A 115,343-nucleotide genomic window follows, 5' to 3' on the forward strand; every position below is an offset into this window, starting at 1 on the left:
AGGTCGTGGGTCTGCGTCCGACGCAGAAGACGGTCGTCACGGGCGTGGAGATGTTCCGCAAGCTGCTGGACGAGGGCATGGCGGGCGACAACATCGGCGCGCTGGTGCGTGGCCTGAAGCGTGAGGATCTCGAGCGCGGCCAGGTGCTGGCCAAGCCGGGCTCCATCACCCCGCACACCAAGTTCAAGGCGCAGATCTACGTGCTCACGAAGGAAGAGGGTGGCCGTCACACCCCGTTCTTCAAGGGCTACCGTCCGCAGTTCTACTTCCGCACCACGGACGTGACGGGCACCGTGAAGCTGCCGGAGAACGTCGAGATGGTGATGCCGGGCGACAACATCGCCATCGAGGTGGAGCTGATCACCCCTGTGGCCATGGAGAAGGAGCTGCGCTTCGCCGTTCGCGAGGGCGGCCGTACCGTGGGCGCCGGCGTCGTGGCCGAGATCATCGCCTAGTTGGCTGGCGGGCCCTCGGGCTCGCCCCATCAGGCGGTCAACCCCGAGGGGGGAGCTGTGATAAGCAGCTTTCCCCTCGTGCCTATAGAGTTCAAGTCATGCCCAAGGGTAACCGCAGCATCATTTCGCTCGAGTGCACGGTGTGCAAGGAGCGGAACTACTACACCACCAAGAACAAGCGGAAGAGCCAGGACAAGCTCGAGCTGAGCAAGTACTGCCCCCGCGACCGGAAGCATACCGTCCATAAGGAAGGTAAGGTCTAGTTCGGTTGTTGTGGTCGGGTGTTCTCTAGGCCAGTAGCTCCAACGGTAGAGCAGCGGTCTCCAAATCCGCGTGTTGGGGGTTCGAATCCCTCCTGGCCTGCCAGTCGTTGAGTTGCAGGGACCCTCGGTACCCACGTACCGGGGGTCCCTGTGTTTTCCGGGATCAGCTAGTACTCAGTCAGCGAGGTATCATGGCAGCGGCATCCGAAGCCAGCCAGCAGGCCAACCGTTCGGGCATGGATCCGAAGCGGCTGGTGGTCATCTTCTACCTCATCGCGGGTCTCATCTTCGCGCTCTTCCTCGAGCACGTCTGTGGCCTCATCTGGGCCCGGGCCGGATGGAGTGACCCCACCGTCATCGAGGGTATCGACTGGCAGGTCTCCTCGCTGGTGGGCTTCGTGCTCGCCGCGGGCCTCGCCGTGGGCGCCTACCTGCACCCCAAGACCCATGGTCTCTCGCTCGAGGTCGCCTCGGAGCTGATGAAGGTCACCTGGCCTTCCTGGGCGGAGACCAAGGCGTCGACCCTGGCGGTCATCGTCGCGTCGGTCGTGGCGGCCGTTCTCCTCTTCTTCATCGACACCCTCGCCTACAACCTTATGGTTGAGTGGATACCCTCCATCTGGGGGAAGCTGTAATGGCGATGAAATGGTACGTGGTCCACACCTACTCGAACTTCGAGAACCAGGCGAAGAAGAGCCTGGAGGAGCGGATCCGGCTCGAGGGGTTGCAGGAATTGTTCGGCGAAATCCTGATTCCCATGGAACAGGTCGTCGAGATGGTGAAGGGCGAGAAGAAGACGTCCCGGCGCAAGTTCTTCCCGGGCTACATCTTCGTGCAGATGGAGCTCAATGACCGCTCCTGGCACTTGGTGAAGAACACGCCGAAGATCACCGGTTTCCCCGGTGCGGCCCAGAACGAGCAGCCCACGCCCATCTCGGACAAGGAGGTGGCCCGGCTCACCTCCCAGATCTCCGAGGGAACGCTCAAGCCCAAGCCCAAGGTGCAGTTCTCCGACGGAGACACCGTCCGCGTCATCGACGGGCCGTTCGCCAATTTCAACGGCACGGTCGAAGAGGTCAACGCGGAGAAGGGTCGCGTGAAGGTGCTCGTCAGCATCTTCGGCCGCGCCACTCCGGTGGAGCTCGATTTCATGCAGGTGGAGAAGACCACCGGCTAGCAGTCTTCCCCGGCCCGTGAGGACCGGGGAATCCCAGGGTGGGAGGGCCGCCCGTCAAGTGGCCCGTAGGAACCACCGTCTCGAAAGGCAGTCGTCAGTCGATGAAGAAGATCACTGGACAGGTCAAGCTGCAGATTCCCGCCGGTAAGGCGAACCCCGCTCCGCCGATCGGCCCCGCGCTCGGTCAGCAGGGCGTGAACATCATGGAGTTCTGCAAGCAGTTCAACGCCAAGACCCAGGCGGAGGCCAAGGAGGGTCTGATCATCCCGGTGATCATCACCGTGTATCAGGATCGCTCCTTCACCTTCATCCTGAAGACGCCCCCCGCGGCCGTCCTCATCAAGAAGGCGGCGGGCCTGCACACCGAGAAGAAGAAGGGCTCGGGCGCCAAGAAGCCGGGCAAGGAGAAGGTGGGGCAGATCACCCAGAAGCAGCTCGAGGAGATCGCCAAGAAGAAGCTCGAGGACACGACGGCCGGTTCGCTGGACGCCTGCAAGCGCACCATCGCTGGCACCGCGCGCTCCATGGGCATCGAAGTCGTCTGATTCCTCCACCCCCCACACCTTCTAAAAGAGGATTTTCCACATGCCTCAGACTGGTAAGAAGTTCCGCGCCGCCGTTGCCAAGGTGGACCGCAACAAGCGTTACACCGTGGCCGATGGCTTCCAGCTCCTGAAGGAGACCACGGGCCTGCGCGCCACGAAGTTCGATCAGACCGTGGAGGTCGCGCTCAACCTGGGCGTGGACCCGAAGCACGCGGACCAGATGGTCCGTGGCGCCGTCGTCCTTCCGCACGGCACCGGTGCCACGGTGCGCGTGGCCGTGTTCGCCAAGGGCGAGCGCGCCACCGAGGCCGAGACCGCTGGCGCCGATGTGGTCGGTGGCGACGAGCTGGCCAAGCGCATCGAGGGCGGCTTCCTCGAGTTCGACACCGTCATCGCCACCCCGGACATGATGGGCGTGGTCGGCCGGCTCGGTAAGGTGCTCGGTCCCCGCGGCCTCATGCCCAACCCGAAGGTCGGCACGGTGACCATGGACGTCGCCAAGGCCGTCCGCGATGCCAAGGGCGGTAAGGTCGAGTTCCGCGCCGAGAAGGCGGGCATCATCCACGCCAAGCTCGGCAAGGCCTCCTTCACCCCGGAGAAGCTCCAGGAGAACTTCAACACCCTGGTGGACCTGGTGATGAAGCTCAAGCCGGCCACTGCCAAGGGCGTCTACCTCAAGGGCGTGGCCATCTCCGCCACCATGAGCCCCGGCATCAAGATCGACACCACCGAAATCCTCGCCCGCCACCGGTAGTCAGGAGTAGGGCAGGGGAGTCGTCGGTTCATGACGGGGCGGGCAGCCTCACGGTACGAGGCCCGCCCCGTCGTTTTTTTGACGCCAGTTGTCGAAATTCGCTGGACCTTTCGCGAAGCCGCGGGTATAGCGCCCCGGCTTTTGCAATTGAGGCGCCATGTCGATGAGACCGGGCGCTTCAACATCCCTGGTCCCAGACAGCAGGGACCTTGGGTAGGACTCGTGCCTTCCGTTGGCAACCGGGCAACCGGTCGGAAACACGGGCGCTCCCCAGGGTTCAAACGACTCCCGGAGTCGCCCTGCCGAGACTGGAGGTGCGGTGTGGTGCCTCTCGGGGCTCCTTACTCGCTCTGCCACTTGTGTGGCCCAGGTAATCCAGCCCGCCTTCGGGTGGGTGTCGTAAGGGAGGTGAAACCAAGTGATCAAGAGCGAGAAGGAAGAACTGATCAAGGAGCTCAACGAGAAGTTTTCGCGGGCTCAGACCGCGATCGTCGCTGAGTTCTCCAAGCTGAACGTGGAGACGGTCACCAAGCTGCGCAAGAAGTTCCGCGACGGCAAGGTGGACTACAAGGTCCTGAAGAACACGCTGGCCAAGCGCGCCGCGAAGGGTACCCCGGTGGAGGTCATCGCCGAGGACTTCGTGGGTCCCGTGGCCATCGCCATCAGCTACGACGACGTCGTGGCCCCGGCGAAGATCCTCACGGACTTCATCAAGGATCTCGAGTCCATCAAGGTCCGCAGCGCGTCCGTGCAGGGCCGTCGCGTCGACGTCGAGGGTGTGAAGGCCCTGGCGAAGATGCCCGGACTGCCCGAGCTCCGCGCCCAGCTGCTGGGCATGCTCAACCAGCCTGCCGGCAAGCTCGTTCGCACCATCGCGGCCCCCGGCTCCCAGCTGGCCCGCGTGCTCCAGGCGAACGTGGACAAGCAGCCCAAGTAACCGAACCGAGAAGCACTTCCACCGTAAACCTCTGGTCTTTTCCTCCCTGCGTGGAGGAAGACCGTTAGAAACCGAAGGACATCGAAATGCCTGCTGATCTGAACGCGATTGTTGACCAGCTCTCCACCCTGACGGTGATGGAGGCCGCCGAGCTCGTGAAGCAGCTCGAGAACAAGTGGGGCGTCTCCGCCGCTGCCGTCGCCGTGGCCGGCCCCGCCGCTGGCGCCGCCGCCGCCGCCGCTCCGGTCGAGGAGAAGACGGAGTTCACCGTGGTGCTGGCCGACGCCGGCGCCAACAAGATCAACGTCATCAAGGAGATCCGCGCGATCACCGGCCTGGGCCTGAAGGAGGCCAAGGACCTGGTCGAGGGCGCTCCCAAGACCGTCAAGGAGGGCGTCAACAAGGACGACGCCAAGAAGATCAAGGACCAGCTCACCGCGGCTGGCGCCAAGGTCGACATCAAGTAGTTTTGTTGTTTTCAGGTAGGCGCCGGGTTTCGGGAAATTCCCGACGCCTCCTGACCGGATGAGCAGGCCGGCGTGCCCGGAAGGGGTGCGCCGGCTTTGCCCTTTCCGTATCTCTAAATTTCCCGCTGCCGCTGCGCGTTACTCAATCTCGCCCCGCCACGAGATTGCTCGCCCCGGAGTTCGAATGCCGACGCAGATCCAGAACAACTTCCGAGTGCGGAAGACCTTCGCGAAGATCGCGAAGACCATCGACATTCCCAACCTCATCAACATCCAGAAGCAGTCCTACGAGAAGTTCCTCCAGGCCGACATCCCGCCGGAGAAGCGTGAGGACATTGGGCTTCAGGGGGTCTTCAAGTCGGTATTCCCGATCCGTGACTTCAACGAGACGTCCTCGCTGGAGTTCGTCAGCTATCACCTCGAAAAGCCCAAGTACGACGTCGACGAGTGCCACCAGCGTGGGATGACCTACTCGGCTCCCATCAAGGTCGTCGTGCGCCTGGTCGTGTGGGACAAGGACGAGGAGACGGGCGCCCAGTCCATCCGCGACGTGAAGGAGCAGGAGGTCTACTTCGGGGAAATCCCGCTGATGACCCAGAACGGCACCTTCATCATCAACGGCACCGAGCGCGTGGTGGTCAGCCAGCTGCACCGCAGCCCGGGTGCCTTCTTCGACCACGACAAGGGCAAGAGCCACTCGTCTGGCAAGCTGCTCTACAACGCCCGCATCATCCCGTACCGCGGCTCGTGGATCGACTTCGAGTTCGACCACAAGGACCTGCTGTACGTGCGCATCGACCGGCGCCGCAAGCTGCCGGCCACGGTGCTCATCCGCGCCCTGGGCGCGGTGGCCGACACCGCCAAGAAGAACCCCTTGGAGTTCCGCGGCTCTACCGAGGAGATCCTCAACTACTACTACGCCACGGAGACCATCTACCTCCAGAGCAACGTCGACTTCGAGAAGTCGGTGGAGCTGGAGCTCCTGCCCGGTCAGCGCGCCACGCGCGACATCAAGACCAAGGCGGGCGAGGTCATCGTCAAGAAGAACCGCAAGTTCACCCGCGCCGCCATCAAGAAGCTCGAGGCGGCCAAGATGAAGACGCTCCCCATCGACGCGGACGAGCTCTTCACCAAGGTGTCCGCCTACGACGTGGTGGACGAGAACACCGGCGAGGTCATCCTCGAGTGCAACGAGGAGGTCTCGCAGGAGAAGGTCGACGAGCTCCTCAAGCGCGACATCAAGGAGTTCAAGGTCCTCTTCATCGACAACCTCAACGTGGGTCCCTACCTGCGTGAGACGTTGATGATGGACAAGATCGAGTCCCCCGAGCAGGCGATCATGGAGATCTACCGCCGCCTGCGCCCGGGAGATCCGCCCACGCCGGAGACGGCCACCAACCTCTTCAGCAACCTGTTCTTCAACCCCGAGCGCTACGACCTGTCCAAGGTCGGCCGCCTCAAGCTGAACTTCAAGTTCGGCCTTGAGGAGCCGCTCGACGGGCAGATCCTCACCAAGCGCGACATCCTCGAGGTCATCCGCTACCTGGTGGACCTCAAGAACGGCAAGGGTGTGATCGACGACATCGATCACCTCGGCAACCGCCGTGTGCGCGCGGTGGGCGAGCTGCTGGAGAACCAGTACCGCATCGGTCTGGTGCGCATGGAGCGGGCGATCAAGGAGCGCATGAGCCTCCAGGAGATCGAGACGCTCATGCCGCACGACCTGATCAACGCCAAGCCCGTGACGGCCGTCATCAAGGAGTTCTTCGGGTCCAGCCAGCTGTCGCAGTTCATGGACCAGACGAACCCCCTGTCCGAGGTCACGCACAAGCGGCGTCTGTCCGCCCTCGGGCCCGGTGGCCTCACCCGCGAGCGCGCGGGCTTCGAGGTGCGCGACGTGCACCCGACGCACTACGGCCGCATCTGCCCCATCGAGACGCCGGAAGGTCCGAACATCGGCCTCATCGCGTCGCTGTCCACCTACGCCCGCGTCAACGAGTTCGGCTTCGTCGAGACGCCGTACAAGAAGGTGGAGGCCGGCGCGGTGACCGGTGACGTGGCCTTCTACTCCGCCCTCGAGGAGGAGAAGCACACCATCGCCCAGGCCAACGCCGAGACGGACAAGAAGGGCAAGTTCCTCAACGCCCTCGTGTCGTCCCGCCGCGGCGGCGAGTTCGTCCAGGCCAAGGCCGAGGACGTGGACCTGATGGACGTGTCCCCGAACCAGCTCGTGTCGGTGGCCGCCTCCCTCATCCCGTTCCTCGAGAACGATGACGCCAACCGCGCGCTCATGGGCTCCAACATGCAGCGCCAGGCCGTGCCGCTGCTGCGCACCGCCGCCCCGCTCGTGGGCACCGGTATCGAGGCGATCGTCGCCCGCGACTCCGGCGTCACCTGCGTGGCGCGTCGCGACGGCATCGTGGAGAGCGTGGATGCCAGCCGTATCGTGGTGAAGGCGGACACCGCCGCGGGCGCGTTCGACATCTCCAGCGAGGTCGACATCTACAACCTCCTGAAGTACCAGCGCTCCAACCAGAACACGTGCCTCAACCAGAAGCCCATCGTCCGCAAGGGCGACCGGGTGCGGAAGGGTGACGTGATCGCCGACGGTCCCGCGACCGAGACCGGTGAGCTCGCGCTGGGCCAGAACGTCGTCGTCGCGTTCATGCCGTGGCAGGGCTACAACTTCGAGGACTCCATCCTCATCTCCGAGCGCATCCTCAAGGAGGACGTCTTCACGTCCATCCACATCGAGGAGTTCGAGTGCATCGCGCGCGACACCAAGCTCGGCAAGGAGGAGATCACCCGCGACATCCCGAACGTGGGTGAGGAGGCCCTCAAGGACCTCGACGAGAGCGGCATCATCCGCATCGGCGCCGAGGTGAAGCCCGGCGACGTGCTGGTGGGCAAGATCACTCCGAAGGGCGAGACCCAGCTCTCCCCCGAGGAGAAGCTGCTGCGCGCCATCTTCGGTGAGAAGGCCGGCGACGTGCGCGACAGCTCGCTGCGCGTGCCCCCCGGCGTGGTGGGCACCGTCATCAACGCCAAGGTGTTCAGCCGCAAGGGCGTCGAGAAGGACGAGCGCGCCAAGCAGATCGAGTCCATGGAGGAGGCCAAGCTCCTCAAGGACCAGAACGACGAGATCAAGGTCCTGCGCGACAGCGCCTACAGCCGCATTCGCATCATGCTCCGCGGCAAGGAAGTCCAGGGCAAGCTCGTGGACGACAAGGGCAAGATCCTCCTGAAGAAGGGGGACATCGTCTCCGACGAGCTGCTGGCCACCGTCCCGTACAAGTACTGGACGGAGATCTCCGTCGGCGATCCGCTCGACGGCAAGCTGCGCGACATCCTCCGCAACCTGGAGGAGACCACCGAGGCCGTGAAGCTGGCCTTCGGCGAGAAGATCGCCCGCATCAAGAAGGGCGACGAGCTCCCGCCGGGCGTCATCAAGATGGTGAAGGTGTACGTCGCCATCAAGCGCAAGCTGGCCGTGGGCGACAAGATGGCCGGCCGCCACGGTAACAAGGGTGTCGTGTCCCGCGTCCTCCCCGAGGAGGATCTGCCGTTCCTCGAGGACGGCCGTCCCGTGGACATCGTGCTCAACCCGCTGGGCGTGCCCTCGCGCATGAACATCGGGCAGATCCTCGAGACGCACCTGGGCTGGGCCGCCAAGGGCGTGGGCGAGCAGCTGCAGCGCTACATCGACGAGAACTACAGCGGTGAGAACCTCAAGAAGCAGCTGAAGACCGTCTACGACGACAAGGCCTTCGGCGACTTCGTGGACGGCCTGTCCGACGACGAGGTCAAGAGCCTCTGCTACCGCCTGAAGAAGGGCATCCATGTCGCCACGCCGGTGTTCGACGGCGCGCGCGAGACGGAGATCCACACCCTCTTCGACGAGGCGCGCCTGCCGCGCACCGGCCAGATGGTGCTCTTCGACGGCCGCACCGGTGAGCCGTTCGACCAGAACGTCACCGTGGGCGTCATGTACATGCTCAAGCTGCACCACCTGGTGGACGAGAAGATCCACGCCCGCTCCATCGGGCCCTACTCGCTCGTCACGCAGCAGCCCCTGGGCGGCAAGGCCCAGTTCGGCGGCCAGCGTCTGGGAGAGATGGAAGTGTGGGCGATGGAGGCCTACGGCGCGGCGTACACGCTCCAGGAGTTCCTCACCGTCAAGTCCGACGACGTGGTGGGCCGTACGCGCATGTACGAGGCCATCGTCAAGGGCGACAACGTGCTCGAGTCCGGCCTGCCCGAGTCGTTCAACGTGCTCCTCAAGGAGCTCCAGTCGCTCGCGCTCGACGTCGAGCTGCTCGAGAGCGCCCCGCCCGAGCGCCAGCGCTCGTTCGGTGGTGACTTCGGCGGTGGCGGCGACGGCGAGGACCGCGTGAAGACCGGTACCGAGGCCTAGTCCAGCGTGCCTGTCCCCCGGCGCCCGCTCCCTGAGCGGGCGGGCGCTGGCGGCCAGGCGAAACGAATTCGCGCTCAGGCGCTCAGAAGAAATTCGGAGGCAACGTGAAGGACATTTTCAACTTCTTCGAGAAGCCGAAGGATCCGCTCTCGTTCAACGCCATCCGCATCGCGCTGGCGTCGCCGGACAAGATCCGCCAGTGGTCCCATGGCGAGGTGAAGAAGCCCGAGACGATCAACTACCGCACCTTCAAGCCGGAGCGGGACGGCCTGTTCTGCGCCCGCATCTTCGGCCCGGTAAAGGACTACGAGTGCAACTGCGGCAAGTACAAGCGCATGAAGCACCGTGGTGTCGTGTGCGAGAAGTGCGGCGTGGAGGTCATCCAGTCCAAGGTGCGCCGTGAGCGCCTGGGCCACATCACGCTCGCCACGCCCGTGGCGCACATCTGGTTCCTCAAGTCGCTGCCCTCGCGTATCGGCAACCTGCTCGACATCACGCTCAAGGAGCTCGAGAAGGTCCTGTACTGCGAGAGCTACATCATCATCGACCCCAAGGCGACGCCCCTGCAGAAGGGCGAGCTCGTCAGCGAGGAGAAGCTCCACCGGCTCTACGAGGAGCACGGTGAGGACTCCTTCTCCGCCGGTATGGGCGGCGAGGCCGTCCGCGAGCTGCTGCGCTCCATCGACGTCGTCAGGCTGTCCGAGGATCTCCGCCGCGACATGCGCGAGACCAACTCGGAGGCCAAGAAGAAGAAGTACGCCAAGCGCCTCAAGGTCGCCGAGGCCTTCCGCATGTCCGGCAACAAGCCGGACTGGATGATGCTCGACGTCATCCCGGTCATCCCGCCCGACCTGCGCCCGCTCGTCCCCCTGGACGGTGGCCGCTTCGCGACGTCCGACCTCAACGACCTGTACCGCCGCGTCATCAACCGCAACAACCGTCTCAAGCGGCTGCAGGAGCTCAACGCTCCGGACATCATCATCCGCAACGAGAAGCGGATGCTCCAGGAGGCCGTCGACGCCCTGTTCGACAACGGCCGCCGCGGCAAGACGATCACCGGCCCCAACAAGCGGCCGCTCAAGTCGCTGTCCGACATGCTCAAGGGCAAGCAGGGCCGGTTCCGTCAGAACCTGCTCGGCAAGCGCGTGGACTACTCCGGTCGCTCCGTGATCGTCGTGGGCCCCGAGCTGCGCCTGCACCAGTGCGGCCTGCCCAAGATCATGGCCCTCGAGCTCTTCAAGCCCTTCATCTACAACAAGCTCGAGGAGAAGGGGTACGTCACCACCATCAAGAGCGCCAAGAAGATGGTGGAGAAGGAGCGTCCCGAGGTCTGGGACATCCTCGAGGACGTCATCCGTGAGCACCCGGTCCTCCTCAACCGCGCGCCCACCCTGCACCGCCTCGGCATGCAGGCCTTCGAGCCCGTGCTCATCGAGGGTAAGGCCATCCAGCTCCACCCGCTGGTGTGCGCCGCCTTCAACGCGGACTTCGACGGCGACCAGATGGCCGTCCACGTGCCGCTCTCCATCGAGGCTCAGATGGAGGCCCGCGTGCTGATGATGTCCACCAACAACATCCTCAGCCCCGCGCACGGCAAGCCCATCATCGTCCCCACCCAGGACATGGTGCTCGGCATCTACTACATGACGCGCGCCCGTGAGTTCGCCCACGGCGAGGGCCGCGTGTTCTCCTCGCCCGACGAGGTGCGCGCCGCCTACGACCACGGCGAGGTGCACCTGCAGGCGAAGATCGTCTGCCGCATCCAGGGCAAGCGCAAGGAGACCACCGTCGGCCGCGTCCTCCTGTGGGACATCGTGCCGCGCAAGGTGGGCTTCGACGCCATCAACAAGGTGCTCGACAAGAAGTCGCTCGGCGGCCTCATCGACCTCTGCTACCGCCTCACCGGCGAGAAGGAGACGGTGCTCCTGGCCGACCGCATCCGGTCGCTCGGCTACACCAACGCCACCAAGGCCGGTATCTCCATCGCCCTGAAGGACATGATCATTCCTGCCAAGAAGCAGGAGTTCCTGGACTTCGCGCGCAAGGAGGTCGCGGAGATCGAGAACCAGTACCTCGAGGGTCTCATCACCGACGGCGAGCGCTACAACAAGGTCATCGATATCTGGGCGGAGATCACCGAGAAGGTGGCCGCCGAGATGATGCAGCAGATCTCCCAGGACGAGGCCGTGGGCGAGAAGGACGGCAAGCGCGAGGTGCGCAAGCAGCCGTCGTTCAACCCCATCTACATCATGGCCGACTCCGGAGCCCGCGGCAGCGCCCAGCAGATCCGCCAGCTGGCGGGTATGCGCGGACTGATGGCCAAGCCCTCCGGCGAAATCATCGAGACGCCCATCACGGCCAACTTCCGTGAAGGCCTCTCCGTGCTCCAGTACTTCATCTCCACCCACGGCGCTCGTAAGGGTCTGGCGGACACGGCCCTCAAGACGGCCAACTCCGGTTACCTCACCCGCCGTCTCGTCGACGTGGCCCAGGACGCCATCATCAACGAGTACGACTGCGGCACCATGGACGGTCTGTTCATCGGCGCCCTGGTCGAGGGCGGTGAGATCATCGAGGCGCTCGGCGAGCGCATCCTCGGCCGCGTGGCCCTGGATGACATCCTCGATCCGGTCACCAACGACGTGCTCGTGCGCGCCAACGAGGAGATCGACGAGGATCGCGTCAAGCGCATCGAGAACAGCGGTCTGGACAAGGTGAAGATCCGCTCGGTGCTCACCTGCCAGGCCAAGCGCGGCATCTGCGTGGAGTGCTACGGCCGTGATCTGGCCCGTGGCCGCAAGGTGTCCGTGGGCGAGGCCGTCGGCGTCATCGCGGCGCAGTCCATCGGTGAGCCGGGTACCCAGCTCACGATGCGCACCTTCCACATCGGTGGTGCGGCGACGCGGCGCGCCGAGCAGTCCAGCCTCGAGAACCGCAACGCGGGCATGGTGAAGTTCGCCGGCCTGAACACGGTTCAGAAGAAGGACGGCAGCCTGGTGGCCATGAACCGCAACGGCGAGATCGTCATCGTCGACGAGAGCGGCCGTGAGCGCGAGCGCTACCAGGTCATCTACGGCGCCCGCATCCTCGTGAAGGAGGGCCAGAAGCTCGAGGCCGGCACCCTGCTGGCCGAGTGGGATCCGTTCGCCATCCCGCTGCTCACCGAGGTGGGCGGTGTCGTGCGCTTCGAGGACATCATCGAAGGCGTCACGATGAACGAGTCGCTGGACGAGGTGACCGGCCTCAGCCGCAAGACGGTCGTCGAGTCCAAGGACCCCGAGGCCCGTCCGCGCATCACCATCCGCGACGAGCAGGGCAACATCAAGGACCTGGTCTCCTCCAAGGCCCAGGCGAGCTACTTCCTCCCGCAGGGCTCCATCATCACCGTCAACGACGGCGATGAGATCCACGCGGGTGAGGTCATCGCCAAGGTTCCTCGCGAGACCACGAAGACCAAGGACATCACGGGCGGTCTGCCCCGCGTGGCCGAGCTCTTCGAGGCGCGCAAGCCCAAGGATGCCGCGGCCATCGCCGAGATCGATGGCGTGGTCTCCTTCGGCAAGGACACCAAGGGCAAGCGCAAGCTCATCCTCACCCCCGAGGTGGGCGGCGAGCTGCGCACCGACCTGGCCAAGGAGTACCTGATCTCCAAGGGCAAGAACATCAGCGTCCACGCCGGCGACCGCGTCAAGGCCGGCGAGGCGCTCATGGACGGCTCGGCCAACCCGCACGACATCCTCAAGGTGCTCGGCGAGAAGGCGCTCGCGGGCTACCTGGTGGATGAGGTGCAGGAGGTCTACCGGCTGCAGGGCGTGAAGATCAACGACAAGCACATCGAGGTGATCGTCCGGCAGATGCTCCGCCGCGTGCGCGTCACCGACGTGGGCGACACCAGCTTCCTCGTCGACGAGCAGGTCGAGAAGTGGGTGTTCGAGGAGGAGAACGAGAAGGTCATGGCCAAGGCCCAGCGTCCCGCCGTCGGCGAGCCGCTGCTCCTCGGCATCACCAAGGCCTCGCTCTCCACCGAGTCGTTCATCTCGGCGTCCTCCTTCCAGGAGACCACCAAGGTGCTCACCGAGGCCGCCATCAACGGCAAGGTGGACTACCTGCGCGGCCTCAAGGAGAACGTCATCATGGGCCGCCTCATCCCCGCCGGTACGGGTCTGCCCAACTACAAGTACCTCGACATCGAGGTGGAGAGCCCGGCCGACGAAATCTCCGAGATGGAGGCCGCCCTGGCCGCCACCCACGGCGAGGATGTCGCTCCGCCCCCGGCTCCCACTGGCAGCCGGACCGAGACCAGCGGCGCTGCCTAGTCCGCACTCCGGGTCCTGATGTCCCACACCGCCACTCCGGTTTCCGGGGTGGCGGTTTTCTTTTCTTCGGATCTTTACGGCTTTACGGCTTGACGGGTGGTGTGGCGGTAAACTATCCGGGGAGGACCTTGGAGCTCGACCTGAAGTCTACCGGGCGAGCATCCGGCAGTGGACGCAGGAGCAGGCGGGCGAGCGTGGAGGGCGTTTCCTTCGACTAGGGGGCGTGATTACCTCGGTAATCCCAACCCCCGCCGTTCGGGCCCCAGGTCCGGGTGGCCGTGCTGGAGAGCGATTCATGGACAAGCAGGAGACCCCGCACAAGCACCCGCTGGCGGAGACGTTCGAGCGGGTGTGGAGCCAGGCCTTGCTGGCCGTGTCCACCGCCGAGGAGGAGGCCGCGCGCACCGTGCAGCGCGTGGCCGGGCTGGCTGGTTGGAGCCCCGAGGAGATGATCCGTCAGGCGCGGCTGCTGACGGAGCGTCTGGCGGGCCAGCGCAAGGATCTCGAGCACAACGTGGAGGAGGGGGTCCGGCGCGCCCTGGTGCACTTCAAGATTCCGCGGCGCGATGAGATCCAGGACGTCGAGGCGCGGCTGAGCCGATTGGCCGAACGCATCGAAGCGCTGGGGCAACGCAAGTGATGGGGTCCTCCTCCGGCCCGGCAGGACGGCGCGGGGAGGGGTTGTTCCGCTGGCTTCATGCGCTCGGTTCCGGGTGTGGAAAGCTCCCCCTGGTAGCGGGCCTGGCCCTGGTGCTGTCCGCCCGGGCGGTACCCCTGTTCGCCCCGCCCGACGTGCCGCTCGCGGTCGAGCCCGCGCGCTTCGAGGCTGCTTCCCCCGACGCGGCGCTGATCGACGCGGTGCTGACCAAGCGGGCCCCGGAACTGGGTCTCACCCTGCGTCAGCAGATCGTCCACGCCATCGCCGAGGAGTCCGGCCAGGCGGGGTATGATCCGCTGCTGATCCTGGCCATCATCGACGTGGAGTCGGACTTCACCGAGGAGGCCATCTCCGACAAGGGCGCGCGCGGGCTGATGCAGATCAAGCCCAGCACGCTGCACTTCCTCGCCGAGAAGCAGGGGCTGCGCCTGTCCCGCGAGGAGGTGGCCTCGGATCCGGCCCTCGGGGTGCGTCTGGGCATCCGCTACCTGCGGGAGCTCAACGACCGGTTCGGGGACCTGGACCTGGCGCTCATGGCCTACAACGCCGGCCCCACCCGCATCTGGCAGGCCAAGAAGGCGGGTGAGCTGGACGTCTTCCGCCGCTATCCCCGCGCGGTCCGCCGTGACTTCAGGCGCTTCCGGGAAGGGGAGGGGTTGGGCGGTGATTGGGCTCTCGCCCAGCGCGAGGGGCTGGAGAAGACCCCTGAACAGAAGGCGGCTCCCTGAGGGAGCGGGCGGCTGAATTTCACGGCCGCCCCTCCGGTCTCCCGTTCGCGTGCTTGTCCACCCCTGACGGGTGCGCTATCGCTCTGGCCTCTGGAGGAGTCCCCCATGCGCCGATCCACTCTCGCACTCGCCCTCGCGGTCCTGCTTCCCGCCTCGGCTCTCGCCGGTTCGGTGTACCTCAACGGCGTCCGCATCGACGGCGTGACGAACCAGAAGTTCGACAAGCCCACGTCCGTCCGCATCGACGAGAAGGGTGACGTCTACATCGAGGCGCCCGGCTACGCCGTCAAGCTGGTGAACGCGCCCCCGTCCACCCCGGCTCCGGCGGCTGCTCCGCCTCCGGCTACCGCGCCCGCTCCCGCGGCCTCGGCCAAGGCGCCCGCTCCGGCCACCGCGCCCGCGGCCACCCCGGCTCCGGCGTCCCCGGTCACCCCGGCGGACACCGCCCCGGCTCGCATCACCCGCCGCTATTGGCTCGCCACGGAGCAGTCGGTTCCGGGTATGACAGAGTACGACATCGACCTGTATATCAACTCCCGGTGGGTGCGGAAGCTGCGCAACAACGAGGACCAGGTCATCACGGAGATCACCCGCAGCCTGCTGCCGGGGAAGAACACGGTGCTGTTGATGGCCCATAAAGTGGCGGGCAGCTCGCGGCGGAGCCAATCTGCCCAGCACGTGTTCAAGGTCATCATCGGCGAGGGCAACGAGGGCGGCGGCAACGTGATGATCGACAACCCGCTCATCCGCTTCCAGCGCACCGCGGCGGACGGGGAGGATGTTTCCGAGGAGTTCACCCTCACCACGCGGTAGCGCGGGGGTCGCGCCCAACGTGTTCTCCATCGACGAGCGGTTCCGAGGCCTGCCGGCCCACCGCGAGCAGGTCCTGTCGCTGTACCAGTCCATCAACTCGCCGCACCTGGCCATCCCCGGCAAGCCGGCGGGGCCAGCGCAGGCCTTCGTGTTGGGGCTGCGCGGCTCGGGCGGCTTCGCCGTCTTCATCTACCTGTACCTCTCCGAGGCCCAGGACTGCGCGGTGTACGTGCCCGGCCGGCGCGCCGCGAGCCAGGAGGACTACCAGCAGGACGAGGCCGCGGCGCTCGGCTTCGTGGAGTCCATGGGCTTCATGATGGACAACGCGAACTTCCGGGGCCTGCCCGCCGCGCACCAGGACGAGCTGCTGAAAACATTGCCCGTCTTCTACAAGGACCCCAAGCTCGTCCCGGGCGCCGCCAGGAGCCGCGCCGAGGAGAAGCGCAACGCCTCGACGAACCTGGGCCGGCTGCTGTCCTCCTTCTGACCCTCCACCCCACGAGACTCACCACCATGTTCCGCCGCCTCACTTCCGCCTGGCTCCTCGCGCTCGTCCTGATGGGCTGCAAGCATGTCCCCTCCGAGAAGGAGCGGCAGGGCGCAGAGATCCACTACGAGCTCGGCCTCCAGGCCCAGCAGCTGGGGAACGTGCAGGAGGCCTACAAGGAGTTGCAGAAGGCGCTGACGTTGGACCCGGACTACCCGGAGGCGCACAACGCCGTGGCCATCCTCCTGCACCTGGCCTTCAACCGGCCGGAGGAGGCCATCCAGCACTACAAGAAGGCACTGGAGCTGCGCCCGGCCTTCTCCGAGGCCAAGACGAACCTGGCCAACGTCTACCTGTCCCAGTCGCGCTACGACGAGGCCATCAAGCTGTACGAGGAGTCCCTCAACGACATGCTCTACCCCACGCCCTACATCGCCCAGGGCAACATGGGCTGGGCGCTCTACAAGAAGGGCGAGACGGAGCGCGCGCTGCAGAGCATCCGGGCCGCGGTGACGACCAACCCCGGCTTCTGCCTGGGATACAAGAACCTGGGAATCATCCACGAGGAGTCGGGCAATCTTTCCGAGGCGTGCCGCTCCTTCGGGCGTTATCGTGAGGCCTGCCCGGACGTGGCGGACGCCTACCTGCGCGAGGGCGCCTGCCAGGTGAAGCTGGGGAAGGTGGAGGAGGCGCGGCAGAGCTTCACCGTTTGCGAGGCCAAGGCCAAGAGCCAGGTGCTCAAGGACGATTGCCGCCGGCTCCTCGAAGCCTTGTAACCGGAGAGAGTCCCACCGCCGTGGACCACGTCGAATTCGGCAAGTATCTGTCCCAGCAGCGCGAGCTGCGCGGCCTGTCCCGCGACGAGGTGTCGCAGGTGACGAAGATCTCCCCCAGCCTCATCGCCGCGCTGGAGGAGGGGCAGATGGAGCGTCTGCCCGCGCGCGTCTTCGTGCTCAACTACATCCGTGCCTACGCCACCGTCATCGGGCTGGCGCCGGAAGAGGCCGTGCTGCGCTACGAGGAGGTGGACAAGGCGACACCGGAGCCGAGTCCGGTGGTGCTGGAGCGCGAGCGGCGGCGCCGGGCGTGGCTCATCCTCTGCGTGGTGCTGGCCGTGCTGGGGGTGGGGGCGTACGTGGCCCTGGTGATGACCGGGAAGCTTCCCAGCCCCCTCCCGGGTTGATTGGAACCATGGAGCGTTTCGTCGACGAGGCGCTGGTCCTCTCCACGGTGGACTACGGGGAAGCCGACCGGCTGGTCACGCTCCTCACGCGCGAACACGGCAAGCTGACGGCCTTCGCGGCCGGAGCCCGCAAGAGCAAGCGGCGCTTCGCCGGCGCGCTGGAGCCCTACATGCGGCTGCGCGTGCAGCTGGTGGAGACGCGCGGCTCCACGGTGCGCCTGGACTCGGCCGACATCGTGGCCGGCTACTACGGGGCCCGCGCGGATCTCCCCCTCATCGCCCGCGCCCTCTACGCGGTGGAGCTGTGCCGCGAGCTGACGCGCGACCACGAGCCCAACACGGAGCTCTTCGAGCTGCTGGAGGACTACCTGCGCAAGCTGGACGCGAACGAGGCCGGTCCCACCTCGCTGCTGGCCTTCGAGCTGTCCGCGCTGGCCCACGCCGGGCTCATGCCGCGCTTCGACTCGTGCGCGCTGTGTGGTGGCTCGCCGGGCGAGCGTCCTCGCTTCGACCAGGCCCACGGCGGCGCGGTCTGCGAGGCCTGCTCGGGCCGGGCGCGTGACGCGGTGGCCGTGCCGCCCCAGCTGCTGTCCGGGCTCCGGGCGCTGCAGGAGGGCCAGCGCACGCCCCTGCCGCCGGAGCTTCGCGCGCGTGCGCGGGGCGTGCTCAACGTCTTCATCTCCCACCACCTCGGCCGCCGCCTCAAGAGCGTGGACTTCATGGCCCAGGTCGGTCTGGACTGACGGGCCGCTTCCAGGAGGCAGCACATGGCCAGGCAGGAGGGGGATTCGTCACTCGACGTGGTGTGCGTGGGCGAGACCCTGGTGGACTTCGTCCCGGCGGAGCCCGGCCAGCGCGTGCGCGACGTGACGGCGTGGAAGCCCTGCATCGGAGGCTCCCTGGCCAACGTCTCGGTGGGCGTGGCGCGGCTGGGCGGCCGCTCGGCCTATGTCGGCGTGGTGGGCGAGGACGAATTCGGCCACTTCCTGCACGAGCGCCTCGCCGCCGAGGGCGTGGACGTCAGCCACATGCGCCACACGGACGAGGGGAGGACGGGGCTCGTCTTCATCTCGATCGACGCGCGGGGCGAGCGCAGCTTCACCTACTTCCGAACCCGCTCGGCCGAGTTCCTGCTGAGCGCGCGGGACGTGCATCCCGGCTTCCTCGCGAAGGGGAGGGTGGTGCACTGCGGGACGAACTCGCTGAAGCTGCCCGAGGCCCGGGCGGCCATGCTGCGCACCCTGGAGCTGGCGCGCGGAGCGGGGCGCATCGTGAGCTGCGATCCCAACATCCGCATCCACGCGTGGGAGGACCCGGAGGTGCTGCGCGAGCTGCTCCGGCACCTGCTGCCGGGGTGCACGGTGGTGAAGCTCTCCGAGGAGGAGGTGGCCTTCGCCACCGGGAAGACGGACCCGGAGGAGGCGCTGCGGCACCTGGCGGGGCTGGGGGTGCTGCTGCCCGTGGTGACGCTGGGCCCGGCGGGGGCCGTCTTCCTCTGGCGGGACGAGGTGGTGCGGGTGCCCGCGCCCCGGGCGCGCGTGGTGGACACCACCGGGGCGGGGGATGGCTTCACGTCGGCCTTCCTGCTCGGACTGAGCCGGCGGTACGGGGAGGCCTCGGAGCTGGCGCGGGCCACTCGCGAGGATCTGGAGGCCCTGGCCACGTTCGGGTGCGTCGTGGGCTCCCGGGTGGTGGAGCACGTCGGCGCCGTGTCGGGCCTGCCCTTCCGGGACGAGGTGGCCGCCCTGTTGCCTCCAGGGCTACGGATGGAAGCGCCGACCCGCTGAGTCGCTCTTGTCGACCCGGCGCGCTCCCCCGGCTAGAATGCCCGCCCAATGGCCAATCAGGGGCCCCAAGGCAGCGCGGGTCTCGACTTCGATCGCGGACGCCGCATCGGTAAGTACGAGATCGTCACCCGTCTCTCCATGGGAGGGATGGCGGAGCTCTTCCTCGCCTTCACGGCGGGACCGGGCGGGTTCCGTAAATTCGTCGCGCTGAAGCAGATCCTCCCGGACGTCCAGAAGGACGACCAGTTCGTCAAGATGTTCCTGGACGAGGCGCGCATCACCGCCTCGCTCGCCCACGCCAACATCGGTCAGGTCTTCGACCTGGGAGATCAGGACGGCGAGCTGTACCTGGCCATGGAGTTCCTGGCCGGGCAGAACCTGGAGCAGATCCTCGTCGCCTCCAGCAAGCAGCAGCGCCCGCTGCCCCTGGGGTTCTCGGCTCGCGCGGTGCGGGATGCGTGCCTCGGGCTGCACTACGCGCACAGCTACACCGACCCCTCGGGCAAGCCCCGGCCGGTGGTTCACCGCGACGTGTCCCCGAAGAACATCATGGTCACCTTCGACGGCAACGTGAAGGTGATCGACTTCGGCATCGCCAAGGCGAAGGGGCGGCTCGGCCGGACGCAGGTGGGCATGGTGAAGGGCACCACCGGCTACATGTCTCCCGAGCAGGTGCGGGGCTCCGAGCAGCTCGATGGCCGCAGCGATCTCTTCTGCGTCGGCGTCATCCTGCACGAGATGCTGTGCGGACGCCGGCTGTTCTCCGGGGCCCACGAGGCCGAGGTGATGATGAAGATCGCCGACGCGGAGGTGACCTCCCCGTCGAGCATCAACCCGCGCATCCCCGAGGCGCTGGCCCAGGTGGTGATGCGCGCGCTGGCGCGTGAGCCGGCGGATCGTTTCGCCTCGGGCCGGGAGATGGCCCGCGCCATCGAGGCCGCTTGCGGCGCGGAGCTCTTCCACGAGGAGCAGCTGGCCGCGGTGATGCGGCAGCTCTTCGAGGACAAGATCCAGAAGACGCGCGAGCTCCTGGAGAGCGCCAACGAGGGAGATCCGCCGACCGGGAAGTTCGTGGCGCCCGTCCTCCCCGGCCGCTCCGCCAACCCGACCAGTCCACCTCGTGCCGCCAAGTCGTCCTCGGGGGTGACTCCGGCGCCGAAGCCCGCGGGGGGATCCGGGCCCAAGCCCGCTCCGCGCCGGCCCACGTCCACGTCCACCCCCACTGCCGCGCCCCCTTCCACCCGGACTCCCGCTCCCCGGTCGGGTGCGTTCTCCCGCCCGCAGGCCGCGGCTCCCGAGCCGGATGAGGAGGAGGATGACGAGCTCGCGAAGACCCGGCCCGTCCGCAGGCAGCCCGTGGTGCGCGCTCCAAGCGGCGTGACCGAGGACGCGGCGTCGGAGCCGCGCACCCTGCCAGGCCGGGCCCCCGTGCCTCAGGCGGAAGCGCCTCGCGAGGGGTCGGGCTGGGGAGGACGGATCTTCCTGCTGCTCCTGCTGGCGGCCATTGGCGGCGCCATCTACTACCCGCCGACGCGGGCCCTGCTGACACCCCTCTACGCGGCCGCCCTGAAGGAGCTGAAAGGGGAGGAGTTGCCGAACGGGCCGCCCCCGGCGGAGCCATTGCCGGTGCCCGCTCCTCCCGAGACCCCGCCCGAGACGGCCGAGCAGCCCGTTCTGGCCCAGCAGGAGCCCGCTCCCACGCAGGAGCCCGCTGTCGTCCAGGAGCCGGAGCCGGAGGCCGTTGCCTCGGCCGAGCGCCCGTCGAAGTCCAGGGCCGACGCCCGGAAGACGCGGAATCAGGCCACCGCCACTCCCAAGACCGTGCCGGAGCCGAAGCCGGCCGCCGGAACGAAGTCGAAGCCCGTGGCCGACGCGAAGCCGGCCCCCGAGCCCGCGACCAACGGCGAGCCCGAGGTCATCGATACGCGTACCTCTCGAGGCGCGGCGAAGGCGGAGCTCGGCTGGCTCACGCTCTACACCGTGCCCCGGTCCGCGGTGTTCGATGGTGACAATCAGCTGGGGACCACCCCCCTGCGCAAGGTGCCGCTGCCGGTGGCCACCTACCGTCTGCGGGTGGTGGATCCGGACGGCGCCAGCCGCATGCTGTCGGCCCCCATCAGGCCGGGTGAGCACACGGAGATGTCCGTCCGTGTCGGCGATCTGCCCTTGTGGGACGAACAGTAACGGCCGTCCTTGACGCTCCAGGACCCCATCACTAGGGTCCGCGGCGCCATGTACTTCCAGGATCTGATTCTCACGCTCCAGAACCACTGGGCAAAGCAGGGTTGCATCATCGCCCAGCCCTATGATCTCGAGGTGGGTGCGGGCACCATGCACCCGTCCACCTTCCTCCGCGCCCTGGGCCCCGAGCCCTGGAACGTGGCCTACGTGCAGCCCTCGCGGCGTCCCGCCGATGGCCGTTTCGGCGAGAACCCCAACCGCCTGTTCCAGCACCATCAGTTCCAGGTCATCCTCAAGCCGGCGCCCAAGAACGTCCAGCAGCTCTACCTGGACTCCATCCGCGCGTTCGGGATCGATCCGCTCGAGCACGACATCCGCTTCGTCGAGGACGACTGGGAGTCGCCCACCCTGGGCGCCTGGGGCCTGGGCTGGGAGGTGTGGTGTGACGGGATGGAGGTCACCCAGTTCACCTACTTCCAGCAGTGCGGTGGCTTCGAGTGCCGGCCCGTGTCGGCGGAGCTGACGTACGGCCTCGAGCGCATCGCCATGTACCTGCAGAACGTCGAGAACATCTTCGACATCGAGTGGGTCAAGGGCGTGAAGTACCGCGAGGTCTTCCACGCCAACGAAGTGGAGATGAGCCGGTACGCGCTGCAGGAGTCGGACGCGCAGATGCTGTTCGGTCTGTTCGACTCCTACGAGAAGGAGTGCAAGCGCCTCATCGAGCGCGAGCTGCCGCTGCCCGCGTATGACTACGCGCTCAAGTGCTCGCACGCGTTCAACCTGCTGGACGCGCGTGGCGCCATCTCGGTGACGGAGCGCGCCAACTTCATCAAGCGTGTGCGTGACAACGCCCGCCTGTGCGCCGAGGGCTACCTGAAGATGCGCGAGAAGCTGGGCTACCCGCTACTCAAGACGGCCTGGACCGTGGGCGAGCAGCCCCCGGTGCTCGAGGGCAAGCCCGCCAGCGACTACTGGAAGACCTTGATCCTCAACAAGCCCGCCGAGGCGGAGGTGGCCCGTGGCAAGTGATCTGCTCCTGGAGATCGGCGCCGAGGAGATCCCCGCCTCGTTCATCCTGCCGGCGCTGGAGGACCTCAAGCGCGTCATCACCGAGCGCGCGGCCGAGGCGCGGCTGAAGCACGGCGAGGTGCGCACCTACGGCACGCCGCGGCGGCTGGCGGTGTGGGTGAAGGACGTCGCGGAGCGGGGTGAGGACATCACCCGCGAGGTGCTCGGCCCGAGCGCGAAGGCGGCCTTCGACAAGGACGGCAAGCCCACCAAGGCGGCGGAGAAGTTCGCCGAGAGCCAGAAGCTGTCGGTGGACCAGTTGCTGCGCATGCAGACGCCCAAGGGCGAGTACCTGGGCGCGAAGGTGGAGGAGAAGGGCCGTCCCGCGGCGGACATCTTCAAGGACATCCTCCACACGGCGGTGCACGGCATCAACTTCCGCAAGACGATGCGCTGGGGTGACGTGGACCAGGCCTTCGCGCGGCCCGTGCAGTGGGTGGTGGCGCTGCTGGGCGGCGAGGTGCTGCCGGTGGTGCTCGGCGACGTGAAGAGCGGCCGGACGACGTACGGCCACCGCTTCCTGTCGCCCGCGGCCATCGAGATCTCCAAGCCCTCGGACTACGAGGCGGCCCTGGAGAAGGCGAACGTGGTGCCGGACTTCTCCAAGCGGCGCGCCCAGGTGCTGGAGCGGGTGCGCGCGGCGGCCCAGCAGGCGGGCGGCAAGCTCATGGAGGACGACTCCCTCGTGGACCAGGTGACCAACCTGGTGGAGCTGCCCAACCCGGTGGTGGGCAGCTTCGAGGAGCGCCACCTGGACCTGCCCCCCGAGGTGCTGGTGCAGGAGATGAAGAGCCACCAGCGCTACTTCTCCGTGGTGGACGCCAACGGGAAGCTGCTGCCGCGCTTCATCGCCGTGTCCAACACGCCGGTGCGCGACGTGAACGTGTCCCTGCGCGGCTACCAGCGCGTGCTGCGCTCGCGTCTGGCCGACGGGCGCTTCTTCTTCGACGAGGATCGCAAGACGCCGCTCGAGGCCCGCACGGAGAAGCTGGCGCGCGTGGTGTGGCAGGGGCAGCTCGGCAGCTACGCCGAGAAGGTCGAGCGCTTCCGCTCGCTGGCGGTGAAGCTCGCCGGGTGGACGGGGAAGGGGAGCCTTCAGTCCACCATCGAGCGCGCCGCCACCCTGGCCAAGGCGGACCTCGTCACCGGCATGGTGGGCGAGTTCCCCGAGCTCCAGGGCGTCATGGGCCGCGAGTACGCCCGTGCCGGTGGTGAGCCCGAGGCGGTGGCCCTGGCCATCTTCGAGCACTACCTGCCGCGCACCGCCGAGGACTCGCTGCCGACGCAGGATCCCGGGGCCCTCATCGGCCTGGCGGACCGGCTGGACACGCTCTGTGGCATCTTCGCCATCGGCAAGGGCCCCAGCGGCGCGGCGGACCCGTTCGCCCTGCGGCGCGCGTGCCTGTCCGTCATCCGCATCGTCCTGGAGCGCGGCTACCGCTTCTCCCTGCCCCAGGCGGTGGACGCGGCGCTGGAGCAGCTCGGGCCGAAGATCGCCAACGTCAAGCGCAAGGCCGGCGAGCCCGCGCCTCGCGAGCAGGTGCTCGAGTTCTTCCGCGGCCGCCTCAAGGCGCTGTGGATGGAGCAGTACCGCACGGACGTGGTGGAGGCGGTGCTGTCCGCCGGCTATGAGGACCTCGTGGCCGCGCACAAGCGGCTCCAGGCGCTCGCCCCGCTCGTGGGCCAGGCGGACTTCGCGCCCCTGGCGGTGGCCTTCAAGCGCGTGGTCAACATCGTCGAGAAGCAGGGCAAGGACGTGGCCCGCGGCGAGGTGGACTCCAACCGCCTCACCGACGACGCCGAGCGCCAGCTCCACTCGGCCTACCTCCAGGCGCGCAACCGCGTGGCCGACCGGGTCAAGGCCGACGACTTCTCCGGGGCCCTCAAGGAGATCACCGGCCTCAAGCCCACCGTGGACACCTTCTTCGACAAGGTGATGGTGATGGCCGAGGAGCGGGAACTGCGCGAGAACCGCATCCGGCTCCTCACGGAGATTGGCACGCTGTTCAATCAGGTGGCGGACTTCTCGAAGATCCAGTCGGAGGCCTGAGCTCCGCCTGGTGGGTTGGTCACCAGAGTGGGGGACGTGAGATGGTGGGTACGGAATAGCCGGGGTCCTTTGTAGTTGCCCGGCGGTAGAGCGGTTTCTACACTCCGCCCCCCTTACATGCGCCCCCTTCTCCCGAGTCTCGCGCTGCTTGTCGCCGCCGCGTGCACGTCCACCGCGCCGCGGCCCCCGCCGACCGACCGCTTCGTCTACCCGGCCGGTCTCGTGTACCGGAGCGTCCCCGGTTCCACCAATGGCGTCCTCTATGTCGCGAGCGCCAACTTCGACCGATGCTTCGATGACGGCACGCTCATGGCGGTCGACCTGGACCGCGTGGGCGCCGACACGAACCGCCTGCCGGCCCTCGGCTCGGCGAGCGGCGCCGCGGTGGACATCCCCCAACTGAACGTCGCGCCGGAGTCGATCCGCACGATTCCCAGCTACGCGGGCGAGATGGCCCTCTGGGAGCGCACCGACGGCAACGTGCCCCGGCTCTTCGTCCCCACCCGCTCGGACGGCAACAACCTCTACTACGTGGATGTCCCGGAGCCGACGCGGCTGTGCTCGGGCGAGGGCTGCGCCGAGGGGAGGGTGTCCCTGCAGAATGTTCCGGGGAGCGCGAACGATGTCCCCCGCGCGGCCGCGCCCTTCGGCATTGCCATCGGCACCGGGGGAGACGTGTGGCTGACGCACCTGGACCCGGCGGACTCGCCGGAAGAGTCGTTCGAGGCCTTCCGCTCCTACGTGGTGCGCCTGCCCGGTGATGCGCCGAGCGTGTCCGCGGAGAACTTCGTCACCCTCTCCACCCCCGAGCTCCCCATGGGCGGCAACTCGGTGGTGCTGAGCGAGCGGTACGCGTTCGTCACCGGCCGGTTCGCTGGCGGCATCACGTCCCTGTCCCGGCGGTTCCTCGTGCGCGTGCTGGACAGGACGGACACGAGCCGGCTCATCGACCCCGGGCTGGACGTGGGCTTCGCCGCGCTGGATGCGCGCGGTCTCGCGCTGACCGAGCGGGTGGCGTCCAGGCCCCAGCGGCTGTACGTGGCCGTGCGCGCGCCGGACTCGCTGCTGCTGGTGGACGTGCAGGGCATCGAGTCGACGTCGAGCTCGCCCCGGCTCACCGTGGTGGGCTCGGTCCCGCTGCCGAGCGGTCCCACCGAGGTGCGCCTGGTGCCCCGCGGGGAGACCCGCAGCGAGCTGGTGGTGGTGTCCTGCAGCGCGGCCGGCGTGGTGGCCATCTTCGACCCGGACGTGGGCCAGGTGGTGGCCCAGGTCCAGGTGGGCAACGAGGCGGCCACGGAGACTCCCCAGCCGTTCGGGCTCGCCGTGCAGCAGCAGGGCAACGCGGCGCGTATCTTCACCAGCAATTTCGGAGACGGGCGCGTTTCGGTGATCGACATCCCGGATCTCGCCAACCCGCAGCAGGCCCGCCTGGTGGCCCGGCTCGGGACCCGGCAGGACCTGCCGGGAGCCACCACGTGTCAGGAGGTACAGCAGTGAAGCGCGTCATCGTGTCGTTGATGGTGGGGCTGGGGGCGCTGCTGGCGGCCTGCACCCAGGAGGAGACCGCCCTTCCGTACGCCGGGCTGGTGGGCACCTACGATGTGACCCTGGTGGGGGCGCGGGTGTTCGTCACCTCCTCGGGCAACAACGAGCTGCGCGTGCTCGAGCTCGCGCAGGACATCAATGACCGGCAGTATGCCCGTGCCCCCAATCCCATTGAGCCGCTCTCCATCCCGGTGCTGAAGCGGCCCGAGGCCCTCACGCGGGACGTGCGCTACGACGACCAGGGCGCCGAGGTGACGGGTCCCTATGTGTACGCGCGCAGCAACGGCTCCACGGAGATCTCCGTGGTGGGCGCGGACCCCAGCCTTCTGCGCGAGGTGCGGCGGCTGTCGACCACCGAGCTGAGCGGGTCGTCGACGGGTCCTGTGACGGCCTTCGCGGCCCGTGGGCCCGACGCGGAAGGGCTGAGCACGCTCTATTACGCCACCCAGGAGACCTCCGGGGCCCAGCTGTGGCAGCTGCGGTTGCCGGGACCCGAGGCCCTGCTCGCGGGCGCCGAGATCGCCGCGCCCACGCCCCTCAAGGTGCTACCCAATGTGGCCGTGAGCTCGATCCTCGTCATGCCCCAGCCCGGGGAGATCGCCGTGGCCACGCGTGGCGCGGCCGGCGTGCTTGGCAAGAGCTACAAGCTGAACCTGAACGGCGGGCCGGAGCTGGAGCTGAACTTCGCTGGCGCGCAGGTGCTCCAACTCGCCACCCACCCGAAGGTGACGTACGTGTTGCCGGAAGGCAGCCCCGAGCCCGAGAGGACCCTCCAGGCGGGTGAGCGCATCTTCGGCGTCCTCGATGCGTCCAGCTGCGGCGGTCAGTCCCAGTGCTCGGGCGTGCTGGCGGTGGATTCCGCCACGGGCAGCGTGTCCAAGGACATCACCGGCTACCCCATGCTGCCCATCACCGGGAACGCCGGGTTGCCCATGGGCCTGTCGCTCTCCCCGAACACGCAGCTCCTGCTCCAGAGCGGCACCCGCTCCGTCGTGACCCAGGCCCTGCTGGGCATCGTGCCGCTCTCGGACGGGGAGATCCTCTTCTTCGACGCGGCGTTGCTGCGCCCGTTCGACGTCATCGATACGGGCCCGAGGGCCGCCGTCTCCTTCGTCAACGCCGCGGGCACCAGCCAGACCGAGTCCACCGCCATCATCGTCGATGCCGAGAAGGGCGATGTGACGAATGGTGTCACCCGCAACAACACGTACCAGCTCGTCTACCAGGGCGTCCTGCCGGGACTGGGCTCCGTGCCGTACACCCCGGGTTCGACGGCCTTCGAGATTCCCCCCGCGGCCTGGGCGGAGGGGGGGGCGCAGGTACGGCCGGGGGACATCATCCTCCTGACCCCGGAGACCACGGGCCAGCAGCCTTGCGCCACGAACGTGGTGGTGGGCTCGGTGCAGCCGCCGGCGAGCGCCGGGGCCAATGCCGTCCTGGTGCCCGCGGGCGCCATCCCCACGGAATGCGCCAACTTCACCCGCTTCCAGGTCCGGGCAGCGGGCAACCAGCCGCTGGTCCTCTCCGACAGCACGTCCTTCCTCCAGCGCCTGGGCGTCGGCGAGACCTACACGCGCACCGGCCCCTACTACTTCCACCCGGATGGGTACGCGGGCCAGACCGAGGGTGTGGATGTCCGCATCAACGTCGCGAGGCTCCCCGAGGGCCTCGTGCGCGACGAACGTTATGTGGTGAACACCCTGTCCAACTACTTTCCGTTCGGCATCACGGTGGACCTCGGCATCCCGGCCCTGCAGACCTTCCGGCTGCCGGGACCCGTGGTCCAGGCGACCGTGGGTGATACCTCCTACGCCTATATTGCCTACCCCTCGGCGGATGGCATCCTCCAGGTGAACCTCGAGGCCATCTTCGTGGACGTGGCCAACAGCACCGGCGTGTACCCCTATCGGTGATTTCGCGTCCCCGGACGCCTCTGCTATCGTCCGGGTTTCGTGGAATAGCGAGTCAAGACTGATGATCGACCAGAACTCCCGCCCCGCCCGCAAGGTCGGTATCGCCGACCACCTGTGGGAGACCTACGAAGACATGGCCCAGCAGATGGGCTCGGATCGCGACGCGCTCATCAACCAGGCGCTGTTCATGTTCGCGCGCCTCAACGGCTTCATCGAGGTGGCGCGTCCGGGCCGGCCGGAGGTGGCCTCCGGTGCCGGTGCCGCCGCGCCCGCCCCGCGTGCCGCGCAGTCCTCGGCGGCCAGCAAGGCCGCTCCGCCCGTGCTCCAGCCCGTCAATGGTGGCGCCTCTTCCAACAAGCTGCCTCCCGCCCCGCGTGACGAGACGCCGCAGCCCGCTCCGGTGCCGCAGCGCGTCTCCGCTCGCGCCGAGGAGCGTCCGCCCGCCAACTCCCTCGACAATGATCCCGCCCGCCGCGAGGTGGCCGAGCGTGTCCTGGAGACGGCCGCCGAGCTCGAGCGCCTCATCAAGGGCAAGAGCAACGAGCCCCGTGAGGAGCTGGACGAGGACGCGCTGGCCGACGACAGCGACCCGGGCGACATGGACCTGGGCCCGGAGGAGCACGACGAGCAGATGGCCGCCGACGAGGACGAGCCCCTGCCCGAGGACGAGCCCCTGGACGAGGAGTCGATGGACGAGGAGTCCGCCGGTGGCGCCCTCATCCTCGCCATGGACAGCGCCGAGCCGCAGGTGATCACCAAGGAGCGGTTCGTGATCGGCCGTGGCAAGCACTGCGACCTCGTCATCAACTCCGGCAAGGTGTCGCGCGAGCACGCCGTCATCGTCCGCGAGGGCGACGACTTCTTCATCGAGGACCTGGGCTCGTCCAACGGCACCTGGTTCAACAAGCAGCGCATCAAGCGCCGCAAGGTCGAGGACGGCGACGAGTACTTCATCTGCAGCGAGCGGGTGCGGCTCTCCTACCAGTGAGGGCCGGGCCGTCGCGTCGGGGGGTTGGGCTGTTCGCCAATTGACGGAGAGCGGTCCTCCCTGATTTATTCCCCAGACCCGTCCTCCTCTTGGCGAGGGCGGGTCTCTGATGACTTCCTTCCACATCGCGCTCTGGACCGTCCTGGGAGTGGCGCTCGTGGTCTCGGTGGCCACGGACGTGATGCGCCGCCAGATCCTCGACGTCGTCACCTATCCCCTGGTGGCGGTGGCGTTGGGGCTGCGCCTGTGGGGAGAGGGTGTGGGAGACCTGGAGACGGGGCTGGTGAGTGGGGTGGTGTCCGGGGCGGGGCTGGCGCTGCTGCTGGTTCCCGGGGCGATGCGCGGCAGGATGGGGTGGGGGGACGTGAAGTTGATGGCGGGGGTGGGGGCGGTGTTGGGCTTTCCCGCGGTGATGGCCGCCGCGGCGTTCATCTCGCTGGTGGGCGCGGTGCAGGCGGTGGTGACGCTGCTGTGGGAAGGCGCCGTATGGGAGACGCTGGGAGACGTGCTGCGGCGCTGGGCCGTGCGCGTCCGGCTGATGCACGAGGGCGCGGCGGACGGACCGCGACGCCACATCCCCTATGGGGTGGCGATCGCGCTGGGGACTTTCTGGGCCATGTGGTGGCAGCACGACAGATTGGGGTAGCTCGGATGCGACGCGAAGAGGGAACTCTCACGATGCTTGGACGCTTCACGCAGGTGGCCGCGCTCGGCGCCCTGCTGGCCCTGTTCACGGCGGGCTCCGCGTGGGCGCAGGAGGGCGGCAGCAACATCAGCCTCGGGGTGGGCACCCAGAAGGTGCTCCCCGTGCCGGGCACCACCCGCATCGCCGTGGGTGACCCGAGCATCATCGAGGTGAAGATCATCGGGAACAGCCAGGTGCTGCTCATCGGCCAGGCCGAGGGCAAGACGACGCTGCTCATCTGGAAGAGCTCCGGTCAGCGCGTCAGCTACCTGGTCACCGTGCGCAAGCAGGACCCCAACGAGGTCATCTCCGAGATCAAGAAGCTGCTCGGGGAGATCGAAGGCGTGTCCGTGCGGATGGTGGGTGACCGCATCTACCTGGACGGTCAGGCCTACACCACGGGTGACGCCGATCGCATCCAGGAGGTGGTGTCGCTCTACCCGAACGTGAAGAGCTTCGTGAAGGTGGCGCCCAACGCCAAGAAGCTGGTGGCGCAGAACCTCACTGCGGCCTTCCAGAAGGCGGGCCTGCGCAACGTGCAGGTGAACGTGGTGGGCGCCACCATCTTCCTGGAGGGCTCGGTGGAGAGCCAGCAGGACCTGCAGAAGGCCGAGCTCATCACCAAGGCGGTGGGCGAGAAGGTGGAGAACCTGCTCGTCGTCGGCATCAAGCGGATGATCCTCTCCGAGGTGCAGTTCGTGGAGATCCGCCGCAATTCGCGCGACCGCTACGGCATCAAGTACCCCACGGACATCACCGGCACCGTGACGGCCACGGCCAACATCACCCAGGAGCTGTTCCCCGCCTCGTTCGGCTCGGGCCGCGGCCTGGTGGCCATCAACGGCGGCTCGGAGTTCTCCATCGGCTTCCAGGGCAACGACGGCTACGGCCGCCTGCTCGCCCAGCCCAAGCTGGTGTGCGCCAGCGGTGAGAAGGCCGAGTTCCTGGCCGGTGGCGAGGTGCCCATCCCGCTCATCACCCAGAACCAGTTCACCGTGGAGTACAAGCAGTACGGCGTCATCCTCAACCTGCGCCCCACGGCGGACCGCAACGGCAACATCCAGACGGAGATCGAGGCCGAGGCGAGCGAGCTGGACACCTCGGTGTCCGTGTCCTTCGGCGGCTCGTCGGCCATCCCCGGCTTCCGCACCCGCAAGGTGAAGACGAACGTCACCGTGCGTCACGGCGAGACGATCGTCCTGTCGGGCGTGTTCAGCCACGACGAGCAGAAGGCCGTCTCCAAGCTGCCGGGCCTGGGCCACATCCCCATCATCGGTGAGATCTTCAAGAACCGCGCCTTCGACTCCACCAAGCGCGAGCTGGTCATCTTCGTGACGCCCCGCATCGTCAACCCGGACTCGGACAAGATCCGGACGATCATCGAGGACGTGAAGAGCCGCTACAAGCAGGCCCGCTCCGAGGTGAACTTCAACATCTTCGACTGAGCCGCCCACGGCTGCTCGGTTGCTCGAGGCCGGCCTCGTCCCCCCTGGGGATGGGCGCCGGCCTCGCCCTTTTCAAGGGGGGGAATGGCTCATCGCGTTGCGTCCCCTTTGAGAGGACGGGAGCGCTTGGTACCATCCGCGCCATGTTTCTCGTCACGCTCGAGGAGAAGGGCGGAGGTACCGAGCAGATCGAGTTCGAGAAGAACGAGATCACCATCGGCCGCCTCGCCGGCAACGACATCGTCCTCGCGAAGGGCAACGTCTCCAAGTACCACTCGAAGATCGTCTCCAAGGACGGCAAGCTCATCGTCGTGGACATGAAGTCCACGAACGGCACCTTCGTGAACGGCAAGAAGATCGCCGGGCCGCAGGTGGTGAAGCCGTCGGATCAGATCTTCATCGGCGACTACATCATCAACGTGGAGCCCCTGTCGGAGCCGAGCATGACGCGCACGGCTCCTCCCGAGGAGGAGTACTACGAGGAGGAGCAGGGCTACGACGACGGCGGCGAGGGCCAGTACGCCGAGGAGGAGGAGCCGGTCTACGACGAGCCGGAGCCCGAGCCCCAGCCGGCGGCCAACGCGCGCATGCCGGCCTCGCTGGCCTCGGCGCTGGCGAAGAACAAGAAGCGCGTGGACCCCCGCCTGGAGGCCTACACCCGGCTCCAGAAGGAGATCCACGACCGCTTGATCGAATACCTCGACCTGCGCCGCATGGACATGGACCGGCTCGGTGACGAGGAGCTGTGGCGGCGCACCGAGAAGGCCATCCGCGACATCATCGATCAGATGGAGGCGGATGGAGAGCTCCCGGGGGAGGTGGACCGGGAGGAGCTGCTCACCGACGTCATCAACGAGGCGCTGGGCCTGGGGCCCCTCGAGGCGTTCCTCGCGTCGGATGAGATCAGCGAGATCATGGTGAACCACGCCAACCAGATCTACATCGAGCGCAAGGGCAAGCTCGTCCTGTCCGAGAAGACGTTCAGCTCGAACCAGGCGGTGCTCGGCGTCATCGAGCGGATCGTCGCGCCCATCGGCCGGCGCATCGACGAGTCCAGCCCGCTGGTGGACGCGCGCCTCAAGGACGGCAGCCGCGTCAACGCCATCATCCCGCCGCTGGCGCTCAAGGGACCCTGCATCACCATCCGCAAGTTCAAGAAGGACTCGCTGAAGATCCAGGATCTCATCAAGTACAAGACCGTCACCGCGCAGATGGCCGAGTTCCTGGAGATGTGCGTGCGGGCGCGCAAGAACATCGTCATCTCCGGAGGCACGGGCTCGGGGAAGACGACGACGCTCAACATCATCAGCTCCTTCATCCCCGAGGACGAGCGCATCGTCACGGTGGAGGACGCGGCGGAGCTTCAGCTGCCGCAGGAGCACTGGGTGCAGCTGGAGAGCCGCCCGCCCAACCTGGAAGGCAAGGGCGCCATCGCCATCCGCGACCTGGTGAAGAACTGCCTGCGCATGCGGCCGGATCGCATCGTGGTGGGCGAGTGCCGCGCGGGCGAGACGCTGGACATGCTCCAGGCGATGAACACGGGCCACGACGGCTCGCTCACCACGCTGCACGCCAACACGCCGCGCGACGCCATCGCCCGGCTGGAGACGATGGTGCTGATGAGCGGCATGGAGCTGCCGGTGAAGGCCATCCGCGAGCAGATCGCCAGCGCCGTGCACCTCATCGTGCAGCAGACGCGCTTCTCGGACGGGACGCGGAAGATCTGCTTCATCACCGAGATCGCCGGCATGGAGGTGGACATCGTCACCCTCCAGGACATCTTCTATTACAAGCAGGAAGGCTTCTCGGATGACGGGAAGGTGCGCGGGCGCTTCGTGGCCAGCGGCTTCGTGCCGAAGTTCTACGATGACCTGCAGCGCAAGGGCATCCCCGTCAACATGAGCATCTTCCGCGAGGACTGACGTCACCATGCCTACCCTGGTCGTCCGTCACCCCGACGGCAACGAGAGCGAGCACGAGCTTTCCGGTGAGCTGAAGATCGGCCGCCAGGAAGGCACCAATGACCTGGTCCTTGCCGAGGGCGGCGTGTCGCGCCGCCACGCCCGCTTCGTGGTGGAGGGCGGCAAGGTGATGGTGGAGGACGTGGGCAGCGCCAACGGCACCTTCGTGGATGGCGAGCGCATCACCGGCATGACGCCGCTGACGTCCAAGGCCGTGGTGCTGCTGGGCGACTACGAGCTGCGGCTCAAGGCGCCCGCGCGGTCGGCCGCGAGCTCCGGGGCTCGCAGGGCGGCGAAGCCCGCGGGCGAGGAGTCCGAGGCGCTGGGTGAGGAGAGCCCGCGCGCCACCCGGGCCATGCCCGCCGTCAAGCGGTCCGCCCCGGGCGCGGGAGGCCCCTCGGCGCTGGCGAAGCGTCCCCGGCCCGCTCCCGCGGAGGGCTCGGAGGAGGGCGGTCCCCCGGTGCTCAAGGGCCTCACCGGTCCGTGGGCCAACCAGAAGTTCCCCGTGAAGGGCAAGCTGCTGGTGGGCCGCCAGGCGCCCGCCGCGGTGCTGATCGAGGACGACTCGCTGAGCCGCAGGCACGCCGAGGTCGAGGCCACACCCGAGGGTGTGATGTTGCGCGACCTGGGCAGCGCCAACGGCACGCTGGTCAATGGCGAGCCGGTGGGCACCCAGCAGGTGGCGCTGCAGCCGGGAGACGTCATCACCTTCGGCATGGTGGAGATGGTGCTCGAGGGCGGTGGTGGAGCCTCCAACCTGCCGGCACGGCGCGGCGGACGGGAGGTGCCCACCCGGCGTGGGGCGGGTGGCGCGGCGGGTCCGGAGGCCGGTGCGGCGGTGCCCATCGCGGCCTCGCGCAAGAAGCTGCTGGTGGTGGCCGCCGGCGTGGTCGGCCTGCTCATGGTCGCGGCGATCACCAAGAGCACCCTGGGCGGTGGTGGCGCGGCATCGGGGACGACTCCGATGGCGCAGAAGGGTCCGCCTCCCATGAGCCCGGCGGAGCAGGTGCAGGAGCTGCTCAGCAAGTGCCGCTCCTATTGCTCCACGGAGATGGGCAGCGAGCCCGATTGGGTGAAGGCAGAGGATTCCTGCTCGAAGGCGCTGGACATCGATCCCATCAACGCCGAGGCCAACAGCCTCATGCGCCGCATCAAGATGGAGAAGGAGGCGTCCGAGTACTTCGCGCAGGGCCAGAAGGCGCTCACGCGGCAGAAGGAAGAGGAGGCGCTGGACTTCTTCAAGAAGATCACGAAGGAGAGCTCCTACTTCCGCCGGGCCAAGCCCAAGGTGCTGGAGGCGGCGGCGCAGGTGATGAAGCGCGCCGGGGACGACTGCAAGGCCTACCTGCGCGACGGCGAGTGGAGCGCCGCGGTGCCCCGGTGCGAGCGCTACATGGGCTTCGCCTGCCAGAAGATGACTCGCGAGGAGCTGGAGCCGCCCATCGGCTTCACCCTGGTGCTCGACAAGGGCAAGCGGCTGGGGCGCACCGAGTGGCGGCCGAAGGACAAGATGTACCTGGACTTCCTCATCGCCCGGCGCCGGTTGGATCCCAACGCCGCGCCCTGGCGCTGCCCGGTGTCGGACATCTTCATGGAGGACGACAAGCCGACGGACGTGCGCAAGCAGGTGGAGGACACCTTCAAGCAGCGCCTCCCCCACAAGTTCATGATCGCCGCGATGATGGACTACTGGGGCGGACGCGGGACCGAGGCGCTCGCCACGCTGCAGAAGCTGCGCTCCAACTACGAGCTGGCCCAGTACCACGGGGAGACGGACAAGCTGCTGGCGGATGTGTCCAACGTGGATCAGCTCTTCAAGATCGGCCAGGGTCTGCTGCAGCTGGAAGACGTGGAGAAGGCCGCCGATCCGCTGCTGGAGGCGCTGGACGTGGACAAGCGGCTGATGGGTGACATGGTGGAGAGCAAGCCGTCCTCGTACCGGAAGAACATCCAGCAGGACATGGCGTCCAAGGCCATCACCCGGGGCAAGTACTGGGATGATCGCGGCGATGGGCGCCGCGCCTGCCGCATCTGGAAGCTGGGTTTCCGCTTCTACGCGGGCAACACGGACCTGAACTCGCAGGTGGGCCGCTGCTCCACGCGAGGCCTCAAGGCCCTCAAGTCGGCCGAGTCCTGTGAGGATCTGGACGCCGTGCTGGACTACGCCGTCCCGGGCGATGGGCTCGAGGAGAAGGTGAAGGCGCTGAAGGCGGAGAACAGCTGCTGAACACCGTGGCCCTCCGGGAGCGTTGACGGTTGCTCCCGGAGCGCGGCCCGGCATGGACAGGGGGCGGGGGGGTCGGTTAAGGCCGGGGATCTATGGTTCCGAGCCCTCCGAGCGGCACGCCCCGCCTCGTCCTGATCGACGCCTCCAGCTTCATCTTCCGCGCCTATCACGCGATTCCCCCCCTGACGAACCGCCAGGGCGTGCCGACCAACGCCACCCTGGGCTTCACCCGGCAGGTCCTCAAGGCGCTCAAGGAGCTGAACCCCACCCACGTCGCGCTCGCCTTCGACAAGGAGAGCCGCGCCGAGCGCCAGAAGATCGATCCCAACTACAAGGCGAACCGCGCGGAGACGCCGCCGGATTTGAGCCAGCAGTTCCCCTACATCCGCCGGGTGGTGGAGGGACTCAACCTGCCCGTGCTGGAGGTGGCCGGTTGGGAGGCGGACGACGTCATCGGCACCCTGTGCAAGCGCGCCAAGGCCGAGGGCTTCTGCGTCCTGGTCGTCACGGGGGACAAGGACTTCGTGCAGATCGTCGATGACGATGTGCACCTTTATGATCCGCAGAACGAGCGCTACACGGACCCCGCCGAGGTGAAGGAGCGGCTGGGCATCGAGCCCCGGCAGATGCGCGACTACCTGGCGCTCATCGGCGACGCGGTGGACAACGTGCCCAAGGTGCCGGGCATCGGCCCGAAGACGGCGGTGGAGCTGCTGACGCAGTTCGGCGGCGTGGACGCGCTGCTGGAGCGGCTCCCCGAGGTGAAGAAGCCGAAGATGCGCGACGCCATCGCCGCGCACCGCGAGAGCCTGCTGAGGGCGCGTGACCTGGTGACGTTCCGCACGGACCTCGAGCTGGGTGTCTCCATCGAGGAGCTGAAGCGCCGGCCGGTGCACGAGGAGCAACTGCGCCAGCTGTTCACCGAGCTGGAGTTCTCCGCGCTGCTGAGGGAGCTGCCGGCGAAGGCACCGACCCAGGAGACCACGAAGCTGACGTTGGAGACGGAGATCGTCACCACCAAGGCGGGGATCGAGGCGCTGGCCGCCAAGGTGCGAGAGGGGGGGGCGGTGACGCTCATTCCCGCGTACGAGGGCCTGCCCTTCGCCGCGCCACTGGTGGGGCTGGGGGTCGCGCTGGAGGACGGCTCCACGCGCTACGTGCCGCTGGGCCACGAGGGGTTGGGGGTGGAGCAGGTGCGGCCCGCGGAGTTCAAGGCGGCCCTCCAGGGGGTGTTGGAGGACGCGAAGGTGGCGAAGGGAGGACACGATCTCAAGGCCCTGACACTGCTGCTCCACCGCGAGGGCATCCAGCTGAGGGGAGGGGAGGACGACGTCGAGCTGCTCAGCTACCTGCTGGATGCCTCACGGCGAGACCACGGCCTGGAGATCCTGTCCCGAGAGCGACTCCAGGTGGACCTGCCAGAGCTGCCGGTCACGAGTGGACGCAAGGCGCGGGCGTTGAAGGAGTTCTCGCCCCAGGAAGTCGCGGTGGCGTACGCGGCCCGGGCGGACGTGGCGCGGCGGCTGGCCCCGGGGCTGTGGGAGGAACTGGAGGGGCTGAAGCTGGCGAAGCTCGCGTGCGAGCTGGAGATGCCGCTGGTGCCGCTGCTGGCGCGCATGGAAGAGCGCGGGGTGAAGCTGGACGTGAAGGTGCTCCGGGAGATCTCCGAGAAGGTGGGCGCGGAGTGTGAGCAGAAGGTGAAGGAGATCCACCAGCTGGCGGGCACCGAGTTCAACGTGGGCTCCAATCCGCAGCTGGCGGAGGTGCTCTACAAGAAGCTGGAGCTGCCCGTCCTGAAGCGGGGCAAGACGGGGCCCTCGACGGACCAGGAGGTGCTGGAGAAGCTGGCCGAGATACACCCGCTGCCGCGAGCCATCATCGAGTACCGCTCGTTGTCCAAGCTCAAGAGCACGTACCTGGACACGCTGCCGGACCTGGTGGCGCGAGATGGGCGCATCCACACGACCTACCACCAGGCGGCGACGGCCACCGGGCGGTTGTCCTCGTCGGATCCGAATCTGCAGAACATCCCCATCCGGACCGAGCTGGGCCTGGAGATCCGCCGTGCGTTCATCGCGGAGGAGGGCCATCAGCTCGTCTCGGCGGACTACAGCCAGATCGAGCTGAGGCTGCTGGCGCACATCGCGGAGGATCCTGTCCTCATCGACGCCTTCGCCCGGGACGAGGACATCCACAGCCGCACGGCGGCGGAGATCTTCGGAGTGGCACAGGACCAGGTGACGAGGGACCAGCGGCGAGTGGCGAAGACGGTCAACTTCGGCATTGCGTACGGGCTGAGCCCGCACGGGCTGTCCACGCGCCTGAACATTCCGGTGGAGGAGGCGCGCGACATCATCGAGCGCTACTTCACACGTTATGCGGGCATCAAACGCTACCTCGACGAGACGGTGAAGGTGGCGAAGGAGAAGGGATACGTGGAGACGCTCTTCGGGCGGCGCCGGCCGATGGGCGATCTGAACGCGAAGAACCGCCAGCTGGTGCAGGCCGCCGAGCGCGCCGCCATCAACATGCCGATCCAGGGGACGGCGGCGGACCTCATCAAGGAGGCCATGCTGGCGGTGGACAAGGAGTTGGAGAAGCAGCGCCTGCGCACGCGGATGCTGCTGCAGGTGCACGACGAGCTCCTCTTCGAGGCGCCGGATGCCGAGGTGGAGGCGGTGAAGGAGCTGTCGCGGCGGTGCATGTCCGCTGTGATGACGCTCAAGGTGCCCCTCAAGGTGGAAGTAGGAGCGGGAAAGACGTGGGCTGACGCGCACTGATGTTTGCGCGCGTCGTCTTTGTCCTGAGCCTGCTGTGGTTGGTGCCGCTGCGGGCCCGAGGTGCTCCACCAGAGAGCGGCAGGATCCTCCCGGAGCTGGAAACCGTGAGGGTGAGCGAATACCGCGGCCCCTTGGAGGGCCGCGGGCTCGAGCTCACCTTCAGGCAACTGGGGCCGGAGCCGGCCCTGGGACGGTTCTCCGTGGAGGAGGCGCGGGCGCTCGTGGAGGCCCTGGAGAGGGCCTTCCAGGCGGTGGAGCCTCGCTCGAGGCCATCCTCCCTGGTGGGAGCACCGGTGGGCGTGGCGAGGGCAGGCATGCACCTCGTGCCAACGCTGGATGCGCAGCCCTCGGACCTGGAGCGGCGTGTGTGGGCGGCCTTCGCGGAGCTTCAGGGCCCGTCCTCCCTGCCGCTGGCGGCATCGCTGGAGAACAGCCGGTGGTTCCAGGCGCTCAAACTCTCGCCTCGCTACATGGAAGAAGGGGTGCGCGAGGCGGCCATGGAACTGCTCACCTCGCCCACCGTCGCCTACTCCATGGCCCTGTCCATGATGCTCTACATGGCGGCATGGGCTGCGCCCGAGCCAGTCTTTTCCAAGGCATTGGCCGCGGCGGTGACGCTCGGGTTGTTGATGACCTACAGCGCGGTGGAACTGCACACAGTGGGGGTGGCTTGTCTGAACCTCTACCGGGAAGCGGAGGTGGCGAGGACACAGGGGCAACTGGAGGCAGCGGCCGAGCGCTTTGGAAAGGCAATAGGGGGAGTAGGGCTGCGAGTGCTGGTGACGGTGGCTGGGGCGAAGTTGGCCAAGGGGTTGCCGGAGGTGCCCAGGGGCGGGCCATGGGCGCGCCTTTCGCCTCCACGCTTCGCCTTCGAGGGAGGTGGCCCAGGGGCAGGCCGTTTCACCTTCGGGGCCGGGGCACGTGCTCAGGTGAGTGTGGCGGATGGCACGGTGGTGCTCATGGGCGTGTCAGCCAATACGACGGCGTCTGCGATTGCCGCGGCCGGTGCTTCGGCCCGGACGTCGGGGGATTGCAGGGACGCTGCGAACAAGGGGGACGCCAGGGCTCATCATCTCGCCACAGACAAGAACGACATCTCCGATGCCAGTGGCGGTCCTTGGACTCCGCGCTTCGAAGTTCTCTTCAAACGAGCGGGCATGCGCCTGAATGACTCGGCGAATATCGTTTATCTCATTGCCCATCAGGGACCACACCCCGAGGAATATCACGAGGAGATCTACAGGCGGCTGGAGGCTGCACTTGGGAGATGTCGAGCCTTGGTGGATTGTCGGGCGAGGCTCGTGGATGAACTCGACAAGATTGCAGCTGACATCTGTAAACCCGGGTCGATGCTCAACAAGCTTCTCACGAAGAAGCCATGAACATGCCAGAACGATATTTCGATTTATCGGATGATCTGCACGTCGCAGGGCGATGGCATTTGAGCGCTCCCGATGTGGATGAGAATGGACGGGAGATAGATCCATGGCAGTTCAAAGATGGGGTTGCCGTCGAATTGGAGGCAATGCCCGTCCTGAGCATGGTCCGCCCTGGACGTGCCCTCGACTTCAGCATGACCGGCCTGACTGTACCGTTGGTTCACGGGCGCGTCGTCTCTCTCTTCGAGCGACTGGGCATCGCGCAGGATGTCCAATTCATACCAGTCCGGGTAGAGGGATTCGCCGAGCCCTATTTCCTTCTCAATGCACTCCGCGTCATCCGCTGTATTGACGATGCCCGGTGTGAAGAGGTGCTCTATTGGCGGCCTGAGGACAACCGCCCGGACAAATCGGGTCAGTACCGGAATGTCAGGGGATTGAAAGTAGATCCAACGAAGGTGGGGGCCGTCAGCGTCTTCCGCCCCTGGGGCTGGACGGTCGTCCTCATCGTCACCGAGCAGGTCAAACTAGCCATGGAGAGCGAGGGGATCACTGGCGCCCGGTTCAGGGAGGCCTGACGTGCGCCATGGCTGGAAAGAGATGGATGGATTGATGTCTCCGCGCGCTGTCCTTGTACTGAGCCTGCTGTTGTTGGTGCCGCTCTCGGCCCGGGGTGAGTCGACTGAGAGCGGCAGGACCTTTCCGGCGCTGGAAACCGTGAGGGTGAGCGAATTCCACGGCCCCGCGGAGGGCCGAGTGCTCGCCTTCAAGCAGCTCGGGCCGGAGCCGACCCTGGGACGGTTCTCCGTGGAGGAGGCGCGGGCGCTCGTGGAGGCTCTGGAGAGGGCCTTCCAGGCGGTGGAGCCTCGCTCGAGGCCACCCTCCCTGGTGGGAGCACCGGTGGGCGTGGCGAGGGCGGGCATGCACCTCGGGCCAACGCTGGATGCGCAGCCCTCGGACCTGGAGCGACGTGTGTGGGCGGCCTTCGCGGAGCTTCAGGGCCCGTCCTCCCTGCCGTTGGCGGCATCGCTGGAGAACAGCCGGTGGTTCCAGGCGCTCAAACTCTCGCCTCGCTACATGGAAGAAGGGGTGCGCGAGGCGGCCATGGAACTGCTCACCTCGCCCACCGTCGCCTACTCCATGGCCCTGTCCATGATGCTCTACATGGCGGCATGGGCTGCGCCCGAGCCAGTCTTTTCCAAGGCATTGGCCGCGGCGGTGACGCTCGGGTTGTTGATGACCTACAGCGCGGTGGAACTGCACACAGTGGGGGTGGCTTGTCTGAACCTCTACCGGGAAGCGGAGGTGGCGAGGACACAGGGGCAACTGGAGGCAGCGGCCGAGCGCTTTGGAAAGGCAATAGGGGGAGTAGGGCTGCGAGTGCTGGTGACGGTGGCTGGGGCGAAGTTGGCCAAGGGGTTGCCGGAGGTGCCCAGGGGCGGGCCATGGGCGCGCCTTTCGCCTCCACGCTTCGCCTTCGAGGGAGGTGGCCCAGGGGCAGGCCGTTTCACCTTCGGGGCCGGGGCACGTGCTCAGGTGAGTGTGGCGGATGGCACGGTGGTGCTCATGGGCGTGTCAGCCAATACGACGGCGTCTGCGATTGCCGCGGCCGGTGCTTCGGCCCGGACGTCGGGGGATTGCAGGGACGCTGCGAACAAGGGGGACGCCAGGGCTCATCATCTCGCCACCGACAAGAATGACATCTCCGACGTCAGTGGCGGTCCTTGGACTCCGCGCTTCAAGGACCTGTTTGACCGAGCTGGGATGAGCTTCGATGATCCAGCAAACATTGTCTATCTCGTCGGCCACGTGGGGCCACATCCCAAGGAGTATCATGAAGCGGTGTTCAGCCGACTCCGAGCAGCGCTAGGGGATTGCAGGAGCCTGGCTGACTGTCGAGGTAGGCTGACGAAGGCTCTCGATATGATTGCTGGTGAAGTCTGTACGTCCGACTCGAAACTCAACAAACTTGCCACGAGAAGGCCATGAGTTTTCCTCCTCGTTATTTTGAATTGTGGGACGAAATGAGTGTCCCGGGTCGTTGGGTGTTGAAGCAGAAGGACATCGACGAGCATGGGAAAAGAGTGGATCCCTGGCTGTTCGACAAAGGGAAAGCCATCCACTTGGCGGGAAGGCCCATTCTCGGGATTTCCCATCCCGGCATCCCGCTTGATTTCAGCTTGACCGAGCTTGCCACGCCGGTGGTGACCGAGCGTGTCGTCTCTCTATTCCAAAGCCTGGAGTTCGAGAAAGAGGTTCAGTTCATTCCCGCCCAGGTGGAGGGACGGTCCGAGCCCTATTTCATCCTCAATGTCTTGCAGGTCATCCGGTGCATCGACGACGCCAGGTGCGAAGAGGTGGCGTATTGGACGCCCGAGGATGGCGAGCCGGAACTGGTCGGCAAATATCAGAAGGTCTACGGGATGAAGGTAGACCCGGCCCGGATTGGAGACACCAACATCTGCCGCCCCTGGGGCTGGACGGGCGCCATCATCGTCACCGAGCGCATCAAACTGGCGATGGAGGGCGCTGGTATCACCGGCACCCGGTTCCGGGAGGCCTGAAAAGACATGGGCGGACGCGCACCGACGTGCACGTCCGCCCACGGAAAACAACGCCGACCCGTCCAGCCGTCGAGGCGCGTGAACCCCCGATCACGCGGCCTCCAGCGGCCACTCCTTGCGGCTCACCGCCCCCCCGGGCGGGAACTCGCCCCCTTTTCGCGCCTCGGGCCCCCCATTTCGCCCGTCAGCGCGCCCCCTTCAACCGCCGGCCCTCGGACACCTCCCAGAACTGGATGCGTCAAGCCGGACGGGTCGGCACCCCCCTCAACTCAATGCACCGCCACACGTCCATCGCTCGGAGTGGGCTTCTTCTCCTTCGTCCCCCCGGAGCGCTCGAAGAACTGGACCACGAGCCCCGCGAAGGGCACCCGCGGCTTCGGGGCGAGTGGATTGGCCAGGCGCTCCATCATCGTCACCGCCGAGTCCACCGCCTCGTCCAGCGCGCGGTTCACCACCGCCCGCTCCGTATCCCCCCCACCCAGCGTCTCCACCGCATCCACCAGGCAGCGGCGCAGCGCGGCGAACTCCTCGTGCAGCGCGCGCGTCCCCCGCCTCGGCGTCAGCCTCAGCACGGCGCGCGTCCGGCTCCACGGGCTGCCCTCCTTGCCCTCCAGGCTCCGGCCCACCTCGCGGATGAAGGGCTCCACCACGCTGTCCAATTGGTTGTGCGGGGGTGTCCCGTTCTTCCGGGCCTCGGCGAAGCGCACCCTGCGCCATGCCGCCGCGAGCCGCTCGGGCTGTCCCGCGAACACCCTCGCTACCCCTGCTGCTCGCCGTGCGTTCTCCGCCATTCCACTGTCCTCCGCTCTCGTGGCGCCGTCTTAAGCAAGGCATCTGCCAGCGCTCGCGCGTTCCGGAGGGACAATGAATTCAGCCGTTTGGCTCGACCCCCGCGGAGGGCGAGCCACGATCGGGCTGTAGTTTTTTCGAAGAAGGCGACAAAGGGGCGCTGCGTGGGTCGCGCGGTCCCTCGAGTGGGCAGGTCTTTTCCCACCGCGAGGGTAGGGACTGACCCTCGTCCCTCGACGAATGAGAGGAGCTCAATGCACCGTCGGCTTGGACGGGCGAGGCGGAGCTTCCTCATCGTCCTCGAATTCCGGGCCGTGTGACGCGGAGGACTCGTACCACTCGGTGGTCGCGGCCGTGTCCGCCGTCTCCGGGGTGCCCTCGTCCGCGGGGGGCGGCGAGAGGGGGACCAGCTCCTGCTGCTGCCGCTGCTGGGCGAGCTCCGCCTCGAAGGCCGCGCGCATCGCCGCGTCCTCGGCGGCCTCCTGCGCCTCCATCTCGGCCAGATTCGCCGCCTTCTGCTGCCGTCGCCGCACGTAGGCCGCGAGCACCAGTCCCGTCGCCCCCAGCCACAGCAGCGAGGTGCTCGTCGTCAGCGGCAGCCAGCCGTAGCGCGCGGCCAGCCCTTCCCGCCAATCCAACTCCTCCACCAGCAGCGAGGCGCGGAAGGCCTTGCCGAAGGCCTGCTCGAAGGGCTGGCCCGTGGCCACCTCGTCCACCAGCCGGCCCATGCCCTCGGGCCCGTGCCGCGCCGACAGCCACGCCACGAAGGCGGCGCTCTGCGCGTAGGCGAGCTCCACGTCCGAGGGGCGATCCGGCCAGTCCTCGGAGAGGTGCTCGAAGTGGAACACCTTCTCCTGCGTCACCGCGTGGAAGAGGGCCGTGTAGTGCGTCATGGAGAAGTTCTCTCCCGTGACGTTCTGCGCGAAACCCTCCTGGAACCAGCGAGGCCAGCGCTTGCCGAGCTGTCCCAGCGCCACGTGCGCCAGCTCGTGCCGCAGCGTCACCTGGCCCTCGGGCCCGGCCATCGTCAGGGCGTTGAGCAGGACGATGCGGTGCTCCGGGTAGGCCAGCGCCACCGCCCAGCCCGGAGGCTCGCCCCCGGGCAGCGCCAGGGCCTCGAACTCCCCGCGGTCCACGCCCACGCGCAGCTCCGTCACCCCCGGCCAGTCCCGCCCGAGCACCCCCACGAAGGTGTCGCGCACGGACTCGATGGTGGTGGCCAGCTGGCGCGCGGCGCCCTCGGATCTCGCGGTGTAGAGGATGCGGAAGCGGGGCGTGGTCAGCTCGCCCACCACCAGCTCCGGCCGGGCAGCGGGCACCATCGCGGGCTCCACGCCGCCGTTGGCATGGCCGGCCTGGGGCGTAGGGCCGATGTACCCCTCCTGTGCTCCCGCGAGGGGTGACAGCAGCAACGTCAGGAGCAGCAGCAGGTGGCGCATGGGGGCCTCACGTGCCCCCAGACATAACAGCCTGGACCTCCGCCGCGCCAAGCCCCTCGACTCGAACCCGTTTTCGACGCGAGGCGTCACCGGCCACCAGTGTCACCTGCCGCCGGGGCACACCCAGCTGTTTGGCCAGGAACTCGAGCAGGGCGGCGTTGGCCTCGCCATCCACGGGAGGGGCGGCGAGCTGGAGCTTCAGCATCCCATCGTGCTCACCCACCACGCGGGTGCGCGAGGCCCGGGGCTGCACCAGCACGGCCAGCTCCACCGCCCCGGGGACTTCCTTGAGCCACGAGGCCGTCACACGCTACTCGCCGTTCTGGGCCTTCTTCTGGGTGAGGTAGGCCACGTTGTCCTCGACGCGCGCGTAGTCCTTGTCGGCGAAGGTGCGCCCGCTGAAGGTCTCCAGCAGCTTCTGGTGCGCCTCCACCACGGACTTCACCTGGGACTCGAACTGGGCGCGCTGGCGCTTGAGCTCGTTGATGTCCTCCACCACCTGCACCAGCCGCTGGTGGGCGCCGTGGACGATCTTCTCCGCCTGGTGCTCGGCATCCGCGAGGATGATCTCCGCCTCCTTCTTGGCGGCGGCCTTCATGTCCTCGCTGATGCGCTGGGCGGTGACCATCGTCTCCTGGAGGGTGCGCTCGCGCTCCACGTGCTGCTCCAGCTTGAGCTGGGTGCGCTTGAGCTCCTCCTTGAGGGCGATGTTCTCCTTGACCACCTCCTCGAACTCACCGGCGATGAGCTCCAGGAAGGCCTCCACCTCGCGCCGAGAGAAGCCGCGCAGGGCCGTCTCGAAACGCTTCTGCCGGATGTCGAGCGGGGTGATCTTCATGGTGCCCCCAGTATAGGCCAGCCCTAGGACTTCTCCAGGAACTGCTCCCCCAGCTCCTTGGCGCGGCGGGTGGCGGCCTCCACGGCGTTGATGAGGGTGGTGCGCAGCCCGCCTGCTTCCAGGGTATGCAGGCCAGCGATGGCGGTGCCGCCGGGGCTCGTCACCTGGTCCTTGAGCTGGCCGGGGTGGATGCCCGTCTCGATGAGCAGCTGGGCGCTGCCGAGCACCGTCTGGGCGGCCAGCTTCTGGGCGGTGTAGCGGGGCAGGCCCACCTTCACGCCCGCGTCCGAGAGGGCCTCGATGACGAGGAAGATGTAGGCGGGGCCGCTACCGGACAGGCCGGTGACGGCGTCCAGGAGGTTCTCGTCCACTACGGTGGTGATGCCCACGGCCTGGAAGATGCGGGTGGCCACGGCCAGGTCCTCGTCGCGGGCGTGCTCGCCGCGGGCCAGGGCGCAGGCTCCGGCCCCCACCAGGGAGGGGGTGTTGGGCATGGTGCGGATGATGCGGGCCCCGGCGCCCAGCCGCCGCTCCATGACGGAGATGGGCACGCCCGCCGCCACGGAGATGAACAGCTTGTGCGGGTCCACCACCGGCGCCACCTGGACGAGCACCTTGTCCAGCACCTGCGGCTTGACGGAGAGCACCACCACGTCCGCCTCGCGCACGGCGGCCACGTTGTCCAGGGTGGTGCGCACCCCGTAGGTGCGCTGCAGCTCCTCGATGCGGTCTCCGCGGCGGCCGGTGGCGATGATGGATTCGGGCCGGGCGGTGCCGGAGCGCAGCAGGCCCTTGATGAGCGCTTCGGCCATGTTGCCGGCGCCGAGGAAGGCGATCGTCTGTTCGAGCATCCCCCCGGTTCTAGCGTGAAACGCGGGCCCCCGAGGGACCTTTGGAGGGAGGGCTTACCGTCCGGTTGCCAATTTCTTGACGGCGGATCGGATCGTGGGACCTTGACGCCCACAACAGGCCTGTAGCGCCTGAGCGGAGAGGTCGAGGGCACCCATGAGCGCGGCGGTTGCATCGAGCTGGAACTGGCGGACCCTGGAGAACGTGGAGGTCGAGTGCACGCACTGTGGAGTGCGGATGACCGGCCATTCGGGTCCTCGGGTGAAGTACTTCCGCTGCGGCTCGTGCCACCGCTGGGTGTCGAGCACCTACACGGACGTCTTCCGGGCGGACGCGAAGATGCGCACGCACCCGGTGAAGGAGAAGACGGAGTCGGACGAGCGCTTCATCGCGGTGAAGGACCGGCTGGAGCAGTGGCTGGCGGCGCTGGACGATCAGGATCCGTACCGGGTGCTGGGAGTGTCGCCGCTGGACTCGGCGGACGTGGTGCGGGCGCGCTTCCGGGAGCTGGCGCTGGAGCGGCACCCGGACCGGGGCGGCTCGGAGGCGAAGATGCGCGAGCTGAACGTGGCGTACGAGAAGATCCTCCGCCACCGTCAGCGCAAGCGGCTGGAGGCGCTGGAGTCGGGCGCGCCGGTGCGCGAGGCCACGTCGCTGCCCGCGCGCGGCCGGTAGTCGCGCCGGGGTCTACGGGCGGGTGGACCGCTGGAAGGACACCACGCTCTGGGCCAGCCCCGGGAAGCCCAGCTCGCGCCCGAGCCGCCAGAGCTGATGCCAGAACTGGGGCTCGGAGGGCGGCGGCTCCAGGGTACCCACCAGGATGAGGTTGTTGGTGTCCGAGGCGCCGCGCAGCTGCACGCAGCCCTCGAAGGTCCTGGCGAAGGTGTCGACCCGCGACGCCACGTTCCGCGACTCCTCGAGCGCGATGTTGATCACCGCGACGCCCCCGGGCTCCAGCCTGCGCCGGACGTCCTCGACGAAGAGCGCTTCCTTCAGGTGGTCCGGTGTCCCGCTGTTGGAGAACGCGTCCAGGAAGATGAGATCGTAACGGGGACTCTGGCGCGCCATGAAGCGGCCCCCGTCCTCCACCATGATGCGGAGCCGGGAGTCCTCGTGGACGCCGAAGAAGCGCGTGGCCACCTCCACGACCACCGGATTGAGCTCCACCACGTCCACCACCAGGCGGGGCAGGAGCCGGTGCAGCATCATGGGGAACGCACCACCACCGAGGCCCACCACCAGGACGCGGGAGCGCCCCCGGGTGAAGGCGAGCCCGGCGGCGGCCACGCGCACGTAGCTCGTGGGGACGGCGAGCGGATCGCTCTTGAGGATGGCGCTCTGGACCGTGCCGTGGGGGCTGTCGAAGCGGAGCGTGCGCCGATCGCCCACGTCCACCACGAACACGGTACCAAAGGGCGAACGGGCCTCGTGGATGACCTTCTGGTCAGCGCCGGTCTCCATGGGCCCGTTCTAGCTCAGTCCTCGTCCTTGAGCAGGAAGTCGTTGTTGATGACCTTGAACGAGAGCCTGCCCCCGAGCGTGGGCGACTGCCGCTCGACGAGGGGCCGCACCACGATGCCCTCCTTGCGGTTGCGGGTGCCCGTGTAGAAGCCCTGGGCGAGCTTCAGGTAGTGCTCGAGGCTGTGGTCGAACGTGCGTGCGGCGTCGCCGGTGACGACGTGCTCGACCGGGACGGTGCGCAGCCCCCGCTCGGCGCAGAACGCGGCGAGTGCCGCCTGGTCGAGGTAGACCCCGGTCCGGATGTCGTGGACGCTGAACACGAACAGGTCGGGCTCGGAGAGGCCCAGGCGGTTCTTCTGGATGCCGGGGCCACACAGCTCGCCCTGCACGGCGAAGCCGGGCGGGAGGACCGTGTCGAGCGCGTACCGCTCGGCGATGCGCCATACCGGGTTCGGCCCGCGTGCCAGCGCCCAGTTGCGGGAGCAGGCCACGAGCTCACCCTCGAGCGGCCGGAAGAAGGTCGCGGAGGTCCCATCCAGCTTCGTCGTCACGTAGAAGTCGAGGCCTCGCAGCTCGTCCAAGACGCCGAGCGCCGACTGCAGGCGGAGCTCATCCGTCTTGGGCACCTGGCCCGGGAAGGGCCCGGCGATCTCCCGCGTGTCGGGCAGCACCGGCTCGAACTTCACGACCCCGAGCAGCTCCTTCACATCGGTGCCGTGCGGGGGCACCTCGCTGGGGAGGATGGAGACGGGCAGGGCGAGCCCCTGGGACAGCACCCCCCGCAGACGCGCGGTCTTCACCCGGAAGCCTCGCGGCCGGAGGAACTCCGCCCACGGCGCCCCCGAGGGCAGCACGCTGTCGATCTCGAAGAAGACGCAGGGGTCGCCTGGGGCGAACTCGCCCTTCTTGACGACGACGTCCCAGCCCATCACCCGCGCCTTCAGGATGTTGTCGGCACCCGCGATGGGCTCGAGGTGATCGACACGCTGCACGGACACCAGCTTCCTCTCCATGACGGCTTCTCCTGGGTTGGGACGAGCGGGTGCCCGCCCCGGCGAGGCGCTGACGGGAACCGGTTCCTCCACCTGACCGGCCAGGTGCCCGCCAGCTCAGTCCCCGTCCGTGCCGGGGGGCGCGACGGGCAGCACCACGCGGAAGCAGGTGCCCTTGCCCACGGTGCTCAGCACGGAGATCTCCCCCTGCATCGCGGTGATGATGCCCTGGCAGATGGCGAGCCCCAGGCCCGTTCCCACGCCCGCCGGCTTGGTGGTGAAGAACGGATCGAAGATGCGCTTCAGGTTCTCGGGAGCGATGCCCTGGCCGGTGTCCTGGATCTCACTCACCACCTGGCCGCCCTCGGACCACAAGCGGATCTCCACGGCGTTCCTGTCTGGCGCCCCCCCGGAGATGGCCTGGGCGGCGTTGAGCAGCAGGTTGAGGAAGACCTGACCCAGGCGCGACTCGCTGCCGCGCACCGGGGGGACCTGCTGCAGGTACCGGAGCACCCGGGCCCGGTGCTTCAGTTCCGGCATGGCCATGTTGATCGACGTCTCCAGCGCGCGCCGGACGTCCACCCGGCCCTCCATCGAATCCGTGTCCTCGCCCCGCGCGAACGTCTTCAGGTCGCCCACCACATGGTGGATGCGCTCGGTGCCCTGCTGGGCCTCGGTGAGCGCCTCCTCGCACTCATCCAGCGTGCGCTCCAGTCGGGCACGATCCGGGATGCTCTCCGCGCCGCTCAAGCCCTGCCGGAGCTCCGCCAGCCCTTCCGCGATGAAGTGGAGGTTGGAACGGATGTAGCCCAGGGGATTGCTCACCTCGTGTGACACACCCGCGGCCATGGTGCCGAGCGCCGCCAGCCGGTCCGCCTGGAGCAGCCGCAGCTCGAGCGACTTCTGCTGGGTGACGTCCCGGACCAGGAAGGCCACGCTCGGACGTTGGGGCACCATCATCCCGTCGGCGCTGAACCAGCGACGTCCGCCCGCTATCTCCAGCGAATACTCGAAGCGATCGGGTTGTCCCGTGGCCAGGACGCGCTGGATGCGCTCCATGAACGGAGCGGCGACTTCGGGGCCGAGCACTTCAACGAGGGTGCGTCCCAGCATCTCCTGCCGGGGGACGGCCAGCAGCTCGTCGGACCGGGTCAATACGGAGAGGTAGCGGCCGTCGGCGTCGAGCTCGAAGACAATACTGTCCGTGAGACCGAGCACCACCCGCAGGCGCTCCTCGGCCGCCTCCAGTTGGAGTGTCAGCGATTCTTGGTGGGGCGATTCACCCATGAGTGGTTCGTGAAAACCTCCACCATTCTACCCCGTGTTGCCGCGCCCCGTGAGCGCCGCGGGGAGATTGTCGGGAACGGGCTCGGTCCCGAGGTGGAGCGGCGCGGCCCGGAGGCCCGACGCCAGTGCGACCAGCCAATACCGGTAGGCGGTGGCGGCATCCACGGGCCCGGAGACGGGCGGGAGCTCCGGATGCATCCGGCGGAGGAGCGGCTCGAGCTGGCAACTGGCCACGCCCGCGCGTGAGATGCCCCGTGACAGCGCGGGACGGAGCCCCGGGGGAATGGCCGTGTCATCCACCGTGCGTGTCACGGCGCCGCAATCCAACAGGCCCCCACCCACGATGAGGACGTCCCCGCGCGTGTGCATCCGCGCCCGCGCGGCCGGCACGTCGACGAGCGTCGGGAAGGAGTCGTCAACGAGCACGGCGCCGGGTGCGAGCCGGTCCACCGCCAGTGCGCCCGGGGTGCTCGCGGCGCCCACGATGACCCGTGCACGGTAGACCTCCTCCGCGACGGCCCCGTGCGCCAGCGCGGTTTCGATGGGGCCGCGGAACCCGTATTGCTCCCGGAGCCGTGTGGCCACCTCCTCCATCCGGCGTGCCGCTCGCGGGAGATCGCAGAGGAGGAGGCGTCGTGGATGCGCGGCCACCTGGAGGAGCAGCTCCGCCGCCGCTGCTCCAATGGAGCCCACGCCCACGAAGGCGAGCTCCGCCTCGGGCAGGTTCACGCCCGCCGCGCTGGTCGCGGCGAGGACACTTCTCACCACGGAGACCACGGTGGTGGCGTGCCCGGTCGTGAACGCGAGGTCCTCGGGTGCGCCGTCTTTCGCGGCGAGCCGATGTAGCACCTCGCGGCCGAAGCCGGTGTACGCGGGGAGCATCCCCGCGAGGGAGAACGCGCGAACTCCCGTGCGGTGGGCCAGCAGCACCGCCTCCACGACGCGCGCGGCGAGTGTCTCCGGCGCCAGGGCTCCCAGCTCGTCCGCGAACAGCGGCAGGCACAGGAGCCCCGATGCACCGAGCGGTGTATCGATGCGCTCGACCCAGCGGGGGCTCCCATCCGGGAAGAGCTGGCTCCGGAGCACCTCGCGCAGTCCCGGGACGGACGCGAGGCCCACGGCCCTGGCGGCCTCCTCCGGCGCGGGCAGGTAACCCACCAGCGCGGCGCTCAACGAGCCCACGTCGATGGGACCGAAACGGACCTCCATGCGAGAAGGGGAACGCGCCTTCGTTCCCGGCCCTCCGGCGAGCGTCTCCAGCACGTCGAGGACATCCGCGCGAACCCGCTCCAACCCCTGGGGACCCAGCACCGCCGGGGCTGCGTAGAAGGAGAGCCGCAGCGCTCCGCCCAGCCGGCGCGCCGCGAGCTTCAGATCCACTCCGCGTGGCACGTGCCCTTCGGTGCCGGAGTCCTCCCAATGGACGCGCAGGCGCTCGCTCTCCAGGGACCCGAAGGCCTCGAAATCCATGAAGGTGAAGAAGAACTGCGTGCCCACCGCGACCTCGAGCGGGAGACCGCCGGGAATCGCGCGGGCAATCCCTCCTGGAGTGAGCGCGTGAGCGCGTGCGTCCGCGGCCACGCCACGAACGGACTCCAGGAGCTCCTGGGGCGTAGACCCCACCTCCCTTATCCGCAGGGGGACCGCGGTGGCGAACGGACCGAAGACGCGGTGCACGTCGGGCAAGGGCGCGTCCCGGCCTGACACCGCCGTGCCGATGACGAGATCGTCCTGCCCCGTCAGGCGGCGCAACGCGAACGTCCACGCGGCGAGCACCAGCTCGAACAGCGTGCCACCCCGGCGCGAGGCCGAGGCCCGGAGCGCATCCACGCGCTCGGGCGAGAGCGTCACCTCGTCGCGGGAGGGGGTAGGGCCCTCGGGCCTGTACCAGGAGCGTGGCGGCACGTAGGGAACGGCGAACGTCCGGCGCCAGAACGCCGCGTCCTCCTGGGTCTCCGCCCGATCCGCCAGGTGCCTGACGTAGTCGCGGAAGGTCGAGCGGAGCGGCGGGAGCGATGGTTCCGCCCCTCGCGCGAGCCCGTCATAGGCCTGGAGGAGCTCCCGGACGAAAATCCATCCGCTCAGTCCATCTCCGATGAGGTGGTCCGCGGCGACGAGCAGGACGTGTCGGTCGCTGGCGACGCGGCACAGGTGCAGCGCGAGCGGTGGCTCCTTCTGGGGATCGAAGTGCCGGCGCCGGGCTTCCGCGAAGAGGCGGTCGAGCTCATCGGGCGCACAGGGATCCATGAGGGTCAGTGGAGGCGCCCCCGGCTCCAGGACGCGCTGCATGGGCGGACGCCGGCTCGCATCCACCACCATGCGCAACATCGGGTGGCGCTCCACGAGCCGTCCGAGCGCCTCGCGGAAGAGGGCGGAATCGAGCTCCCCCTCCAACAGCAGCCGTGCTGCCCAGCGGACCGGTCTCTCCGGCTCGTTCGCATGCGCCACGAGGAACCCGCGCTGGGCGGGCGACAGCGGGAACCATTCCCCCTCCGCATCCGCCGCCCGTGCGACGGCCGCCTCCGGCACACTCCGGGCGGAATGCGTGTCGATGGCTTCCGCGAGTGCGCGGACCGTCCGCGCGGTGTACAGCGTGGCGGGGCGCGGCAGCCGGAGGCCCATGGCCTGAAGGCGCGTGAACACCTCCAGGATGGCCATCGAGTCGCCGCCCAGCTCGAAGAAGTCATCGTCCCGGCCGAGCCCGGTTCGGGACAGGACGCGCGAGAAGGCGTCCGCGACGCGCTGCTCGGTGTCCGTCCGTGGAGGGCCGCCACGGATGGTCCGGGCCGGTGCCGCACCGGAGAGGGCCTCGAGCGCCGCGCGGTCCACCTTTCCGGTGACCGTGGTCGGGAGCGTCTCGAGCATGTGGAAGTGCCTGGGCCACATCGCCTCGGGAAGGTGCTCGCGTAGCACGCCGCGGAGCGCATCCTCCGTGGGAGGTGCATCCCGGAACTGGATCCAAGCCTCGAGGCGGCGCTCGGAGGCGTTCCCGACGGCCCGGACCACCGCCAGCGAGACCGCCGGGTGGCGCGCGAGCACGGCTTCGATCTCCCCGGGCTCGATGCGGTGACCGTGCACCTTGAGCTGGTCATCCACCCGTCCGAGGAAGTCGAGTGTCCCGTCCTCGCGCGAGACCACGCGATCTCCGGTCCGGTACAGCCTGACGCCTCCTGCGCCCTGGATGAACGCGCGGCGGGTCAGCTCCGGCTCTCCGAGGTATCCCGAGGACAGCCCGCGTCCTCCCACGTGCAGTTCCCCGGGGACTCCCGGAGCACAGGGGGTGCCATCCTCCGCCAGGATGTGCACCGTCGCCCCGCCGATGGGGCGCCCGATGGGAATGCGCTCGACATCCTCCGGTGGGCGCCTTTCCACCACATGCCACGTGGCGTTGATGGTGGTCTCGGTCGGTCCGTACAGATTCACCACGGGAGGTGCGCGGCCGAGCCGGTCGTGCAGCGTGCGGATGAGCCCGGGGGGAAGTGCCTCGCCACCGACCTTCAACCAGCGGAGCCGTTCGAGCGGCCGGATGTCATACCGGAGCAGCCGCGCCAGCACGGAGGGCACGGTGCTCAGGACGGTGACGTGCTCGCGGTCCACGGTCTCCAGGAGCCGCTCCGGATCCCTCGCGAGCGCGCGGGGACAACAGACGAGCGTGGCCCCCGCCAGGAGGGGCGCGAGCACCTGCCGGACCGAGGCATCGAAGCACAACGACGATGTCCCGAGCAGCACATCCTCCGCGCCGTACCCGAACGCTTGCAGCGCCCACTCCAGGTAGCCGCGCATGGAACCATGCGTGATGGGGACACCCTTCGGCCGGCCGGTGGAGCCAGAGGTGAAGATGATGTACGCGAGCGCTTCGTCTCCGGGCCATACCGGTGGAGCGAGCGCACGGGGCTCCACCAGGTGCTCGATCGCGAGCGCCGTGACCGCCCCGGACAGCTCGGCCGCGGTGCTCGCGGCGCCACTTGCGTAGAGGCACACCTGGGCACCGGCCCGCTCGAGCTGCAGGCGGAGCCGCGCTGGCGGGTGTTCCGGATCGAGCGGCAGCCAGGCCGCCCCCGTGCGCAGGATGCCGAGCAGCCCGGTGATTCCCTGCGCGTTCTGATCCGACAGGAGGGCCACCACCGCGCCGGGGCCGATGCCGCGCTCGACGAGCGTGGCGGCCACACGGGCGGACCGCAGTTCCAACTCGCCGCGCGTGAGGAGCTGCTCACCTTCGCGCAACGCCACGCGCTCCGGTGCCTCCTGGAGGCGAGCGACGATCCGCTCGGGGATGGACCTGGCCCGGGGGGCGGAGCCGGCCTCGACGTGGGCGCGCAGGTGCTCGTCCGCGAACCGCTCGACGGTGTCCTTCCGGAACATGCGCTCCGGAAAGCCCCACGCGAAGCACAGCCCACCCTGGAACTCCCACACCGCGAGTCCGAGCCGGGTGGCGGGAGTCGCCGTCCGGCCCGTGAGGGCAAGCAGCTCGGGGACCTCTGGCGGGGGGGAAAGCGGGATGCGGGCGTAGCTGTAGCTCGCGGAGCTCGCGACCCGTGGCGAGCCGGCGTCCCCGGGCAGTACCCGGGCGATTTCGATCGAGGTGGGCGAGGCGTGCCGTTCCAGCTCCAGGAGGGCGTCGCGCGCGCGCGTCGCGAGCAGGGCCAGTGGCTCCCCGGGCTCCAGGCGGAGGCGGAGCGGCAGCGTGTCCGCGAAGCAACCCACCGCCTGCTCGATTCCCGGAACACGCAGCTCCCGGCGGGCCCGGGCGACGTTCACGACGACTTCCGCCGCGCCGGACCACCGCGCGAGGCACCGGGCATGAACGGCCAGGGACAGGTGGAACACCGAGACGTCCGCCGCGGAAGCCGCTTCCGTGAAGGCCCGCGTCTGTTCCAGGTCGAGCCAGCGGAGGACGGACAGCATCGGCGGCTCCGGTGGCGAGAGCGGATCCCCGTCGAAGGGCAGTCTCGGGGCGGGCGTATCCGCGAGGCGCTCACGCCACCACGTCAGGTCCTCATCGAGCCTCGGCCTGGGGACATCGAGCGCGTCGAAGAAGCCGTGAGCCTCCGGCCAATCCGGGAACGGGCGGCCCGAGACGGTGGCCGCGTACGCCCGCCAGAGATCGGCGGCGATCACGTGCAGGCTCCAGCCGTCCACGATCAGGTGGTGCGCACAGAGGAGCACGTGCGTCGTATCCGCCGCCGTGTCGCGTGCCACGTCCAGGCGCCAGAGGGGTGGATGGGACAGGTCGAACGGCGTGTTGACGATGCCATCGGCGAGGGCTTCCACGTCCGCGACCTGACCGTGGTCGATGAGCCGGGCCCGCACGGTCTCGGAGATCCGTTGCACGGCCTCTCCGTGTGCCGTGATCGCCACCGAGGCGCGAAGCAGGGGATGGCGCCGCGCCACCGCGTCCGCCGCCCGCTGGAGCGCATCCAACGAGAGCCGCCCGCGAACCGTCTGCCGGACGAAGGAGAACGCGGGGACATCCGGATGCAGCCGCTGCTGGACCCAGAAGGCCTTCTGCACGGGCGAGAGCGGAGCCTCGGTCACGGCGGTGCGGGGCGGAGTGGACGGAGCCGTTCCGGCCGGTCTCCGTTCCGGCGCGGGGTCTCCCTTCGCCTTGCGGAGATACTCCGCGAGCGAGTCGATCGTGGGCTGCTCGAAGAACAGGGTGGGGGGGAGCTCGACGCGGTAGCGATCCGAGAGGATCTTCGCCAGATCCAGCGCGTTCAGTGAGTCCAGCCCCATGGCCAGGAACGAACGATCCGTGGCGACCTCGCTCGGGTCCACTTCGAGGGCTTTCGCCACGAGCGCGCGAAGCTCCTCCTCCACGTTGGAAGGGACCTCGGTGGGAACGGGTGTCAGCGTCACGGCGGGAAGAGGCCGCGACACGGTCACGCGAGGTCCCATGGGCGCGACCACCACGTGCGCGCGGCCGAGCTCGAGCACGTGGAGGAACGCGTCCACGCCCTGTTGCGTGGGAATCGCGGGAAGCCCGCGCGCCTCCATGACGCGGACCAGCGTGGGATCGGCTCCCATTCCGGTCTCGCCCCAGACGGACCACGCCACGGACGTGAAGGGCAGCCCTTCCGCCCGGCGAGCCAGGGCGAAGGCATCCAGGTACGCGTTCGCCGCGACGTAGTCTCCCAGTCCTCCACCCAGCCCCGGCCAGCTCGCCGACAGGGACGAGAAGAGCGCGAAGAAGTCGGGGCGGATGTGCCTGCGCTCGAACTCGCGCCAGAGCAGCCACGTGCCGCGCACCTTGGGCCCGAGCACCCGCGTGAACGCCGCGTCTTCCCGTCCACCAATGCGGCCCGGCGAAGCCACACCCGCCGCGTGCACCACGCCGTGAAGGGCTCCGTGGTCGAGAACGATCCGAGCGACGAGCCCCGCGACGCCATCGGGATCGGCGATGTCACAAGCGATGTACGAGACGGCCGCTCCGCTCGCGCGCAGCGCTTCGATGCGCGCGGCCCGTTCCGGTGAGTGCTCCAGGGGCTTCCTGCCCACCAGGATGAGCGTGCGGCCTGCCCGCGCGAGCCGCTGGGCCACGGCGTGACCGAGTCCCTCGGCACCTCCCGTGACGAGATACACCCCGTTCTCGCGTGGCCCGTGCGCGTGCGGCGTGGTCTGTGTGAGGGGCCCGACCGTTCGGCGCTCGCGGCGTCCCAGCCGCCACCGGAAGACCCGGTCCGGCTCGGGAGCCGTGCACGAGACCTCGGCCAGCACCACGTCCGCGAGGGCCTCCTCGGAGGCGGTGACGTCGGCATCCACGACGCGGCACCGGCTCCCGGGAAGCTCGTCCTCCAAGGCAAGTCCCAGCCCCACCACCGTCGCGCGCTCGGGAGCCAGACCCTCCGTCGCGCCAGCGGTCACCACGAGCAGGCGCGCGGGACGCCGCTCCCGTTCGAGCGCATCCCAGGCCCTCGCGACCGCGAGCAGCGCGAGGACGCCGTCCCGCTGGACCTGGTCGAACGAGGCCACATCGGTGATCGGCGTCGTGGGTCCCGTCGGCCCGAGGAACACGATGCCCTCGGTTCCGCTTCGGGCGAGCGCCGCCTTCAAGCCTGTTGGGTCCACGCGCTCGCACGTCGCCCCCGCGTCACTCAGGCGGCGGGAGACCTGGTGGCTCGCCGGATGCGCCGAGGGCACGATGAGCCAACGTCCCTGGGGGAGATGTGTCTGCTCCGCGGGAGCCTCGTGCCAGACCACTTCGCGCATCCACGGAAGGAGCCCCTCGTCCAGCTCGGAGGGCTCGAATCCGTCCACCGGGAGCGGCTGTTCCATCCGCCGTGCTGACGCCGGAGCCGGAGGCGCTTCGGGCACCCACCAGGGCTGGGGCTCGAAGGGGTAGGTGGGCACGGGGACGTGCTCGCGCTCCGGATCCTCGTCCCAGGCGAGCCGGTCGAACGCCTCTCCTCCGACGAACGCGCTCGCGGCGAGCTCCGCCGAGGCCCCCTCCAAGGAGGCTCCGTTGCGCGCCTTCTTCCTCGCCACGCGGTCGGGGACCACGCCGTGGAGGACCTCGGCCGTGCTTCCATCCGCCCAGGCTTCGAGCCGCTCCGGAATACCCTCCGTCCCGACGAGCGCGAGCCGATGAGGGCCCGGAGCTCGCGAGATGCTCGCGGACAGGGCGGCGTCCGCGAGCTCCACCTCCGGATTCTTCCGGAGCCAGGACGCGAGGTTGCGCGCGGTGGCGCGGAGGGCCGTGTCGGTCCGCGCGGACAGCGTCCACAGCAGGGGGCGCGTGCGCGTGGAGCGCGAGCGGGGAGGGCGTGCGGGCGCCTCTTCCAGGATGACGTGGGCGTTGGTGCCACCGAATCCGAAGCCGTTGATGCCGGCGCGAAGGGGCCCTGGTCCGCGCCACGGACGCGAGGAATCCACCAGGGCGATGCCGGCGGACGAGAGGCCGTGCTTCGGGTCCGCCGTGCCGGCGTGCACCGAAGCCGGGAGCATGTGGTGCTGGAGCGAGGACACGACCTTGAGCAGGCTGGCCATTCCGGCGGCGCTCAGGAGATGCCCGACGTTGCCCTTCACCGAACCCAGCCCGAGCGGTTCGTTCGCGCCGGCCCTCCCGAAGACCGCCGTCACCGAGCGTGCCTCGATCGAGTCTCCCACGCGCGTGCCGGTTCCGTGCGCTTCGAGGTAGCTCGCGCTCGCCGGCTCGAGCCCGGCGCGCTGCCAGGCCTCCCGCATCACGGCCATCTGCCGGGCGGGGTTGGGGGCCATCGGGTTGAAGGTCCGGCCGTCGTTGTTGAGCGCGCTTCCACGCACCACGGCCAGGATGGGAGCGCGCCGCCGGAGCGCGTCCTCGAGCCGCTCCAGGACGACGACGCCCAGCCCTTCACCGAGGACGATGCCATCGGCCTCCCGGGCGAAGGGACGGATGCGGCCGGTGGGGGACAACGCCCCGGCGCGTGAGAGGACGGTGAAGACGGTGGGGGTGAGGTTCAGCGTGATGCCGCCGGCCAGCGCGAGCTCACACTCGCCACGGTTCAGGCTCTCGCAGGCGAGGTGCAGGGCGACCAGCGAGGACGAGCACGCGGTGTCGACGGCCAGCGAGGGGCCGGACAGGTCCAGGACGTGCGAGACGCGGGCGGGGATGAGGTTGCGCAGATTCCCCACGGCCGCGGAGGGGTGCACGGACATGCCGGCCCACAGGAGCCGGAGGATGGGCTCCTGGTAATCGGACTGACCGACGCCGACGAAGACACCGACGCGCCGGTTGCGCCGGCGCGGGCCCGCGAACCCGGCTCGCTCGAGCGCTTCATGCGCCGTCTGGAGGAGCAACCGCTGTTGCGGATCCGTGACCTCCGCCTCACCCCCCCTCATTCCGAAGAACGCCGCGTCGAATCCGCGGACATCGTCGAGAAACGAGCCGACCCGGGCGTCGGGGTGCTGGGGCCAGCGGCCCTCGGGGGGCGGGCGCAGCGAGATGCGCTCCGCGATCAGGTTGTTCCAGAAGGCTTCGGGTGTGTCGGCGTCCGGCAATCGGCAGGCGGCGGCGACGATCGCGATCGGACTGCTCATGAACGCGCGTGGCTCCAGTTCTCGAGAGGCCTCCGAGTGTACTGGAGCGGCTCGTCACCACGTACTCCTCAATGGTGGCGGGCGCGGAGGATTCCGGGCTGCCTGGCGCTGAACCTCAGTCTCCGTGGCAGGGGCCGAGCTCGCGCACCTCGACGGTGGCCCACTCGACCGCGGGACACTCGTTGGCGATCGCGAGCGCTTCCTCCCGGGTTCGACAATCGAGGAGGAAGACGCCTCCGACGATCTCCTTGGCCTCGGTGAACGGACCATCGCTGAAGGTGCGCTTGCCGCCGCGGACCTCGATCCGCACCCCTTCGGCATCGGACCGGAGCGATTCACCGAGCTTGAACACGCCGCGGGCCTTGAGGTCCTCGGAGAAGCGGAGCATCCGCTCCATCGCGCGACGCCCCTCTTCCTTCGGGCGGCTCCGCCTCTTCTCTCCGGACTCCATGATCAACAGCATGTACGCCATCGCGCGCTCCCTTCAGGGCCATTCTTGGGGTGGACGGGCATCGTTGCATGGAGCCGTACCGGGGGCCATGCAAGGTTTCAGTCCGGATGGGGGAGGATGCCAGGAACAGGCGTGCGGGCGGGCTCTCGTCTTGTACGTCGCAGCGGAGTCCACGTCGTCCGGGCGGCCATAGATTGAGCCCGGAATGATGCGCGCACGGAGGGACGGAGCCAATGGGTGACAGGGAGAAAGGAGATGCGGAACGGCAGGACGAATCCTGGCGCTCCGCCAGGACGGGGCGTCTGCGGGCACGGCCGGGAACCCCTCGGATCACGGGAGCCCCGACGGGCATGCATCCGCTCGGAATGAGTCTCGGACATGATGGAATCATCTACGTGCCCCCCGGCTACAGGCCGGACCATCCCGCCCCGCTCGCGGTGATGCTCCACGGAGCGGGGGGCTCGGCCCGGCACGGACTGGACCTGCTCCGGCCCCTGGCCGATGACGCGAACCTGATCCTCGTGGCACCGGGCTCGCAGGGCCCCACCTGGGATGTGATCGTGGAGGACTTCGGGCCGGACGTGCACGCCATTGACGAGGCGCTCGCGCACACCTTCGAGCAGTACGCGGTGGACCCCGCGCGGGTGGCCATGGGCGGCTTCTCCGACGGGGCCTCGTACGCGCTCTCGCTCGGGCTCGGGAATGGGGACTTGTTCCGGCACATCCTTGCTTTCTCACCGGGCTTCGCCGTGCCGCCCAGGCAGTTGGGGACGCCGCGCATCTTCATGTCCCATGGCACCCAGGATCGGGTGCTCCCCATCGACAAGTGCAGCCGTCGGCTCGTGCGAGTGTTCGAGCGCGCCGGCTACGACGTGAACTACCGCGAGTTCGAGGGGCCACACGTCGTCCCCGAGGAGATGATGCGCGAGGCGGTGCACTGGTGGCTGGAAGGGACGGTCCACTAGGGAGTGGACAGGCAGGCCCTTCTGTCTCCTTGCCTCCTCTCCGCGGGAGCGGGGATTGTCTTCAGGTCCAATGCTGCGATGCGTGATGGGTACCTAGCCTCCAGGGTGGTCAAACTGGAGGAGAGATCATGAAGCACGTCAAGGCGGTGGTGGTTGGTGCGTTGTCCGCGGCTCTGCTCTTTGGTGTGGGGTGTAAGGGGGCAGGCACCTCCGGGGAGCAAGGAGCGGGCGAGACCGGCGCGACCCAGGGTGGCTCCACGACCGGAGGTGGAGCGACGGGAGGTACGACGGGCGGAGGTGACACCACGGGTGGTGGAACCGGAGGCACGGGTGGTGGCGGCATCGGAGGCACGGGCGGTGGCGACGTTGGTAGTGGCGACGTAGGGGGCGGGACGGGCACTGGCGGCGACATGGGCGGCTCGGGCACTGGTGGAACCGGCACTGGCGGTGACCTGGGTGGCACGGGCACTGGCGGCACCGGCACTGGTGGCGACCTGGGTGGCTCGGGCACTGGTGGAACCGGCACGGGCACGGGTGGCGACCTGGGTGGCACGGGCACTGGTGGCACCGGCACGGGCAGCACGGGTGGTACCGGCACCGGCACGGGTGGCACTGGCTCCGGCGGCTCCGGCTCCGTGAATCCGGGGACTGGCACCGGCGGCAGCACGAGTGGCTCTGGCGGCAACACGGGTCGTTGAGGCTGGAAGGACTGGCGCATGACGGCGCTTTGGAAAGCACCTGGGCGCCGGACAGAGAGGAAGGCCTCGGGCTGGTCGAGACCCGGGGCCGCCAGGTGCTTTCCCATGCGAGATGAATCCGCCTGCTTCAACCCCGGGGACATGCCCAGTGGCTCGCGGTCCAATGTCCCCACCAGGGACGACGCTCTCCAGGTACCTGGGCGTCCGGAGAATGCGATGTGACGTGGCGGGCTGGCATTGACGCCCGGAGTGCTCACGCTCCTGACAGGGCACGTCCACTTCCCGCTACTCTCCGCGTCCGGAAAGGGGCCGTGCTGACTTCCACCCCTTGTCGCACGAGGAAATCGCAATGAAAGCCCCTCTCGCTCCCCGCCCTCATGGCTACATCGACTATCTCGCCGTACTCGTCCTCCTGCTCGCTCCCACCTTGTTCCGCTTCTCGGGGCTGCCGGCGGTGCTCTGCTACGTGCTGGCCGTGGTTCAGGGCGGCATGAGCCTGCTGACCGCCTATCCGCTCGGTGTGGCCAAGATCATCCCCTTCACCGTCCACGGCACCATCGAGGCTGTTACTTCAGTGGCCCTGGTCGTCATCCCCTTCCTGTTGGGGTTCTCGGACGTCGTCCGGGCACGTAACTTCTTCATCATCTCGGGGATCGCGCTCTTCCTGGTCTGGATGGTGACCAACTACAAGGCAGCCGAGCTCCCAGCGCGGGGCGCCATCGGCATGCGGCGGCGGGTCCACGTCTGAGCGGCCCACGTCCAAACCCCCGGGGCTGAGCGCGCGAGGGCCATGTGCGTACGCCGACCGATCGCCAGCTGCCTCCCGACCATGACGCCTTCGTCTCCGCCGAGCCGCCGACGGGGCGCGTCATCGTCATCGCCCCCACGCGCGCGGCGTGCGAGACCATCGAACTCGCGCTCGGGCTGCGCCTCGAGACCTACCTCGAGAAGCACCACGGACCCCGGGTGCGCGAGCTGGCGCGTGCTGGGAAGGGCTTTGGCATCGTGGCCGGGACGGGGACCGGAAAGACGCTCGCCATCCGGCTCATCGCCGAGGAGCTCGTCGGCCAGGGAGGCACGACTCCTCTCAGGGTCGGCGTGGTGAACCGTGAGCGTGAGGCGACACCCGACACGCCCACCTGGAACGTCATCATCGTGACGACGGGCATCGCGCGGCGCTGGTTCCAGAATGGCGACATCCTGCCTCACGACACGCTCGTCATCGACGAGATCCACCAGACGTCGGCGGAGCTCGAGCTCTGCCTGGCGCTCGGCAAGCGCGTGGGCTGCCGCTTCATCTGGCTCTCCGCCACTGTGGACCCGGCGCTCTACGCGCGCTACCTGAACAGCGCCGACGTGCTCGAGGTCCAGGCGTTCGATCCGAGGAAGGTGGCCACCGTCGTGGTCGAGGACAGGCAACCGCTCGCGTTTCTCGATGAGGCGTTCCTCTCCGCCGTGGAGAAGGGGCAGCGCGGGGTAGGGCTCTTCCTCCCCACGCGGGCGGCGGTCGAGCAGGTGGCCCAGCACGTACGCACCCACTGGCCGCGCATCCACGCGGCGTACTACCACGGCGGAGAACCGATCCGCGCCATCCGGCCGTTCCTCGAGGGGACGGCGCCCCGGCCCTTCCTCCTGGCCATGACGGCCGCGGGGCAGAGCGCGCTCAACGTGCAGGGGCTCGACACCCTCGTCATCGATGACACGCGCTTCGCCAATCTCGTCGAGCGCGGGCGGGGCGTGCTCACGCGCATCCACCTCGGGAACAACGAGCTGCTCCAGATGGCCGGGCGCGTGCATGGCCGCGTCGAGGGCGGACGCATCTTCATCCTGAGCAACCGGGACATCGACTTCTTCGCGCTCCGCCCGACGGAGCCCGAGTTCCAGCTCGCCGGAGACCCGGAGCGCGTGGCACTCACCGCCGCCGCTCTTGGCGTGCGGGCCGATGCGTTGGATCTCCCCGTACCGCTCGACCGCGTGGCCTACGACCGCGTGTTCCAGCGGCTGCGGGAGCGCGGCATCGTCGACGCCCAGGGAAGGCTCTCGTCCTACGGCCGCGCGGTCGAGGCACTCCCGGTGGAGCGGGCCTGGGCGGAGCTGATCGTCAATGGAGAGGACGCGCTGCTTCCCTACCTCGCCGTGTGCAGCGCCATCGAGTCGCTCCACCGGATGACGCGCGAGGAGCGCGACCTGGAGGGCGTGCTGGTCACCGGGAGCGACCACCTCACCGCCTACAACCTCTACGCCGAGGCGTACCGCGAGGCGGGCTTCATCGGCGAAGTGTACGGGCTACCGCGTCACCTGTTCCACGCGGAGAAGATGGAGCGCTGGGCCGAGCGGCGCGGCGTGCTGGTGAAGGCCATCGAGGACGCGGCGCTGGTGATGGCGGGCGTCTACCGGAGCGTGGGCGTCGGGCTGCCCGAGCACATGCCGTTCGCGGGGGACCGAGTGTACCGCCGCTTCGCCGAGCTGCTCGCGCGCTTCATGCCCTTCGACCTCACCATCGACGAGCAGACGGCCTCGGGCGAGCAGGCGCGTGTCGCGAAGACGAGCGTGTGCGGAAGTTGGGGCGCGGTGGCGGGGATGCTCCGCTACTTCGCCGACCGCTCGGGCAACCCGCACGCCTCCATCGAGGGCACGCACATCCCGCTCGACATCCTGACGAAGTACGCGCGCCGCACCGATGCCGAACTCACCTATGACCCGTGGCACATGTCGCTCGTGCTCGAGTGGCGCATGGAGTACGCCGGCTTCGAGCTGGAGCGCGAGATCGAGGTGCTCCGCGCGTGGGGACCGGAGCTGGCGGAGCGCGCACGGCATGCGCTCGCCGAGGCGCTGGGACGAGGCGAGGCGGAGCACCCGGCGGTGCGCCGCAACCAGCCGGCCATCGACGAGGTGCGAGAGCTGTGGCGCCGCTCGGGCGGACGCACGGCGAAGCTCGGGGTGCCGGAGTTGACCTCCCTCTACGAGGCGCGGCTCGAGGGGGTCACCACGATGGACGAGCTCGACGCGCGTCCATTGGTGCTGGACCTGGACGCACTGGTTCCGCCCGGGACGCGCGAGCAGCTCCTGTCGTTGCCAGACGCGGTGAGCATCCGCGACCTCGAAGTGGACCTGGACTACGAAGTGGAGGAGGACGAGGCGGGACAGCCCGTGGGGGTGGTGCGGCTCCACCTGCCGGAGAAGCTCGCGCGCACGCTCGTGGAGGAGGAGCTCCCGTTGTTCGACCGGCCCGTGCGCTTCGTCGTGGGCCGAGGCCGGCGTGGCGCGCTGCGGGCCGACACGCTGCTCGAGCTGCAGGAACTGCTCGACATGCCGTGGATGCCCGAGGAGCTCGAGATGGTACGTGACCCGGGCGGTGGTGGGCGTGCGGGGCGGGGCAGGGGAGCCCGGCGCCCGCGACGCTGATTCAGGAGCTGCAGGAGAGCGCCGAGCACCCTGGCTTGGATCTCGCCCAATCGGGCCGCCTGGCCGCGTAGGCCTCGCGCCCCGGTTGCTCATCGAAGGGCCGCCGCATCACGTCGAGCAGCGCGTGCACCTTCGAGTTGTCGCCAGCATGAGCGGCATCGATCGCCTCCTGGGCGAGGTAGTTGCGCAGCACGTACTTCGGATTCACCGCGTCCATCCGGCGCGCCAGCTCGGCGGGAGCCACACCCTCACGCCTCGTGCGCTGCCACCAGGTGGTCAGCCATTGGAGGCCCTTGGCCAGATGGGGCTCGGGAACCTGCCCGTAGAAGGCCTCGCGCAGCACGGCCGGGAACTCGACGGGAGCCGCCGGTGCGGTCACCACGCGGGACAGGCCGCGGAAGAAGAGGGTCATGTCCGTCTCTTCCTCGGCGAGCCACGCGATGCACCCGTTCACCAGGTCGAAGTCGGCTTTGTCCCCGAGTGAGGACAGCCCCAGCTTGGCCGCGAACCGGGCCGCCAGCTCCGTCTCGAACGTGCGATCGTACTCGAGCAGCCCCGCTTCGATCAGGGTCTCATCGCCTTCGAGGAGCGGCATCAGCGCGACCCCGAGCCGCTCGACATTCCACATCCCGATGGCGGGCTGATTGCCATAGCGGTACCGGCGCTGGTCGGCGTCCGTGGTGTTCGGCGTCCATCCCGGGTCGAAGTCGTCGATCCAACCGTAGGGGCCGTAGTCGATGGTGAGGCCGAGGATGGACATGTTGTCGGTGTTCATGACGCCGTGGACGAAGCCCACCGCCTGCCAATGCGCGATGAGCTTCGCGGTGCGTCGCGCCACCTCGCCGAAGAAGGCGGCGTAGGTGTCCTTCGACGGCTTGCCGAGCTCCGGGAAGAACTGCGTCACCGTGTAGTCCGCGAGCTTCTGGAGCAGCGCCACGTCCCCCCGGCTGGTGCACAGCTCGAAGTTGCCGAAGCGCAGGAAGCTCGGAGCGACGCGGCAGACGATGGCACCGGGCTCGGCTTCGGGATGCCCGTCGTAGAACATGTCCCGGATGACCGTGTCTCCGGTGGCGACGAGCGACAGCGCGCGGGTGGTGGGCACGCCCAGGTGGTGCATGGCCTCGCTGCACAGGAACTCACGAATGGAGGAGCGCAGCACCGCGCGCCCATCGGCGCGGCGCGAGTAGGGCGTCCGGCCCGCTCCCTTGAGCTGCAACTCGTAGCGCCCGCCGTCGGGAGCCAGCAGCTCGCCCAGCACGATGGCGCGGCCATCCCCCAGTTGTCCCGCCCAATTGCCGAACTGATGCCCACCGTAGTTGGCCGAGTACGGCACCATGCCCGGCCACAGTGCGTTTCCGGAGAGGACCTGAACCCACTCGGCGGACTGGAGTGCCGCCTCGTCCAGTCCCAGCAGGCGCACCACCTCGGGGGAGAATGCGACCAATCGAGGGGCCGAGACTGGAGTGGGCTGTACCTTCGACCAGAGCGCCCCGTGCACCTGGCGCGGCCGCGTGTCGGAGAGCGGGTCACCGGGAGTCGATTCGATGAACTGAGAAGTGAACTGGGGCATGGAACATGGATGTGAAGATGGAGTCACGGATGCAAGCGAGAGAGCGCTGGGCGGAGGAGATTCGGCTCGGGCCCGGCTTCTTATCAGGGGCCTGACTGCTTGCCCCGTTCTTCGTCCGGAGTTCAATCCCCTCATCCCGAGGCAATGTCCAGGCTTCGTGGGTGCGTGATTCCGAACCCACCCCTCCATCCATGAGCACGACAGGCTGGGATGTGGAACCCGGCCGCGAGCTGCGCCACCTGCGAGCCATCCACCCCTCCCATGAGGAGCTCCGGGAGCTCAGCCGCTCGCTCGCCCTCCATCAGAGCCTGCTGCACCAGCTCCAGGCTCCGGACTTCGCGCCCGGAGCCGTCGAGTTCCCGCGCCAGTTCCTCATCCGCTTCAACATCCCCGTGTCCGGCGAGGACGGCGACCTGCGCTGGGAGCGGTTGGACGTGGTGCTGGCGGATGACGCCGTGCTCACCGTCGAACCGTTCCCGTTGGAGCTCGTGGAGCGGGCCCGTGCGCGCTTCCTCCGGCGTGAGCGCCCCGGGGGGATCGATCGCTTCCTGGCGATACTCGTCGAGGAGGTGGTGGACGGTTTCGGCACGAGGTGGGGCTCCATCCGCGAGGAGCTGCAGGGCTTGGAGACGCAGGGCCTGCGGGCTTCCGCCGGAGCCCTGGGCGCGGTGGGCAAGGCCCACACGGAGATGGCCGAGCTGCTGCGTGGTCTCCAGGCGGCGCGCGAGTGCCTCGAACAGCTCACGCGCGGGCGCTCCCGGCGCATCGGGGACGTGGCCATCGCCGAGCTGCTCGCCTCGCTCGACCGGCTCAAGGGCCTGACGGAGACCGTGGTGCAGGTGCGTGAGCACCTCGCCGGCTTGTCCGAGCAGGCCGCGGCGACCAGCGTGGAGGTGAGCGCCGAGTCACCGGAGGTCATCGAGACCGCCATCGCGCTCGGCGAGCGGCGGCTGCACCGGATGACGGTGGCCCACGCGATCACGGCGTTCATCGGTGGGCTGGCCGTGAGCTTCGGCGGGGTGGCCATGGCGTGGACGGCGGGACCCTGGACGCACGTGTTGGATCAGAGCCAGGCGCACCTGCTGGGCTCGATCGCGTTTCCCATCGGCTTCATCATCCTCATCGTGGGCAAGGGCGAGCTGTTCACCGAGAACTTCTTCGTCCCCGTCACCGGAGTGATGAGCGGCCGGGGCAGGCTGCGCGACCTGTTCCTGTTGTGGGGCTCCACGCTGGCCTTCAACCTGGTGGGAGCCGTCGTCTTCGCGTTCCTCATCTCGCGCCCGGGCGTGCTGGCGGACGGCGCGCGGCACTTCCTCGTGGAGCTCGTGAAGGAGAAGGTGTTCGTCCCGCTGCCCGTGGCCTTCATGAAGGCCGTCTTCGCCGGGTGGCTGATGACGATGCTCACGTGGCTGTTGCTCGCGGCACGGGGACAGGGCGCCCGGATGCTCATCATCTGGATGATGGGCTTCCTCATCTCGGCCGGTCATTTCAACCACGTGGTCATCTCGGCGGCCGAGGTCTTCATGGCCATGGGGGTGGGCGCGCCCGTGTCGGTGGGCGAGTGGGCGCGGCTCAACTTCCTGCCGGCGCTGCTGGGCAACCTCGTGGGGGGCATTATCTTCGTGACGCTGCTCGGTTACGTGCAGGCGCACTCACTGAGGCGCAGCGAGCAGCGGGCGCGTGGAGCCGTCCGGCGCCGCGAGACACATCACTGACGGGTAGGGCAGAATGTCTCTCCAGGACGTGCGGCACCCGAGTCCGCACACTCACGACCATGCAGAGCAAAGCCACCACCGTCGACCAGTACCTCGCCTCGCTCCCAGAGGATCGCCGCGCGGCGATCTCCGCCGTGCGAAAGGTCATCCTCGAGAACCTTGATAAGAACTACGCGGAGGGCATGCAGTACGGGATGATCGGCTACTACGTCCCGCACGAGGTGTTCCCCGCGGGCTACCACTGCGACCCGAAGCAGCCGCTGCCGTTCGCGTCGCTGGCCTCGCAGAAGAGCCACATGGCCGTCTACCTGATGTGCGTCTACGGCCAGCCGGAGCAGGAGAAGTGGTTCCGCGAGGCGTGGGCGAAGACGGGCAAGAAGCTCGACATGGGCAAGTCGTGCGTGCGCTTCAAGAAGCTCGAGGACGTCGCGCTCGACGTGATCGGCGAGGCCATCCGCCGTGTGCCCGCCAAGGCGTACATCGCGCACTACGAGTCCGTGATCCGGCCGCCGGAGAAGAAGAAGGCGCCGGCCGCGAAGAAGACCAGCCCTGCCGCGAAGAAGAGCAAGCCCGTCGAGAAGAAGACCAGGCCGGCGGCGAAGAAGAAGCCAGTGGCGAGGAAGCGCGCGTAGCGGGCTCACTCGTTGGTGGGCTCGGGTTCCGGACGTTCGATGAGGCCTGCCCGGTCGAGCAGCTCGCGCACACGTGCGGTGAACGTCACATGCTCGGGGTTGCTCGCCGTCATGGGCTCGTGGGAGAGGATGAGGAGCCAGCCCAGCGCACCCACCGGCTCGATGCGCACGGGGGCGGGCAGCGGTGGCACCGTGCCCAGGCGGCGCGACAAGTACGTCATCCAGCCCACCCGCACCTCGAACCCGCGCTTTTCCACGAGGTCCACCATCTCGCCCGAGGATGCCATGGCGAAGTCAGGGTCCCATGCCGTGGCCATGAGGGTGAGCACCTCGACCAGCACCGGCGCGCGCAGTATCCGATCCCGTACCGCTCCCTGTCTGGGCGGTTTCAGCAGGCACGAATTGGGTCCCCCCCAGGGAGAGTATCCACCGCAAGAAAGGTGGAGGTCGGTGGCCTCCTCCTTCGCATTCCACAAGATCTGGCTGAAGCCCAGGTTCTCGATGACCTCCTTGTCGACGTCCGTGCGGATCCTGCTGCGCTGCAGGAGCTTCTCCAGTGCCTTCACCTCCGGGTCGACAGGGTGGCCTGGCAGGCCGCGGGGGGCTCCACGCCCCCCCCGGTACCATTGGGCGAAGGATGGGTCACATCGTGCCAACCCTCGGAAGAAGAGCTCCGCGCGCCGGGCACACTCCAGCGCCGTCTCCTTCCGTGGGCCCCAGTACGCCCCTACGTAGTACCTGTCCTGCATGTGCGCGTGCTCCTTCCCCTCTACCGTACTGGTGGTGCATGGCGGACGGTGATGTTGTCCCATCCTTCATCCTCGAAGATTTCGCGAAGGAACTTCGCAACCTTGGCGTCAGCGACATGCCAGGTCAGCGGCAGTCCCAACTTCCGGGCCGCCTCCGATTGTTTCCTGGCTTGTTCCATCATTTCCTTGAACCCGCCGGAAATCCTGTACCAGTACTTGGGCGTGCCATCCGCGTTGAAGAAGGAGCAGTAGCCGGGCCCCTTGGCCTCCAGCAACTCCCTGCCCTTGATGCCGTCGAACTCCAGCTTTCCAATCATGTAGACCCACCAGGCGGGCCGCCCCGTTACCTGCTCCTGATAGTCCAGGGCGTCCTTGGATTTGGTGGTGGGTTTCTTGTATGTCCATTTGCCGGGCGCTTGCGCCGAAGCTGTCTGGGTGGCCTTTGCTGCCTGACCCCGCCCACCGCCGGTGTGTCCCTGGCCTCTACCCGCCATGTGGAGGATGGAGAGGGCGCCCAGGTCCATGCCCACTGTGGCTGTCGTCGTGCCTCCCGCCACCACGGCTCTGCCCAGTACCATCTCACCCTCGGCCGTGAGCGACAGCACCGGCAGCTCGGCCCCCAACCCGCCGATGCGCCCCACCGTGGCCTCCGCGCCCCCGACCATCATGAGGACGTGCGTGGACAGGCGCGCGGCCTCGCGTATCTGGTCCTCCCGAGACATGGCGCCGTAGCGCGCGAAGTACTCGGGCGAGGACGCGATGAGGCGCGCCACCGTGTTGGGCAACTGAGCGAGGTCCTCCACGGTGCGGATGGGGTGGAGGATGGATTGAGCCAGGGCCACCACCATCTCCCCCATGGCATCCTGGGCCCCATCGAGTGCGGCGTTGAGCGGGTCTCTCCCCAGGCCCAGCTCGGCCAGCGGAGGGCTGTCCGCGCGCCGGAGGGCCTCGGTGACCGGGTAGAAGACACCACCGCGCGAGAAGTAGAAGACGCCTACCCGGAGGCCGCCCACCTTCCACTCGCCCTGTACCAGCTCGAGTGGGCCCATGCGCTGAATGGGAGTACCGGTGAGCGCGGCCACCAGGTAGCCGTCCGGGCGCACCAGCACCAGGAGCCAGAAGCGATCGGCACGCCACTTCAAATCGGCGTACTCCACGCGCTCGCCGCCCTCGAGGACCTCGCGTAGCAGCCAGGACAGTACCCGGCGCGGGGCGAAGCTCCTCTGCGTCTCGGGTGTCTTCGCCAACAGCTCCAGGAGTTGGCGCGCCTGCTCCTGGTAGAGCGCCGCGCCCGTCGGGTGCCGTGCTTCTTCCTCCAGGCCGCTGGCCTCCTGTATCACCTGGAAGGGGTCCGCCGTCTGTTCGGGAAGACCCCCGGCGCTTCCCGTCGCCCCTTCAGGGGAGGGAGTGACAACGGACTGCCGAGGTCCGGAGTTGTAACGGAACGAGGTGGAGCGCGGGTGGAGGCCGATGCCGCTCGTCAGGCCCCCTCGCGGACGGCCCGTGGCGCACCCTGCGAGTAGCACGGCCACTGACAGGGCCAGGAGGACCGCGCCAACGAGACGAGTGGACAAGCCGCACCTCTCCCCATGTGCATGGACAGAACGCTGACCCGCTGGAATGACAGGCAAGCGTCGTAGGGGCGGTCAAGCCAATTTCAGCACGGGTGAAATTCACGGCTGTCGGGGACGGGAAATAAATCCGCACTGGCCGCGTTGACAGCGCCGATCGCTGTCTTAAGTGCAGGCGGCGTTTGAACAGAACCATTCGTTTCATGGGGTGAGGTCGTGTCTCAACCAATGATCCGGATCGAAGGTCTGACCAAGAGCTACGGGGCCACCCAGGCACTGCGTGGGGTCAGCTTCGACGTCCCTCGAGGACAGGTGGTGGGGTTCCTCGGGCCCAATGGGGCCGGCAAGTCCACCACGATGAAGATTCTCGCCGGCTTCGTGACGCCAACGTCCGGCACGGCGAGGGTCAATGGCATCGACGTCAGCGTCGACTCGGTCGCGTCCCGGCGGTTGATCGGGTACCTGCCCGAGAACAACCCCCTCTATGAGGAGATGATGGTCCGGGACTTCCTGGACTTCGTCGCCGAGGTGAGAGGGATTCCCAAGGCCCGCCGTGCCGAGCGGATCCGCAGCGCGGTGGAGCGCTGCGGCCTTCGCTCGGTGCTGGGCAAGGACATCCACCAGCTCTCCAAGGGCTACCGGCAGCGCGTGGGTCTGGCGCAGGCCATCGTGCACGATCCGGATCTGCTCATCCTGGACGAGCCGACGACGGGCCTGGACCCCAATCAGATCGTCGAGATCCGCGGCCTCATCAAGGAGTTGGGGAAGGAAAAGACGGTCATCCTCAGCACGCACATCCTGAGCGAGGTGCAGAGCACCTGTAGCCGGGTGCTCATCATCAACGACGGGCGTCTGGTCGCGGACGACGCGCCGGAGCGGCTGGGCGAGGGCCAGGGCGGGACGGTCACCGTCGTGCTCGCGTCTCGCACGGGGGCCATGCTGCAGTCGGACGCCGTCCGCTCGATGCTCGAGCGCGTGGCTGGCGTCACCGGTGTGGAGCCCGCGGAAGGGGAGGGCCTCGGGACGCTGGGCTTCCGGCTGCGGTACGGCACCGAGGACATCCGACGCTCGCTCTTCGAGGCCGCCGTGAGCAACGGGCTCTGTCTGCTCGAGGTGAAGCGGCAGCATGTCAGCCTGGAAGAGACGTTCCGCAAGCTCACCGGGGGCGAGGGGCCGCGTGGCCCGCAGGACCCCCAGGTGCCGCAGCGGGCGGCTTGAGCTGACTCCCAGACATTCGAAAAAACGAGGTAGACAATGGGAACGACACTGGCGGTCGCCAGGCGTGAGTTCAGGAGTTTCTTCAACTCGCCCGTCGCTTACATCGTCATCGGCGTGTTCCTGGTCGTGGCGGGATGGCTGTACTTCAGTACCATCTTCGTCGCCGGTCAGGCCTCGCTGCGGGCGTTCTTCAGCATCGCCCCCGTGCTGTTCGTCGTCTTCGCGCCGGCCGTGACGATGCGTCTGGTGGCCGAGGAGCGCAAGAGCGGCACGCTGGAGCTGCTCTTCAGCATGCCCCTGCGCGACTGGGAGCTGGTGGCGGGCAAGTTCCTCGCGGCGCTGGGCATGGTCGCGGTCGGCCTGCTGTGGACGCTGCCCTATCCGCTCACCGTGGCGAGCCTCACCGCCGAGGGCGCCCGGTTCGACTGGGGGCCCGTGGTGATGGGCTACCTGGGGCTGCTGCTGATGGCGTCCAGCTTCCTGGCGCTGGGGCTCTGGGCCAGCGCCCTCAGCCGCAACCAGATCGTCGGCTTCATCATCGGGTTGTTGCTGTGCTTCGCCTTCTACTTCATCGACAAGTTCGCGATGGTGTTGCCCGAGTCGATCGGTGAGCTGTTGCAGTACCTCTCGGTCGACTACCACTTCGCGAACATCGCGCGCGGCGTGCTGGATACGCGTGATCTCCTCTTCTACCTGTCGCTCACGGCCGTGGGGCTCGCGCTGACCACGCGCACCCTGGGCAACGTCCGTCAGTGAGGTCGACGATGAAACCCGGTTCCTCCAACGCGAATGTCTTCCTCGCGGCGATCATCGGCTGCCTGGTGTTGCTCAACATCCTGGCGCTGCGCACGTTCGGCCGCTTCGATGCCACCCGTGACTCGCTCTACACGCTGTCCAAGGCCTCCCAGGACACGATGGCGGGGCTCGAGGATCCCGTCACGGTCACGGCCTACTTCACCGACGACCTGCCGCCTCCGTACTCGAGCAACGCGCGCTACGTGCGCGACCTGCTCGAGGAGTTCCGGGCCGCCTCCAAGGGCCGGCTCTCCTTCGAGTTCCTGGACCCGATGACCCAGGAGACGGCCGAGGACAAGGAGACCAAGAAGGAGACGCGGCGCGACATCTTCGGCCGGGTCTTCCGTGAGCCGACCTCCGTGGAGCGCGAGCTGGCGCAGGAAGGCGTCCAGCCCGTGGAGATCCGCGTGGTCGAGGATGACCAGATGCAGACGAAGCGCGCCTACATGGGCATCGTCATCAAGCATCAGGAGAAGAAGGAGGTCATCCCCGTCGTCCAGGACATCCGGACGCTCGAGTACGACCTCACCACGCTGGTGCGCAAGCTGACGCGCCCCAAGACGCCGGTGATCGGCGTGGTGCAGGGTCACGACGCGCCCGCGCTTCACGAGAAGCTCTCGAGTCTGCGGACGCTGCTCGGCCAGATGTACGAGGTCCGCCCCGTGGACCTGTCCGGCAAGGAGCGTGTGGACGCGGATGTCGACGCGCTGCTCGTCATCGGCCCCAGGACGGCGTTCCAGACCCAGGAGCTCAAGGCCCTCGACCAGTTCGTGATGGAGGGCAAGAGCGTGGCGTTCTTCCTCGACTCCGTCCAGGTCGACCTGAAGACCTTCGAGCCGACCGAGGCCACGCATGGGCTCGGACCCCTGCTGGCAACCTGGGGCATCAAGGTCGGGGACCAGCTGGTGGCGGATGTCGAGTCGGCCCAGCTCAGCGTCCAGGAGCGTCGGGGCTTCATGGTCGTCTCCATGCCGGTGCCGTACCCGTTCGTCCCGATGCTCGCGCGGCTCGAGGGCGACAGCCCCATCACCCAGGGGCTCTCGGGCGTCACCCTGCCGTTCAGCACCGTCGTCACCGCCACCGCGCCCGAGGGCGCCCAGGCCACGGTGCTCGCGAAGTCCTCGCGCAAGAGCTGGTTGGAGAACAAGCCCTACAACATCGACCCGCGGCGCGACTGGCGCTCGGAGACCGTCACGCCGGACGGTCCGCACTCCCTCATGGTGCAGGTGAGCGGGAAGCTGAAGAGCCACTTCGCCTCGGAGGCCCAGGTCAGCACCTCCAGCGGTACGCCCGTGCTCGCGGAGAGCAAGGGGGAGCCGCGAATCATCGTGGCGGGTGGCTCGGCGGCGCTGTGGGACGACTTCATGGGCCGGCCGAACCAGGCGCTGCTCCTGAACGTCGCGGACTGGCTGCTGCTGGATCCCGCGCTCCTGGCCATGCGCACTCGCGGCATGGCCGAGGCGCCCCTCCAGGAGGAGCTGAGTGCCACCACGCGCAACGCCGTCAAGTTCGGCAATGCGTTCGGGATTCCCTTCGCACTCGCCGCCTTCGGGCTCGTCCGCTGGCGGATGCGGGAGTCGCGTCGGGCCACTGTCACCATCTGAAGCGGAGCTGAGGAAGAGCCATGAAGAGAGGAACGCTCATCGCCCTTGGCGCGTTCGCGGTGCTGCTCGTGCTCGTGCTCGCCACGCGCGAGCGGCAGGTCAGCGTCGGGGTCCGCAAGCTGGAGCTGCCGAAGCTGGACAAGGCCCAGGTCACGGAGCTCGAGCTCACGGGCGCCCGGAACGCCACCCTCCGTAAGGAGGGAGAGGGTTGGATCGTGGTGGACCCGGGCAAGCCGGACACGAAGTACACGGCGGACGAGAACCTGGTGAACGGCGCCATCGAGGCGCTCGGGGAGGTGAAGAACCCGGACTTCGTCACCGACCGTGCCGAGCGGCTGGCGGAGTACGAGCTGGATGACGCGAAGGGACTGAAGCTCAAGGTCTCCCATGGCGGCGGTCCTGCCGTGGAGCTGGTGCTCGGGAAGGCCGCCAGGAACGGAGGGGTGTACCTCCGCAAGGCCGGTAGCAACGACGTGTTCGCGCATCAGGGCCGGCTGGACTGGTCCGTGCGCAAGGAGGTCAAGGACTGGCGCAAGCGTCAGATCGTGGCGCTCGAGGTGGACAAGCTCTCCCAGCTCGTCCTCCGCTCGAAGGAGGGAGAGAGTCTGACCCTGAAGGCGGGAGCGAACCCGGGCGAGTGGAGCCTCGCGGAGGGGACCCAGACGCCCGCCGGCTTCCGGTTCAGCTCGCAGGCGGCCCAGCAGTTCGCGCAGCAACTGGCGAGCCTGTACGCGCAGGACTTCCTCGAGGGTGATGCCGCGGCCGACTCCGCGACGGGGCTCGCTGGCGCGCATGACAGCGTGGAGGCGCAGTTGAAGGACGGCAAGAAGGTGGTGGTGCACCTGGGCCGCCAGCCCGAGGCGAAGGATGGCTCGGGCTCCGTCGCGGTCCGGGTCGAGGGAGACGCCCAGGTGTACCAGCTCCCGCAGTACACCGCCTCGCAGCTTCGCAAGCGCCTCGTGGACTTCCGGGACCTGGGCCTCCTGCGCTTCGAGCCGCAGAAGGTCTCGAAGCTGAAGCTCCAGGCCGGTGGCAAGACCGTCGTCGTGGTGAAGGAAGGGGAGGGGTGGAAGATCACCGAGCCCCAGAAGCTCCCGGACGGCTTCGAGCTCGAGCCGTCGCAGGTCGGCATGCAGCTCGCCTGGCTGCGCGACCTGCGTGCGACCCGTCTCGTCGAAGGCCAGGTCTCGGACGGGCAGGCCGGGCTCACTTCACCGGCCGCGCTCGTGGAGGTGACCGTCGAGGGCGAGCCCGTCCAGACCCTGCGGCTGGGCAAGGAGGCGCCGGGGGCGGCGAGCGGCACGAAGGAGCTGTACGCCCGGAGTACGATCGACGCGTTCACCTACGCCGTGGGTGAGGGCGTGCGAGCCCGGCTGGCCCAGGGCCTCGAGCTCTTCAAGCGCCGCGCTCCGCCGAGCTTCGCCGGGGGTGGGCAGATGCAGGGGCTCGACTCGCTCCCGCCCGACGTGAGGCGGCAGCTGGAGGCCCAACTGCGCGCGGGTCAGTAAGAGGACGTTGGGGCTCAGGGGGATCCGGCTACAATCGGTCCCCATGAGCCAGGACATCCAGGCGCTCTTGTGGTCCTACGGATATGTCGGAGCCTGCGTGGCCGCGGGGGAGTCCTCCCTGCGCCTGGGCTTGTCACGGGAGCTCGCGCGCAAGATCATCCACGTGAGCGTGGGCTTCTGGATCTTCGGCACGCTGTGGCTCTTCCAGAACCCGGCGTTGGCCGTGGTGCCGTCGCTGACGGCGGCGGTCGCCAACTGGGTCATCCATCGCAAGCGCCTGTTGAAGTCCGTTGAGACCGAGCCCGACAACCTGGGCACGGTCTGGTTCGCGTTGGCCTTCTCGGCCCTGGTGTGGCTGGCCTGGGACAAGCCCGTGGCCGCGGCGGGCGGTGTCATGGCCATGGCCGTGGGCGATGCCCTGGCCTCGCTGGTGGGCATGCGTTTCGGGCGCCACCCGTACGAGACGCTCGGAGGTGAGCGCAAGAGCCTGGAGGGCTCCCTCGCCATGCTGGCTGGCACCTTCGTGGCCGTGCTGGCCACGCTGACGTGGATGCCGGGCCTCGCTCCCGACATGCCGAAGGTGCCGCTGGCCGCCCTGTGTGCCGTGGTGGCCACCTGTGCCGAGGCACTCGGCACCCGGGGACGGGACAACCTCTTCGTGCCGCTGGCCGCGGGCGCCGTCCTCTACCTGGTTCCTCCCTCGCATGCCGCGGGGCTGGGCCTGGGCGCGGTGATCGCCGTCTTCATCGGCGTGGTGTCCTGGCTCCGGGGCTCGTTGAGCCCGAGCGGCGTGCTGGGGGCCATCCTGATCGGCACGCCCGTCCTCGGGCTCGCGGGGGCGGTGGGCGCCTCGGCCCTGCTCGCCTTCTTCATCTCCTCCAGCGCGCTCTCCAAGACCTTCCGGGCCCGCAAGGCCGGCGTGGAGGAGGAGTACGCGAAGACGGGGACGCGCGACCTGGGACAGGCGCTGGCCAACGGTGGTGTGGCCGCGCTCGCGGCGGTGCTGCTGGCCGTCACCGGAGACGAGCGCTATGCGCTGGCCATGCTGGGCGCCCTGGTCGCCGCCAACGCGGACACGTGGGCCACCGAGCTGGGTGTCCTCTCCCGCTCGCCCCCCAGGCTGGTCACCACGCTGCGGCAGGTGCCGGCTGGCACGTCCGGTGCCGTCTCGGGAGCCGGGTTGATGGCCTCGACCGCGGGGGCCGCCTTCGTTGGAGTGGTGGCCGCGCTCGCGGGCGCCCGGTGGTCGCTCCTCCCATGGCTCGTGCTGGCCGGGGTGGTGGGCTCGCTGTTCGACAGCTTCCTGGGCGCCACGGTGCAGGACGTGCGCTGGTGCGACGCCTGTGGCCGGGAGACGGAGCGCCGGGTGCATCGCTGTGGCCGGGCCGCCCGGCCCCTGAGGGGCTTCTCCTGGCTGGGCAACGACACGGTCAACGTGTTGGCCACGGCCGCGGGGGCGCTGCTGGCCTTCTGGGCGTAGCTCGCGGTGTTGCTCGTCCCTGTCGGGACTTCTCGCCTATCCTCCGCCGCCATGTCCCAGTCCCAGCAGGTTCGTGTCGCCGTCGTCCAGGCCGCTCCCGTCCTCTTCGATCGTGAGGGGACGCTCGAACGCGTCGCCTCCTGGACCGCCCGGGCCGCCCAGGCGGGTGCTCGCATCGTCCTCTTCCCGGAGGCCTTCATCCCCGCCTATCCCCGGGGACTGGGCTTCGGCTTCATCGTCGGCAGCCGGACCGAGGCTGGCCGCCGTCTCTGGCAGCTCTACAACGAGCAGTCGGTGGAGATCCCCGGCCCGGCGATCGACCACCTCGGGAGCATCGCCCGCCAGCACGGTGTCTACCTCGCCATCGGTGTCATCGAGCGTGATCGCGTGACGCGCGGGACGCTCTACTGCACGCTGCTCTACTTCGGGCCGGACGGTGCGCTGCTCGCGAAGCACCGCAAGCTCAAGCCCACCGGCTCCGAGCGGCTCATCTGGGGCGAGGGCGATGGGAGCACGCTCTCCACGGTCGAGACCCCCTTCGGCCGGCTCGGCGGGCTCATCTGCTGGGAGAACTACATGCCGCTCGCCCGGACGGCCATGTACGCCAAGGGCGTCGACATCTACCTCGCCCCCACCGCCGACAACCGGGACACCTGGCAGGCCACGGTGCGCCACATCGCCAGCGAAGGCCGGTGCTTCGTGCTCGGGTGCAACCAGTTCGTCACCCGCGACATGTACCCGGAGGAGGTCCTGCGCGAGGAGGCCCTGCCCGCCGACGCACCCCGCATCATGTCCCGCGGTGGCAGCGTCATCGTCTCCCCGTTCGGCGAGGTGCTCGCCGGGCCTCTATGGGACGAGGAGGGGCTGCTGACCGCGGACCTCGACCTGGGGCTGCTCACCCGGGCGCGGCTCGACTTCGACCCGTGCGGCCACTACGCCCGGCCGGATGTCTTCCGGCTGGAGGTGGACGAGCGCGAGCGGCCCGTGGCGGCGTTCCGCCTTCAGGGGTGACCGCGGAAATCAATTTCCCCGATAGGACAAATCCGGGCCGCGGATGTACGGCCTCCCGTGGGGGGAGGTTGACGCCAGCCGATCTACGATGGAAGGCGTGACGGAACCGACCTGCTGGGCAAGAGGCCTGGCGCACGTAGTGGATTACGCAACGCAGCGGGGTGCGGATCGCTCGGCGATTCTGGCGCGCGCATCGGTGCGCACCGGGTTGCTCGCGGATCCGGATGCACGGGTGCCCATCTCGGCGTACTACGCGGCGGTGGAGGCCGCGGCGGAGGCACTGGCCGACCCCCATTTCGGGCTCCATTACATCGAGGCCATCGAACCGGCGGCCATCGATGCGGTGGGCTTCCTGGGGATGGCCAGCCGCACGGTGGGAGAGGCGGTGCGGCGAATCATCCGCTACCACCGGGTGATGAGTGAGGGGGAGGTGTTCGAGGTGGAGATGGACGGAGGCCGCGCCGTCTTCCGATTCGAGCCCCATGGCCCCTTCCGCCCCGCCCACGTCCACATCACGGAGATGTATGCGGCGGACTGCCTGCTGCTGCCAGCGCGTTACACGGGAGCTCCCGTGGAGGTCCTCACGCTGCGCTTCGCCCACCCCGCGCATGGCGACCCGGGCGAGTACCGCCGGCGCTTTGGCCGGATGCCAGAGTTCGGTGCCGGGGTGAACCAGTGGGCAGTGCCCGAGGAGGTGTTGGAACGGCCGCTGCCGCGTCCCGACCCGGGGTTGGCGGCCTTCCTGGAACGCTATCTCGATGCGCGTGCGACGGCCCTGCCGGCGACGAGCCCCGTACGCGAACAGGTACGGCAAGCACTGGCCGAGGGACTGGCGGATGGCCAGGCCTCGCTGGCGGCCACGGCCCGGCGGCTCCGGGTGAGTGCACGCACGCTCCAGCGGCGTCTGTCATTGGAGGGGGTCACGTTGGAGACCCTCCTCACGGAGGTACGGAGGGAGCGCGCCCGCCTCCTGCTGGAGCAGGGTCTACCCGTGGCCGAGGTGAGCTTCCTGCTGGGCTACGCGGAGCCCGCGGTCTTCCACCGTGCGTTCAAGCGTTGGACGGGGACGACGCCCCAGGCATGGCGGGCCCGCGCACTCCAGAAGGGTGCTCAGGAGCGCTCGGGTGGCAGCGCTGGGGTGGCGAAGGACACACGCGCCACCTCTCGCATGTAGTTGCGTGCCCAGTTGGGGAACAGGCCGGACAGCCAGACGAAGGTGCGGTTTCCAGCGCCCGAGACGTGCACGGGCCGGGCACGCAGCGTGGCTCGCACCGCCTCGCGTGCGACTTCTTCCGGGTCCTGCAACGGCACTCGCGTGAGCTTGACGGACAGCCCGTTCTCGGTGCGGGTGTGGCCGGGCATGAAGAGCAGCACGCGCACACCGCGCGCCTCCACCTCGCCTCGGAGCGCATGGGTGAAGGCATTGAGGGCGGCCTTGCTGGCGCTGTAGTTGGCGTTGGTGGGATAGGCAACCTGTCCCAGCACGGAGCTGACGTTGACGAGCGTGCCTTCCCCTCGCTGGAGCATCTCGGGCAACACCGCTCGCACCATGCGCAGCGCGCCAAAGTAGTTCACCTCCAGCTCCAGCCGGCCTCGGGCCGGGTCCTGCTCCAGGAAGGGCTGCTGGAAGTAGACCCCCGCGTTGTTGATGAGCAGATCGATGTGCCCATGGGCCGCGCGAGCAGCATCCACCGCCCGGGCCACGGACGCGTCGTCGGTCACATCCAGCCCATGGTGCCAGGCACGTCCGCCAGCACGCTGGATGGAGTCCGCGCCGCGAGCCAGGGCCTCCAGCTCCCTGCCCATCATGAGAACGGTCGCACCCGCCGCCCCATAGGCACGCGCCATGGCCAGACCAATGCCCCGGCTGGCGCCAGTGATGAGGACGTTCCTGCCACGAAAAGGGAGTGTGTTCATGCCCGGCAAGGTACACAGGTGGGCCCCGGGAACCCGTGACTCGGGGCGCCCGAAGGATTGACCTTTCACGCCAACTCATCCCGGCCGGCACGCAGCAGGTATGTCCAGAAGAGGGCCCCCAGCGCGAGCCCCAGCACGCCCTTCATCCACGAGGAGAAGAAGTCGCCGGGGGACACGAAGCCCTCCACCACGGCGATGAGCGCGAGGAAGGGCGCGCAGCCGAGCACCAGCTTCACCGCCTCGCGTCCACGCAGCACCAGGGCCTGGCCGCGGGGTAGCTCCCCGGGGTCGATGAGCGCCTGGCCCACCATGAGCCCCGCGCCGCCGGCGATGACGATGATGGACAGCTCCACCGGCCCATGGGCGGCGATGAAGTCGAACAGCTTGGGGCCCATTCCCTCGTGCACGCACAGCGCGCCCACCGAGCCGAGGTGCACCCCGTTGTTGATCAGCGTGAACACCGTGCCCAGCCCCAGCAGGATGCCGGAGGCGAAGGTGACGATGATCACCGTGAGGTTGTTGGTGGCGATGCCCGAGGCCACCGCGTTGGGCGGTGCCACGGAGAGGATGCCATCCGTCCACATCTCCTTGCGGGCGATGAAGTCGCGCAGGTGCTCGGGCACCAGCAGCTCCGCGCCTCGTGGCTCCAGCAGCACCACCAGCGCTCCCAGGAGGATGCCCAGCACGAAGAGGCCCGTGCTCGCGGCCACGAAGGCCCCGTTGGCACGCAGGGCGCGCGGGAAGTCCCGGCGGAAGAAGGCGAGGGTGGCGGCCCACCGCTCACGCGGAGGCTGGTAGATGGCGCCGTAGGCCTGTCCGCAGAGCTGGTTGAGGAAACGGTGCACGTCCGTGCCCGCGTAGAACGTCTGCGCGTGCGCCAGATCCGCCGCCGCCTTCCGGTAGAGGACGTCGAGCGTGCGCAGCTCCTCCAGGCGCAGGGTGCCCGCGCGCTGCCGGGCGAGCAGATCCTTCAACGTGTCCCAGTCGGGGCGGCGGCGCGCCACGAAGGCGGGCAGGGGCGTGGCCACCTCAGCGCTCCGCCTGGACGCGGGTCCTCAGGAAGGACTCGGTGGCCTGGGGTGAGGCCAGCACGGTGGCTCGCTCCTCCTCTCCGAGCCCCCCGTAGCGGTCCACGAGCTTCGTCCCCAGCCGCGTCCGGGCCGCCGGCTCGAGCTGCGGTGCTCGCGTCAGGAAGGCGAGGATGAGCTCCACGTCCTCCGGCGCGAGCCGCATGCGGCTGGAGGCGGCGGACACGGCCGGGGCCTCGGCCGCCGGGGCGGTGTACTTGTCCAGGTCGATGCGCTCCTCGCGCACCAGCAGGGTGCCGGCGAGCAGGTCCCCGAGCCGCCGGTGCTGGCGCGTCAGCAGCATGCTCAGGCAGCCGGTGGCGTAGAGCCCGGGCAGGAAGTCCACCACGCGCACCAGGTTGCGCACCGCGCTCTCCAGCACGCCCACGGGCGAGCCGTCCACGCGTACCACCCGGATGCCGATGAGGCGCTTGCCCGGCGTCTGCCCGCCCATCACCACCTCGCACACCGTCCAGTACAGCCACTGGGTGGCGAAGACCCCCACCACCATCAGCGTCCGCGTGAAGCCGGACAGCCCCTCGAAGAAGCCGAGCACGTCGCTCACCAGCAGCGTGAAGGTGAAGTAGGCGACGACCCAGAAGAGGAACAGCAGGACGATGTCGATCAGATAGGCGAGGCACCGGTAGCCGATGCCGGCCACGGGCAGCGAGAGGGCCACCCGCTCGGGCGTGGCGACATCGAGGTTCGGAGACGCGGCGGAATCCATTCGCCCGGGAGATTACCCGGAATGCGCCCGGGGGAACGCCTTCCGTCACCGGGAGCGTGGGAGGCCACCCTCTTGGCAGGGCAGGCGCCAGGGCGAGCCCCCTCGCGCGCCGCTCCCTCTTCACGCTCCGCGAAGCGTGGTCAAGGTGAAGAGGACAGGGTGGAACCTTCTTCATCCGATGGAGGCGGATATGGCGGACATGGATCGGACGGGTACGGACAAGAACCAGGAAGGCAAGGGCATCGAGCAGCAGGGGCAGCAGGGAATCGACCTGGAGGCACGGCGCCAGCAGCGGCGGGAGACGCGGCGCAACCAGACCTACAAGGCCTTCCTGGGCAACCTCGCCGTCATCGGCTCGATGAACGAGCAAGAGGCCGAAAGCGCCGCGGTGTCGGTGCTGTGCGTGCTGGAGCAGCGGCTCTTCGGCGAGGAGGCGGCGCACCTGGAGGCCCAGTTGCCCGGCAAGCTTCAGGATCTACTGGTGCGGTGCGAGCGGCACCTGGGCAAGCCGGCGAGCAAGTTTGGCAGGGATGGCTTCATCCAGATGGTCTCGGAGGACCTCGGCGTGGATGCCATCGAGGCCGAGCGGAGGATCCGCGCCGTCTTCAGCGCGGTCCGCGAGCAGGTCTCCGAAGGGGAGATCGAGGACGTCATCGGCCAGCTGCCCGCCGACCTGCGCGAGCTGTGGCAGCGCGCCATCTGATTCCCGGCGAGGCGCTCGAACGGCGAAGGGGGCCGGATTCCTCCAGCCCCCTCCACCCGGGAACCCGTCTCCCGTGACTCAGGCCTTCACCTTGCCCTGCTTGCTGGCGTCGGTGGCGCCCACCTGGATGCGCTTGGGCTGCACCTCGGGCAGCTTGGGCAGCCGCAAGTTGAGCACTCCGTCCTTCAGCTCGGCCGTGACGTGCTCTCCGTCCACGCCCTCGGGGAGCGTGAACGAGCGGCTGAACGAGCCGTAACTCCGCTCGTAGGCGTAGAAGCGGTCCGACTCCTCCTGCTGCTCCGTCTCCCGCTTCCCACCGATGGTGAGCCGGTCTCCCGTCAGCGTGATGTCCAGATCGCTCTCCTTCACGCCCGGCAGGTCCGCCTTGAAGATGTAGGCGTCCTTCGTCTCCTTCACCTCGAAGGCCGGGACGAAGCTCCACGTCTGCTCACCACCGCCTCCTACGATTCGGCCCATCCGCTCGAATGGATCGAACCCCATCAATTCCCGCATCTGCTCGAATGGATCGAACCCTCGCGTCCATCGCCCCACCGACGATGAGCCGCTTCCTCGACGCACCGGAAGATCCGCCATGACTCTTTCCTCCTTCGTGCTCGGGTCGCACCCGCGCTGGAGCGCGGCCCCCACATTCACGGTAGAGCGGAGCGGGACTCGCACAAGGTGTCCGGTGCGAACGCGCATCGTCCCGGAGGCCCATTGCCCGAGGAGCACGGGAGCGCTCACCACCCAACAGCCACCGGGTGCTTTGGGTATGCCCGTGCACACTCAACGGCAAATTGGCGTGAGCTGGGACTGGACCTGCGCTATTCCAATGAGCATTCGTGGGCAGCGCCGGTCGCACGTTGGGTGGGCCGGTGGCACTGTCGGGTGAAGTTTTTTCCAGTAGGCGTCCGGAGGTCGTCTCGAGCAGCGCAGAAGCGTCAACTGGTTGGGGAAGCTGCTGACCTGTGGGATGAACACCCTTGCGGATCGACGAGTCCGACCCACATCTGGTGCCGCAAGGTGGTTTGTAGGTCAGGGCAGTTCGTAGTCAGAAGGCAGTTCGCCATGACGGCTGGGGGGCCCTCGCATGGCATCGAATCAAGCGGAAGTGCGCGTTGGATTGTTGGAAGGACCGTGGGCGGCGTGGCAAGGCCTCGCCGATGGACTGCGGGTCGAAGGGCTGAACGTCCTGTGGGTGACCCGAGATGTCCGCACCCTCCTCGATGGAATGGGGACGGATCCTCCGCAGGTCGCCATCCTGGACGTGGAGCCCGAGGGAGCCGCCGACATGGGCTGCTCGGCAACGGAAGGGCTCAACGTCCTGCGCGAGGCACGCAAGCGGCGCCTGGAGGTGAGGATGCTGGTGTTGTCCTCGGCCAACGCCCAGGACTTCATCTCCCAGTGCTTCGATGAGGGGGCCTCGGGTTATCTCTTCCGGCAGAGCCTCACGACGAACGCGGTGTGCACGGCGGTGGGTGCCCTGGTTCGCGGGGAGAAGTTGTTCCCGGTGCAGCTGCTGCGCAATGACTTCGAGCACCCGCCAGTGGCCGCGGCCACCGCGAGCGTGTTGCTCACCCTCACCCAGCGCGAGCGCGAGGTGCTGGCCTACGTGGCCGGCGGCGCGGACAACCTGAAGATCGCCGCGCACCTGCAGATCGCCGAGCGCACGGTGAAGTCGCACGTGACCCAGCTGTACCGGAAACTGGGCGCGGAGAACCGGACCCAGCTGGCGCTGCGTGCGTGCCACCTGGGTGTAAGGCCGCCGCCGGACTTGTAGGAGAACACCCCCCGGGGGCGGGTCGACCCGCCGTCAGCCCCCGGGTCCCGGGTACGTCAGACCCCCCTGGCAGATCGGGGTGTCAGACACCACTGTCCCGCGCGCTGCGGGAGCCGGGAGGAGGAGGGCGATGAACGGGGTTGTGGGGCTGGAGACGCCGCGGAGCGGTCTGGCGTCGCTGGTGCCGAGGAGAGCGGAGTGGGAGCAGGGGCGGGCCTTCTCTCGTGTACGTATCGGTCATGTGCCGTTGGATCTGGGGCGCCCGGGTGAGGTGCTTCAGTCCATTGAGGCCCTGGTGACGCGTGGCCAGGGTGGACGCATCCTCACGCCAGATGTGGAGCAGGTGGTGCTGGCGGAGGCCAACGTGGCGCTGCGCCAGGCGCTCGCCACGGCGGATTTGTCGTTGGCGGGGAGCCCGGTGGTGGCGCGGGCCGCCCGGGTGATTGGCCCTCGGGTGCCGGAGTCGCTGACGGGCGCGCAGTGGTTGACGCCGCTGGTGAAGCTGGCGCGTGAGCGGTCCTGGCGGGTGCTCGTGGTGGCGGAGCGGCCGGGGGTCGCCGAGTGGACCGCGTGCGCGTTGAGGGACCGGTATGGGCTGCTCGCGGTGGGTGTGGCCGCGCCGGGTGTGCCCGAGGATGGGCGGGGTGCGTGGGTGGAGCGGCTGATCGACCGCATCGCCCTCACACGGCCGCACCTGGTGCTGGTGTCCATGGCGACGCCGAAGCAGGAGCTGTTCTGCCAGTACGCCGCCGCGCGGTTGCAGCCAGCGGTGCTGGTGGGCATCGGTGCGGCACTGGAGTCGTCCTGGGACGAGGGACGTCCGGTGCAGCGCTGGCGGGAACTGGCCGGGAGCGGGTGGCTCGACCGCTGCCGCCGGTGGTTGACGGCTCCGGTGCGGTTGCTGCTCCGGAACCTGTCGTTTCTCCGCATCCTCGCGGGCTCGAGGCGCTGACTCAGGGCATCGCCAGCGAGAGCACCGAGGGCACGCGCTCCGGGGCCGCGAGCCGCAGCAGGCCATAGCCGATGCCGGCCAGGCCCATCAGCAGCCCCGGGGTCTCCGTGCCCCGGGGCAGTCCGCAGAGCCAGCCGCGCTCGCGTCCGGTGTGGATGACGTGGGCCGCGCGCTCCAGGGCGGCGCGGCTCCATCGCGGCTCGCCGAGCCGCTCGCCCGCCAGGTGCAGCGGCTCCAGGTTGCCCATGTCTCCATGGCAGAGGCAGTGGTTGCCGCCGAAGCCCTCGCGCAGGGTGGTGTCCAGGGCCGTCTGGAGCTCCGCGCGTGTCTGGTCGTCGTCCTCGTGCCGCAGCGAGCACAGCCTCCCGAGCGCGATGCCCGGGGCCCCATGGCACCACGACACCATGAAGCCGGTGGTGAGGCCCTCCGCGCCTTTCTCGGGCTCGCGCAGGTCGCGCCAGTTGGCGCGCTCGGGGACGAAGAGGGCGCGCTCGTAGGTGAGGCCCTGTTGAGCAAGCTCCCGGTAGCGCGTGTCGCCGGTGGCGGCGGCCAGCTCCAGGAGGGCGTACGCGATGCCCGCCACGCCGTGGGAGAAGCCCGACAGGGGCCGATCTCCCGCCGGGCCCTTCCAGCCCACGCCCCCCTCCGGCATGGGTTGGGCGGTGGCGAGGAGCCGCTCCCCGCATCGTCTGGCGGCCTCCAGGAACCGCGAGTCCCGGGTCCGGGCGTGCAGCCCGAGCAGGACGAGCGTGCTCCCGGCGGAGCCACTGAGCAGATCCAACCGCGTGTCGGAATCGATGAGCGCTTCCAGCGCCGGGAGTCCCTCGCGCACCTCGTCCAGCAGCTCCGGCTGGTTCCAGAGGACGGCCAGGTGCCCGAGCACGTACGCGGCGGAGGTGCGGCCGACGAAGGCGCCCACGCCCGTGTCGCTCGGGTCGGGGTTGCGCCAGGCGTCCCGGACGGGCTCCAGGGCCGCGCGGGCGAGCTGCTCGAAGTCCGCGCGTCCGGTCTCCCGGGCGAGGTAGGCGAAGAACAGGGCGAGCCCGCCGACGCCCTCGTACACGTCCGTCCCGAGGGGCGCGAGGCTCCAGCGCCACCGGTCCAGGTCCTCCAGGTTCATGCCGATCCAGGTCGCGTCCGTGCGTCCCCGGATGGCCTTGGCCGCGAGGTCCTCTCCAATGGAGATGGCGGCGGCGAGGCACTCCTCGCGCGAGGCGGGCGCGGGGGTGGCCCGCTGCGCGGCCCGGGCGACGACGGGCGCGGCACCCCGGCCCTTGTCGAGGGACACCATCGACTTGCGGATGAGCGACACCTGCCAAGCGCAATCCCTCTCATCCAACCCCGCGAGCCGCTCCCGCACCTCGCCCAGACTGTCTTGCGCGAAGTAGTCACGGATGCACTCGCCGGTGCTGCTCCACAGGTGGCGCTGGCCGGGCCGCGTGGTGAACATGGGGATGTCCCCGAGCCGCAGGTCCGCGTGCTCGTAGGGGACGAGCCGCCGCAGCGAGGGCCACACGGTGGCCTCGGCCCAGAGGTTGTCCAGCACCTTGTCGCGCTCCAGGCCGTCGCGCAGGAAGTCGGGGTGGAGGCTCTCCTGCAGCAGGAGGGCGTAGCGCTGGGTGGCGCGCACGATGTGGCGGACCTCCACGTCGGCGAAGCCCTGGAACCGGGAGCCGAGCTCCTCGCGGTGACGCATGAGGAGCCGGTACGTCTCCTCGAAGCCCTGGACGATGTCCTCGGTGTACTCGGAGGCGTCCACCGGCTGGCCCTGGAGCTGGGGCCTGTTGCTCGAGCCGGACGTGCGGCCCTGGCGGCGGACCACGCGCATGGTGTCATGGAGCGCGTCCTCCACCATGGGCACGGCCTGGGGTGACAGCTGGCCGGCCTCGCCTCCCAGCCCGCTCATGTCGACGCCCGCGCGTCCCCCCCGGCCGAAGATGAGCATGGGCAGCATGCCGACGGAGACGATGGAGCGGTCGAGCGCGCCCCAGGCACGCTGCTGGGCCGAGTCCCCCATCTCCTGGGAGGCCCGCTGGTGGAAGAGCGCCTCCAGGTCCACGAGCACGGGGTACTCACCGGCGGCGATGAGGTTCTCCAGGTGGAAGTCCACGGCGGCGAGCGTGTGGAGCAGCGCCAGCGAGCTGCCCTGCCGCCAGTAGAAGCGTTGGAGGGCCTCGCGCGAGTCACAGCCCGCGGTCTCCACGTACTCGACCCAGCCGTAGGTGCCACGGTCCAGCACGGTGAGCACCCGGTGCGCATGGCGCATGCCTCGCGTGTTCATCCACTCTAGGAGCTGTTGGAAGCGGACGTCCACCGCGAGCGACTTCGGCTTGTAGACGAGCTTCAGCCCGGAGCTGAACTGGAGCAGGAGGACACTCCGGCCCTCGCGGTGCAGGTCGGAGATGCCGCTCTGGAGTCCGGTGGGCAGCCCGATGTCCTGGCCTCCCTGGAAGGTCTGGCCGAGCAGCTCATGATCCGTGACGAGGTGCTGGAGGAGCTCCAGGCTCACGTCGAGCCACCGCTCGGTGCTGGTGGCCAGGAGCCGGGCGAGGACCGGGTACTCCTCCAGCAGCGCCATGAAGATCCGCGGCTCCCCCAGGTGCTTCGTCGAGAAGTAATGGAAGCGCTCCTGGGGCGAGCTCCCGGGGAGCTGCTCGAGCATCCGGGCCACGTTGAGCTCGAGGATGAGGGTCCGGGTGGACAGGTACTGGAGCCGCCGTGCGAGTCCCTCGAGCAGCGCGGCCTCGGCCTCGGGCGCCAGCAGCGGGCGCTCCAGACCATGGCGGGCCTGGAGCGCGGCCATCACCGTCCGCAGCCTCGCGGCGGCGATCCGGAGGAACGGGTGGAACAGTCCCGAGAACGACAGCCCGGGCTGCCCCGGGGCGGAGGGCGCCTGGAGCGAGGCGGGCAGGGCTTCTCCGGCGTGCCGTTGCTCGATGACCTCCTGGATGAGGAATACCCATGAGCCACTGTCCTCGGGCCCATCCTCCTGGCCTCCCGAGTGGGAGAGGAGCCGGAGGAAGTCCTGCCGGTCGAGCCCCACGCTCCTGAGCCGCTCGTCGAGGGTGGCGTCGTCTCCCGACATGAGCTGACGCCAGGCCTCCGCGCGGCGCTCGGCCTCCTCGCGAGCCGGGTCGTTCCCGTCGGACGGGGCACCTCCCTTCGCGGTGGCCCGCTCGTGGAGGAATGTCGCCTTCTTCCAGGGAAAGACAGGAGCAATGACTTGCATGGGTATCACCTAGGTCGATGTCCGGGGGGCCGTGCGGTCAGCTGTCGAGGAGGGTGCAGTTGATGATTCCGCACGTCTGCTTGACGGGGCCGACACATCCCGTGGACGGTTCCTGCTCCACGGATCGTCCACCGATGATCCCGAGCAGCTCGCCCTCGTCGAGATCGGTCAGCGCCTTGCCGCACGGGCTCTCGGGAAGGATGGCGCGCTCCTCGGCGGAGAGGCTGGCGCGGAACGCGGGGTCCTTCCATGCGCGGACGATCAGTTCCTTCTTCATGGTGCTTCACTCCTGAGGTTGTGGGGGGCGCCGGTCATCGCGAGCCAGCATCTGGTTGGAGCGTGAGGGGGAGGGATGTGACGAAGTGAACGCGGCGCCCGTCGGGTGGGTGCCTGGGCGCCGCGTTCCGGTGATGGCCCAACACGTGCGGACGCCTGGATGCAGGCGACGATGCCGCAGGAGTTGAGGGTCTAGGGGAGCGGGCAGAAGTACGTGGGGGCGGGACAACGGAACGTGTCGACCGAGTACTTGGGGTCGATCGGCCTCCCACCACCGGCGATGCCGCCCAGCTCGGCCTCGTCGAGCTCCGTCATCGCCCTCCCGGAGGGACTCTCGGGAAAAGCAGCGCGCTCCTCGGCCGAGAGGCTCGCGCGGAACACCGGGTCCTTCCATGCACGGATGATCAATTCCTTCTTCATGACTCCTCCTTGGGGAATGCCCACGCCGGGTCTTGTGGCGCGGACATCGAGAAGGAGTCGGCGGTCAGCCGATGTCACGCGGAGGACGTTTCATTCCACCCGGCTGCTGCTGCGCATCTGGGCGCGCACCAGCTCCGCGTAGATGCCGCCTCGCAGGAGCAGCTCCTGATGCTTGCCGGCCTCCACCAGGTGGCCCTGATCCATGACCAGGATGAGGTCCGCATCCACCACGGTGCTCAGCCGGTGGGCGATGATGACGCGGGTGCCCTGGAGCGAGGCGAGCGACTGCTGCACCCGGCTCTCGGTGATGGCATCGAGGGAGCTGGTGGCCTCGTCCAGCAGCAACACCGCCGGCTTCTGCATCAACGCCCGAGCCAGTGCCAGCCGTTGCCGCTGGCCTCCCGAGAGCGAAGCGCCGCGGTCCACCAGCGGCGTGTCGTATCCCATGGGCATGGCCATGATGTCGTCGTGGAGCTGGGCCAGCCGGGAGGCCTCGATGATGGGCTCCAGGGGGGTGGCCGGGTCGGTGATGGCGATGTTGCCGCGCAGCGTGGAGCTGAAGAAGGTCGGCTCCTGGGGCACCACGCCCATCTGGGCGCGCACCGAGTGCAGGTCCAGCTCCGTGAGATCCTCCCCGTCGAAGAGGACGCGTCCCGAGGAGGGCAGGTACAGACCGAGCAGCAGGTTGGCCAGCGTCGTCTTGCCGGCGCCCGAGCGGCCGACGATCGCCACGGACTGGCCGGGCTCGATGCGCACGGACACGTCCTGCACCACCAGCGGGGACGTGCCCGAGTAGCGGAAGGACACCCGGTCCAGCTCGATGCCGCCCTTCAGCTTCACCGTGCGGCTGGGCTTGGATGCGTCGCGCTCGGGCGGCGTGTCCAGCACGTCGTCGATGCGCTCGATGTAGCTGCGCAGCAGTTGAAGCTGCGAGCCCGTGGTGACCATGTTGCCCAGCGGCACCAGCAGCGCCCCGGCGAGCGCGTTGAGCCCCATCATGGTGCCCAGCGACATCTTCCCCTCCAGCACCAGCAGCGCTCCGGCGGTGAGCAGTACCAGCGGCGCCACCAGCCTCAGCGTGCCCGTGAGCGCGTCCACCCAGGCCATCAGCCGGCCCCGCTTCAGCGACACGTTGAGCACGTTGACGAAGTTCTCCGAGAAGCGCTGCACCGCCTGGTGCTCCACGCCGAACGCCTTCAGCGTCTGGATGCCGGTGAGCATCTCGATCTGGTAGCTCTGGTTCTTCGCCTCCACCTCCAGGTTCTCCGACATCAACGCGCGTTGGCGCCGTGTGGACAGCAGGAGGACGAGGATCTGCAGGGCTCCCAACCCCAGCACGATGAGCGCCATGATCGGGCTCACCACGAACAACAGCACCAGGTAGATGATCACCAGGGCGCCATCCAGCAGGGCGGAGAGCGTGCTGGAGGAGAGGATCTCCCGCACCGTGGCGTTGCTGTTGAGCCGCTGCATCAGATCGCCCGCCGCGCGCACCTGGAAGAAGGCGTAGGACAGGCCCACCAGGTGCTCCAGGAAGCCCAGCGTCATGCTCGAGTCCATGCGCGTGCGCAGCTCGAGCAGCAGGTGGCTGCGGATGAGCGAGGTGAGGAGCTGGAAGCCGGCCAGCGACATGAAGCCCAGGCCCACCACCAGCAACAGGTGCCTGTCGCCCTTGGGCACCACGCGATCGATGATCAGCCCCGTCAGCGCGGGCACCGCCAGCGCGAAGAGCTGAAGGATGAGCGAGACCACCAGGATGCGCTGGAGGACGTGCGAGTGCTGGAGCACCTGCAGCGCGTACCTCGCGGCGGAGCGGGGACGGGGCTTCTTGCCCGTCTCGAAGTTCTCGCCCGGCTCGAGCAGCAGCGCCACGCCGGTGAAGGACTGGCGGAACCGCTCCAGGGACACCTTGCGCCGGCCGTGGCCCGGATCCAACAGGTGGACACCGTCCCGCCCCAGCTTCTCGAAGACGACGAAGTGCGAGAACTGCCAGTGGAGGATGGTGCCGGCCGGCAGGTACGTCAGCGCGTCCTCGTCCACGGAGACCCCCCGCCCGCGCAGCCCGAAGGAGCGGGCCGTGCGCAGGATGTCCAGCGCGGAGACTCCATCGCGCGCCGCGCCCATGGCCTGACGGACCTCCTCCAGCCGCACCGGCTTTCCGTGGTAGCCGAGCACCATGGCCAGACAGGCGGCGCCACACTCGATCTCCGAGAGCTGGCGCACCAGGGGGATGCGGCGCTCGCGGCCCCTCACGTGCAGGTTGCGGAACGCGGGGAACCGCTCGGTGAGACCCGGATGCCGGGCGGGTTCAGTCCTCATGTCCCAATGCTCCCTTCAGCCCCGGAATCAGCGTGACGAGGATGCGCTCCGTGCGCACGCGGGCGTCGGCCTGGGCCAGCATCCCGTCGAAGTAGTTGAACGTCTTTCCCTTGATGGTGAACGTGGTCTGCGGCACTCGCGCCTTCACCACCACCATGGGGCCCGCCAGCTGGACGGCATCCCCGCTGTCCGCCCCCAGGTAGCGGCGCACCTCGTTGGGTCCGACGACCTGGTCTCCCACGGACTCGATGGTGAACGTCTGGTACTGGTGGCTGAAGCCGTTGAGCTCCACGCGCAGCGGCTTGCCCGGCTCGAGCCTCGGCCGGTAGCCGCCGGGCAGCAGCGCCACCAGCGTCACGTTCACCTGGTCCCCCGTGACGGAGACCACGCTCTCTCCCGGGTTGACGTACTGGCCCTTGCGCACCTTCAGCGTGCTCACGACTCCGGCCTGCGGCGCCCGCAGCGTGCGGGCCTGCTGCCGGGCCTGTGCCAGTTCCCGCTCGGCGCGCAGCGAGGTGAGTGCCTGGCGTGCCGCCTCGTCCGAGGGGTTCTGAAGCACCCGGACGAGCTGAAGCTCGAACTCGCGCTGGATGCGCTCCAACGTGGACGTCTCCTCCCGCGAGAGGAAGCTCACCAGCGGCTGCCCCGCCTCCACCCGCTGCCCGGGTTGCACGTCCACCGAGGCGACGATTCCGGGCGCCTCGACGGTGAGCTCGCTCCGGCCCTCGACCTTCACCATGGCGGGGCCGGAGGCGTATTCGGGGATGGTGCCGAGCAGCGAATAGAGGGCCGCGGCGGCGATCAGGGCGAGCAGCAGCCAGTACGTCCACCGCGTCCACTTCGGAGAGATGCGGAGGATGTCCCCTTCGTCCTGGGAGCCTTCGTGGTGGCGCAGGGCTTCCTCCCGGAAGATGCGCGTGCGTTGAGTGGCTTCCATGGTCAAGGCGTTGCTCCCGTCGGCGCGGAGCCGCCCGTGCCCCTCCCACCCAGCTGCTGCGTGGGACCCGAGCGGACGTGGACGACCTGGCCCGTGGAGACCTCGGACGGCGGTGGCTGGCTGAAGGTGGCGGTGGCGAAGACCAGGCGGGCCGCGGCGTCCACCTCGGGCGCGATGCTCTCCACGGCTCCCATGAGCGTGAGGCCACCGCGCTGGAGGACCTTCAGCTCCACGGTCGCGCCCGGCTGGAGCCCGCGCGCCTCCTCCTCGGGGACGGCGAAGCGCACCTTCCACTCGCCGTTGCCGAGCAGCCGGAGCACGGGCTGTCCCGCCGCGAGGCGCGTGCCGGGACCGACGAGCCGGGCGGCCACCACGCCATCGAAGGGCGCCACGAGCGTGGCGTCGTCCAGGTTCTGCTTCAGCTCGGTCAGCTGGGCCTGGCGCTGGAGCGTCTGGGCCCGGGCGGCCTGCAAGCGGGCCTCGGCGGTGCTCTCCTCGTAGCGGACCTTGTCCAGCTCCTCCTTCGAATAGACGCCCAGCTGCAGCGAGCGCGGGGTGAAGTAGCGGCGCTTCCTGGCGCGGGCCTCGGACAGGGCGAGGGCGGCGGCGTGCTCCTCCGCGCGCGAGCCCTGGAGGGTGGCCTGGGCCGCCGCCAGCTCCTGCTGGAGCGCGCGCGTGTCGAGCCGCGCCAGCACCTGCCCCTCGCGGACGGACTGGCCCACCTCGACGACCACCTCTTCCAGCCGCGAGTCGAAGCGGGAGCTCACGTCCACGGTGTCATGGGGAATGACGACGCCCAGGAAGGGCTCCTCATTTCCCGAGCGGGAAGCGGCACCGCCGTCCACCACCAGGGCGGGCGTCGGGCCGTTCCCTCTCGAGTCGGGGTTCGCGAGAGCAGGCGCCATGACTCCCACGCTCCCCAGGCAAGCCAGTCCCCACCCCACCACCCTCATCCGCACCCGATGCCGCATCCATGTCTCCCGTGGCAGGTCCCAAAAGGGGAGAGGGGGCGCGAAGGTGTTGTGACGAGGAGCGGTGCAACGACGTGGCGCCGGATTCTTGGCGCCGCTTCCCCGCCGGCTCTCCCGGCGAGCCTTCCTGGTTGAAGGTTCCGGGCGGATTCTCGCGAATTGAGAGAGTGGGAAAGCCGACGCTTCTGTCGGGCGCGCGGCCCCGTCTTCGACGCGGAGGATGGGGATGTGTAGCGGATCGCCACATGTGGCGGTTTTCCCTGACTCGCCCACTGGTCAGACCCAGAGGGCATGCTTAGTCATTCCGCCGACAATCGTGGTATGGGCGCGGCGCGAGTGGGAGTGGCACAGCTCCTGCTAAATGCGGCCAGTGGGAAGGGACAGCGTGGCCGACATGGGAGAGAATGCGGTGTACGCGCGGAGCAGGCAGGTCTCGCAGTCGCGGTCGGTGCCGGTGGTGTCCTCGCCGGTGGTGTCTTGGAAGGAGTCCCGGAAGCGTCCGGTCATGTTCCAGGGTCAGGTACTGGTGATCGAGAACCTCAGAGAGCGTCGCCAGCTGCTGTGCGACATGCTCTCGCAGGAGCGCTTCGAGGCCGGGGCCGTCGAGGACGCGCGGGATGCCGTGCAGCTGCTCTCCCAGGAGCTCGTTTCCGGCAGGGGGAAGATGCCGGAGCTCATCATCTGCAACGCGCGGATGCTGGGGGACGCCGGACTGGCGGCGCTCGAGTGGCTGAGCGCGTACCACCCCGAAGTGCCCATCATCCTCCTGAGCGCCTTCACCACGCCGAAGATGCGCGAGCGGATGGCGCGGATCGACGGGGCCTACGTGCTCGATCAGTCCTTCGATCTGGAGGACGTGCGGTCCGCGGCCGTCTCGCTGGCGGCCTCGCGTCAGACGACCGTCTAGCCCGGCTTCACCCAATTACTACCCGGTGGTGACGCGGTCGTTGCGGGAGGCCCGCCCATGCTCCGGCGTGCTCCCGCGGTGCTGTGTATGGTCCGGCACATGGATGCCGAAGCACAGCCCTTGCCGGGAGCCGTCAAGCGAAGCCCCCGGTTCGCGACGACCCGCTGGAGTCTCATCCTCGCCGCGCGCCTGGGAGGAACGCCGGAGGCTCGCGAGGCGCTGACCGCGCTGTGTGAGCTCTATTGGTATCCCCTCTATGCCTTCGTCCGGCGCCGGGGCCACGCGGCCGACGAGGCTTTCGACCTGACACAGGGCTTCTTCGCGCGATTGTTGGAGAAGAATGACCTGGCCGTGGTGGACCGGCAGCGGGGCCGCTTCCGGTCCTGGCTGCGCACCGCGCTCGAACACTATCTGGCCAACGAATGGGACCGGGCGCGGGCGGGGAAGCGCGGGGGAGGGCAGTCCCCCGTATCCATCGACAGCGAGGAGGCCGAGGGACTCTATGGCCGGGAGCTGTCACACGGGCTGACGCCCGAGAAGCTCTTCGAGCGCCGCTGGGCGCTGGCCCTGCTGGAGCGGGTGGTGGTCCTGCTGCGCGCCGAGTGGGAGCAGGGTGGCAAGGGGAAGCTCTTCGAGAAGTTGAAGGGCTGCCTCACGGGAGACAAGGGAGACACCTCGTACCAGCACATCGCCAGCGAGGTGGGGATGAGCGAGGGGGCGGTGAAGGTGGCGGTGCACCGGTTGCGCCGCCGCTTCCGCGAGCTGCTCGAGAGTGAGATCGCCCAGACCGTCGAGCGGCACCAGGACATCGAGGAGGAGCTGCGGCACCTGTTCGCCGCCCTGAGCTGACGCCATGTCCCCGGTAACCTTCTCCCAGAACGGCTTCATGGAGGGGGATGACGCACGAGGGTCGGTTCCGATGACGAGCACGGCCGGGTCCTGCCCGGAGTGCGGAATGAATCTGTCGGAGGGCGCTCCCGAGGGCCTGTGCCCCCGGTGTCTGCTCTCCGGCCTGTTCGGCGACGAGGAGCCCGAGCCTCCCTCCTCCGAGCCCCTGCCCACGGCTGGAGAGCGGGGCTCCATCCGCTTCGGCGAGTACGAGCTGGTCGAGCGCATCGCACGGGGCGGGATGGGGGTCGTCTACAAGGCCCGGCAGGTGCGCATCAACCGGCTGGTGGCCCTGAAGATGATCGTCGACGGCGAGCTGGCCAGCGACATGGAGGTGTACCGCTTCCGGGCCGAGGCCGAGGCCGCCGCGCTGCTGGACCATCCGGGCATCGTCCCCATCTACGAGGTGGGCGAGCACGAGGGGCGCCACTACTTCACGATGAAGCTGATGGAGGGCGGGAGCCTGGCCGACCACCTGGAGCTGCTGGGTGGGGATCAGGGTCGTGCGGCGGAGTGGGTGGCGGAGGTGGCGCGAGCGGTGCACTACGGCCACCAGCACGGCATCCTCCACCGCGATCTGAAGCCCGCCAACATCCTCCTGGACGCGAACGGGAAGCCGCACGTGGGGGACTTCGGCGTCGCCCGGCACCTGGAGAAGGACGGGGGCTTCACGCAGACGGGCATGGTGGTGGGCACTCCGGCCTACATGGCGCCGGAGCAGGCCGCGGGACGCATCCGGGAGCTCACCACCGCCGCGGACGTGTACAGCCTGGGGGCCATCCTCTTCGAGCTGCTCGCCGGCCGGCCGCCCTTCGTGGCGGACAGCGCGACGGGCGTCCTCCGGCAGGTGTTGGAGTCCGAGCCCGTCTCCCTCCGCTCGCTCCGGGCGGACGTGGAGCCGGAGCTGGAGACCATCTGCCTCAAGTGCCTGGAGAAGGATCCGGCGCGCCGCTACGGCTCGGCGGAGAAGCTGGCGAAGGATCTGGATCGCTGGCGCAACGGAGAGCCCATCCATGCGCGGCGCAGCGGCCCGCTGGTGCGCGCGTGGAACTGGTGCCGGCGGCACCCGCTGGTGGCGGGAGGACTGGCGGCGGTGGTGTGGTTCCTCCTCATCATGTCGGTGGTCTCGTTCTCCATCGCGCGGACGCAGGAGCGGGAGCGGCGCCAGGAGGTGCTGAGGGCCAACGCCTACGCCGCCCGGACGGTGGCGGGGACGGTGCTCTTCCAGCTCGCCGAGTATGGCCAGGCCGTCGAGCGGGTGGCGGCGGAGGACTGGACGCGAGAGCTGTTGAAGCGCGGCGATCCGGAGTCCCTGAAGCTCCTCGTCCGGACGACGTACGAGACCCACGATGATCCGCGCAACGGCTTGAGGCTCCCCGGCGGACCGTCACCGTTCGAGAACTGGTTCATCCTGGACGCCCAGGGTCTCGTCCGGGCCCGCTGGCCGGAGCCGCCCGCGGGCTTCCTGGGCAGGGACTTCGGGTGGAGGGACTACTTCCAGGGCGCGGCACAGCGGGCGCGCAAGGGCCAGCACGCGCCGTACATCTCGCGCGCGTTCGAGTCCGAGGCGGATGAGCGCTTCCGCTTCGCCATCTCCGTGCCCGTCTATGACGAGCAGGGCCGCTGGCTCGGCGTCGTGGTGGCCATGGTGGGGACGGGCTCCACGCTGGGCGCGCTGTCGCTGAACGGGGTGAACGAAGAGGGCCGGTCCGTCGTGCTCGTGGGGCCCAGGGATCGCGAGCGCGGCCAGGCCCTTCCCTCCGGGCAGGACGAGCACGTCGTCCTCGTTCACGAGGCGCTCGCGCATGGGGCGGCCACCGTGCTCGATGCCACGGCCGCGCACCGGGTCGAGCAGGTGCTGCGGCATGCCCCCAGGTACGGGCAGCAGCAGTTCCGGCTCCCCGGTCCGGGTCCCCTGGCTTCCTACGAGGACCACCGGGATCCGCTGCTCGGGGGCGCCGGGACCTGGCTGGCGGCGTTCGCTCCCGTGGGGAGCACGGGCTTCGTGGCCATCGTCCAGACACAGGATGATGCCGCCTTCGCGCCCACCCGGAAGCTCGCCACGCGGCTGGCGCTCTGGGGTGGAATTCCCTTCACCCTCGGGGCGACGGGAATCGGCCTGGCGCTGTGGAATGCCCGGCGGAGGCATCGGGCGAGGGAGGAGCGCTCGACGCAATCGTGACATCCCATGCCGTAACCTTTCGGGATGCGCGCTTCTGAGAACGGTGCAAACCCAAACAGAGGTCACTGCCTTGCACCGTCTTCTCCTGTCCTGCCTGTTGCTGTCCCTCGGTCTCTGCGCTTGCGACTCGCGCCGGGACTTCGCTGGCTCCTATGATGTCTCGGGCTCCCTCACGACCTCGATGAACGGCAGGAGCAACACCTCCCGTGTCGAGGATGACACTCTCGTCATCATCGCCGATGCCCTCGACTCCGATGCGCTCTATCTGGACTTCGATTGTGGCTTGACGGGGAAGATGAAGGACGCGGAGTCCTTCACGGTCGACGCGAGGAAGTGCCCCTCCTATACGGCTGACGGCTGCACGTTCACCTGGACCTATCGGGATGGGACGGTCCGCGGTGATGCGGCAGATGATACGAAGATCAATCTCACCCTCGCCGGGACCATCGAGGGGAGCTGCTCCGATGGCTCGGCGGGACAGCTGGGCTTCGCGTTCTCGTTGTCGGGGAAGAGGAAGGACACGTCCTCGTCGGGATCGAAGCTGACGCTGGAGCCCACCGGGGAGGGGCTCTCTCCCCAGATGTCCGCGCTGCGCTCCGAATTGGAGCGGGCGATGCGTCCTCATCTCGAGTGAGCGGCTCCCGTCGGGGCGGGCTCACGGGTGAGGGACGAGCCGCACCGAGGGCACCTTGAAGGTCGCGGTGATGGGCCCACCCTCGGTGAGGCCCAGCTCCTCGCAGGAGAAGCGCGTCACGCGGGCCACCAGGGGGAAGCCCGCGTCGAGCGCCACGCGGACCAGGGCGCCCTCGGGAGAGAGTGACACCACGGTGCAGGGGAGCCGGTTGCGCGCGCTGGTAGGCGAGGCCTCGGGGGGGGCCAGCGTGATGTCCTCGGCGCGGATGCAGACGAAGACCGTGTCTCCTCCGGGCGTCGGCTCCAGCGCCGTCAGCTGGTGCGGGCCCACCGCCACCGTGGCCAGTCCCTCCTCGCGCCGCAGCACCTTGCCCGGGAGCACCGTCTCGATGCCCGTCATCCTCGCCACCGACAGATCCGCCGGGTGGTTGAACACGTCGGCCACCGGCCCCACCTGGCACACGCGGCCTCCCTCCATGGCCACCAGATCGTCCCCCAGCGCCAGCGCCTCCAGCCTGTCGTGCGTCACCACCACGGTGGGCACTCCCAGCTCCCGGAGCGTCCGCCGCAGCTCGCCCCGGAGCTGCTCGCGCGATGGGGCATCCAGCGCGGACAGGGGCTCGTCCAGCAGCAGGAGCCGGGGACGGATGGCGAGCGCCCGCGCCAGGGCCACTCGCTGCTGCTGCCCGCCGGAGAGCTCGCGCGGCCGGCGTCCCTCCAGCCCCTCCAGGCGCAGCAGCGCGAAGAGGGAGCGCGAGCGCTCGCGGCGCTCGGCCTGGGACAGGTGGGCGAGCCCGTACTGGACGTTCTGCTCCGCGGTGAGGTGGGGGAAGAGGGCGTAGTCCTGGAAGAGGTAGCCCACGCGCCGCCGCTGGGGCGGCAGGTCCACGCGGATCCCAGCGTCCCACCAGGGCTCGCCGTGGAAGAGGATGCGCCCGCGATCGGCCCGCTCGAGCCCCGCCAGGCACCGCAGCACCGTCGTCTTCCCCGCGCCCGAGGGCCCGAAGAGCACCGCCACCCGGCCCGGCGTGGCCCGCAGCTCCAGGGCCGCCCGGACGGTGGGGCCTCCGGGGAAGCGCTTCTCCAGGTCGACTACGAGCGTGTCGGCCATGGTGCCCACACCCTGCGCTGGAGCCCGTAGGTGAGGGCCAGCACGATGAACGAGAAGACGAGCAGCAGCAGCGCCGTGTTGCCCGCGGACGTGTAGTCCAGCGCCTGCACCGCGTCATAGATGGAGATGGCGGCCGTGCGCGTGCGGCCCTCCAGGTTGCCGCCCACCATCAACACCACGCCGAACTCGCCCAGCGTGTGCGCGAACGTGAGGACCATGCCGGAGAGGATGCCGGTGGCGGACAGGGGCAGCACGACGCGGACGAACGTCTGGAAGCGCGAGACCCCCAGGCACCAGGAGGCCTCGATGAGGCGGCGATCCACGCTGGCGAGGGCCGCGGTGAAGGGCTGCACCGCGAAGGGCAGGTTGTAGAGCACCGAGGCCAGCAACAGGCCCTCGAAGCTGAAGGGGAGGGTGTGCCCGGTGAGCGACTCGAAGCCGCGGCCCAGGGGGCTGCGCGGGCCGAGTGCCAGCAGCAGGTAGAAGCCCAGCACCGTGGGAGGGAGCACCAGCGGCAGCGCCACCACGGCCTCCACGAGGAACTTCCAACGCCAGCGAGAGCTGGCCAGCCACCAGGCGATGGGCAGGCCCAGCACCAGGAGGATGCCCGTCGTCCATGCGGCGAGGCGCAGGCTCAGCGCGATGGCGGCCCAATCCACGGCTCACTCCTCTCGGGGGGACATGGTGTGCACGCCCTTCATTGTCCCGGGAGGAAGAAGCCGTGGCGCTTCAAGAGCGCGCGGCCGTCCTCGCCGAGCAGGCCATCACGAAACCGCTTCGCGAGCTCCACGTCCCGGGCCCGCGCGAGGATGGCGCCGCCCTGCTCCATGCGCGGGTATGCGTCGATCGGTACCTCCCAGTAACGGCCCTGCTCCTTCATGGCCGGGGCCAGCGCGAGCGCCAGGGCGATGATGCCCACGTCCGCGGAGCCGCTCTGCACGAACTGCGCGGTCTGCGCGATGTTCTCCCCGAGCACCAGCCGGTCCTTGACGGTGTCGTAGATGCCCTGGCTCTTCATGGCGGCCTCGGCCGCGCGGCCATAGGGCGCGTGCTGGGGATTGGCAATGGCGATGCGCTTCGCGGCGGGTTCCAGCAGCGCCTTCATCCCGAGCTGCTCCAGGGGCAGCGCCGAGTCCTTCGGCACCCACACCACGATGCGGCCCACGGCGTAGAGGAAGACGCCACTCTCGTGCACCAGGCCCTGTTCGGCCAGTGTGCGCGGATAGGACACGTCCGCGGACAGGAAGAGATCGAAGGGCGCGCCGTTGGCGATCTGCGCGGAGAAGTTGCCCGATGAGCCGTAGGTCACCCGCACGTCCGCGTCGGGGTTCTTCGCGCGGAACTCCTGGACCCACTCGTCCAGTGCGAACTTGAGATCCGACGCCGCGGCAATGGTCAGGACCTGCTTCCTTCCCGCCCCGGAGGAGGGCGTTGCTTCCGGTGAGGCGGAGCCTCCTCCACCGCGCAGCCCGGCGGCGATGCCCGCTCCCAGGATGAGCAGGGTGCCCACCACGAGCGAACCCTTCACGATCGCGTTCATCCGCTCTTTCTACAACCTCCCACCCGGCGGGATCCTGAAGGTTTTTCCCGATTCTTCCACGAGGGGCTGGAAGGAACTTCCGGGTGGCGGGCGGGCGCGGTGAAGACGGTGGCGCCAGCTCCTCTCGAGGACAGGAGGGTTCGGGCTCCGGCATGAATCTGGCTTTGAGCGGCCTCGAAGGCATTCCAGCCCGGGTGAGAACCCCATCATCCCCCATCCCCGGGCGAGAGGAGAGACATGTCCCGGAGGTATGGGTCGGCGAGGTGGTCGTCCTTGCTGTTCACGACGCTCCCGGTGTGGCTGGTGGGCGCGCATCTGACGGCCGCGGTGCTCGGCCTGTATACGTCGGCGCCGAAGGTCACCATCGTCCAGACGGCACGGGCCGCGCCGGACAGCGAAGCGATGATCATCGAGGTCCGGGCGGATGACGGACGCCTGGGCTCGGGGGTGCGCCAGGTGGAGTTCCAGGTCGACTCCACCTCGGGGACATGGAAGCCGCTGTCGCTGGACTCGAGCTCCATGACCTACAAGGGCACCTGGACGCCCGAGGCCCTGACGGAGGGCAACCACCAGATCTATGTCCGCGCCACGGACAACACGGGCAACCCGCGCACCGTGCACGTCACGGTGGAGGTGTCCGCACCTGGAAGTGTCTTCAGCGCCGGGTGAGGTCCCACAGGATCAACTGCCGGGCGCGCGGGTCGATCGAGTAGGAACCCTCGTATCCGGCGAGCTGGAGCCGGATGGGGTGCTGCCCCTCGGCGTGGTCCACCCATTGCCGCATCGCGGCGAGCCGTGCGGCGTCCTGGAGCTTGCGCTCGATGGCCGTGCGGCTCCGCCGGGGTGCTTTGTCCAGGACGGCGCGGACATGGGGAGGAACCCGAACCTCGTAGGCTTCGGTGGGGGGAGAAGCAGTGCTTTCACTCGGAGTCGTGATGAGGGGTTCTGAACGACGCATCAGGGTTGGGCAGTGAACAGGTGGGCCATGCCATTCGAGGAAAATCCGGGCATGGGCGACAAGAGACCCGTGGGTCACGGTTCTGGCCACTTCGCACGACGCGCGGCTGGATGGCGCGCGCCCCGTCAGGGCAGCTGGAGCTTCACGCTGAAGGTGTAGGACACGCTGATGGGCTTGCCCTGGTAGAGCACCGGGCGGTAGCGGCGGCTCTCCAGGGCTTCGATGACAGCCTCGTCCATGAAAGGCCGTCCCACGAGGATGCGGCAGTGCTCGACCGCGCCTTCCCGGGTGATGGTGCAGCGGGCGATGACCCGGCCGCTGACGCGGGCAGCCAGGGCCTCTGGCGTGTAGCGAACCGCCGCACCGGAGAGCATCTCCGGCGGGGTCATGCCGGAGAAATCACAGCGAGTCACCTCCTCCCCGGCGAAGCCGTTTCCCAGCACGCCGTCGTCGGCGAGCTCCTCACCGGGCTCACTCACGGGGAGCGGGCTCTCGACGGGGCGTTCAGGCGGGGAGGGGCGGTCGTCCGAGGCGCTCGGCACGCAGGCCAGCAGGACCGCGTGCAGCATCGAGGACACCCAGGAGACGGTGCGGGAGTGGCTCACGTTCGAGCTCCGGGGTGCCTGGATGGCCCTCTCAGGGCATGCGGATCTTCACATTGAAGATATAGGACACGCTGACGTTCCTGCCCTGGAAGCTCACCGGGCGGTAGCGGCGGGTCGTCAGGGACGAGAGCACCGCGTCGTCCATGTGGGGCAGCCCCTTGATGATGCGGCAGTTCTCGATGTCGCCCTCGCGGGTGATGGTGCAGCGGGCGATGACCAGGCCGCTGACCCGGGCCTCGACGGCTTCCCGCGTGTACTGGATGGGCGCACCTTCGGAGATGAGCTGCGGGGGGGTCATGCCGGCGCCGAAGGGGATGACCTCCTCGCCGGTCCCCTCTGGGGTGTTGGTCAGCATCATCGCGGCGATGGCCGGCGCTCCGGGGACGCCTCCCTTCTCGACGCCGTCGGGATGGCTGCCCGGGACGTAGGGGAGGTCATTGGCGGCGGTCTCCGGCTCGTCCGGGGTGGGAGGCGGCTCGGCCACCGGCTGTGTCTCTGGAGGCGGCGGGGGGATCTTCTTGGGCTGGACCAGCTCGGTCTTGGGCTTCTTGGGCTTGGGCGTCACCGGCTGCTGCACGGCCTTGGGAGGGATCGGGTTGCCCTTGGGCGGCCGGGGGATTTCGAAGGTGAGCACGGGATCTTCCTTGATCTGCTCCACCGCCTTGCCCGTCAGGCCCAGCATGCCGCCGAACACGCCCGCGTGCACCATCAAGGACACCCACATCCCTGTCCCGAAACGACCTGCCCTCAACCCTGGCTGATTGATGACCGACTGGAACATCTGGATTCCCTCCTGTTGACACCGTTCAAGTTACGGAGTCCGGGAGGGCTGGTGGCCTTGGGCCGTCCATCTCTTCGTCATGGTTTCGTCATGGACTCGAGCTCCATGCGGTACCCCACCCCGCGAATGGTGTGGATGGTGAAGGAGGAGGCGCTCGTCCAGCCGAGCTTCTTCTTCAGGTTGGAGACGAAGTTGTCCACGGTGCGCGGGTCCACGATGACGTCCCGCCCCCAGACGGCGTCGAGGATCTCCCCCCGGGTGAGGGCGCGGTCCCGGTGCTTGAGCAGGAAGGCGAGCAGGTCGAACTCGGTGCGGGTCAGGTCGATGACGTTCCCGTCGGCCCGGGAGAGGGTGCGCTTGCCGAGGTCCAGGTGGAAGCCGGAGAAGGTCATGACCTGGGGGGGCGCGCCGCCCGCCCGGCGTACCAGGGCCCCCACCCGGGCGAGCAGCTCGCGCAGCCGGTAGGGCTTGGTGAGGTAGTCCTGGGCGCCCGCCTCGAAGCCGCGGACGATGTCGTCCTCGAGCGAGCGCGCGGTGAGCATCAGCACCATGGTCTGCACGCCACTGGCGCGCAGCCTGCGGCAGAAGGAGTAGCCGTCCTCGCCCGGGAGCATGACGTCGAGGATGAGCAGGTCGAAGGCTCGCTGGGCCAGCAGGGGCTCGGCCTCGCGGGCGTGGGTGGCCACGGCCACCTCGTAACCTTCGTCCTGCAGGTTGTCCCGCAGGCCGATCCGCAGGTTCGCGTCGTCCTCGACGACGAGGATGGAGGGGCGGGTAGGGGCGCTGCTCGGCGTGTTCATGAGGGGTGGGGGTCGGGGAAGTAGAGGGAGAAGGTGGTGCCCAGGGGGCTGGAGCTCTCGATGGAGATGCTGCCTCCATGGAGGGCCATGATCTTCCGGCACAGCGCGAGCCCGAGGCCGCTGCCATGGACCTCGGTGCCCTGCGAGCTCAGCCGGTAGAAGTCGCGGAAGACGTTCTCCCACTCCTTCTCGGGGATGCCGATGCCGTTGTCCCCGAAGAGCACCACGCAGCCATGGCCCTCATGGGGGTAGGCGCGCAGGGAGAGCTCCACGGGGTTGCGCTGGTTGTAGACGCACGCGTTGCGGGCCAGGTTGGACAGCAACAGGCGCAGGAGGGAGGGGTCGACCTCGAGCTCCACCTCGCCCACGTCCGCGGTGAGCCGGATGGGGACGGCGGTGTTGCCCTCGAGGTCCGAGCGGAGCGTGCCGATCAGCTCCTCCAGCCGCACGCGGGCGGGCCGAGGCTTCCAGCGGCCCTTGTCGATGCGGTTGAAGGACAGGATGTTCTCCACGAGGAAGTGCAGCCCGTCGGCGGCCTGGATGATGCGGGCGGGGTAGTCGCGCATCTCGGGGAGCTGGGAGAGCTTGCGCTCCATCGTCTCCGCCAGCAGCCGGATGGAGGCCAGCGGGGTGCGCAGCTCGTGGGAGACGGTGGCCACGAAGTCGCTCTTGAGCTCGACGTAGCGGTACCGGCCGTGCTGGGCCACCACCGCCATCACCACGATGGCCAGCGCGAGCGCGCCGCACGTGGCCACCAGCAGCGTCTTGAGCCCATAGCGCTGCTCGATGGCCGTCTCGGCGGCGGTCCACTGGGGGACGACCACCTCCAGCCGGAGGGTCTCGAGGGGTTGCACCGCGTCGGGCGCCTTCAGCCGCACGACGCCATTCTTGTCGAAGCGGGTGCGCTCCTGCATGTCCCGGGTGAGATCGCGCAGGAGCGCGTCGAGGTCCACGGCGATGCCGCGCACCAGCTCTCCCTTGGGCTCCACGTACCAGCGCTCGCCGATCAGCGTGGGGCCGGTGAGGCCCTCGGGCATCACCAGCCCGCCGGCGCCGGCCTCGCGGGCGCGGGCCAGGAAGTCGTCGGAGGGCTCGCCGAGCGCGGTGCTGACCCGCACCACGTGGGTGAGCAGGAAGTCGAAGTCGGGCTGGGTGAAGCGCCAGCGCTCGCGCAGCAGATCCCTCTGGAGACCGGCGGAGCGGTCGATGCCACCGAGGTCCTCGGGGAGCCCCTCTCGCAGGAGCGCGCGGACGAGGGGCGGAGTGGCCTCGCCCCGCTGGAGCCGCTCCAGGAGGAGGAGGACGAAGGGCAGCTCCTGGTCCGGCGTGAGGGGGTTGGCCGCGTGGTAGCGCAGCAGCTCGTCCGCGAGCGCGTTGGCGCGCGTGGAGCTCCTCTTGCCGTCGAGCGCCTTCTCCACCGCGCGCAGCCGGATCAGCCGCTCCTGCCAGGGGCCCCCGGGAGTGCCCTCCGCGAGGGCGCGGACGAGCTGCTGGTAGTTGCGCCGCAGGGGAGTTCGCGAGCCGGGGGCCGAGCGGGTGAGGCGGGGCAGGAACTGGGTGCCGCGGAACTGGAGGAAGAAGCCCTCGCCTGGAGCGAGCGGGTCTCCCATGGCGGCATGGAGGGCGACGAGGTTGCCTTCCATCTGCTGGGCGAGGGTGCGTTGGAGGGTCTGGGTGGCGTAGTCCTCGAACGTGGCGCGGCTGGAGCGAAGCTGCTCGCGGGCGTCCTCGCGCTCCTGGGCGAAGATGCGCTGGAGGCTCACCAGCCCCCAGGTGAGGGCGAGGAGTCCGCAGCCGAGTGCGACGAGAGTGGGGAGGAGCCTGCGCAGCATGGGGGCCAGTGGGCCGCGCACATTATACGTGCGCATGCGCGGTGGGTCAGTCTTCGCGCGGAGCCCCGGGCGCCCGCTGGCCTGGCCGCCGCGCCGGGCGGGGGCGATGCGAAGGATGTGGGGTGACTTGCGAGGTCATTCCATCCCATGCCATCTCTCCCGTTGTTTCCCGACTTCTCATCCGAGCTGAGGGTGAAGGCCCTCCGGGTGCACGAGCGGCTGTGCGCCGTGTATGGCTGTCCCATTCCCTTCTTCCGCGGGCAGGATCCGCTCAGCGAGCTGGTCTCGGCGCTGCTGAGCCACCGCACGCGCAACGCCTCCAGCGGCGCGGCCTTCCGTCAGCTCCGCGCGCGCCTCCCCACCTGGGAGGAGGTACGCGATGCCCCGTGCTTGGAAGTCCAGGAGGCCATCTCCGCCGTCACCTGGCCGGAGCAGAAGGCCCCTCGCATCCAGCAGGTGCTCCGGTGCATCTCCGAGCTGCGGAGCGGAGACCTGTCGCTGGACTTCCTGGGGGAATTGCCGGTGCGCGAGGCTCGCGACTGGCTCGAGCACCTGCCCGGGGTGGGGCCGAAGACGAGCGCCGCGACGCTGCTGTTCAGCCGGCTGAGGATGCCGGCGCTGCCCGTGGACAGCCATCACCACCGGGTGGCGGTGCGGCTGGGGCTCGTCCCCGAGAGCATGCCCGTGGGGCCCGCCCACCACGTGCTGGAGGCCCAGCTCCCGCTGGACTGGGACGCTCAGCGCGTCTACGACAACCACGAGGCGTTGATGCTGCACGGACAGCGGTGCTGCTTCTACCGGGAGCCCGCGTGCGAGCGGTGCGCCGTGCTCGACCTGTGTCCGACGGGGCGGATCCGCCTCTCCCACGTCCGGAACTCCCAGCCAATGCGTTGAGTCCTTGAATTCCGCTTCTAGGGGCTTGCCCGCCTGGGTCCTTTCGCTACATGATTGGGAAGTCAATGGCCGTCCGCCTGGTCGCCCTGCGCTCGGGACCAGGATATTGCCGCAATGCGTCACGGGATGTTGACGTGGTTGACGCGATGCGTTATCTCTTCGTACATCGCTTTTTGGGGAGGAAGAGCACATGGCGAAGCACAAGACCGCGAAGACCGAGGTTGCCACCAAGGACACGCAGGCCCAGACGTCCGAGGCCGTGACGACCGAGGTGGTGGAAGTGAAGGCCGAGACGGTGGTGGCCGAGACCGTGAAGGCCGAGCCCGTGACGGGCGAGGCGGTGGTGGCCGAGGCCGTGAAGGCCGAGACGGCGAAGACCGAGACGCCGGTGGTGGAGAAGGTGGCGGAGGCGGTGAGGGTGGAGGCGGCGAAGGCCGAGACGGTGGTGACGGAGACCGCCGGTCAGGTGGCGTCCTTCGTGAAGGAGCGGCTGGAGCTGGCGCAGAAGCAGATCGGTCAGCTCGAGGCGGAAGCTCAGAAGGCGCTGCAGACGCTGGTGGCCAAGGGCCGCGAGTCCGGCCGCGAGGTGCTGCAGAAGCTGAATGAGAGCGAGCAGCGCCTGCGGGAGAACCCGAAGGTGCAGGAGCTCGAGAAGAAGGCGACCTGGGTGGGGGGCGAGGTCCGCCAGCGCCTGGGTGGGCTTCAGAGCCGGATGATCCAGGTGGTGGGCAACGTGGCGAGCCAGTCGCAGGTGGAGGCCATCAACCGGGAGCTGGATCGGCTGACGCGCAAGCTGGACTCCTTCGTCTCCCCGAAGAAGGCCGAGCAGCAGTCGCAGCAGGAGTCCCCGAAGGCGTAGTCCCGGGGAGGCCGCTGGAACCAAGACGCCCGGGGCCCTGTGGCACCCGGGCGTTCGTGTTTCAAGGGGAGGGTGACCAGGACCCCTTCATCGTCACGGCGGTGTACGTGCTGAAGCCGTACGAGCACGCGTACCAGGTCCCCGCGTTCGGGTTGTTGATCGTACACGCCTCGTTGCTGCCGGACAGGTACGGGCGGCAGGTGTAGTTGTTGGTGTTGGGGGCGGAGCCGAACTTCACGTACAGGTCCGCGTCACCCGTGGTGCCCGCCTTGCCCGCCTGGTTGAAGACCAGCGACGTCTTCCCGGCCGGCACGCTCAGCGTGAAGCACCTCATCGCGCCCGAGGCACCCGAGTAGGAGGCCGACTCGACACCGTGGGTCAGCACGTTGCCGGAGCTGGCGGTGAAGCTGCCCACGAGCTGCACGCCCGAGAAGGTCGAAAAGGCGTTGATCATCACGTAGTAGGTGCCGACGCTCGGGCTGACGAAGGTGCAGCTCTCCGCGTTGCCGCTCTGGAGCGGACGGCAGTCGTAGCTGCCGGAGGTGGGGGCGGAGCCGAACTTCACGTACAGGTCCGCGTCACCCGTGCCGCCACTCAGCTCGAATTTGAGCTGGGTGGCGCCCTGGCCCACCTCCAGCGAGTAGCACACCTGGCCGCCGGTGCTGGCGGAGATGTGGGTCACCGCCACGCCGTTGGCGAGGGCAAGGGGCACGCAGTCCCCCGCGGCACGCTCGGGGATGTCCTCGCCGGGGACGGGGTGGGAAGTGGCGCCGCGAGCGGATGCGGAGAGCACCAGACCCGCGAGGGTCAGGATGCGAAGGAGCTGACGAGCCAATTTGCTACCTCCTGTGAGACACGGGGAGAGAAGAAGCCCATCGTCGCACACGGCTCCGTGTCTGGGATTGATTGGCGGGAAGAAGTCGAAACCCGTCACGGGTTCGGGGGAGACTCGTCTCTTCCTGTGAGAAGAGGGCGTACATGATTCCACGGAGTGAATACCTGGAGCGGATGGAGCGCTTGCGTCAGAAGGTGGCGGAGGCCGGGCTCGATGCGTTCCTCGTCACCAGTGAGGACAGCATCTACTACCTGACCGGCGTCTCCTACAGGCCCCTGGAGCGCCCGTTCTTCATCCTGGTGCGGCCCGGGAGCGCACCCGTGCTGCTGGTGCCCGCGCTCGAGCGGGAGCACCTGCGCGCCGCGCCCAACGTGGAGGAGGTGCTGCACTACTGGGATTATCCCGCGCCGGCCGGGCAGGGCTGGGCGGACCGGTTGCTGGAGCTGCTCGCGGGCCATACCCGGGTGGGCCTGGAGCCGTCCCTGTCGCAGGAGATCGCCGGTAGGCTCGCGCACCTCTCGCCGCGGGTGCTGCCCCTCATCGAGGAGCTCCGCGTGGTGAAGTCCGCCGCCGAGGTGCGGATGCTCCGCGATGCGGCGCGTTATGCGGACGTGGCCGTGGGCAGGCTCATGGCCGCCTCGTACCACGGCGTGTCCGTGCTGGAGCTCTTCTCCGAGGGGCGCGCGGTGCAGCTGCGGATCATGCGGGAGTCCGGCTACGACGTATTGACCAGCAGCGTGCTGGTGGGGAGCTGGCCGGCGCCCCTGAGCGCGCAGCCCCACGGGGTGCCGTCCATCTCGGATCGCCTGGAGGACGGCCCTCACATCGCCCTGGCCTTCCTGCGTGTCAACGGCTACGCCGCCGAGTGCGAGCGCACCTACTTCCTCTCACCGCCCCGTGCGCAGGAGCGGGCGGCGTTCGCGGCCATGATGGAGGCGCGGCGGCGGGCCTTCGCCCGGGTGCGGCCAGGCGTGCCCTGCGCGGAGCTCGACGCCATGACGAAGGACTTCCTCCACCAGGAGGGCTACGGCGAGCGGTTGCTGCACCGCACGGGTCATGGCTTCGGGCTGGGCAACCATGAGGCCCCCTGGGTGTCCGAGGGCAGCACGGACGTCCTGCGAGAGAACATGCTCATCAGCATCGAGCCCGGTATCTACCTGCCCGGGGTGGGGGGCATCCGCCACTCCGACACCGTCCTGGTGACGCGGGACGGGTACGAGCCGCTTACCCGGTATCCCACGGACCTGGCGTCGATGACCCTGACGGCGAGCAAGCGGTTGAGCCGGGTCAAGGGGGCGGTCCTCCGCCGCATGGCGGGTGTGAAGTGAGGTAGAAACGGGGGGACATGCCCCCCATCACGCATAGCGACGTCGTCGTTCCCAAGTCCATGTCCCCCGAGGAGCGATCGAGTCTCACCGACGCGCTCTACGAGGTGCACCGGCAGATCTTCGACGGGGTGGAGCGGGAGTCCTTCAGGAAGTACGTGATCGACTCGAAGGCCGATCACACGTGGATCCAACTCCACAAGAACGAGGCGGGGGAGACGGTCGGCTATTTCGCCCTGCACATCTTCGAGAAGCAGTTCGGCGGAGTGCCCACGGCGGTGTTTCGCGCGGAGGCGGGCTCGCTGCGTGCGTACCGGGGTGGCAACGCCAACGCGCGCTTCGGGTTGAAGATGGCGCTGAGCTACCTGCTCAAGCACCCGGGCCGGCGGGCGTTCTACCTGGGCTCGCTGGTGCACCCGTCCAGCTATTCGCTGTTCGCCAAGTACTTCGGCGAGGTGTGGCCCCGGCGCGAGCAGGAGACGCCGCCGGAGCTGCTGGGCTTCATGGACGAGCTGGCCACGGAGTTCGGTCTGGAGCGGGTGGACCCGGCCAATCCCCTGGTGCGCGAGGTGGGCTGGCGGACGCGCGAGACGGAGATGGAGCGCGAGTACTGGCTCCACTGTGACAAGCCTCCGGCGCGCTACTTCGTCGAGGCCAACCCGGGCTACGTCGAGGGACACGGGCTGGTGACGGTGGTGCCCATCACCGTGCCCAACCTGATGAACATGATCCGCTCCATGGGCCAGCGGAAGCTGCGCCAGCCCATCCAGGCGACGGCGGCCCTGGTGCAGAAGACGTCGATCGGGGCCCGCATGTTGCGCCCCGAGGTGCTGCGGCAGTTGCGCCGGGCGTCCCTCTTCTCGCACTTCGACGAGGTCACCCTGCGGGAGCTGGCCCGGCGCTCGGAGATCATCACGATCGCGGGGGGCAGGTACGTCTTCCACAGGGGAGATGCCAGCGACGAGATGTACCTGCTCGCCAGCGGCGCGGTCTACGTGCTGGCCGAGCGCGAGGAGCGCGAGAAGGTCGTGGACGAGCTCGGCAGCGGCTCGCTGTTCGGGGAGATCGCCATGCTCGCCGGGGAGCGCCGCTCGGCCTCCATCCGCACCGCCACCGCGTCCATGCTGGTGCGCATCCCCCGCTCGGCGCTGCTGCCGCTGATGGAGTCCAATGCCAACCTCCGGCAGGGCGTGTGGCTGCGGTTCGCCGAGCGCCGCTTCGATGACCTGGTGCGCGGGCTGGACCGCTACGGGCACCTCGGGCGCAAGGGGCGGCTGGCCTGGGTGCAGAGCGGCGTGCACCGCGACCTGAAGGCACAGGGGACGCTGGCCCTCGAGGCGGGCACCCACGTGTTCGTGCTGTCGGGCGTGCTGGAGGTCGAGCACGAGGGCCTCTGGACTGTCGCTCGTGGCTCGATGCTCATGGAGGTGACCCGGCCCATGACGGTGAGGGCGCAGGAGGCCACGCGGCTCATCCTGCTGTCGAAGGACTCGGCTCCGGAGCCGCTGCGGGTAGCGGGGTAGGGCGCGTCTACCGCCCGGGCTACCGGTGCCGCAGGGCCTCCCGGAGCACGGACTCCTTGAGGAGATAGCCGAAGCCGGCGTTGTTCAGGCGCACCACCAGGTCCTCCCGGGTGGTCTTCAGGCCGGCCGCCGCGCGCTCCAGGTTCCAATTGGCGCCCGCGAGCTGCTTGAGCAGATAGGCCCGCCGCGTCTGCGCCGCCGACAGGCGGTACGTCTTGAGGTACTCGAGCGTGCCGTCCGCTCGCACGATGAGCTCGCCGAGGTGGTTCTCCTCGGAGGGCACGAGGCTGGTGACGAAGCGCTCGAGGTGGAACGGCCCCGCCTCGTAGACGGTGCTCGTCACGACCTCCGTGCCGAAGAGGCCTCCAGCCATGAAGCCCTGGAAGTCCGCCCAGTCGCGCCGCATGCGTCCGACGGCGTTCCTCAGATCGGCCATCGAGGAGACCTGACGGTCATCGATGGAGAGCCACAGGTCGGCCGAGTTCGCGAGGAAGCCATACTGCAGCAGCAGCTCGCCGTAGAAGTCCTCCAGCAGGGCCCGGTGCAGCGCCCGGTAGTCCTCGGGGTGGGAGACGATGCAGGCGGACAGCAGCATGTCGGCCTTGAAGATGAGCACCCCCACCTGCTGCTCGTTGATCTCGAAGACGCGCAGGGCCTCGTCGAAGGCCGTGCTCGCCCAGCCGGGCACCGACGACTCGCCCCGGGGATCCAACCCGTGGGAGAGGGCCTCCTGCGAGTACTCGGTCCACGCCACCTCCGGTCCGCCGAAGTGCATGGCGAGGAAGCCCTCCATCGCCAGGTGCAGCGGCAGCAGCCGCAGCCGGTTCTTGTCCTCCCGGCGCGCCATGCGGTGCAGCACGCGGACGGTGAACGGACCGGCCTTCAGCACCTTGCCGTCGGGCTTGTGGAGCCGCGTCCCCGCGACCACCTCCGCCTGCTTGTTGTCCCACGACATCACCAGCCCGTGCGGCACGTAGGAGATGTACTTGAGCCCGGGCTCCATCAGCCCGCCCTTCAGCGAGACGACCGCGAGGTCATCGTCGTACGTCCTCCGGGCGAAGCGCAGGTCCCCCCGCACCTCGTCCCGCAGCACCGGCACCAGGCGGATGCTGCCCCACACCTGCGAGGGCGCCAGCCGCAGGCCCGTGGGCAGGAGGCGCCTCGTCTTGTCCCGGCTCATCACGCCTCCTCCTCGGCGGGAAGGGGCTTCCCGCGCTCGAGCAACCGCCGCACACGCGCCGCGAGGTAGTCCTCCAGCTCCGACAGCGGGGCCGCGCCCTCCGCGAAGCGCGCGAAGCCGAGCACCGTGGGCAGATCCTCCGCGTCCCGCACGCCCACCGTGGGCACGAGGGCTCCAATGCCTCGTGGAGCGTAGAGCTCCGAGGCGAACACGGGGTTGGCGTGGACGAGGGTCGTCCGGCGCCCCGGGTCCAGCTTCGTGCGGAAGACGCGGGTCACCTCGGCCACGGCGTTGGGCGGATCATTGTCGTAGCCATCGGACACGACGACCACCAGGTCCGGCATCCAGTCCAGGGCGTCGAGCAGCGGGGTGGCCAGGTCGGTCTGGCCCCGGGCCTCCACGAGCAATGGATCCTCGATGGGGTTCGTCCAGAAGGCGCGGAACTCGCGGGCCGAGGCGGACAGCAGGTAGTGCGCGGCGAGTGCCACCCCCAGCGGACGGCGGCGCTTTTCGGTGGAGCCGGATGCGGAGTAGCTGTTGTCCAGCACGGCGGCCACCCGGCCCAGCGGCACCGAGGCCCGGCGCAGCGTCCTCGCGGCGGACTGCTCCAGCGCGGCATGCAGCTCGGCACGCCGCTCCCGCCGCGTCTCCGGCTTCAGGGAGAGCACGTAGAGCGCCAGCTTCGTGAGCGCGGCCCGCCCGAGGTCGAGGGTGATGGTTCCCTCCTCGCGCGCCGCGGCACCCTGCAGGCGCAGCCGCTCGGCCACGGTGAGGCGCGGCTCGATGCGCTCGAGGAACACCCCCCGGGGGATGCCGTGCTTCACGGCCAGCCCCTCGGCGATGGTGAAGGGCAGCTCGAAGAGGGCGTCCTGAGCGAAGTGGGCCTGGCGGAACTTCTCCAGCAGCGGCGTCGTGTACACGCGCTTGCGCCAGCCCTGGAAGAGGAAGGGGTTCAGCTCACCCGAGAGCTTCAAGTGTCCGTGCGCCACCGTGGCCCGCAGCTTGGCGCGGTACTTCACCGCGTCGAAGCTCAGGTCCGGCCGCCCCTCCAGGTACTCGCGGGCGATGGCGCGTGCCCGGCGGTTGTTGATGCGCCGCTCGCGCAGCAGCTCCAGCACCCGGAAGGCCCGCTGCGGGGGCAGGGCCCGGAGCGCCGAGGCGATGAGCGCTCCCTCCTCGCGCCGGTCCTCGGGGGACGTCTGCTTCCCGGTGGCCAGCAGGTTGAGGATGATCTGCGCCTGGTTGAAGTGGTTGATGCCCGCGGCCAGCGTCCTCGCGTAGAGGCGGCGGTAGTTGCCCAGGATGTACTCGTGCAGGAAGTCGATGGCGACCGACTGGCCTCGCGCGTCGTTGTAGAACTCGCGCTGCCCCGTGCAGGAGAAGCACGCGTTCACGAACATCACCAGATCCTCGCGGGCAACCTGCTCGGCGCGCGCCAGCGCCAGGTCCTTCACGGCGGACTCCTTCGAACCTGTCCGGGGCTCGGGCGGAAGAAAGGAGCCGCTCGGGGAGAGAGGACACGACCAGCTAGTCAAGCTCCAAAGGCTCGGTTCGGAAGTCGCATCACAGTCCCGCGAGCGGCCCCATCACCCTACCATGACGGGCGCGCCGCTTCAGCCTGACACCCGGGCCGCATCAGGACGCCGGGCGCGGGGTCCGCGGGGACTCGCGCGGAGGGACCGGGAGCGTGCTCTCCCGGACCGGCCAGGGCTCTCCCGTGCGGCTGCCGTGGCGCCGGGCGTAGACCTGGGTGAACTCCGCTCCCAGGAAGAGGATCTGCGCCGAGTAGTAGACCCAGATGAGCACGACGGCCAGCGAGCCCGCCGCGCCGTAGCTCGAGGCGACGGTGCTCCGTCCCAGGTACAGGCCGATGCCGAACTTCCCCAGGCTGAAGAGCAGGGACGTCACGGCCGCGCCGAGCCACACATCCCGCCAGGCGATGTGCGTGTCGGGGAGCAGCTTGAACATCATCGCGAACAGCACGGTGATGACGGCGAAGGAGATGACCAGGTTGAGCCCCTGCCACATCAGCGTCCAGCCGGGAAACACGTGGTCGAACCAGGCGCCGATTCCCGCCAGCGCGGCGCTCACCACCAGCGAGACGAGCAGCAGGAAGCCAATCACCAGCACCATCGCGAACGACAGGAAGCGGCTGCGCAGGAAGTTCAGCACTCCGTTGCGTGGCGGAGGCTGGACGTGCCAGATGTGATTGAGCGCCTCCTGGAGCTGCACGAAGACACCCGTCGCGCCGAAGATCAGGGCGATCACTCCCAGGGCCGTCGCGAGGATTCCAGCGCTCGGCTTCCGGGCGCTGATCATCATCTGCCCGATGACCTCGGCGCCGCTATGTCCGACCAGCTCCTGGAGCTGCGCCTGGACCTGGCCCCGTGCCGCCTCCTCGCCGAAGACCATTCCGGCCACGCTGACGGCGATGACGAGCACCGGGGCGATCGAGAACATCGTGTAGTACGAGAGCGAGGCCGCGAACATGGGCGCCTTGTCCTCGTTCCACTCCGAGAAGGCCTGCTTCACCAGCTGGAAGGTGCCTCGGGCACGAAGCGCGACAGTCATGGTGGACAGTCCGTACAGCATGCGGCGTGCCAGCCCGCCAGGCGCTCGGTGAGGTCTCGACGAGAGGAAGGAGCAGCCCTGGTTCCCGGGACCACTCCCGGAAGGAGCGTAATTCTTTCAGTCCTTTTGATGACTCGTCGTTACCCAGGAGGGAGGGCTCACGCACGGCATGGGGGGCGACTGATGCAGGAGGAACAGATCCAGGAGAGGGTGCAAGGGGACTTGCCCCCGCCAGGGGCTCCCGTCTCCGAGGAGGTGGAGGATTTCGAGGACTCCTTCCTGCGCGAGGTGGCCCATGCGGATGCGTTGCTCCGAGTCCCCATGCCCGGGGCGCGGATGGGAGGCCGTGAGGGGCGCCGGTTCGAGATTCTCGAGGAGCTGGGAGGGGGCGCGATGGGGCGGGTCTTCCGGGCCCGGGACGTCGAGCTCGGGCGCGAGGTGGCCCTCAAGTTCCTGCTGCCCCGGAACGGGCGGGCCGGTCAGCTGCCAGGCTCCCGGCTGTGGGAGGAGGCTCGGGCCATCGCCCGGCTCGATCACGAGAACATCGTCCGGCTCTTCGATGTCTCCGAATGGAGCGGTGCGCCCTGGGAGCCCCGTGTCCCCTTCCTGGTGATGGAGTGCCTGGAGGGGGAGTCGCTGACCTCGGTGTTGCGGAGGGGCAGGCCGGGCCTCCGGCGGACGCTCGAGATCCTGAGCGCCGTGGCCGCGGGTCTGGCCCATGCCCACGCGCACCACATCGTCCACCGGGACCTCAAGCCGAGCAACGTCCTCCTCACCCGGGATGGAAGGGTGAAGCTGCTCGACTT

General features: G+C 68.7%; 95 protein-coding genes and 1 tRNA gene (1 of these 96 running past the window's edge). 61 read left to right on the top strand and 35 right to left on the bottom strand.

Going from position 1 to position 115,343, the window contains the following annotated elements:
* The 34 genes from NR810_RS35500 to NR810_RS35665 all read left to right on the top strand — a co-directional run.
* Positions 1–455 (top strand): EF-Tu C-terminal domain-related protein (locus NR810_RS35500; protein WP_257459024.1); only part of this gene is annotated, 455 nt, incomplete at its 5' end.
* Between the two features lie 98 nt (positions 456–553).
* Positions 554–718 carry a 50S ribosomal protein L33 gene (rpmG, locus tag NR810_RS35505; RefSeq protein WP_043392848.1) on the top strand — a complete coding sequence of 55 codons (165 nt, stop codon included), beginning with the start codon at positions 554–556 and terminating at the stop codon, positions 716–718.
* A gap of 27 nt (positions 719–745) precedes the next feature.
* Positions 746–821: transfer RNA gene (locus NR810_RS35510), tRNA-Trp, on the top strand.
* An 88-nt stretch (positions 822–909) separates the two neighbouring features.
* The gene (gene secE, locus NR810_RS35515; protein ID WP_257459027.1) at positions 910–1,353 is read left to right on the top strand and encodes a preprotein translocase subunit SecE; all 444 of its coding nucleotides are present in this window, start codon (positions 910–912) and stop codon (positions 1,351–1,353) included.
* Positions 1,353–1,895, top strand: a complete 543-nt coding sequence (nusG, locus tag NR810_RS35520; protein WP_257459029.1) for a transcription termination/antitermination protein NusG — start codon at positions 1,353–1,355, stop codon at positions 1,893–1,895. Before secE ends, nusG begins: the two co-directional genes overlap by 1 nt.
* Before the next feature lie 101 nt (positions 1,896–1,996).
* Positions 1,997–2,440, top strand: coding sequence for a 50S ribosomal protein L11 (gene rplK, locus NR810_RS35525; protein ID WP_257459030.1), 444 nt, complete (start codon positions 1,997–1,999; stop codon positions 2,438–2,440).
* A gap of 40 nt (positions 2,441–2,480) precedes the next feature.
* Complete coding sequence (gene rplA, locus NR810_RS35530) at positions 2,481–3,194, top strand: 50S ribosomal protein L1 (protein WP_257459031.1); 714 nt, start codon at positions 2,481–2,483, stop codon at positions 3,192–3,194.
* Between the two features lie 418 nt (positions 3,195–3,612).
* Entirely contained in the window at positions 3,613–4,131 is a 519-nt protein-coding gene (rplJ, locus tag NR810_RS35535; RefSeq protein ID WP_204219738.1) for a 50S ribosomal protein L10, read from the top strand.
* Between the two features lie 86 nt (positions 4,132–4,217).
* Positions 4,218–4,598 (top strand): 50S ribosomal protein L7/L12, encoded by a 381-nt coding sequence (gene rplL / locus NR810_RS35540; RefSeq protein WP_257459032.1) that lies wholly within the window; start codon positions 4,218–4,220, stop codon positions 4,596–4,598.
* Between the two features lie 184 nt (positions 4,599–4,782).
* Complete coding sequence (rpoB, locus tag NR810_RS35545) at positions 4,783–9,012, top strand: DNA-directed RNA polymerase subunit beta (RefSeq protein WP_257459033.1); 4,230 nt, start codon at positions 4,783–4,785, stop codon at positions 9,010–9,012.
* A 104-nt stretch (positions 9,013–9,116) separates the two neighbouring features.
* Positions 9,117–13,328, top strand: a complete 4,212-nt coding sequence (gene rpoC / locus NR810_RS35550) for a DNA-directed RNA polymerase subunit beta' (RefSeq protein WP_257459035.1) — start codon at positions 9,117–9,119, stop codon at positions 13,326–13,328.
* Between the two features lie 295 nt (positions 13,329–13,623).
* On the top strand, positions 13,624–13,968 hold the full coding sequence (locus tag NR810_RS35555) for a phasin family protein (protein ID WP_257459037.1): 345 nt from the start codon (positions 13,624–13,626) through the stop codon (positions 13,966–13,968).
* The gene (locus NR810_RS35560) at positions 13,968–14,714 is read left to right on the top strand and encodes a lytic transglycosylase domain-containing protein (protein ID WP_257459039.1); all 747 of its coding nucleotides are present in this window, start codon (positions 13,968–13,970) and stop codon (positions 14,712–14,714) included. The genes NR810_RS35555 and NR810_RS35560 overlap by 1 nt, the downstream gene beginning before the upstream one ends.
* A 105-nt stretch (positions 14,715–14,819) precedes the next feature.
* Positions 14,820–15,527 (top strand): hypothetical protein, encoded by a 708-nt coding sequence (locus tag NR810_RS35565; protein ID WP_257459041.1) that lies wholly within the window; start codon positions 14,820–14,822, stop codon positions 15,525–15,527.
* 19 nt (positions 15,528–15,546) lie between these two features.
* Positions 15,547–16,014 (top strand): social motility and stimulation tgl protein, encoded by a 468-nt coding sequence (locus tag NR810_RS35570; protein ID WP_257459043.1) that lies wholly within the window; start codon positions 15,547–15,549, stop codon positions 16,012–16,014.
* 26 nt (positions 16,015–16,040) lie between these two features.
* Positions 16,041–16,790 (top strand): social motility TPR repeat lipoprotein Tgl, encoded by a 750-nt coding sequence (tgl, locus tag NR810_RS35575; RefSeq protein ID WP_257459046.1) that lies wholly within the window; start codon positions 16,041–16,043, stop codon positions 16,788–16,790.
* A gap of 20 nt (positions 16,791–16,810) precedes the next feature.
* Positions 16,811–17,197 carry a helix-turn-helix domain-containing protein gene (locus tag NR810_RS35580; RefSeq protein WP_257459047.1) on the top strand — a complete coding sequence of 129 codons (387 nt, stop codon included), beginning with the start codon at positions 16,811–16,813 and terminating at the stop codon, positions 17,195–17,197.
* Between the two features lie 8 nt (positions 17,198–17,205).
* The gene (gene recO, locus NR810_RS35585) at positions 17,206–17,940 is read left to right on the top strand and encodes a DNA repair protein RecO (RefSeq protein ID WP_257459049.1); all 735 of its coding nucleotides are present in this window, start codon (positions 17,206–17,208) and stop codon (positions 17,938–17,940) included.
* A gap of 24 nt (positions 17,941–17,964) precedes the next feature.
* Positions 17,965–18,984: a carbohydrate kinase family protein gene (locus NR810_RS35590; protein WP_257459051.1), complete on the top strand. Its 1,020-nt coding sequence runs from the start codon at positions 17,965–17,967 to the stop codon at positions 18,982–18,984.
* A 48-nt stretch (positions 18,985–19,032) separates the two neighbouring features.
* Positions 19,033–21,168: a serine/threonine protein kinase gene (locus tag NR810_RS35595; protein ID WP_257459053.1), complete on the top strand. Its 2,136-nt coding sequence runs from the start codon at positions 19,033–19,035 to the stop codon at positions 21,166–21,168.
* A gap of 48 nt (positions 21,169–21,216) precedes the next feature.
* Positions 21,217–22,197, top strand: coding sequence for a glycine--tRNA ligase subunit alpha (gene glyQ, locus NR810_RS35600; RefSeq protein WP_257459055.1), 981 nt, complete (start codon positions 21,217–21,219; stop codon positions 22,195–22,197).
* The gene (glyS, locus tag NR810_RS35605) at positions 22,187–24,286 is read left to right on the top strand and encodes a glycine--tRNA ligase subunit beta (protein WP_257459057.1); all 2,100 of its coding nucleotides are present in this window, start codon (positions 22,187–22,189) and stop codon (positions 24,284–24,286) included. The genes glyQ and glyS overlap by 11 nt, the downstream gene beginning before the upstream one ends.
* Before the next feature lie 117 nt (positions 24,287–24,403).
* Positions 24,404–25,783 (top strand): YncE family protein, encoded by a 1,380-nt coding sequence (locus NR810_RS35610; protein WP_257459058.1) that lies wholly within the window; start codon positions 24,404–24,406, stop codon positions 25,781–25,783.
* On the top strand, positions 25,780–27,744 hold the full coding sequence (locus NR810_RS35615; protein WP_257459060.1) for a hypothetical protein: 1,965 nt from the start codon (positions 25,780–25,782) through the stop codon (positions 27,742–27,744). Before NR810_RS35610 ends, NR810_RS35615 begins: the two co-directional genes overlap by 4 nt.
* Positions 27,745–27,805: 61 nt before the next feature.
* Positions 27,806–28,732, top strand: coding sequence for an FHA domain-containing protein (locus tag NR810_RS35620; RefSeq protein WP_257459062.1), 927 nt, complete (start codon positions 27,806–27,808; stop codon positions 28,730–28,732).
* Between the two features lie 109 nt (positions 28,733–28,841).
* Positions 28,842–29,378 (top strand): A24 family peptidase, encoded by a 537-nt coding sequence (locus NR810_RS35625; RefSeq protein ID WP_257459063.1) that lies wholly within the window; start codon positions 28,842–28,844, stop codon positions 29,376–29,378.
* A 32-nt stretch (positions 29,379–29,410) separates the two neighbouring features.
* A complete protein-coding gene (locus NR810_RS35630; RefSeq protein ID WP_257459065.1) occupies positions 29,411–30,862 on the top strand; it encodes a pilus assembly protein N-terminal domain-containing protein in 1,452 nt (483 codons plus the stop codon).
* A 143-nt stretch (positions 30,863–31,005) separates the two neighbouring features.
* Positions 31,006–32,784 carry an ATPase, T2SS/T4P/T4SS family gene (locus NR810_RS35635; protein WP_257459066.1) on the top strand — a complete coding sequence of 593 codons (1,779 nt, stop codon included), beginning with the start codon at positions 31,006–31,008 and terminating at the stop codon, positions 32,782–32,784.
* A 7-nt stretch (positions 32,785–32,791) separates the two neighbouring features.
* Positions 32,792–35,050: an FHA domain-containing protein gene (locus NR810_RS35640; RefSeq protein ID WP_257459067.1), complete on the top strand. Its 2,259-nt coding sequence runs from the start codon at positions 32,792–32,794 to the stop codon at positions 35,048–35,050.
* A 92-nt stretch (positions 35,051–35,142) separates the two neighbouring features.
* Positions 35,143–37,830 carry a DNA polymerase I gene (gene polA, locus NR810_RS35645; protein ID WP_257459068.1) on the top strand — a complete coding sequence of 896 codons (2,688 nt, stop codon included), beginning with the start codon at positions 35,143–35,145 and terminating at the stop codon, positions 37,828–37,830.
* Positions 37,830–39,212, top strand: a complete 1,383-nt coding sequence (locus NR810_RS35650; RefSeq protein WP_456062038.1) for an AHH domain-containing protein — start codon at positions 37,830–37,832, stop codon at positions 39,210–39,212. Before polA ends, NR810_RS35650 begins: the two co-directional genes overlap by 1 nt.
* Positions 39,209–39,787 (top strand): imm11 family protein, encoded by a 579-nt coding sequence (locus tag NR810_RS35655; protein WP_306818792.1) that lies wholly within the window; start codon positions 39,209–39,211, stop codon positions 39,785–39,787. Before NR810_RS35650 ends, NR810_RS35655 begins: the two co-directional genes overlap by 4 nt.
* 34 nt (positions 39,788–39,821) lie before the next feature.
* Positions 39,822–41,198 carry an AHH domain-containing protein gene (locus NR810_RS35660; RefSeq protein ID WP_456062039.1) on the top strand — a complete coding sequence of 459 codons (1,377 nt, stop codon included), beginning with the start codon at positions 39,822–39,824 and terminating at the stop codon, positions 41,196–41,198.
* Entirely contained in the window at positions 41,195–41,773 is a 579-nt protein-coding gene (locus NR810_RS35665; protein WP_257459071.1) for an imm11 family protein, read from the top strand. The genes NR810_RS35660 and NR810_RS35665 overlap by 4 nt, the downstream gene beginning before the upstream one ends.
* A gap of 269 nt (positions 41,774–42,042) precedes the next feature.
* Here NR810_RS35665 and NR810_RS35670 read toward each other — a convergent pair whose 3' ends face one another.
* The 5 genes from NR810_RS35670 to proC form a co-directional block, all read right to left on the bottom strand.
* Positions 42,043–42,564: a hypothetical protein gene (locus NR810_RS35670; protein ID WP_257459072.1), complete on the bottom strand. Its 522-nt coding sequence runs from the start codon at positions 42,562–42,564 to the stop codon at positions 42,043–42,045.
* A 249-nt stretch (positions 42,565–42,813) separates the two neighbouring features.
* On the bottom strand, positions 42,814–44,001 hold the full coding sequence (locus NR810_RS35675) for a peptidase MA family metallohydrolase (protein WP_257459074.1): 1,188 nt from the start codon (positions 43,999–44,001) through the stop codon (positions 42,814–42,816).
* A 7-nt stretch (positions 44,002–44,008) separates the two neighbouring features.
* Positions 44,009–44,308 carry a DUF167 domain-containing protein gene (locus NR810_RS35680; RefSeq protein ID WP_257459076.1) on the bottom strand — a complete coding sequence of 100 codons (300 nt, stop codon included), beginning with the start codon at positions 44,306–44,308 and terminating at the stop codon, positions 44,009–44,011.
* Between the two features lie 3 nt (positions 44,309–44,311).
* The gene (locus NR810_RS35685; RefSeq protein ID WP_204219711.1) at positions 44,312–44,839 is read right to left on the bottom strand and encodes a DivIVA domain-containing protein; all 528 of its coding nucleotides are present in this window, start codon (positions 44,837–44,839) and stop codon (positions 44,312–44,314) included.
* A 23-nt stretch (positions 44,840–44,862) separates the two neighbouring features.
* On the bottom strand, positions 44,863–45,690 hold the full coding sequence (gene proC / locus NR810_RS35690) for a pyrroline-5-carboxylate reductase (RefSeq protein WP_257459077.1): 828 nt from the start codon (positions 45,688–45,690) through the stop codon (positions 44,863–44,865).
* A gap of 154 nt (positions 45,691–45,844) precedes the next feature.
* Here proC and NR810_RS35695 point away from each other — a divergent pair, with 154 nt between their 5' ends.
* A complete protein-coding gene (locus NR810_RS35695; protein ID WP_257459078.1) occupies positions 45,845–46,363 on the top strand; it encodes a J domain-containing protein in 519 nt (172 codons plus the stop codon).
* Positions 46,364–46,375: 12 nt separating this feature from the next.
* Here NR810_RS35695 and NR810_RS35700 read toward each other — a convergent pair whose 3' ends face one another.
* The 5 genes from NR810_RS35700 to NR810_RS35720 all read right to left on the bottom strand — a co-directional run bounded on the left by NR810_RS35700 (position 46,376) and on the right by NR810_RS35720 (position 58,915).
* Positions 46,376–47,149 (bottom strand): spermidine synthase, encoded by a 774-nt coding sequence (locus NR810_RS35700; protein ID WP_257459079.1) that lies wholly within the window; start codon positions 47,147–47,149, stop codon positions 46,376–46,378.
* Between the two features lie 14 nt (positions 47,150–47,163).
* Complete coding sequence (locus NR810_RS35705) at positions 47,164–48,162, bottom strand: RNA ligase family protein (RefSeq protein ID WP_257459080.1); 999 nt, start codon at positions 48,160–48,162, stop codon at positions 47,164–47,166.
* Positions 48,163–48,258: 96 nt separating this feature from the next.
* Positions 48,259–49,428, bottom strand: coding sequence for a sensor histidine kinase (locus tag NR810_RS35710; protein ID WP_257459081.1), 1,170 nt, complete (start codon positions 49,426–49,428; stop codon positions 48,259–48,261).
* A 27-nt stretch (positions 49,429–49,455) separates the two neighbouring features.
* On the bottom strand, positions 49,456–58,443 hold the full coding sequence (locus tag NR810_RS35715) for a non-ribosomal peptide synthetase (protein ID WP_257459082.1): 8,988 nt from the start codon (positions 58,441–58,443) through the stop codon (positions 49,456–49,458).
* A 115-nt stretch (positions 58,444–58,558) separates the two neighbouring features.
* Positions 58,559–58,915 carry a YciI family protein gene (locus tag NR810_RS35720; protein WP_257459083.1) on the bottom strand — a complete coding sequence of 119 codons (357 nt, stop codon included), beginning with the start codon at positions 58,913–58,915 and terminating at the stop codon, positions 58,559–58,561.
* A 329-nt stretch (positions 58,916–59,244) separates the two neighbouring features.
* Between NR810_RS35720 and NR810_RS35725 the strand changes: the two genes are divergently transcribed.
* The 4 genes from NR810_RS35725 to NR810_RS35740 all read left to right on the top strand — a co-directional run bounded on the left by NR810_RS35725 (position 59,245) and on the right by NR810_RS35740 (position 63,962).
* Entirely contained in the window at positions 59,245–59,859 is a 615-nt protein-coding gene (locus tag NR810_RS35725) for an alpha/beta hydrolase (RefSeq protein WP_257459085.1), read from the top strand.
* A gap of 128 nt (positions 59,860–59,987) precedes the next feature.
* Positions 59,988–60,557 (top strand): hypothetical protein, encoded by a 570-nt coding sequence (locus tag NR810_RS35730; protein WP_257459087.1) that lies wholly within the window; start codon positions 59,988–59,990, stop codon positions 60,555–60,557.
* A gap of 349 nt (positions 60,558–60,906) precedes the next feature.
* Complete coding sequence (locus tag NR810_RS35735; RefSeq protein WP_257459088.1) at positions 60,907–61,305, top strand: hypothetical protein; 399 nt, start codon at positions 60,907–60,909, stop codon at positions 61,303–61,305.
* A gap of 44 nt (positions 61,306–61,349) precedes the next feature.
* The gene (locus NR810_RS35740) at positions 61,350–63,962 is read left to right on the top strand and encodes a DEAD/DEAH box helicase (protein WP_257459090.1); all 2,613 of its coding nucleotides are present in this window, start codon (positions 61,350–61,352) and stop codon (positions 63,960–63,962) included.
* A gap of 1 nt (position 63,963) precedes the next feature.
* Here NR810_RS35740 and NR810_RS35745 read toward each other — a convergent pair whose 3' ends face one another.
* Entirely contained in the window at positions 63,964–65,532 is a 1,569-nt protein-coding gene (locus NR810_RS35745) for a protein adenylyltransferase SelO (RefSeq protein WP_257459091.1), read from the bottom strand.
* Between the two features lie 191 nt (positions 65,533–65,723).
* On the opposite strand from NR810_RS35745, the gene NR810_RS35750 reads away from it, so the two are divergent.
* Both NR810_RS35750 and NR810_RS35755 read left to right on the top strand, forming a co-directional pair.
* Complete coding sequence (locus NR810_RS35750; protein WP_257459092.1) at positions 65,724–67,247, top strand: formate/nitrite transporter family protein; 1,524 nt, start codon at positions 65,724–65,726, stop codon at positions 67,245–67,247.
* A 59-nt stretch (positions 67,248–67,306) separates the two neighbouring features.
* The gene (locus NR810_RS35755) at positions 67,307–67,879 is read left to right on the top strand and encodes a DUF1801 domain-containing protein (RefSeq protein ID WP_257459093.1); all 573 of its coding nucleotides are present in this window, start codon (positions 67,307–67,309) and stop codon (positions 67,877–67,879) included.
* A gap of 5 nt (positions 67,880–67,884) precedes the next feature.
* Here the strand turns inward: NR810_RS35755 and NR810_RS35760 are convergent, their stop codons facing one another.
* Both NR810_RS35760 and NR810_RS35765 read right to left on the bottom strand, forming a co-directional pair.
* Positions 67,885–68,628: an immunity 52 family protein gene (locus NR810_RS35760; RefSeq protein WP_257459095.1), complete on the bottom strand. Its 744-nt coding sequence runs from the start codon at positions 68,626–68,628 to the stop codon at positions 67,885–67,887.
* 20 nt (positions 68,629–68,648) lie between these two features.
* Complete coding sequence (locus NR810_RS35765) at positions 68,649–70,202, bottom strand: restriction endonuclease fold toxin 5 domain-containing protein (RefSeq protein ID WP_257459098.1); 1,554 nt, start codon at positions 70,200–70,202, stop codon at positions 68,649–68,651.
* A gap of 225 nt (positions 70,203–70,427) precedes the next feature.
* Here NR810_RS35765 and NR810_RS35770 point away from each other — a divergent pair, with 225 nt between their 5' ends.
* From NR810_RS35770 to NR810_RS35805, 7 genes are all read left to right on the top strand, one after another.
* Complete coding sequence (locus NR810_RS35770; protein ID WP_257459101.1) at positions 70,428–71,417, top strand: ATP-binding cassette domain-containing protein; 990 nt, start codon at positions 70,428–70,430, stop codon at positions 71,415–71,417.
* A gap of 36 nt (positions 71,418–71,453) precedes the next feature.
* Complete coding sequence (locus NR810_RS35775; RefSeq protein ID WP_257459103.1) at positions 71,454–72,173, top strand: ABC transporter permease subunit; 720 nt, start codon at positions 71,454–71,456, stop codon at positions 72,171–72,173.
* A gap of 8 nt (positions 72,174–72,181) precedes the next feature.
* Positions 72,182–73,816: a GldG family protein gene (locus NR810_RS35780; protein ID WP_257459104.1), complete on the top strand. Its 1,635-nt coding sequence runs from the start codon at positions 72,182–72,184 to the stop codon at positions 73,814–73,816.
* Positions 73,817–73,836: 20 nt separating this feature from the next.
* Positions 73,837–75,324 (top strand): DUF4340 domain-containing protein, encoded by a 1,488-nt coding sequence (locus NR810_RS52310; protein WP_306818793.1) that lies wholly within the window; start codon positions 73,837–73,839, stop codon positions 75,322–75,324.
* A gap of 43 nt (positions 75,325–75,367) precedes the next feature.
* Positions 75,368–76,804 carry a DUF92 domain-containing protein gene (locus NR810_RS35795; protein WP_257459106.1) on the top strand — a complete coding sequence of 479 codons (1,437 nt, stop codon included), beginning with the start codon at positions 75,368–75,370 and terminating at the stop codon, positions 76,802–76,804.
* Positions 76,805–76,855: 51 nt separating this feature from the next.
* A complete protein-coding gene (locus NR810_RS35800; RefSeq protein WP_257459107.1) occupies positions 76,856–77,815 on the top strand; it encodes a carbon-nitrogen hydrolase family protein in 960 nt (319 codons plus the stop codon).
* 139 nt (positions 77,816–77,954) lie between these two features.
* Positions 77,955–78,989, top strand: a complete 1,035-nt coding sequence (locus NR810_RS35805; RefSeq protein WP_257459108.1) for an AraC family transcriptional regulator — start codon at positions 77,955–77,957, stop codon at positions 78,987–78,989.
* Here NR810_RS35805 and NR810_RS35810 read toward each other — a convergent pair.
* The 3 genes from NR810_RS35810 to NR810_RS35820 form a co-directional block, all read right to left on the bottom strand.
* On the bottom strand, positions 78,926–79,732 hold the full coding sequence (locus NR810_RS35810) for an SDR family NAD(P)-dependent oxidoreductase (RefSeq protein ID WP_257459109.1): 807 nt from the start codon (positions 79,730–79,732) through the stop codon (positions 78,926–78,928). The genes NR810_RS35805 and NR810_RS35810 overlap by 64 nt on opposite strands.
* A 65-nt stretch (positions 79,733–79,797) precedes the next feature.
* A complete protein-coding gene (locus NR810_RS35815; protein ID WP_257459110.1) occupies positions 79,798–80,760 on the bottom strand; it encodes a stage II sporulation protein M in 963 nt (320 codons plus the stop codon).
* Position 80,761: 1 nt separating this feature from the next.
* A complete protein-coding gene (locus NR810_RS35820; RefSeq protein WP_257459111.1) occupies positions 80,762–81,526 on the bottom strand; it encodes an RDD family protein in 765 nt (254 codons plus the stop codon).
* A gap of 190 nt (positions 81,527–81,716) precedes the next feature.
* On the opposite strand from NR810_RS35820, the gene NR810_RS35825 reads away from it, so the two are divergent.
* Positions 81,717–82,229: a DUF2267 domain-containing protein gene (locus tag NR810_RS35825; RefSeq protein WP_257459112.1), complete on the top strand. Its 513-nt coding sequence runs from the start codon at positions 81,717–81,719 to the stop codon at positions 82,227–82,229.
* A 78-nt stretch (positions 82,230–82,307) separates the two neighbouring features.
* Here NR810_RS35825 and NR810_RS35830 read toward each other — a convergent pair whose 3' ends face one another.
* Positions 82,308–82,823, bottom strand: coding sequence for an Hsp20/alpha crystallin family protein (locus tag NR810_RS35830; protein ID WP_257459114.1), 516 nt, complete (start codon positions 82,821–82,823; stop codon positions 82,308–82,310).
* 496 nt (positions 82,824–83,319) lie between these two features.
* Here NR810_RS35830 and NR810_RS35835 point away from each other — a divergent pair, with 496 nt between their 5' ends.
* A complete protein-coding gene (locus NR810_RS35835; RefSeq protein ID WP_257459116.1) occupies positions 83,320–84,009 on the top strand; it encodes a response regulator transcription factor in 690 nt (229 codons plus the stop codon).
* Positions 84,010–84,139: 130 nt separating this feature from the next.
* On the top strand, positions 84,140–84,961 hold the full coding sequence (locus NR810_RS52315) for a WecB/TagA/CpsF family glycosyltransferase (protein WP_306818795.1): 822 nt from the start codon (positions 84,140–84,142) through the stop codon (positions 84,959–84,961).
* A 1-nt stretch (position 84,962) separates the two neighbouring features.
* Here NR810_RS52315 and NR810_RS35845 read toward each other — a convergent pair whose 3' ends face one another.
* The 6 genes from NR810_RS35845 to NR810_RS35870 all read right to left on the bottom strand — a co-directional run bounded on the left by NR810_RS35845 (position 84,963) and on the right by NR810_RS35870 (position 93,047).
* Entirely contained in the window at positions 84,963–88,190 is a 3,228-nt protein-coding gene (locus NR810_RS35845; protein WP_257459119.1) for a type 2 lanthipeptide synthetase LanM family protein, read from the bottom strand.
* 37 nt (positions 88,191–88,227) lie between these two features.
* Positions 88,228–88,467 (bottom strand): mersacidin/lichenicidin family type 2 lantibiotic, encoded by a 240-nt coding sequence (locus NR810_RS35850; protein WP_257459122.1) that lies wholly within the window; start codon positions 88,465–88,467, stop codon positions 88,228–88,230.
* 191 nt (positions 88,468–88,658) lie between these two features.
* Positions 88,659–88,886, bottom strand: coding sequence for a mersacidin/lichenicidin family type 2 lantibiotic (locus tag NR810_RS35855; RefSeq protein WP_257459124.1), 228 nt, complete (start codon positions 88,884–88,886; stop codon positions 88,659–88,661).
* A 90-nt stretch (positions 88,887–88,976) separates the two neighbouring features.
* The gene (locus NR810_RS35860) at positions 88,977–91,205 is read right to left on the bottom strand and encodes a peptidase domain-containing ABC transporter (RefSeq protein WP_257459125.1); all 2,229 of its coding nucleotides are present in this window, start codon (positions 91,203–91,205) and stop codon (positions 88,977–88,979) included.
* A complete protein-coding gene (locus tag NR810_RS35865; protein ID WP_257459126.1) occupies positions 91,195–92,142 on the bottom strand; it encodes an efflux RND transporter periplasmic adaptor subunit in 948 nt (315 codons plus the stop codon). The genes NR810_RS35860 and NR810_RS35865 overlap by 11 nt, the downstream gene beginning before the upstream one ends.
* Before the next feature lie 2 nt (positions 92,143–92,144).
* Entirely contained in the window at positions 92,145–93,047 is a 903-nt protein-coding gene (locus tag NR810_RS35870) for an efflux RND transporter periplasmic adaptor subunit (RefSeq protein ID WP_257459127.1), read from the bottom strand.
* A 460-nt stretch (positions 93,048–93,507) separates the two neighbouring features.
* Here NR810_RS35870 and NR810_RS35875 point away from each other — a divergent pair, with 460 nt between their 5' ends.
* The 4 genes from NR810_RS35875 (at position 93,508) to NR810_RS35890 (ending at position 97,724) form a co-directional block, all read left to right on the top strand.
* Positions 93,508–94,020 (top strand): response regulator, encoded by a 513-nt coding sequence (locus tag NR810_RS35875; protein WP_257459270.1) that lies wholly within the window; start codon positions 93,508–93,510, stop codon positions 94,018–94,020.
* Between the two features lie 57 nt (positions 94,021–94,077).
* Positions 94,078–94,869 carry an RNA polymerase sigma factor gene (locus tag NR810_RS35880; protein WP_257459128.1) on the top strand — a complete coding sequence of 264 codons (792 nt, stop codon included), beginning with the start codon at positions 94,078–94,080 and terminating at the stop codon, positions 94,867–94,869.
* Between the two features lie 106 nt (positions 94,870–94,975).
* Complete coding sequence (locus tag NR810_RS35885; RefSeq protein ID WP_257459129.1) at positions 94,976–97,090, top strand: serine/threonine protein kinase; 2,115 nt, start codon at positions 94,976–94,978, stop codon at positions 97,088–97,090.
* Positions 97,091–97,160: 70 nt separating this feature from the next.
* Positions 97,161–97,724 carry a hypothetical protein gene (locus tag NR810_RS35890; RefSeq protein ID WP_257459131.1) on the top strand — a complete coding sequence of 188 codons (564 nt, stop codon included), beginning with the start codon at positions 97,161–97,163 and terminating at the stop codon, positions 97,722–97,724.
* Positions 97,725–97,745: 21 nt separating this feature from the next.
* Here the strand turns inward: NR810_RS35890 and NR810_RS35895 are convergent, their stop codons facing one another.
* Genes NR810_RS35895 through modA form a run of 3 tightly spaced genes read right to left on the bottom strand, consistent with a single transcriptional unit; the run spans position 97,746 to position 100,374 of the window.
* Positions 97,746–98,834 (bottom strand): ABC transporter ATP-binding protein, encoded by a 1,089-nt coding sequence (locus NR810_RS35895; RefSeq protein WP_257459132.1) that lies wholly within the window; start codon positions 98,832–98,834, stop codon positions 97,746–97,748.
* The gene (gene modB / locus NR810_RS35900) at positions 98,816–99,493 is read right to left on the bottom strand and encodes a molybdate ABC transporter permease subunit (RefSeq protein ID WP_257459134.1); all 678 of its coding nucleotides are present in this window, start codon (positions 99,491–99,493) and stop codon (positions 98,816–98,818) included. Before modB ends, NR810_RS35895 begins: the two co-directional genes overlap by 19 nt.
* Before the next feature lie 38 nt (positions 99,494–99,531).
* Positions 99,532–100,374, bottom strand: coding sequence for a molybdate ABC transporter substrate-binding protein (gene modA, locus NR810_RS35905; RefSeq protein ID WP_257459136.1), 843 nt, complete (start codon positions 100,372–100,374; stop codon positions 99,532–99,534).
* Between the two features lie 273 nt (positions 100,375–100,647).
* Here modA and NR810_RS35910 point away from each other — a divergent pair, with 273 nt between their 5' ends.
* Positions 100,648–101,043: an Ig-like domain-containing protein gene (locus NR810_RS35910; RefSeq protein ID WP_257459137.1), complete on the top strand. Its 396-nt coding sequence runs from the start codon at positions 100,648–100,650 to the stop codon at positions 101,041–101,043.
* Here NR810_RS35910 and NR810_RS35915 read toward each other — a convergent pair.
* From NR810_RS35915 to NR810_RS35935, 5 genes are all read right to left on the bottom strand, one after another.
* Positions 101,030–101,332: a hypothetical protein gene (locus NR810_RS35915; protein WP_257459139.1), complete on the bottom strand. Its 303-nt coding sequence runs from the start codon at positions 101,330–101,332 to the stop codon at positions 101,030–101,032. The genes NR810_RS35910 and NR810_RS35915 overlap by 14 nt on opposite strands.
* Before the next feature lie 125 nt (positions 101,333–101,457).
* Complete coding sequence (locus tag NR810_RS35920) at positions 101,458–101,937, bottom strand: energy transducer TonB (RefSeq protein ID WP_257459140.1); 480 nt, start codon at positions 101,935–101,937, stop codon at positions 101,458–101,460.
* 31 nt (positions 101,938–101,968) lie between these two features.
* Complete coding sequence (locus NR810_RS35925) at positions 101,969–102,718, bottom strand: energy transducer TonB (protein ID WP_257459143.1); 750 nt, start codon at positions 102,716–102,718, stop codon at positions 101,969–101,971.
* Between the two features lie 77 nt (positions 102,719–102,795).
* Positions 102,796–103,518 carry a response regulator transcription factor gene (locus NR810_RS35930; RefSeq protein WP_257459144.1) on the bottom strand — a complete coding sequence of 241 codons (723 nt, stop codon included), beginning with the start codon at positions 103,516–103,518 and terminating at the stop codon, positions 102,796–102,798.
* Positions 103,515–105,350: a sensor histidine kinase gene (locus NR810_RS35935; RefSeq protein ID WP_257459271.1), complete on the bottom strand. Its 1,836-nt coding sequence runs from the start codon at positions 105,348–105,350 to the stop codon at positions 103,515–103,517. Before NR810_RS35935 ends, NR810_RS35930 begins: the two co-directional genes overlap by 4 nt.
* Before the next feature lie 147 nt (positions 105,351–105,497).
* Here NR810_RS35935 and NR810_RS35940 point away from each other — a divergent pair, with 147 nt between their 5' ends.
* Together NR810_RS35940 and NR810_RS35945 are read left to right on the top strand one after the other, a co-directional pair.
* Positions 105,498–106,244 carry an endonuclease III domain-containing protein gene (locus tag NR810_RS35940; RefSeq protein WP_257459147.1) on the top strand — a complete coding sequence of 249 codons (747 nt, stop codon included), beginning with the start codon at positions 105,498–105,500 and terminating at the stop codon, positions 106,242–106,244.
* A gap of 190 nt (positions 106,245–106,434) precedes the next feature.
* The gene (locus NR810_RS35945) at positions 106,435–107,103 is read left to right on the top strand and encodes a hypothetical protein (protein ID WP_257459148.1); all 669 of its coding nucleotides are present in this window, start codon (positions 106,435–106,437) and stop codon (positions 107,101–107,103) included.
* 61 nt (positions 107,104–107,164) lie between these two features.
* On the opposite strand, the gene NR810_RS52320 is transcribed toward NR810_RS35945, so the two are convergent.
* A complete protein-coding gene (locus tag NR810_RS52320; RefSeq protein ID WP_306818796.1) occupies positions 107,165–107,938 on the bottom strand; it encodes a PPC domain-containing protein in 774 nt (257 codons plus the stop codon).
* 143 nt (positions 107,939–108,081) lie between these two features.
* Here NR810_RS52320 and NR810_RS35960 point away from each other — a divergent pair, with 143 nt between their 5' ends.
* Positions 108,082–109,266, top strand: coding sequence for a M24 family metallopeptidase (locus tag NR810_RS35960; protein ID WP_257459149.1), 1,185 nt, complete (start codon positions 108,082–108,084; stop codon positions 109,264–109,266).
* A gap of 17 nt (positions 109,267–109,283) precedes the next feature.
* Entirely contained in the window at positions 109,284–110,786 is a 1,503-nt protein-coding gene (locus tag NR810_RS35965) for a cyclic nucleotide-binding domain-containing protein (protein WP_257459150.1), read from the top strand.
* A 19-nt stretch (positions 110,787–110,805) separates the two neighbouring features.
* On the opposite strand, the gene NR810_RS35970 is transcribed toward NR810_RS35965, so the two are convergent.
* The 3 genes from NR810_RS35970 to NR810_RS35980 form a co-directional block, all read right to left on the bottom strand.
* Positions 110,806–111,966 (bottom strand): ARPP-2 domain-containing protein, encoded by a 1,161-nt coding sequence (locus tag NR810_RS35970; RefSeq protein WP_257459151.1) that lies wholly within the window; start codon positions 111,964–111,966, stop codon positions 110,806–110,808.
* Positions 111,966–113,420, bottom strand: coding sequence for a hypothetical protein (locus tag NR810_RS35975; protein ID WP_326522534.1), 1,455 nt, complete (start codon positions 113,418–113,420; stop codon positions 111,966–111,968). Before NR810_RS35975 ends, NR810_RS35970 begins: the two co-directional genes overlap by 1 nt.
* 181 nt (positions 113,421–113,601) lie before the next feature.
* Entirely contained in the window at positions 113,602–114,537 is a 936-nt protein-coding gene (locus tag NR810_RS35980; protein ID WP_257459152.1) for a YihY/virulence factor BrkB family protein, read from the bottom strand.
* 222 nt (positions 114,538–114,759) lie between these two features.
* Between NR810_RS35980 and NR810_RS35985 the strand changes: the two genes are divergently transcribed.
* Positions 114,760–115,343, top strand: partial view of a protein kinase domain-containing protein gene (locus NR810_RS35985; protein ID WP_257459153.1) — the 5' portion only. 3,508 nt of this gene lie beyond the right edge of the window; 584 of the gene's 4,092 nt are visible here — the first part of the coding sequence; it begins with the start codon at positions 114,760–114,762; its stop codon lies off the right edge, out of view.

This window comes from Archangium lipolyticum (genome assembly GCF_024623785.1).
GTDB classification, from domain to species: Bacteria; Myxococcota; Myxococcia; order Myxococcales; family Myxococcaceae; genus Archangium; species Archangium lipolyticum.

What these genes read in the sequence shown, in the direction of transcription:
- NR810_RS35835 (WP_257459116.1), top strand. Translation starts at nt 83,320, where the DNA reads ATGGCATCGAATCAAGCGGAAGTGCGCGTTGGATTGTTGGAAGGACCG.
- NR810_RS35830 (WP_257459114.1), bottom strand. Translation starts at nt 82,823, where the DNA reads ATGGCGGATCTTCCGGTGCGTCGAGGAAGCGGCTCATCGTCGGTGGGG.
- NR810_RS35675 (WP_257459074.1), bottom strand. Translation starts at nt 44,001, where the DNA reads ATGCGCCACCTGCTGCTGCTCCTGACGTTGCTGCTGTCACCCCTCGCG.
- NR810_RS35670 (WP_257459072.1), bottom strand. Translation starts at nt 42,564, where the DNA reads ATGGCGGAGAACGCACGGCGAGCAGCAGGGGTAGCGAGGGTGTTCGCG.
- rplA (WP_257459031.1), top strand. Translation starts at nt 2,481, where the DNA reads ATGCCTCAGACTGGTAAGAAGTTCCGCGCCGCCGTTGCCAAGGTGGAC.
- NR810_RS35745 (WP_257459091.1), bottom strand. Translation starts at nt 65,532, where the DNA reads ATGCCCCAGTTCACTTCTCAGTTCATCGAATCGACTCCCGGTGACCCG.
- NR810_RS35930 (WP_257459144.1), bottom strand. Translation starts at nt 103,518, where the DNA reads ATGAACACGCCGAGCAGCGCCCCTACCCGCCCCTCCATCCTCGTCGTC.
- NR810_RS35860 (WP_257459125.1), bottom strand. Translation starts at nt 91,205, where the DNA reads ATGAGGACTGAACCCGCCCGGCATCCGGGTCTCACCGAGCGGTTCCCC.
- NR810_RS35700 (WP_257459079.1), bottom strand. Translation starts at nt 47,149, where the DNA reads ATGGAGACCGGCGCTGACCAGAAGGTCATCCACGAGGCCCGTTCGCCC.
- NR810_RS35770 (WP_257459101.1), top strand. Translation starts at nt 70,428, where the DNA reads ATGATCCGGATCGAAGGTCTGACCAAGAGCTACGGGGCCACCCAGGCA.
- NR810_RS35720 (WP_257459083.1), bottom strand. Translation starts at nt 58,915, where the DNA reads ATGGCGTACATGCTGTTGATCATGGAGTCCGGAGAGAAGAGGCGGAGC.
- polA (WP_257459068.1), top strand. Translation starts at nt 35,143, where the DNA reads ATGGTTCCGAGCCCTCCGAGCGGCACGCCCCGCCTCGTCCTGATCGAC.
- rplK (WP_257459030.1), top strand. Translation starts at nt 1,997, where the DNA reads ATGAAGAAGATCACTGGACAGGTCAAGCTGCAGATTCCCGCCGGTAAG.
- NR810_RS35650 (WP_456062038.1), top strand. Translation starts at nt 37,830, where the DNA reads ATGTTTGCGCGCGTCGTCTTTGTCCTGAGCCTGCTGTGGTTGGTGCCG.
- NR810_RS35895 (WP_257459132.1), bottom strand. Translation starts at nt 98,834, where the DNA reads ATGGCCGACACGCTCGTAGTCGACCTGGAGAAGCGCTTCCCCGGAGGC.
- secE (WP_257459027.1), top strand. Translation starts at nt 910, where the DNA reads ATGGCAGCGGCATCCGAAGCCAGCCAGCAGGCCAACCGTTCGGGCATG.
- glyQ (WP_257459055.1), top strand. Translation starts at nt 21,217, where the DNA reads ATGTACTTCCAGGATCTGATTCTCACGCTCCAGAACCACTGGGCAAAG.
- NR810_RS35800 (WP_257459107.1), top strand. Translation starts at nt 76,856, where the DNA reads ATGTCCCAGTCCCAGCAGGTTCGTGTCGCCGTCGTCCAGGCCGCTCCC.
- proC (WP_257459077.1), bottom strand. Translation starts at nt 45,690, where the DNA reads ATGCTCGAACAGACGATCGCCTTCCTCGGCGCCGGCAACATGGCCGAA.
- NR810_RS35560 (WP_257459039.1), top strand. Translation starts at nt 13,968, where the DNA reads ATGGGGTCCTCCTCCGGCCCGGCAGGACGGCGCGGGGAGGGGTTGTTC.
- NR810_RS35725 (WP_257459085.1), top strand. Translation starts at nt 59,245, where the DNA reads ATGCATCCGCTCGGAATGAGTCTCGGACATGATGGAATCATCTACGTG.
- NR810_RS35915 (WP_257459139.1), bottom strand. Translation starts at nt 101,332, where the DNA reads ATGCGTCGTTCAGAACCCCTCATCACGACTCCGAGTGAAAGCACTGCT.
- NR810_RS35810 (WP_257459109.1), bottom strand. Translation starts at nt 79,732, where the DNA reads ATGAACACACTCCCTTTTCGTGGCAGGAACGTCCTCATCACTGGCGCC.
- NR810_RS35565 (WP_257459041.1), top strand. Translation starts at nt 14,820, where the DNA reads ATGCGCCGATCCACTCTCGCACTCGCCCTCGCGGTCCTGCTTCCCGCC.
- NR810_RS35935 (WP_257459271.1), bottom strand. Translation starts at nt 105,350, where the DNA reads ATGCTGCGCAGGCTCCTCCCCACTCTCGTCGCACTCGGCTGCGGACTC.
- NR810_RS35780 (WP_257459104.1), top strand. Translation starts at nt 72,182, where the DNA reads ATGAAACCCGGTTCCTCCAACGCGAATGTCTTCCTCGCGGCGATCATC.
- NR810_RS35750 (WP_257459092.1), top strand. Translation starts at nt 65,724, where the DNA reads ATGAGCACGACAGGCTGGGATGTGGAACCCGGCCGCGAGCTGCGCCAC.
- NR810_RS35980 (WP_257459152.1), bottom strand. Translation starts at nt 114,537, where the DNA reads ATGACTGTCGCGCTTCGTGCCCGAGGCACCTTCCAGCTGGTGAAGCAG.
- NR810_RS35940 (WP_257459147.1), top strand. Translation starts at nt 105,498, where the DNA reads ATGCCATCTCTCCCGTTGTTTCCCGACTTCTCATCCGAGCTGAGGGTG.
- NR810_RS35665 (WP_257459071.1), top strand. Translation starts at nt 41,195, where the DNA reads ATGAGTTTTCCTCCTCGTTATTTTGAATTGTGGGACGAAATGAGTGTC.
- rpoB (WP_257459033.1), top strand. Translation starts at nt 4,783, where the DNA reads ATGCCGACGCAGATCCAGAACAACTTCCGAGTGCGGAAGACCTTCGCG.
- NR810_RS35635 (WP_257459066.1), top strand. Translation starts at nt 31,006, where the DNA reads ATGTTTCTCGTCACGCTCGAGGAGAAGGGCGGAGGTACCGAGCAGATC.
- rplL (WP_257459032.1), top strand. Translation starts at nt 4,218, where the DNA reads ATGCCTGCTGATCTGAACGCGATTGTTGACCAGCTCTCCACCCTGACG.
- NR810_RS35775 (WP_257459103.1), top strand. Translation starts at nt 71,454, where the DNA reads ATGGGAACGACACTGGCGGTCGCCAGGCGTGAGTTCAGGAGTTTCTTC.
- NR810_RS35825 (WP_257459112.1), top strand. Translation starts at nt 81,717, where the DNA reads ATGGCGGACATGGATCGGACGGGTACGGACAAGAACCAGGAAGGCAAG.
- NR810_RS35865 (WP_257459126.1), bottom strand. Translation starts at nt 92,142, where the DNA reads ATGGAAGCCACTCAACGCACGCGCATCTTCCGGGAGGAAGCCCTGCGC.
- NR810_RS35695 (WP_257459078.1), top strand. Translation starts at nt 45,845, where the DNA reads ATGAGCGCGGCGGTTGCATCGAGCTGGAACTGGCGGACCCTGGAGAAC.
- nusG (WP_257459029.1), top strand. Translation starts at nt 1,353, where the DNA reads ATGGCGATGAAATGGTACGTGGTCCACACCTACTCGAACTTCGAGAAC.
- NR810_RS35850 (WP_257459122.1), bottom strand. Translation starts at nt 88,467, where the DNA reads ATGAAGAAGGAACTGATCGTCCGCGCATGGAAGGACCCCGCGTTCCGC.
- NR810_RS35625 (WP_257459063.1), top strand. Translation starts at nt 28,842, where the DNA reads ATGACTTCCTTCCACATCGCGCTCTGGACCGTCCTGGGAGTGGCGCTC.
- tgl (WP_257459046.1), top strand. Translation starts at nt 16,041, where the DNA reads ATGTTCCGCCGCCTCACTTCCGCCTGGCTCCTCGCGCTCGTCCTGATG.
- NR810_RS35885 (WP_257459129.1), top strand. Translation starts at nt 94,976, where the DNA reads ATGAATCTGTCGGAGGGCGCTCCCGAGGGCCTGTGCCCCCGGTGTCTG.
- NR810_RS35715 (WP_257459082.1), bottom strand. Translation starts at nt 58,443, where the DNA reads ATGAGCAGTCCGATCGCGATCGTCGCCGCCGCCTGCCGATTGCCGGAC.
- NR810_RS52315 (WP_306818795.1), top strand. Translation starts at nt 84,140, where the DNA reads ATGAACGGGGTTGTGGGGCTGGAGACGCCGCGGAGCGGTCTGGCGTCG.
- NR810_RS35735 (WP_257459088.1), top strand. Translation starts at nt 60,907, where the DNA reads ATGAAAGCCCCTCTCGCTCCCCGCCCTCATGGCTACATCGACTATCTC.
- NR810_RS35755 (WP_257459093.1), top strand. Translation starts at nt 67,307, where the DNA reads ATGCAGAGCAAAGCCACCACCGTCGACCAGTACCTCGCCTCGCTCCCA.
- NR810_RS35655 (WP_306818792.1), top strand. Translation starts at nt 39,209, where the DNA reads ATGAACATGCCAGAACGATATTTCGATTTATCGGATGATCTGCACGTC.
- NR810_RS35795 (WP_257459106.1), top strand. Translation starts at nt 75,368, where the DNA reads ATGAGCCAGGACATCCAGGCGCTCTTGTGGTCCTACGGATATGTCGGA.
- NR810_RS35925 (WP_257459143.1), bottom strand. Translation starts at nt 102,718, where the DNA reads ATGTTCCAGTCGGTCATCAATCAGCCAGGGTTGAGGGCAGGTCGTTTC.
- NR810_RS35685 (WP_204219711.1), bottom strand. Translation starts at nt 44,839, where the DNA reads ATGAAGATCACCCCGCTCGACATCCGGCAGAAGCGTTTCGAGACGGCC.
- NR810_RS35595 (WP_257459053.1), top strand. Translation starts at nt 19,033, where the DNA reads ATGGCCAATCAGGGGCCCCAAGGCAGCGCGGGTCTCGACTTCGATCGC.
- NR810_RS35970 (WP_257459151.1), bottom strand. Translation starts at nt 111,966, where the DNA reads ATGAGCCGGGACAAGACGAGGCGCCTCCTGCCCACGGGCCTGCGGCTG.
- NR810_RS35845 (WP_257459119.1), bottom strand. Translation starts at nt 88,190, where the DNA reads ATGCAAGTCATTGCTCCTGTCTTTCCCTGGAAGAAGGCGACATTCCTC.
- NR810_RS35870 (WP_257459127.1), bottom strand. Translation starts at nt 93,047, where the DNA reads ATGGCGCCTGCTCTCGCGAACCCCGACTCGAGAGGGAACGGCCCGACG.
- rpmG (WP_043392848.1), top strand. Translation starts at nt 554, where the DNA reads ATGCCCAAGGGTAACCGCAGCATCATTTCGCTCGAGTGCACGGTGTGC.
- NR810_RS35965 (WP_257459150.1), top strand. Translation starts at nt 109,284, where the DNA reads ATGCCCCCCATCACGCATAGCGACGTCGTCGTTCCCAAGTCCATGTCC.
- NR810_RS35705 (WP_257459080.1), bottom strand. Translation starts at nt 48,162, where the DNA reads ATGGAGAGGAAGCTGGTGTCCGTGCAGCGTGTCGATCACCTCGAGCCC.
- NR810_RS35820 (WP_257459111.1), bottom strand. Translation starts at nt 81,526, where the DNA reads ATGGATTCCGCCGCGTCTCCGAACCTCGATGTCGCCACGCCCGAGCGG.
- NR810_RS35640 (WP_257459067.1), top strand. Translation starts at nt 32,792, where the DNA reads ATGCCTACCCTGGTCGTCCGTCACCCCGACGGCAACGAGAGCGAGCAC.
- NR810_RS35660 (WP_456062039.1), top strand. Translation starts at nt 39,822, where the DNA reads ATGTCTCCGCGCGCTGTCCTTGTACTGAGCCTGCTGTTGTTGGTGCCG.
- NR810_RS35880 (WP_257459128.1), top strand. Translation starts at nt 94,078, where the DNA reads ATGCTCCGGCGTGCTCCCGCGGTGCTGTGTATGGTCCGGCACATGGAT.
- NR810_RS35555 (WP_257459037.1), top strand. Translation starts at nt 13,624, where the DNA reads ATGGACAAGCAGGAGACCCCGCACAAGCACCCGCTGGCGGAGACGTTC.
- NR810_RS35945 (WP_257459148.1), top strand. Translation starts at nt 106,435, where the DNA reads ATGGCGAAGCACAAGACCGCGAAGACCGAGGTTGCCACCAAGGACACG.
- modA (WP_257459136.1), bottom strand. Translation starts at nt 100,374, where the DNA reads ATGAACGCGATCGTGAAGGGTTCGCTCGTGGTGGGCACCCTGCTCATC.
- recO (WP_257459049.1), top strand. Translation starts at nt 17,206, where the DNA reads ATGGAGCGTTTCGTCGACGAGGCGCTGGTCCTCTCCACGGTGGACTAC.
- NR810_RS35875 (WP_257459270.1), top strand. Translation starts at nt 93,508, where the DNA reads ATGGGAGAGAATGCGGTGTACGCGCGGAGCAGGCAGGTCTCGCAGTCG.
- NR810_RS35960 (WP_257459149.1), top strand. Translation starts at nt 108,082, where the DNA reads ATGATTCCACGGAGTGAATACCTGGAGCGGATGGAGCGCTTGCGTCAG.
- NR810_RS35610 (WP_257459058.1), top strand. Translation starts at nt 24,404, where the DNA reads ATGCGCCCCCTTCTCCCGAGTCTCGCGCTGCTTGTCGCCGCCGCGTGC.
- NR810_RS52310 (WP_306818793.1), top strand. Translation starts at nt 73,837, where the DNA reads ATGAAGAGAGGAACGCTCATCGCCCTTGGCGCGTTCGCGGTGCTGCTC.
- NR810_RS35630 (WP_257459065.1), top strand. Translation starts at nt 29,411, where the DNA reads ATGCTTGGACGCTTCACGCAGGTGGCCGCGCTCGGCGCCCTGCTGGCC.
- NR810_RS35590 (WP_257459051.1), top strand. Translation starts at nt 17,965, where the DNA reads ATGGCCAGGCAGGAGGGGGATTCGTCACTCGACGTGGTGTGCGTGGGC.
- NR810_RS35855 (WP_257459124.1), bottom strand. Translation starts at nt 88,886, where the DNA reads ATGAAGAAGGAATTGATCATCCGTGCATGGAAGGACCCGGTGTTCCGC.
- NR810_RS35760 (WP_257459095.1), bottom strand. Translation starts at nt 68,628, where the DNA reads ATGCAGGACAGGTACTACGTAGGGGCGTACTGGGGCCCACGGAAGGAG.
- NR810_RS35730 (WP_257459087.1), top strand. Translation starts at nt 59,988, where the DNA reads ATGAAGCACGTCAAGGCGGTGGTGGTTGGTGCGTTGTCCGCGGCTCTG.
- NR810_RS35620 (WP_257459062.1), top strand. Translation starts at nt 27,806, where the DNA reads ATGATCGACCAGAACTCCCGCCCCGCCCGCAAGGTCGGTATCGCCGAC.
- NR810_RS35710 (WP_257459081.1), bottom strand. Translation starts at nt 49,428, where the DNA reads ATGGGTGAATCGCCCCACCAAGAATCGCTGACACTCCAACTGGAGGCG.